This window comes from Thiorhodovibrio frisius, from assembly GCF_033954835.1.
GTDB lineage: Bacteria > Pseudomonadota > Gammaproteobacteria > Chromatiales > Chromatiaceae > Thiorhodovibrio > Thiorhodovibrio frisius.
This window is the reverse complement of sequence record NZ_CP121471.1, coordinates 3,261,106-3,376,448: the sequence shown is the minus strand read 5'-3', so window position 1 is coordinate 3,376,448 and position 115,343 is coordinate 3,261,106. Positions and strand designations below refer to the sequence as shown.

Here is a 115,343-nt window from a genome sequence, read left to right as displayed (position 1 = left end):
GGCGACGGGTTCGCACGAGATGACCCGCCAGCGCGTGAGGCGCGAACGACCCGCGAAATCACCAGTCCCGACTGACGAAAGCGACCAGCGGCGATCCGCGCTGCGGGCCGCCTGACCTTGGCGGTTGAGTCCAGAAGGGCAGCGCACGGGTTGCTTGTTGGCATCGTAGGCCCCGGCTGCCGGCGGGCTTCCAAGAAACAAACCGCCGTGACGGCCAAGCGGGAGCTGAGCGGAAGCGGCGGAAGCCGAACGCCCGCTTCAGCGACTCGCATGGGTCTCCAGCCCCTCGACGTCGCGGTTTGGGGCGAGGTGACCAAAACCGCCCCTGTTGTGAGATGACCAGCCGGGCCAGAGAGTGCCCCTAATCCATTGATCGAATTGAAGAACACACAGGTGCCAGGCGTCCCCGACACACGAGATGACCCATCCGACGAAAAAGCCGATTTTTCGCCCCTGGTGGACAGCGGTTCCCAACCACTCAGATGACCCGGTGATGCATCGGACGAGGTGACCCAAACAGACCCGAAACACCCCCGCAACCCAATGAATCAAAGCACGTTTCGACCAGTGACCCAAGACACCGCGAGGACCAGATGACCTTCACCCGACCCGATGCCCAGATGACCAAGGCCGCTGAGAGCCCCAAAAACCGCCCTGAATTCTCAGGTGACCCCGAAACTCGGGGGCACCACGGTAAGGGGTGGGCCAGTTACGCGAATTCGCGCGCTGTCGCGGACCCTGCGTCCGGAGATCATGAGCCGCTCTCACGTCAGGCCATGCGCGTCATGGCCGAATGGTTAGACCAGGAACAAGACGCTCTGCGCATTCATGCCGAGATCGAGGAGGTCAGCACCATGCTGCGCCTGCGCGCCGAGCGCAAACGTCAGGGTGCTCGCGCGGGGTGCTCCCGGCTCGGGGTGCGGATGCGCTCGCCGCGCCGACCGGGCGGCAGCTTCACCTTGGAATGGTTTCTGGTTGACCGTCCCGGTCGCACCCAGTATCTGCCGCGCGGACGAGGGGACCGTTACAACCGCCCGGCCTTCAATCGGGCAGTGCCCTGGGAGCGGCGCATCGCCCTGGAGGCCGAACGCCCGCTCGGCGCGATTCGGGAACGGCTGCGCCTGATCAAAGACCTGGAGCGGCGGCTGCAGGAACTCCAGACCCTGCTCGCCCAACCGCTGCCGAGCGCCGAGACGGATTCAGAGGATGAGACGATCCGGGAGGGCCGCGCATCATGAGTGGCTGGATGTCACGCTGGCTGAACGCGGGTGGCGAGGAGCAGACCGCGACCAGGCCGCCAACAAAAACCGCCATGGCGGCAGCGCCATCACCGTCGTTCAACGACGAGGAGATTCCCCGCTATCCGCCCTTCGTCAAGGGACTGCCGCTGCCAACCCTGCCGCAGCTCATGGCCACCCAGTCCGAGCTGATCGCGCGCTTGCGCAAGGAGCTGATGCTCGGCGATGACGATGACGGCACCAACCGCTGGGAGTCCTATATCCTGCCCGTCATCGAACGCTACGCAGCCTTCGTGCATTTGATCCCGGCCAGCGAGGCGCATCATCACCGAGGCGCTGGCGGACTCTACCGCCATGGGCTCGAAGCGGCGTTCCATGCTACTCGCTCCAGCAAGGGGGTGATGATTGGCCTGGATCGCCCGCGCGTCGAACGCCGCCAGCTCGAACCCAGGCTGCGGGTCGCCGCGGCCCTGGGCGGGTTGTTCCATGATGCCGGTAAGGTGATTCACGATGTCACCGCCACCGACCGCGACGGTCGTTCCTCCTGGTCGCCGATTGACCAAGACCTGGACGACTGGGCCAACCAACGGGGCCTGGATCGCTACTTCCTGCATTGGCGCGAGCAACGCGCCCAAGGCGGGCATGAGGCGTTCAACCTGATCGCGCTCAAACGCATTCTGCCAGCACGGGTTGAACGCTGGCTGTCGCATCCGGACCCAAATCTCTACAGCGGCTTTCTGGCCGCCATCACCGGCGTTCCGCACAGTAGCCCGTTGGTTGAACTGGTCCGCAAGGCCGACCGGGTCAGCGTCGAACAGGATCTGCGCGAGCATCGTATCGAATCCATCGACACCGCCGTTGGTGTGCCCGTGGATCGCTACCTGATCGATGCCATGCGCCGGCTGCTGCATGACGGGCGCTGGACGGTCAATTTCCCCGGTGCGCGGGTGTGGCTGTTTGCTGATCTCGGGCTCCATCTGGTCTGGCCGGCGGCGGCCAAGGACATGAGCGAACTGCTGGCCAAGGACCGGGTGCCGGGTATTCCGCGTGATCCTGATACCATCGCTGAAGTGCTCCTGGAACGCGGTTTGGCGATTCCAAGGCTCGATGCGCTCGGCCAGCATCCGACCTGGCGGATGGCGCCGGCGCTGTTGTCCGGTGAGAATGGCAAGCCGGTTGAGCTGGCGATGCTGCGACTGAAAGACACAGGGGTGCTGTTTCCCTTTGGCGCGCCGGGCACCGTGGAGCTTTGGTCGGCGCCGGAGGAGTCACAGCCAGCGCGATCCGAGCCCCAGCGCCCATCTGAGCCGGTGGTAGCCTCCCAGGACGCGCCTTCAGGCCAGCCGGAGTCCACGCCGGCGTCTGTCGGGACAACAGTGCCGCTGGCATCGGAGCCATCGGTGGTATCGGCTGCGGGAAAACCGTCCGAGCCGAGCCCCGCTTTATCGTCAAACCCCTCCACGGCCGCCATCGAACAAGCCCGCCGCTGGCTCACCAAATCCTCCACCAGCACTGCGCGCCTCGCCAAGACCATCGATTCCCTGGACAGGGATCTTCACACCCACGCCCTCTGGCGCGATGGGCTCCTGTGGCTGCGCTATCCTGATTGGTTCGAGACGACCGGCTGGCCCGCCCCCGAGGCCGCGCAGGCTCTGAGCGAGGACGGTTGGCTGGAGCCTGATCCGCAAACGCCCATGCGCCGGGTGCGAGATCATGCGGGCCAGCGCTGGTTGGCGCTGAACGCGCAACTCTCCGAGCAGCTCGGCACCGTGCTGGGTGAGCCGAGGGACCGTCAGCCAGCGCCGGAGGACCCCGAGGCGACGATTCGCCAACCGGATCAAAGCGTCCTTGTCGGCCCACCATCCGCGAGGACCGATCCCGACGACCCGCGTCTGATCGAGATCATTCTGCGCGAGCTGGCCATTCAGCACGGCGGTGGTGATGGTTCCCACGCCTGCGTCCTTGAGCAACGCCAGCTCAAAGCACTGGCCCGAAAGCATCACCTCGGGGTGTTTCGCCTGCGTACCCGGTTGCTGAACGACCCGCGCGTGCGCGAGGACAATCAGCGCCGCCTGGTTGTGACGATCTGATGAGCATGGATCGCTACACCAACCCCTGGCGGCCGAACTACGAGGCCATCGCCGTCGCCGTCTGGCTGCTGCTGGCGGCCTTTTCCTTTGCCAGCGCGCCCCATTGGCGGTTGCATACCCCAGCCTTTCATGCCTTCTCGCTCGGTGCGCTCGTCATGGCGCTGACCTGGCTGCCGGGGGCGCTCAGAATGCGCACGGCTCGCCGGGCGCTCAACGGTCGACCCTTGGCCTTTGTCACCGCCGAGGAACTGGCCAAGACCATGTACCGCGTCAAAGGCCAGCTTTGGCTTGGCAAAGGCTTCGAGTGGGAGCGCGACCAGGCCCAGCTCGCGCATGATCTGCTGCGGGTTGGTCCCTCGCGCCTGGCCGAGGTGTCCCTCACCGCCATCGGCGCCCATTGGCTGCATGGCCTGGCCCCTCGCGAGAAAGACCTGGCGGTTCCCCTGTCCACCATGGAAGGGCATCTTCTGGTCGTTGGCACCACCGGTGCTGGCAAGACCCGGCTGTTCGATCTATTGGTCACCCAAGCGGTCCTGCGCGGGGAAGCCGTGCTGATCATCGATCCCAAGGGCGACCGGGAATTGCGCGACAATGCGCGCCGGGCATGTGCCCTGGCAGGACGCCCGGAGTCCTTCTCCGCCTTTCATCCCGCCTATCCGGAGCACTCCTGCCGCATTGATCCGATGGCGACCTTCGGGCGCCATACCGAACTGGCCAGCCGCATCGCCGCGCTGGTGCCGTCAGAGACCGGCGCCGATCCCTTCAAAGCCTTCGGGCAGATGGCCATGAGCCATATCATCGCCGGGTTGCTGTTGGTCGCCGAGCGGCCGAATCTGCTTAAGCTGCGGCACTATCTGGAAGGCGGGATCGATGCGCTGGTCGAACGGGCGCTTGTGACCTACTGCAACCAAGTGGACCGGCGCTTCGATGCCGATGCCATTCTCAGTAAAGCCAGAGACGGGCAGGGCAGGGTGATGGCCCTGATCCGCCACTACCGCCAGCGCGTCGCCCCCCAGCAGCCATCCTCGGTCATCGACGGCCTGGTCAATATGCACGAGCATGAGCGGGTGCATTTCTCCAAGATGGTCGCGAGCCTCATGCCCGTGCTGGTCATGCTGACCTCGGGCGAACTGGGGCCGCTGTTGTCGCCTAACCCTGACATCGACAACGACGCCCGCAGTCTGATGCGCATGACGGACCTGATCAATGATCGCTCGGTCGCCTACATTGGCTTGGATTCTTTGTCCGACGGCATGGTCGGTAGCGCTATCGGTTCGCTCCTGATCGCTGAGCTGACCTCCATCGCCGGAGATCGTTACAACTACGGAGTCAAAAACCACTCGGTCAGCGTCTTCATCGACGAGGCCGCCGAGGTGATGAACGACCCTTTCGTGCAACTGCTGAACAAAGGCCGTGGTGCCGGTCTGCGCGTGACGGTCGCGACCCAGAGCTTCGCCGACTTTGCCGCGCGCACCGGCAGCCGTGACAAGGCCACCCAGGTGCTGGCGAATCTGAACAACCTCATCGCGCTCAGAGTCCTCGATGCCGAGACCCAGACCTACATCACCGACAGCCTGCCGAAGATCCGGCTCAAGACCATCATGCGCACCCAGGCGAGCAGCACCCAGTCGGATAACCCGCTGCTGTTCAGCGGCAATGCCGGGGAGCGTTTGATCGAGGAGGAGGGCGACCTGCTGCCGCCGGCCTTGCTGGGGCACTTGCCGAATTTGGAATACATCGGAAGGCTCGCGGGCGGGCGCACGATCAAGGGGCGGTTGCCGATTTTGGTTGCGGACAAGGGGGACGGTGCTGGCGTGCCCCTTGGTGCCAAGCCTGCTGGGGACGATCAATTCAATGTCCGCTGACCGACAATCACAGTCCGGCTGGCTGTGGGGCCTGACGGTTGCAATCGTCCTGTTCGTGATGGAATTTATCCTGCTCTCGGCGCTGGTGCCAACGGAGTGGTCCAACCGGGTTCAGGAACAGGAAGCCGAGTGGATGCGGCAGACCCTGGGTGCCAAGACGGCCCAGGCGATCTTCGAGCGCTCCGAGTCCTGGTCAGAGCAATTGTTTGTCCGCTCCGGACTGATGGCCGGAAGCTATGATTTGCTATTGCCTGATGAGGTGCGCATCAAGAAGGCACCGGAACTGGGCAAGCTGGCGGAAAGCCCCATCTGGCCATTGATCAAAGACCGCCTCGATGTGATCTGGCAGTCGCTGGACATGGCGGTTCAGCGGGTGGTTCATCTGCTCGCCTGGTGGCCCTTTCTCGCCTTTGCCCTGGTCGGGGGAATCCTCGACGGGCTGTTGCGCCGGCGCATTCGCCAATCGGGGTTTGATTATCCCAGCCCGCTCGCGCACCGACTGGCGGTGGGGTCATTGCTGTGGATCGGAGTGGGCGTGTCGCTGAGCTTGTTGCTTCCTGTGCCGATACCGGCACTGGTCGCGCCAATGCTTGCCACCCTAATCGCCCTGACTGTTGGGGCGATGGTCACGCAGACGCAGAAACGTCTTTGAATGTCTTCATGCCAAAGAGCGTTGATCACCTTGAGCATCACCGACAGGTCAAACGAGCGGCATTTTTTTGGAAACCGGTAAGGTACGCCCTCGCGGACATGGGCGGCTCTAACGTGACCAAGCAACCCGAGGAAGGGGATGCGTGTGCCGGCAGCCGCCGGCCTTGATCCGGGAAACGGCCGGACTGTCGCGCTAGCCGAGAGACCCAAGAGACGGCATCCGGCACAAATGCTGAGTGCTCTCCGTTCAAGCGACCGCGCAGCGATCATCCTGGCAACGCTTTTGCCAACGGCGACGGGCAAACCAGACATAGCCACGTTCCATCAGGGGGATCAATCGCAGCTTGCGGACCAAGGTCGCCAGAAGATGCCAGCCGGGGAGGGCAGACCAGAGCGCGAGAAAGGCCTCAGCGCCGGTGTGAATGTGCGATCCCTCGAGCACATGAAACCGCGCCATGGCGGATTCGCGGGTGATGCCGAGCGCTGCGCACGCGCTTGGGTCGGCATGAATGTCGATCCAGTGCACCGGCTGACGGGGAGTCAATTTTTGGTAGTGAGCGATCTCGCGCCGGCAGAGCGGACAGCCGCCATCGAAGAGCACGCGTAATGGCTGGCTGGAAGCGTGAAAGGCGGAGTCCTGGTTGGGCATCGTTGAAAATTCGCGTATGGCTTGAGGTTCTCGTGAGTTTGGGCCAGAGGGGCTGCCGTCCAAGGGTGCTCGGTGCCGGCGCACATCCAAATCAACCGGGCCGGGTGAGGCGATGAGCGGTTGCTTAGCCTGCTTTACGCTGGAACCGGGGCAGCGACTGGTCGGCGTGCGACCAGGTCGATCACGGCAGCCCGGCCGACATGGCCGGTGCCCTCCTGCAGTTCGCACTCGTACTCCTCAAGCCGCAGAATCTCAAGCCCGGCGAAGACTTCGCGCAGGAGTTCTGGCGTGTAGAGCAGCTCGGCACAGGGCGGGCCGCCACTTTGAAAGGCCAGCTGCGCCGGAGTGAAGCCATGCAGCAGGAGCAGGCCACCCGGCGCCAGGGTGCGCTGCATTCCAGCGAAGATCGCGGCTCTGAGCGCGGGCTCGGCGAATTGAATGAAAACTGCCACCACAACATCATAGCGCGCGGGCGCCCATGGCCAGTCGCGCAGGTCGGCCTGATGGAAATCCACCGCGACCCCGCGGGCCGCCGCCAGCTTGCGCGCCTTGGTCAAGGCAACCCCAGAGCTGTCCATCGCGCTGACCTCGAGCCCAAGTTCAGCGATATAAACAGCATGGCGCCCTTCGCCATCAGCGACGACCAGCGCGCGCTGGCCGGGTCGAAGCCGATCAGTCTGCGCCGCCAGAAACTGACTCGGCTGAGTGCCGTAGAGATAGTCTTCTTGATCGAAGCGTTGGTCCCACATAGGTGATCTCCGCCAGAGAATTCTGGATGCGACTTTTTTAGATTCTTTACCGTCAATCCCACGGATTCATCATCCGGGGTGGCCGGGACCATGAGCGTTAGGAACACAATGGCATGAGCACTCAGCAACTTGCAGGCACAAGCCGTCCGGAGCGGGACGAGCAACCCGACCCACACTGGGGCGAACCCCATCCGCTGCATGACCCTTGGATACTCGCCAATTTCCAAGCACGCCCGACAGATGTGCTGATCACCACGGCGCCTAAGGCCGGCACTACCTGGATGCAACAGATTCTGCATCAACTGTGCACCGGTGGCGATGAGGCGTTCGAAGACATTGATGATGTGGTTCCCTGGCTGGAACGCCAGCGCCCGCCGCAGACATGGCGGCAGGTGCTGGAGGCGTTTGAAGCGCTTGCTACCCCGCGCTTGTTCAAGACCCATTGCACCTGGGAGCAGACCCCGGGTCGGGACATCGCACGTCTGATTCTGACAGTGCGCGATCCGCGCGACTGCTGCATCAGCTTTTACCACCATTTGATGGACATGACCGACAGCGCGCTCGCCTGTCACGGACTGGAAAGACCAGCGAGCCTGGATGCCCACGTCGATGCCTGGCTGGGGTTCGGCGCCTGGTTTCGCAACCTGGCAAGCTGGTGGCCGCAGCGCGAGCGCGACAACCTGCTGATGCTGCGCTACAGCGACCTCAAGGCCGACTTGCCCGCAGCGATCACCCGCATCGCCGACTTTCTTGGCTGGCCATTAACGCCGCAGACGTGCGAGCGGGCCGCGCATCTGTCCTCCTTCGCCTGGATGAAGGCGAACAGCCAGCGCTTCGCCGGGCGTAACGCCGACGGCAGCCCGATGTTTCGCCCTGGCGGCTTTATCCGCAAAGGCGAGACCGGCGATCACAAAACCCAACTGACACCCGATCAGGAGGCGCGCATTCTGCGCCGTTGCCGGCAGGAACTGCCCGCCGAGTGTCTGGCCTATTTGGGCCTTGGTTGATCTTTCGAAGCCGTCATCGCGGATCAGTGACCTCGGAATCGATCATCACCCCGAACATCTCGGCAAAGTCCTCGAGTACAGCGACGCGATTGATCACGATGAACATGAGCGGATCTCCTGTTGGCCTTCTTGCCGATGTGTCCGTGTCTTTGGCGAGTATGGACAGGGGGACTGGCCGCAATTCAGCCCAACCGGAAGGGAGCATAAGGCCATCAGGAAACGGCATCCCTCAGCGCGGCGCTTGCCTGAATGATAACGCTGCCAGCCGGAACCCCGATATCCTCGGCAATCACCGAGCACTTGGCCTGCAGCAGAAAGCAAATGGGCGCATGGACGCCGCTCAGCGTCTCGTAATTGGCTTGGCCCTTAGCGATGATCAGCCGAGCGCGGTTGAAGCGATCGCGGAAGTCTGGCGAGCACAGCCCCAGCGGCGCGCCCATGGCGTCGCAACCGGTGTCAATGATCTCCGCGACCTGGTCCAGGCCGGCGGCGACGGCTTCCTCGCGGGTGGCATCGTTTAGCACCGGGCCAGCCTTGACCGCATAGCGCACGGGCAGAGGCATGGTCTCGATCAGCACGCGATCGAAGACAGTCTCACCGGCGTTGTCGGCTAGATACAGCACTTCATCCACCCGTTCCAGCGCCTCGCGCAGCACGGGCAGGTCATCGATCAGGGGGTTGGCCTGAAGCACTCGCTCCAGTGTCGCTTCCAGGTCGAAGGTCTCGGCGACACCATGGTCGATGATATTGCCAGCAATGGCGATGCGCACCGCTGTCCGGAGAGTATCCTCAGCTGTCGCCACATGCGCCCGCAGCGCTGGGAGCAATGCCAGGGCCTGCGCGGTCGCCTCGCGTTTTACCTCCAGATAGGGGTCGGCAACGCGGGCGCGCTCGCGTACCAGCCGATGAATTCGCTCGCCCATCTCCGGCGGCGTCGCATCGCTGGCCAATTCGCGCAGGGCGGTCAGGGTATCTTCCAGGATCGCCCGCTGTAGTTCGGGCGAGGCGCCGGCGCGGCGGGAGGCGCTCAGGGCTTGGCGGAGAAAGCAGGGCCAGCAGTCGAGGTAGACGCGCATCTGAGCAGCCCCTAATGTTGGCGTTTCTGTTGCAGCAGTTGGTCGTGGTAGGAACCCTCGCGCAGCAACTTGGCGCCGCAATTGGGGCAATGATCGTCCTGGCAGGGGACACCGTTGCGATGCGCGCCGTGATAGTCACACTTCGGGCAGATGCAGGTGCCGCCGGCACCCATGTTGTGTGGCCGTTGCTGTGGCATGTTGGAACCTCCGTTCTGCTGTTATCCGATCAATCCAGTCGGGATTATCCGGGGTGTTGGGACTGGAGGCATTGATAAGTCGCGTTTCAGGGGTTTGTTCGCGCACGGGTATTGCGATATGGAGGAAAGTGCCGATCCTGGAGCAGGCCGGTGGTTCTTGGTCGTTCAGCACGACCTGAGACGCAAGCGGAGAATCATCAGCCGGCCGAGCACGAACCCACTAAGGTCAATCAGTTTGACGGCGCGATGGGCCAGTGCTATCTGCGGGGCCTTATGGGTGGAACCTCAGGCGCGTGGACTTCGGCGTAAAGGCAAGAGGCATCCTGCAATTAATCAATGCAAGCGGCTAGCAGCAAAGTGCTCCCTGAAGCTGTCTCTGGCCTCTGCGATCAACGGCTGCAGCAGATCCTCGGTCATTTCCATGACCTCAATGCCCAACTTGCGGCTCTCCACCATGAGCGCGACGACATTGAAGTCGCCGTCACGTTCGGTCTGAATCGGCGCTTCATTTAAATTGAAAGCCACCCAGGCTTCCATGACGCGGAACTGATTGGGATGGAGCATCGCTAACACCTCTCAATGATCAAGATTGCGCTGAGGCGCTCCGGCTTGGCATCAGGGTTTCGATCAAGTGAAACCCAGCGCTCGCCATGCCTTCACGCGCGGAGAATCGATGGACCTCCCGCCGCTGCATCCCTGAGTCGAGGTTGCGTTGGTCGCAGCCCTCGGCCAGTGCCAATGTGCGCTGCCATGATAGCAAGGCAGGTGATCGATCCGCACGGATAGCACCCAGGTTAAACGGCCGCCGCCCACCGCGACTGGGTTTTCGAGATCATACAAAATGGGATAAGCATCCAGTGCCACTGTGACTGATGCTTTATCAGGAGTCCCCAAACCGATGAACACCTGGGACGACGCCGATGCCTGCCCCAGGCCATCAAGGACATCTTGTTCCGCTCCGCCGAGCGCTGCCAGATTCCAGTCATCTGACCATAGGCATGGTGAACAAGCGTCCCTAGGCTGGAGAACAAGAATCTCTAGGGTGGAGAACCAGATTCCCCGGACTGGAGAACCAGGGTTCCTAGGCTGGTGAACAAGAAACCCTGGCCTGGTAGGGTAAAGACCCATGGTGCCCCAGTGTCGTTCCCTACAAAGCTGAGTTCGAATTGTGCGATACGCGTACGCTCTCGGGTAGGGTAAACAGCCAGAAGCAGAAAACAGAGTAAAGCAAAATCAGCGGGTAAGCCTCCGAATCTCTCGTTCGGCTTCCTGCACTCTATGTGAAAACCGGTGCGGCTTAGCTAGGGCACTCTGCCACATGTGAACCTTGTGCACCCCCCCCGTCCCCTCGCGCGCGCGTCTGCTAGCAAGCAAGCAATAAAAATACTCACAGAGAATTTTGAATGCTGCTTGCTGATCGCTGACGCGCGCGAGAGCGTTTGCCGCATCCGGGCTGATGCGACCCGGACAGCCTGGACGACCAACCAGCCCCGGTTCCCCGTGCAGATCTTCCCTGGACAGGGTAAGCACGAATGCTCGGGTTTTTCCCGAGCTATCGGTGTCGCCGATCGGCGCCCAATCACGCAGGCTATCCGGCATTCAACCCACTCGCCGGAGACCCGTCCGTATGCAACCCCTTTCGCTCCCCCATGGCGTCGACGACCCGCCCTCGCTGCTGCTGTGGCGGCTCGATGAACTCATCCCGCTGGTGCTCATGCTGGTCGTCGGCATGCTCAGCGACCGGCTGGTGATCTTCCTCGCCCTGGGACTGGGTCTGTCGCGGCTCTACGGGCGCTTTCGCGACAGCCGCCCGGATGGCTTCGCGCTGCACTGGGGCTACTGGCACGGGCTGGTCCCGCTTAAGTCCCGACGCTGTCCGAATCCCTTCGCCCGCTGCTTTCAGCCTTGAGGTCGCCCATGGATTTTCACACCCTGACACGCACCTGGCGCGGTCTCAATGCCGAGAACCGCTTCCACCGCCTGGTCGTCGCGGTGTTGTTGCTCACCAACCTGCTGACCCTGCTCGCCCTGGTCCGCGCCGATCACACCGTGGTGCTGGTGCCGCCGATTCTGGAAGGCGAGGTCAATATCGCCCGCGACAGCGCTAGTCGCTCGGTCAAGGAAGCCTGGGCGGTGCATGTCGCCGGCCTGCTCGGCAATGTCAGTGCCGGTTCGGCGGACTTCATTCGCGAGGCGCTCGAACCCCTGCTGGCGCCTCCGCTGCGCCGGGAGATTCTCGCCGTCATTGGCGACCAGGTCGAAGCCATCAAGCGCGAGCGCGTGGCGATGTACTTCTCGCCCAATGCCCTGCGTTACGACCAGGCCAGCGACACCTTCTTCGTCACCGGCCGCCAAGTGAGCGCCGGTCCCGGCGCCGAGCCAGTGCGGCATCAGCGCACCTACGAAGTCCGCGTCGGCTTTCAGCACTACCGCCCGGTGATCCGCCATCTGGATGTCTACCCCGGCGGTCCGCGCACGACCGAGCAACCTTGAGGAATCCTGAATGCATGTTCAACCCCGCCGTCTTGCTGTTTCCATCCATGCTGTCCTGCTCGGATCGGGGCTTACCCTGATGAGCCTCGGCTGCCAGGCCAACGGTCCTTTCCTGCGCACCACTGCGGATGCAAATGCCGAGACAGCGTCCGCCAAGGACGCCCTACTGGCAATCGGCCCCCGCACCGTCACTGTCGCACCGGGCAACAATGTCATCCTGGAACTGGCCATTGATCATCTCAACCGCATTGTCACACCCTTCCGCCAGCCCTCGGTGAGAACCGTCTCGAGCGTCTCGACCGAAATCGATGGCAGTGTTCTCTATGTCGCTACGGCTGAGGAAACCCCAGCGACCCTGTACATCACCGATGCCGATGATGCTCAGACCACGGTTGCGCTGACGCTCGCGCCCCGTCGCGTGCCACCACGGGAGATTCGCCTGCTGGTGCCGGGATTGGAAAGCCGTCGCCAGGCAGCCAGTCCCTCGTCTGTCGTGGCTCAGTCGGAATCGACCCTGCCAGATATCCCGCTAATCGCCACCTGGCGCCAGCCGCAGCATTACACCAATGAGCTGACCCAGGGCTTTCGCACCCTGGCCTTGGGCGAGGTGCCGAGTGGCTACCGCAAAAGGGGAGGACGGTCCGGCGAAGCCATTCACTGCGGGACGGATGTCCGGGTAACCCGAGTGACCGCCTACGACGGCCAACCGCTGCGCTTTCTCACCGCCAAGGTGGGGGCGAAAGGCGATACGCCTGTGGTGTTGGATGAACGCCAGTGCCGGTTGCACAAGCAGGACGCCCTGGCCGCCGTCGCGCTTTGGCCAAGCGCGCCATTAAATCCCGGGGCCGAGGCGACGCTGATCATCGCGATCGATGACAGCAGGGAAGGGCCGCCAGCCACCCCGAAGCCGAAGCGCGCGGGAGGTTTTCGCTGATGGCCGAATGGACAGACAACTGGGAGCGGCTCTCCCCGCGCCTGCGCCAATGGATCACCCTAGGGGCCGGCAGCGTGATTGTCGGGTCGCTGGCGCTGCTGATCGCCACCGCCCCGCAAGACGACCGCAGCAGCGAGGCGCAGCGTCGGCGCCTGGTCGACAATCTTCTCACCGATGTCGATCCCAGAGACCTCGGTATCGATGGCTTGGGCCGACGCTTGCAGACCCTGGAAGGGGAGGTGCGCAAGATTGCCTACAACCTCGAACAGCTCGGTCTGGATGCCGCCGATAGCGAAGGCACCCGGGCAACCCTGATGCAGACGCTGCGCCGCGAACGCCAGGCGGAGTTGCAGGGACTGGAGCGACAGCTCACGCAGTTGCGCGAGGAGGTCAAAACCCGGCCAGCGGTTATTCCTGGACAGGGAACAAGCACCTGGACGCCACCCTTGCCGGAATCTGAATCCGCAGACGCGAGCGTTAAACCAACGCCCGAACCCCAGCGTCCTGGACCGCCGCCGCTGGAACAACTCTTCGACACGCCAGCGGGATCGGGAACAGAAACCGCCACCAGCCCTAAAGCCACCGGCCCGGCTCTCAGTATTCGTCACGTCGAAGACGATGCGGCCAAAGCCGCTGCCGGCAAGGCCAACACCCCCGAGGACGCAATCCCCGAGGTGCGCATCCCCGCCGGCAGCATTCTGCAAGGCGTCTTGCTCTCCGGCATGGATGCCCCTACCGGCCGCACGGCGCGTCAGGATCCCTATCCAGCGTTATTGCGCCTGAAAGACAACGCCATCCTGCCCAACCGTTTCCGTGCCGACATCCGCGAGTGCTTTCTCTTGGTTGGCGGCTACGGCGATCTGGGCTCCGAGCGCGTCTATCTGCGCGCGGAGTCCATCAACTGCGTGCGTCGCGATGGGCGGACCATCGAAGTCGCCATTGATGGCTATGCCGTGGGCGAGGACGGCAAGGTCGGCGTGCGCGGGAGATTGGTGAACAAACAAGGCCAGGTCATCGGCCGTGCCATGCAGGTGAGTTTCCTCCAGGGCTTCAGCCAACTGTTTGGCACCGTGCCTATCGCCTCGGTCGCCACCGGCGGGACCACCATGCCGTATCAGCAAGTTTTCTCCGGCGAGGCGCTGCAAGGTGCGGCCGTCGCCGGGACCGGCAAGGCGCTAGATCGTCTGGCTGAGTATTACCTGGATCTGGCCGAGACCATCTTCCCGGTGCTTGAGGTCGATGCCGGGCGTGGGGTGGAGGTCGTCCTCAATCGGGGTGTCGGGCTGAAATTGCAGTAAGCGCATGGATCTGCGTTGGATCTGTTCAACGTAGCGCACCCTTGCTGGAAACGAAACATCCTTGGCCAATAGCCGACGATTGAGAATTTAACGAGCGACCATCATGCATCAGTTAGTTCCGATTTTGTCTGTCCAGGGTCCATCGATGAGTAGCCGCGATATCGCGGCACTCGTCGAAGTCCGCCACGATAAGGTCATGGAGCGGATCGAGCGCATTGCCAAGAAAGGCGTGATCGTACTTCCCCAAATTTGGGAGGTACCTTTTGTGGATGCGTCTGGACGTCGTCGAAAAGCCCGTGCATACATTTTTACGGCGGAGTCCAAGCGCGATACATTCGTGGTCGTGGCCCAACTCTCACCTGAGGTCACCGGGCGTCTGGTGGATCGCTGGCAGGAACTTGAGCAGCAGCAGGCCCGACCGCGCTCGCCCGCCGAAATCCTCATTGCTCAAGGCGAGGCCATGCTGGCAGTTGAGCGCGAGCAAACCGATCAAGCCGAACGGATCGCGCGCCTCGAACAGCGGGTCGATTGGATGGGCAGCGATACCGGTTACCGGACCATCACCGCTTACATGAAGCAGAACGGTATTCGGCTACCGATCTCCGAATCGCGCCAGAGAGGGATTGCCGCCGCCAAACTCGCGCGGGAGCGCGGTGAGCGCATCGGCAACATTCCAGACGAGCGCTTCGGTTCGGTCAACAGTTACCCCATCGACGTGCTGGATGAGGTGTTCTCTCTTGCGGGCTAACGCCTGCCTGTCAGAATTGTGACAGCGCCGCGCGCAAGCGGCGAGGAAATCGCTCAATCATGAGGTCGCCCCAGCCGCCAGACGGACCACCAACTCCGCTGGGTTGCGAATCGACAGTGCCGGAATCATGGCACTCTTTGGCTCCCAGCCGTGCGCCGCGCCGCTTCATCAAAACGTCACTTAGGTTTGGTTACTTGGAATGATCGCCAAGGACACCCGGGTCGATTGGTCACTCACGCCGACCCCGCATGCGGGGGCGCTTGCGAGCTGATCTGTCGTCGGGCGCGCTTTGATCGAGAGGCCCGAACGCTGTGCGCCAATTCGCGGCCAAGAAGGCTGTTCTTGCATGGATCTTGCAGCATCAAGACCATGGCACGTCCACTCTGGCATTACATGGTCTGGTATCGCTCGGCCGCCACGGTGCGGCCGGACAATCATTTCTTGCCGCTGCCGGTGACCTTCTACGCAGCGGCGCATTCCGCGCCTTTGCCATCTTGCCGGGAACAAGGGGCTTCGCTGGCAACGGCTCACGGGGTTGACCAAGAAAAACAGAGCCCAGTGCGTTAAGTCTCGAGTGACGCCTGCCTTAGGTTCTTCGCGGACTTAGAGATGATCCAAAAATGAATCATCTTTAAGTTCAATCCTTTATCGAGAGCCGCAACGATAGGGGCTCTGCGCCCGACCTGATGTTTCAAACGTGCGTCACGCTTGTCGAGAGCGCCTTGTTAGAAGAATGGCGCTTCGTCCATCCCTTGGCGATGACCACAGCGAAACCGTGGCCATCCCTGAGTGCCTTCGTTGCTGACGACAGCTTTGTCCTTTCTCCGAACGGCGGGCTTCCCGACTCCTTCGCCGGCCTGATCGAACCATGGCCAAGGAATTGGGTCGCCATCGACGACCCAATCACCGCCAGCCTGCAACTGACATCGGATGAGCCGTGCCCAGGATTGAGACGCCGAGCTGAAGGGGAACGGCGAAACCGTACCCCTTGGATTCCCTGCCCACGTCAGAGCATCTTTGAGCCGTCCAGTCGGCCTGTTGCAGCCCCGGTATCCACTCGCCAAATGGATGCAGACAGAGCGTACATCCCCCAATGGGGGATGTACGAAAAGTTTTCTCCTAGCAATCCTGAACCAGAAAAGAACGCCCAGGTGTGAGATCATCGGTCACGATCAAGGCGATACGGTTCGCTTTGGACCGTCAGGAGCCAGCGTCCGGCAGTTTTACCGCGCCATCGTTGCCTGCCAGGCACTGCGAATCGGTCAGCCCCGCAAGCCTAACCGCCGCGCATCCTCGATATCCTGCATCTGCCGGCGCGTCCAGGGAACGGCAGCGAAGAGCACCAGGGCGATGCCAAGGGTCAGCACCGCATTGATCCGATACGACTCCGCTGGCGACTGGCCATGGGTGAACTGGATAATCTGCCCGGCCAGACCCTGCCCAACTGCCGAGGTCAAAAACCACAGACTCATCACCTGGCTGGCGAAATGCGCTGGCGCCAAGGTGGTGGTGGCTGAAAGCCCCACTGGCGAGAGCATCAATTCCGCCACCGTTTGCAGCACGAAGACCCCGGCCAGCATCCAGAAGGCCGCCTTCACCGGCCCATCGGCCGGGTAAGTCGCAAACAGCCAGGACATGATGGCCGCCGAAAGCCCAATCAGCAGCACCGCGCTGGCAAACTTAAATGGCGTCGAAGGAAACCGCCCGGCGCGGCGGGTGAAAATCCAGCCAAACAGCGGTGACAGAATGACGATACTGATCGGATTGACCGACTGATACCACTCCGGGTCGATGCGGAAAGCACCCACCGACAGTTCAGTGTTGGCCTCGGCAAAGAGCGCCATGTAACCGGCCGCTTGCTCGAACACCATCCAGAACAGACAGGCGCCAATGAACAGTGGCAGATAGGCGCGCACATGGCGCCGGTCGCTGGCGCTGGTGCGCGGATGCCGCAGCATGGCGCGGAAATAGACCACTGAGGCCAACAGCGCCAGCGCAAAGACCACATCATTGACCCGCGCCGGCTGGGCGCTCGCCGCCCAACCGCGCAGCACTCCAGTCAGCAGATAGAGCAACCCAATGCCGCCGAGCAGTCCCACCACCTGCCAGGGTAGCCGCCGGCGCGCGTCCGGGCTGAGCGGATTGGGAACCGCATCGCCCGCGCCATGCAGGGTGCGGGTAAAACCGATATAGACCGACAATGCCACCGCCATCCCAGCCGCCGCGGCGGCAAAGCCGGCATGGAAGCCCCAGCGCTGCTTGAGAAAGGCCACTACGAAAGGCGCCAGTAAAGCCCCAAGGTTGATCGCCAAATAAAACAGCTGAAAGCCGCCATCACGGCGGGGATCGGACGGCGCATACAGGGCGCCGACCATGGTCGAAATATTCGGCTTCAATAGTCCGCTGCCGAGCGCGATCAAGGCGAGTCCCGACCAGGAGAACGCCGGAATGCCCGGCACCGCCATGCACAGATGTCCGGCCATGATGACCATGCCGCCATAGAGCGTCGTGCTACGCGCGCCGAGCAAGCGATCTGCCAGAAAGCCGCCCACCACCGAAAGCAGATAGACCGACGCGCCATAGGTCGCGACCACCACGGCAGCCGTCGCCTCATGCAATCCCAGCCCGCCCTCGGCGACGGTGGCATAGAGGTAATAGGCCAGGATAGCCCGCATGCCGTAGTAGGAGAAGCGCTCCCACAACTCGACATTGAACAGCATCGCCAGTCCGCTCGGATGGCCGAGAAAGCGGCGGTTGTCGCCGGCGGCGAGGGAGCGTTCGGCGGGGGTGGGGGAGGGCGGTTGCAGGTCGGTCATGGATTCGGCCGTGCTCGGGTCAAGAGGGCGCCATCCGCCAATCGCATGCTGAGGGATCCATCCAGCGTGCCACGCGGGTGCTAGACTGGCGTGTCTGATCCGCGACCAGAATGCGCAATCATGCTGCTGTCACTGCCAACAGCCATCATTCATCTGCTAACGGTCAGCGAATGGCTGGCGGCCATTTTGCTCCTGCGTCGGTATGCCGTCGTGGCGGGTTTTCCGCGGCTGCGGATCTTTGCCCATGCCATGCTGCCGCACCTGGTGGCGGGCCTGTTGGTGCTGAGTTTCCATGCCAGCGGTGACCGCGTCCAGTGGCTGTTGGAAGGATCGCGACTCATGACCTTCCTCGGCAGCCTCGCGCTCCTTTGCGCGACCCTGCTGATGCTGCGCACCCGGCGCATCCCGTCCGCTTGGTTCGCACTCGCGCTATTGGTCTTGGGACTGACCTGGGGCTTGAGCCGGCTGTGGGTCGCGGATGGCCTCTCCGCCTTGCTCCCCGGTGCGAATCTGGCGTATCTCGGCTTTCTGGTGTTGCTCTTGGTGGTGCATCGCCAAAGCCCCAGTCTGTTCTCGCCATGGAGCATCGCGGGATTCTGGTTTCTGCTGGTTTTCGTCGCCGGGGCGATTGTCGCCACCCGGGTGGCGACGCTTCAACTTGGCCTGCCGAGCCTCGCTCATGCCGATGCGCTCCATGGCGCGAGCGAAAGCCTGCTGTCCGTCAGCAATTTTCTCATCGCGTTGGGCGCTTATCGGCGTTTGCGGTTGGCAAAACCTCAGTCCGCGATCAAGGCTGGACCGTCCGCGCTTGACGCATCAGCTCCGGTAATTGACCTGCCATCGAATCAGTCCACAATCCCATGACGCGCCCGTTTATTATTGTCCTGGCGGTTGCCATGCTGCTCGCGCCGACACTCGCCCTAGCCGGCGAGGCGCTGCCGCTGACTCTGCTGCACTTCAACGACTTTCACGGCCAGCTCGATCCGGTGGAAGCCCCGGTGGAAGATCAGGGGGGCACGCCGACCAAGGGTCAGCACCTGGGCGGCATCGCCCGACTCGCCGGGCTGGTGGACTCCATCCGCAAAGAAGATCCAACCCGGCCGGTGGTGCTGCTCTTCGGTGGTGATCTCCTTCAGGGCACCGTCACCTCGACGGTTTTTCTTGGCCTCCCGGATATCCAGATTCTGACCGAGATCGGCGTGGATGCCGCCGTGATGGGCAATCATGAGCTGGATTACGGCCAAGCCGTCTTCCGCCAGATTCTCGCCACCGCCGGCTTTCCCATCCTGGCCGCCAACCTTGAGGTCACGCCGATTCCCTTTCCAACGCCGGCGACCCTGATCCTGCATCCGCCGAATGGCCCGCGTATCGGCATCCTCGGCCTGGTCACCGAGGAACTGACCACCACCACCCATCCACGCAACACCAGCGGAATTGCCATGCGATCCGCCGAAGAGATCGCCGCCGGCTGGGTCCCGTGGCTGCGCGCGCGCTCGGATCTCGTCGTGGTCCTGTCGCACCTAGGGCTTGCCGCCGACCACCAACTTGCCCGAACCGTTCCGGGAATCGATCTGATCGTTGGCGGGCATAATCATCGGCTGCTCAAACAGCCGGAGATCGAACACGGCGTCGCGATCCTCCAAGCCGGCGCGCGCGGACAATATCTGGGGCGTCTCGACCTGGTGGTTCAAGACGGACAGATGGACATCCAAGGCTACCAAGCCATCCCGGTCGACGACAGCGCCCCCGAGGACGCGTCCATCGCCGCGCGGGTTGCTGAGCTGAACGCGCGTCTCGCCGAAGAGATCGAGATGGTCGTTGGCCACAACGCGCGACAGCTCGACGCCAGCCGCGCGGTCATCCGCCGCGGCGAAAGCAACTTCGGCGACTGGGTGGGCGACCTGGCCCGCGCCCAGACCGGGGCCGATGTGGCCTTGTTCAACGCCGGCACCTTCCGCGCCAGCTTGCCAGCCGGCGCGGTGCGCCTGCGCGATCTCCACCAGGCCTTTCCATTCGGGAACGAACTGGTCACCGCCACCATCAGCGGTGCCAGACTTCAGCAGGTGCTGAACCGTTCCGCCGCCCTCGACCCGCGGGATGACCCCGGCGGCTTTCTCCAGGTCTCCGGCGTGCGCCTGGTGATCGCGGACGGCATTGCCCAAGACATCCAGATCGGCGGCAAGCCGCTGGACAGGGACGCCGACTATCGGCTGGTGATGCCGGATTTCCTCGCCGCTGGTGGCGACGGCTATGCCGAGCTCAAGGACTTACCGGATGCGACGGAGACCGGGCTTCTCATTTTGGATCTGGTGACCGATGCCTTTCGCCAGCAAGGTCAGGTGGATGTTGGGATCGACGGGCGATTAGTGCGCCGCTGAAGCGCCCCTGTAATGCCTGAGTTCCGTCAAATGTTCCCGGTGCTTCGCCGGTTGCGAGGCGAAGGCATCGGGTCTAGACTTCCACGTTCGCGGATGTCTCCAGGCAACCGTTTCCATCATGCTCCGCTGTCAGGATAACGCCTTGCGTCCCACCATACTCACCGTCGCGATCACATCCACCGCCGCCGATTCCCAATCAGGCGGCCCGGTGGTTCTGGGCGCGCGTGATTGTGCAGGCGCATTCCCGACGCATCAACGCCACACATCACCGCGCCGCTGTCACCTCAACCGCCGACCCTGCGGCAAAACACCAGCGCGCACGTGCTGATCGCCTGACCGGTGACCCCCGTCAGTCGATCTGGCGGGGTTGAGCAACACCGGAGTGTCCAGGCTTCCCTTCCGAAACCTCCTGTTCGCAACGCCATCCCCGCCGTGGTTTGGCCGCCTTGGCCCATTCATGGTCAATGGCGGTTCGATCATCTCGGCGTCCATCTTGTTCCAAGATGCGCCGGATCAACCAGGCCGCTCACGGGCGGCGAGGAGGACAACATGCCCATTCAGAAGGTATTCACTGAAGGCTCCAAGCCCGTCAAGGTCTGGGCCGACGATATCGATGCGCGCTCGCAAGCGCAGCTCGTCAATCTCTCGACCTTGCCATTCATCCACAAGCATGTCGCCGCCATGCCCGACGTGCATTTAGGGATAGGCGCCACCATCGGCAGCGTGATCGCCACGGACAAGGCCATTATCCCGGCCGCCGTGGGTGTCGACATCGGCTGCGGCATGGCCGCCGCGCGCACCTCGCTGACGGCGGATCAACTCGATGAGAAGGGCCTGAAGAAGCTCTTCGACCAGATCAGTCGCGATGTCCCGGTCGGGCGCGCGCAGCACAAGGATGACCGCGCGCTGACCGATGCGGCTGAGCCATTCGCCGCGCAGCTCCAAGTCATGACCGACAAGCACCCGCAACTGCTCAAGGCCTTCGGGCGCTTCTCCAACTGGGTCAACCAGATCGGCACCCTGGGCGGGGGCAATCACTTCATCGAGGTCTGTCTGGATGAGTCCAACCGCGTCTGGGTGATGCTGCATTCTGGTAGTCGGGGGATTGGCAACGCCATCGGCCACTACTTCATCGAGCTGGCCCGGCGCGACATGGAGCGCTGGATGATTCAGCTGCCGGATCGGGACCTGGCCTATCTGCCCGAGGGCACCGAGCATTTCGATGACTATGTCGCGGCGGTCTCCTGGGCGCAGGCTTATGCGCGCGAGAACCGCGACCAGATGATGCGCCTGGTGCTGGCCGCGCTGGCGCGGCATCTGCCCGAATTCACCGTGACCGAGGAAGTGGTTAACTGTCACCACAACTACGTGGATCGGGAAAACCAGTTCGGCGCCAATGTCTGGGTCACCCGCAAGGGGGCCATCCGTGCGCGCGAGGGCGATCTTGGCATCATCCCCGGCAGCATGGGCGCGAAGAGCTACATCGTGCGCGGCAAGGGCAACCCGGAAAGCTTCTGCTCCTGCGCCCATGGCGCGGGGCGGCGCATGAGCCGGACCGCCGCCGAGAAGCAGTTCAAGCCAGCCGACCTGGAAGCCCAGACCCAGGGCGTGGTCTGCCGCAAGGACAAAGGGGTGCTCGATGAAATCCCTGGCGCCTACAAGGACATCGACCAGGTGATGGCCAACCAGAGCGACCTGGTCGAGGTGGTGCATACCCTCAAGCAGGTGGTGTGCGTGAAGGGATGAGTCGAGCAAGGCGGCTTGGTGGATGTTAGTTGCCGCCAAGATCGTTCGTTGGGATAAAGACTTCGCGGCCTATGCGTTGGACAAGATCGTAGATGGATTTGCAGTGTTCCATTGAAGGGTTATGGGTTTAATAAATCACGTAATTTACAAGGCGGCTTAGGCATAAGGGTCTACTGCTCCGCCCCCTTTCCCGATGCTTTTCAACCGACACTCGGTCACCAACCGCCTGAGGTAAGTCTCCGGTTCAAGCCTTTCGCCAAGCAGCTTTCTTTGACGTGCCACGTTGGCGAAGTCCCCCGCGGTCAGGTGATCCAGTCCTTCCAGATATCGCTCCACGTTTTCCGGTACTGGTGCCTCGGTATCACCAAGCGCTTCGCGGGCAAATAGACTCAGGCGCTGCTCGGGCTTGAGCGCTCGGAACTCCAGCTTGAAATCAAACCGCCGCAGCGCGGCCCCATCCAATCCGCTCATCAAATTCGTCGCCGCGATCAGAATGCCGGGATAGCGCTCCATCTGTTGCAGCAACTCATTGACCTGGGTGCGCTCCCACTGCCGCTGCGCCTGGCGCCGATCAGCCAAGAAGCTGTCCACCTCGTCAATCAGCAGCACCGAGCGCTTGGGGTCGACGCTGGCGAACAGCCGCGCCAGGTTCTGCTCGGTCTCGCCCACATAGGGGGAAATCAAATCGGAGGCTTGGCGTGCAACCAGTTCCCGATCCAACGCATCGGCGAGCACCTCGGCAAAGGCCGTCTTGCCCGTTCCGGGGGGGCCATAGAAGCACAGCCGACCGCTACCCTCGCGTTCCAGCGCGCGAAACAACGCATTGGGCGCGATGCCGCCGGCCAGGTTCAGGTAGGCAACATCAAAGGCGGTGGCATTCTCGCGTCGGCGGGGCGCTGGGGTGCCATGCAGCAGCTTGCGCAGCGAGGCGACCCCCGCGCGCACCGTGATCTCCACCGGAGCATCCGGCTGCAGATCGACCAAACGCCGTGCCGCGCCAAGCCCCGCCGGGGTTAGGGCTTCATCGGCGGCCAGCTCATCAAGCAGCGCCGGGCTTAGGGCCAGGTCGCCCAGATGTCGCTCGGCCATCTGGCGGCGGACCGAGCGCGGCGGCGTGATAAAGCACACCGGCAGCAGAAATCGGCGCTGAAACGCCGGGTCGAGTCCGCGCACCTCGTTGCTGATCCAGATCGTCGGGACCGGGTTTTCCTCCAGCATGCGGTTCATCCAGCCCTTCTGCTCCCCGGCCGGCGAGCGACCACTGAGCAGCGCGAAGAGATCATGCTGCTGCTCGAAGACATCCTCGACCTCATCGAAAATGATCACCGCGTCGCGCCGTCTTGCCAGCAGCCGCTGCGCCAACAGGTAAGCCGACAGCCGCCCCTCGCGGTCCAGTCCGTCATCATCCTCGTCGCTAGTGCGTACCTGAAACGCCTTCAGATCGCAGGAAGCGGCGATGGCGCGCGCCAGTTCCGTCTTGCCCGTGCCCGGCGGGCCGTAAAACAGCGCATTCACCCCGGCAACACCATCGCGCGCCGCGCGATTGAGCGCGCCTTGCGCCCGCAATGCCTCCTCATGCAAATGCGGGAACGCATCGAGCGACCAGTCAGCTGCCGGGGCTGGCTCGATCAGCAGCGCCAACAGCGCCTGCTCATCCTCTGGCTCCGCATCGATCAGCTCACGCAATAAGTCAGTCGCATCCAGGTAGTCTTCCAGATCCAAATGGCGACCGAAATGCATATCCATCAGACCCAGCTTGCGCAGCGGACCGCTCTTGGCCATCAGCCGACGCAGTACCGGCGGGGCGATGCCGAGCAGGATGGTCATGGCGACGTGCAGATCGTGTCGCGCATGCAAATGTCCACGGCGCGACTCCTTCAACAAAATACGCAGTTCATTGTGTTGCTCGCGCAGCACCAGGTACTCGAGCAGTCGCGCGGCTGCCGGTTCTAGTTCCAGCGCCCGGCCGAGCATTTCGGCAAGCGGCACGACACAGGTCTCCCCGTCGGCTTCCACCAAGGGTTCAAGCACCGCGGGGGACAAGCCAGTGAAAAACAATCGCAGCTTGCGGTGCTTAGACGGAGGTGGAGGAAGCTCAATGCGCCGGCCTTGTTGGTGACTGAGTCGGCTGTGCTTCAACCGCATCTCCTCTTCGACCACGTCCTGATCCGGCTCCGCGTCAGCCTTGCGCAGTTCCGCCGTTAAAGCGCGCAGGCCATCGCGCACCTTCGTGCTCACTTCAGGCAGCCGTTCCGGCGCCAGGGCTGGGTCGAAGAAGGCTCGCGCAGCGGGCTCAAGCAGGCACTGGCTCAGTTGCCAGAGGGTGCTGAGAAAGTCCCAGTCATTGAGGCGTTTCACCAAAGAGGTGTCATTTAGAAAGAATTGCAGACTCAAACGGGCCAGCCGACGCGAAATGGCTGGAATCTGGTCAAGATCGGTTCGGATTAGGGCATCACTTGGGTTCATGGTTTTTTCATCCTTGCAGCAAATGTGGGAAAGGGGAGGGACTTATAAACGCACTCTCAAACTTGGTATGTCTTATTTCTCAATGTCTAACTTCTTAAGGGTTCACTTCGCTGGCCAGGGCTGAAACCGCCGACTGTCAAAATGCCAGTTGAGAAAGTCGCCCCGGTGGGGACCGTCCTCCACAAACAGCCCAAGCACCAAGTCGAGCGGCTCGCGGAAGTAAGGACTGCCCGAGTTCTTCTCGCTGTCGAACGCCGGCTCACTCAGGACTTCAAGCACCACGGCAGGCTGACTGCTGCGCGGCACACGGCGGTTCTTTAGGCCAGGTTTCCAGGTCACCAGATCGCCGGGCGCGAAGCGATGGGCATGGGCGAAAAGGCGCGCGCGTTCTTTCAAGGCCGCGCCAGGGTTACCGGTCAGGTCCGGCAGGAGCTCGTCATCCAGCAGGTCATTGCTACCAAGCTCCTGGTCCAACCCGATACGGGCAAGCAGTTCGCGAGAACTGAGGGAATCGCGTTTTGATGGCATGGATTTCTCCAGTGGTTATGTCAACAAGCAAAGAAGAAGGAGCGGACGGGTAAACAAAATGCACAGTGGGCACATCAAGACAGTTTGATGGATGTGCGCGACAAAACCTGTCGTATCGGCTGATGGCATCTAGCTCCAGCGCGGGTCGGATGCAAATACCCTCTGGATTAGCCCGCTGCTAGCGCAGCGGGCTCGCCGTCCAGGTCATAGATTCGCCATGAATCCAACCGCCCGCGCTGGTGTGTCGGTCTTCAGCGCCATCTCCGCGGCCAAGTGGTGAAGCAACCGCACGGGCGTCATCGGCTCAGCGGTCAATCGGTTGCGGCGCAGTTGAACGGCGAAATCTCCAGGGGTGAGCCGATCCATAGCCGCAAGACGTGTCCGCCATGGCTCAGGCTTGCTCAACTGGCCTCCTGCCTGGCGAAGGGTCTCGCGAAACAGGCGCCAACTTTGCTCGGGACGGAGGTAGTCAAAACGAATCTTCAGATCGAACCGGCGCAAGGCGGCACCGTCGAGCGCATCAAACAGGTTGGTTGAAGCGACAAAGAGTCCATCAAAGGCTTCGAGTTGGGTGAGAAATTCATTGGTTTGCGTCAGCTCCCAACTGGCCCTTGCCTCGCGCCGATCGCGCAGAAAACTGTCCGCTTCATCGAGAACAAGAACCGCACGCGCGGTTTCAGCCTCGCGAAACATCGTGGCCAGTTGCTGCTCAGTTCCGCCGACATAAGGGTTGAGCAGGTCCGATGCCCGACGGACAAGAAGCGGGCGGCGAAGATGATGCGCCAAATGCGCGCCAAAGGCGGACTTGCCAGTTCCCGGCGGGCCATAAAGGCAAAGCCGGGCGCGCGGATCACACTTGACTCCCTGCACCAGGGTTTTCAGATCATGATCCGCGTTTAGGTAGGCCAAGTGAAAGCGCAGCTGATCCGCGCTCCCGGGTTTGGGTAAAATCTCCTCACCCATGGCACCCAGGGAGGCATTCAAGAGCGTCTCCAGGGTTGACTCGACGCGTCCCCCCTGGCGATAGCCAGCTCTTGACAGGGTATCGACCGCTTGTCGCAAGAGCGCCGGCGAAAGATGAGGGTGACGCGAAGCACGTTGGCACCAAGCCCTCGATACCGGCAAACTCCGCGTATGTGCCCGAATCATCCGCTCACGAACCGGCTGCGGCGGCAGACCCACCTCAACCACCTGGCTGAAACGTCGCAGATAAGCCTCATCGAATCCGGAAAGACCATTGCATACCCAGATGGTCGGAACAGGATTCGACTCCAGGGTATCGTTCATCCAGCCCTTGGTAAGCTCGCTGTTACCAAGTGAAACGCCGAGCCGATCAGGAAACACGTCTTCAACTTCATCGAACAAAATCAGCGCCCGAGGTTGCCGGGCCAGTACATTCTGCGCGAGCCGAAAGGAACGCAAGCGATTGCTACCCGTAACTGGGCCGTCGTCATCGTCCTCGTTGGGAACCTGATACAAGGGTCGCTCCAGCACATCCGCCAATGCACGCGCCAACTGTGTCTTGCCCGTCCCTGGCGGCCCATGGAACAGCAGGTTGGTTCCCGGGTGTCTGGTAGCCGCCAGCAGACGACGCGCCAGACTGACTTCCGCGCGCAAGTGCGGATAATCGGCGAGCGTCAATCCCGCGGCCGGCGCCTTTGGCGTACTTCGATCGAGGAGCGCGTCGATCTCCTCGGCACCGGCCATCAATGCCCCGGCCAGGCTGGGCATGAGACTAAACATCGTATGCAGCCGGCTGCTTTGCTTGCGTTCAACACACAGTAGTCCAGATCGGCAGAGGATGCCTCTGGTGGAGAGCGCGGCTTGCACCGCGCTGGGTTCCATTCCCAGTGTCGAAGCTGTCACCTTCGCCACCCAGAGGGCATCGAGTTCACCGAAAGCAAGAGAGGACAACTTCGCGAGACACCGATGCAGCTCAAGAAGCGCGGCGAAACCCAATATCTGGCAGTCAATCTCAGAGAGGCCGATCCGATCCGCCAGATGGGAGATACCGGTATTGATTTGGCGACCAAAGTCGCCATCAAAACGCCCGACCTCAGCACGGCGCGCCATGAGCTGTCGCTCCAATGCATTCTCATATTCGTTCTCGGGAGGACGCTCAACACCAAGCGCGTGAAAAAGGCGATTCTCCGGGAAGTTATGCTGCATCGACTGGAGAAATGCAGAAAGACCCTTTGCCTCGAACAGCATGCTTAGACAAAGCCGAATCACGACTTCGCTCTCGATGCCAAGTGGGGGCAGAAAGGGCTCCTCAGGAGCCTGGTAAAGGTCGCCAGACTCCGAAAGATAATGGATAGGCATGTGTGCACTCCTGGAAGGGGCGGGCGGCCCACATCCATAGGAGCGAGCCAGCTAGTTTTTGTAAGTCATTGCACAATATGTCAATTTGATAGAGTTTGATTTATCGCCGTTTGCACTGGCGTGAGTTTGTTTTCGATAAAGACGTGAGGCTCGGGCACGGTAACGAGCCTCACGCCTGTTATGTGTGGCTAATCAGGCTCGCAACTGCAATTGTCCGGGTAATCCGAATCGCACTCCTGATGCCATCCGTCGGGACAGTTGGTACCATCGATCATGTCGTTGATCTCATCATCAAGATCCCTCTCACCCGTGCTGTAGTCGTGGGTCCACTCAGACAAATCACTCATGCCAGTTATCTCCTGTACGGTTAGTTCGGGATTCCACCTGTCGCGTCTTATGCTTCAGGCTTATAGGGTAAGACTCCAGGTAATCAATTTTTTCGACTGGCTGACGTTAAATCGAGTTGCTTCATGCAAACAGACGGGAGGCGACTGCAGGAACGCTTTTTATAAAGAGGTCATCTCAGTCACATCATTTCGAACTGCTGAATTGGGAGAAAATAACGTAGTGTAGCTAAACTGCTGGGCAAATACTTAAAAAACTGGCAAAAAAAAGCCGAACCCTTTTTCTAGGGTTCGGCTTTTTGCGGTCTGCGTATATTAATAGATAACATCAACGAGAGCAGACAGATGGTTGATCGAATAATTATCTTAAATATGCAATTTAATAATTTTTAATGGAAGTTTTTACTGAATTTTTTACTGAATTTTTTACTTAATTACGATTTAATTTTTTTATCTCAGCTTTCAGAAGCTTGCGTATCTCGGTTAGCGCGTCCGAAACAGCCTTTATGTCGCGGTTTAGTTCTACCGCGATATCCTTTCTTTGGCTGCTACCTTCACCCATCAGTCCGCTTAGGAACAAACGGCGAACATCCTTTCGAAATCCTGCCCGCATCGTGTTGGAATTACGCTGCAATTGAGATAGGAGATGGTCAGCATGGCTTTCTTCAAGAACATCGTGCTGGCTTCTTAGGAATTCCATGTTGCCATCGAGTACATGTTCGCTCACCAAAGATCCTTCGTATCGATGATCTGCTAAGTAGAAATCAGGAAAGGTCTTTTCAGGAGCAACACATTTCTGCTGCTGGGTTCCCGAGGACCGCTTAGATGCTGCGCGATCGGTGTACTCGCGAGCTTTTCCGTAATCCGTGTTTTTGATGTAGCTTTCTTTGTGCTCCGCTATTACAGATCCGATACAAGCTTTCAAGTATCCGTAGTGAGCCTTGCCCTTGTTGATCACCGCATTTCGGTGCTGCCAAACCTTGAGCATGACATCTTGGACAAGATCTTCATGTTCTGACATGGGAAAGCTGTTTTTGCGAGCGATGGCCTTGGTGAGACCCTCAACCTTTGACCAAATTGGATGGCCTGAATATTGCATAGCAGTCTCCTTGACTGGAAACTGCCTGCTCTCGCCGATTTGTTAAAGATCCCTAACGCAGTCTTCCGCACAGGTGCGGAAGATGTCTAAAATTATCGTAAATCCGTCTAAATATGTCAACTGGGTACAGCACGGTTATGGATGATCTGAGATCTTCGTCACACCTAAGCTTGGCCTGAGTGTCGGGGCTTTCGGAGATGTGGTAGGTGGTGAAGCTAAGGCACCACAGATTTCGCAATCGTGACCAACCTGAACGCGGTCTTGCACAAGCATCCGGCTCGACTGAAGGTCCATTTGCACTAGATCACGCACGCCCAGTCCGGATGCTCTGCGCTGAATCTCCATCACCAGCATCCCTGCGGCGACGGAATTGAGGCTCATCACCGCCGGTGCCGCCACATCAGGCAGATAGCCCTCGCTGCGCGCGTGAGCCACCACCTCACCGCTAGCATAAGCACGAGCTTCAATCGAGGCTTGCCCCGGCGACAACCGTCCGCTGCAGATTGGGCAGTAGCGACCGGTCTCGGCACCGGTTACCTCCGCCCGCAACCCGATGATCGAACCGTCCTCTCCCAACGTGATATCGCTGCCTGCTTGCAGGTATTCGCGACCGCTGTCTAACGCGAGACTCAGTGCCATAGTCCGGCTGAGCTCATTGTCGGTCACCGCCAGGATCAAATCGCAACTCCCGAGCGCTCGTTGTGCCGCACGGGAACGGTAGATATCCTGTTTCCAGGCAGATACCTCAGCTTCATCGTCTAAACTGCGCGCGATCTGCTGAACCAAGCGCTTTCCGACCTGAACTTTGAAGCGGCCAATATCACGCGCGGTTACGCTCGGCAATCGATTGAGATTGCTGACCTCGATCGTATCCGGATCCACCAGGACAAAACGACGAAACCCGGCTCGCGCTAGCTGTTCCAACGCTAGCATTCCGAGTCCGCCAACACCAACCAGACCGACACGGATCTGTTTGGCGGCTTGACGCAGGCCCGGTCCGAAAGCGCGCTGGCGATCAAGGGCGGGGGATGCCGTGCTGGTTGTCGTATCCATGGGTGCCAACCCGAGATACAACTGACCATCGAATGGCTTGCCACACATCCAAAGACGTGCTCGCGGTATCCCCCGAGACGGCCAAACTAGGCTCCAGTAGTGCGCAACCCCTTGGCTGTCTAGCCACTGAGAGAGGGCCGACTCCGCTGCATCGTCAGTCGCACTGAAGTGGTCTATACCAGATGGATGACTGTGGAGATGCACGGCCAACCAGCCCTTGTCACCCAGTTGGACTGCCCATCGATTGAGCCGAGAAGACGCCTTGTCAGTCAAAACCAGGCTAGCATCAGATGCTCGCTCATAATCCTCTGTATCGAGAAGAATCAATTGCTCCAGCAAGGCGCTCGGCGCATCTGAGTCTTTCTGCAACGGTCGAGCGACGGCAAAGGCAAAACGCTCTTGGAATGGTTGGGGATGCAGTAGGGCCTGGATCCGCTCGGCCAGGCCCCACGGAACCCGGAGAACGGGTTCCGCGCTCATCAGTTGACCGCCTTGTCGGCGAAGAAGGCCAAGGTCACCGTCAGATAGGCGACCAACGTATGATGGCCAGGCCGCCAGTTGTCGGCGACCCCGCAGTACCACTGCCAGCCTTGTCCTGTCAGGTCAGGTGCATCATAGTAAGAGCGATCAAACAGATGGCTAAGATCCAACTGTGCGGTCTGCTCGCCCTTTGCCAAGTAAAAACCGATCGGTGCGGCCAAGGGGTAGGTCTTGGGCAACAGAATCAAGGCATCGGTACGGCTTCCTCCAGGAAGGGTCAGCCCCCGCAGCCGCAGCCGCCAGCCTTCCTCTGCTGGTTCAGGCATGCCGACACCACCGAATCCAGCGTGGCTCAGGGCGTCGACTTCTCGCTTCAGCGCCTCCGGCAACGGAGCCAAAGTCGCACCTTTCACCACCCGAGGACCGGCAGAAAAGGTGTCGCCTGGCTTGATCATAACTTCTTGGTCGGTGACGACTTGCCCGGTACGTACGCCATGGTCGATCCCGGAGCGGTAGACCGAATCTCGAGGGCCAACACGGAGCAGTTGCTCCAGTTCATCGCGCCGAATGCGTCCGTAACCGCTCGAGCGAACGAATCCCAACTCATCGCGTTTCAATCCCATTAGCGTGCTCCTCCAACGCGGTTTAGTGCCTCATCGAGATCGATGACCGAGTACGCGGCACGGCGCAAATCGCTCGCCAGCATCTGCGGACGGGCCATTACCTCGGTCCGGATACCCACGTCACGCAACTCCCAAACCATTGGAGCGAAGTCCCCATCGGCGGCGGCGAGCACCAAGAAGTCTGGACGCAGTCGCAAAGCCAACGACAGGGTGGCGATCATTAGACGCTGATCGTCCGACTGCTTGAAACCGCCGTCGGGCAAGCGCTTCGCCGGAGCGCGGATCACGCGTGCGCCGGCATCTTCGAGCGCGTGCTGCTTCCGGGTGAAATTCACCCGGTTGGATGCGATCGATTCGGCGTTATCGTCAGCCACACGCTCGACCAGCGTCACGACGGTTTCGATCAGGTCGACATCATCACCAGCGATGAGCGTGCGCATCGCCTCGAGGGGAAAGTACTGATGCCCCTGGTCGCGAGCGACGATCTCGCAGGGTGTTAGGTCAATGGCAAAGATCTTCTTGATCATGGATAGCCTCGCAGGTGAATGCATGCTGGGAAAACTAAGAACGATTGGATGCTATATTTTTCGACTGGAGCCACCCGATTTGGGCGACCCCAGCCATTAATAGATTTTGTAACAATATGATATATAATGTATTTGTAGGAAATTATCTTCTTACGATTCTGTCTTTATTAGTGGTGCTTGCCGTTGATAAACCCGCGACCGTACTCGGCTAAGCGTCGGATCTGTGCTTGGAGGTGCTTGACTACACGGCGATCAGATGGCGAGAACGGGATCAAGACAAAGTCTTGCGACCGCTGTGACCGTAAACGCCAATGGCGACGACCCTTCTCAGGGCTTAGCCATGGATACTGAGTCACTGCCTGCGACACGAGCGTGCGGATGTTGGGGTTAGTAGAAACCATCATTTCATTCCTCTTAAGATGCGCTGCGGAACGACTGCCGTCGCTAGATGCCTAGTAAAGCAACGGTCAGCGAGACGGGTGCAGCGGCCCGCCTCATGATGAAGAAGACGTCGAGGCGGCGAAGTTTTCGACTGACTCATCAGTCAATGATGCCTCTCGGTTTTCGTCGGTTTCGACTCCCGCCAAAGCGGCTGACATATTTAAAGACGCTCCGACGCCTCATTTTTCGACTGGAGTCGCAAAGTTTTCGAGATCTCAGCCAGCTGGCGACGCAAGGTCGCGGGAGATGGGTCTTGCGGCCATTCACATAAGAAGAAGACGTGGATGCGGCGAGATTTTCGACTAACTGTCCCGTCCCGGCAGGTTTTTTTCGTGGGCGCTTTCGATCACGGATTCCGCCGGCAGCCCTAGCTTGACCTTGGCGGTGCCGATCTAGACGCGCAAGGCGCACAGACACAGTCAGATGAGCCAAAGCGCCGTTTTTGCGAATTTTTTGACGCGGCCAAAAATCCATTCGAGAGAAATTGCCGCGATTGATGGGGTCTCCTTGAAGTGAGCTAGCGCGACATCGGGGATCAGTGCCGAGGATGCCTCCCCGCGACAGCGTTCTCAGGCGCGCTAAGGGCCTCATTTTTGCGCGTTGCTTTTTTTGAGACCAATGGTCAAGAAGGCGGTAAGTGCTTGGGGGCCAGATAATTTCGGGAATCTTCATTTAAGCAAGCGGGAATCAACGCTGATATCCCTAGCTTTCACTGTCGCTTCAGAACCCTGCATCCGGGCAAGCTGTGTCGCCACAGCAACCCGACTGATGCAGGTTTCCCATGCGCCTTTTGAGGTGGACCCCATGTCAAGGACAGTTTTTCCCCGAATTTAAGTTAGCGCACCCACCTCGGTCGCAGCGGTAAGGCGCTGCCCCAGGTCTTCGCCAGCGGACTCGTCGGCGGAGCGTAGCGGAGCCGACGAGTCCGCTGGCGGGCGGTCGCCAAAGTGATCGGCGACCACGACACCACCGCCTTCGCCGCTCACATGGACATGGTCCGGCGTTCGGTAGCCAAGCCCCTGGTGGGGGCGTTCGCCGTTGTAGAAGGGGAAATACTCCGAGAGGCCCATGAACAGCTCTGAGAGCGTCTCATAGCCCTTGGGGTAGATGTCCTCCCATTTGACGCTGCGCCACAGACGCTCGACGAAGACGTTGTCCAAAGCCCTTCCGCGCCCATCCATGCTGATGGCCACCTCGGCGTCATGTAACACCTTGGTGAAGGCGAGGCTGGTGAACTGCGCGCCCTGATCGGTGTTGAAGATCTCCGGCCGGCCATGGTGGCGCAGCGCATCCTCCAGGCAGTCGATGCAAAAACCGGTTTCCATTGTGTTCGATAGGCGCCAGGCAAGCACCCGTCGAGAGTACCAGTCGATAATGGCCACCAGGTAGGCGAATCCGTGCGCGAGTCGCACATAGGTGATGTCACTGCTCCAGACTTGGTTGGGACGCACAATGGCCAGCCCACGCAACAAGTAGGGATAGATCTTGTGCTCGGGATGCGGCTTGCTGGTATGAGGCCCAGGCAACATGCCGGCTAATCCCAGAACGCCCATGAGACGCTGAACGCGCTTGCGACTGACCACATGGCCTTGTGCGCGCAGCATCACAACCATGCGTCGACTCCCATAAAATGGTCTTTTGGTGTATTCCGCATCAATCAGGCGCAAGAGCTTTTGATCCAGTTCGCTGGGCTCAGCCCGGCGATCAGGCTTGTGCGCATACACTCCAGAGCGGTGAACGCCGAGAAGCGCGCATTGGCGGCTGACCGCTAACCCAACCGCGTCAAGGCCGCCCATGTCGATCCACCCGCGACGCACGCTCACAGGCTCACACCGGACTTTTTTTTCAACCAGTCCAGCTCCATTTTCAGCCGCCCAATCTCGCTGTAGAGACGCTCTTCGTCGCCATGACCGCCCGCTTTCTTGCGACCACGCCGACCTTCGAATAGCCTGCTGGCATCCTCGATAATGGCTTTCTTCCACTGGCCCACTTGGACCGGATGAACCCCGTGGTCCTGCGCAATCTCGTTAGTCGTCTTCATTCCGCGTACGGCTTCTAAGCCAACCTTGGCTTTGAAGGCAGCACTGAAGGTCTTGCGTTGCCTCTCACTCATCTGCTCTCTCCAGGTCTGTTCAAGTCTCTCCAGATGAGGCAGGACTAACTTAAATGACTGTCCTAAAATCGGGGTCCACTATATTTCACTTCGTTCCAGTCTTCCCTTTCTCTTGGCCCTGACCGGGCCGGCGGCACTTGCCGCGCCTCCACTTCCGCCTGATCTCGCCGATCTCTCAGCCCCGCTGGATGCGTCGATCCAGTTACCCGGCAGCGGTGTGCAGATGCTGCAACTACAAGACCGGGTCGCCTTTCTCAGCGGCAACGGCCGCTATGCCTTTACCGGCGATGCCTGGGATCTGTGGCATGGCGAACAGCTGACATCCGTCCGCCAGGCGCAGGTACTGGCCAGCCGAGTCGACTTGGATCGACTCGGGCTTGATCCAGCGGACCTGGGCGCTATCAGCCTCGGTGACCAGGAGTCCAACACCAAGCCCGTCTGGGTCTTCATCGATCCACTGTGCGCGGCCTGCCAGGAACTGCTTGAACGTCTCGCGCAGACCGAGACGCCCGCCCATGTCATCCCGCTGCCACTCGGCGGTGCGGACTCGGCCCAGGCCGCGCGGCGTTTGCTCTGCGCTCCATCTCCGCAAGCCGCCCAATCCGCGCTGCTGGATCAAACCTGGTCCGAGCTTCCCCGACCCACGTCCGACTGCGACACCCAACCCCTGGTCCGGGCGCTGATCACCGCGCGGCTGTTAGGAATCGATTCGGTCCCGACGCTGATCGCGCCAGACGGGCGCATCCAGCGCGGACTCCCGGAGAGCCTGACCACATGGCTGGCAGGAGAGCAGCCATGAGCATCCGCGCCTTAGTTCTGGCCCTCTTGCTTGTCCCGACCCTCGCACTGACCGGCTGCGCCGGCGGCCTCGGCGCCAAGCGCTACGCCTGCGAGGGACTGCCGAGCCGACCCTTGTGTCTGTCCACCGCCGAAATCTATGCCCTGACCGACGGTGATGGCCCACCACCGGCCGAGCGCCGCTTGCAACAGGAGAACGCCCGATGATCCGCGTCCGTCAATCTCGTCACCTTGCTCTGGCCTTAGTGTCCGCTGCCGCGCTGTCCGGCTGCATGACCCCGTCGCCACGTCCTTCCGAGGTATCTGCGCCGATCATCGTTGCGGGGCAAGGCGTGGTGCTCGAAACCCGCTCAAACCCCACCGGTTCGCAACGCGCGCACGGGTTCGACGCGAAGCATCAGCAATCCAACGAACCGGCAGCGGCAAACGCAGACCAGGCAGCGGCCAGCAACACAGCCACTGAATCCACCCCAACCCCCAGCCGCGCCCCGGCGCAAGTCCTGCGCATCTGGATCGCCCCCTGGGAGGACAGCGCCGGTAACCTCCATGGCGCCAGCCACGTCTTCACCGAAGTGGTGCCACGCCGCTGGCAGTTGGCCTCGGCCACCGAGACAGCGACCGGCGCCGTCCTGACACCCCTGCAGCTTGAACCGCGCCGGGTCTCGAGTTCCGAAGCCTCGCGCAAACCCTGAGCCAACCCCCAACCCAACCGAAGAAGGAGTCATTCATGACCAAGGTAGCAAACCAAAACCAAACCCAAACCGCCACCCCATCCCTGTCTTCGCGCCCACTGCTGCACGCCGCCCTGCTCGGCGCGCCGCTGCTGGTGCTCTTGTTACCAGACACCGCGCTGGCCGGCGCCGGCGGCACCGAGTTCCAGGCCACCTACGACATGCTGATCGGCTGGATGACCGGTCTGCTCGGCCGGATCATCGCGGTGGCCTTCATCATCGTCGGGCTGATCGCCGGTGTCGCACGCCAGTCGATCATGTCCTTTGCCATCGGCATCGCCGCCGGGCTGGGGCTGTTCATGGCCCCCGACATCGTCGATGCGGTGGTCTCCGCCACCCTGCCCATCGTCTGAGCATCGCGTGCTGACTGACCGGCCCTTGTCAGGACCAAGGCGTGCCGAGCCTGGGCGGGAAACCGCCTCCCATGAATTCACCGCCCGTTTCAATCCCCGAATTCAGCGAGGCCATTCCCACCATGCGACACCAACGAGGACCCAGACGCCGGCCATCGGCCGTGGCGGTGCTGGATGACCAAGGCCGCTTTCTCGCCCCCTGCAAACCCGCCCGCGCTCGTCAGCTGATCACCTGCGGCCGCGCCTGGCTGCTGAGCGCGGAGCCGCCGCGGATTCAATTGACCTATAAGCCCCAGCAAGAGGCCCCCGACCAGCCATGACCCATCCCGCCCGTCAGTTTCAGGGCGAGCGCGCGGCGAACTTGTTCAGCCCGCTCGCCTTCGCCCCCGATTGCAATCTGTTCCAACACGACGACCAGACCCTGGGGTATGGCTTTCTCTGTACCCCCCTGGCCGGTGCTGATTCATCCTATGCCGAGCGTCTCTCGGTCCTGCTGAACCAGGACTGGCCCGCCGGCACCCAGATGCAGGTCGCCCTCTGGTCCACCCCGGATATCGACCAAGCCCTGGCCGTCATGCTCGGACTGCGCCTGGATCTGGACCCTGGCGTCCTGCGCGAAGCCACCCAGGAGCGCGCCCAGTTCCTGCGCACCGGGGTGAGCGACCCCATCATCCCCGGCACCGAGGTGCGGGTGCGCGATCTGCGGGTCTTCGTCGGGGTGAAAGTGCCCATCGCCGCCATGCTGCCCAACGCGGCCGAGATCGCCCATACCAATGAGCATCGCGCCGAGACCGAGCAGATGCTCAGCACCGCCGGGCTGCGTCCGCAGCCGCTGACCGCCGAGGACTATGTCAGGTTGCTCGGCACACTGCTCAACTGGGGCGAGGACGCCTCCTGGCGCCATCGCATCGCCCCGGAGTGCGACCCGACGCGGATTCTGCGCGAACAGTTGCTGGATTACGACCATGGCCTAGAGGTCGACGCTGATGGCCTAACCCTCGGGGAGACTCGCGTGCAGGTGCTCTCCTGCAAACGCTACCCGGACCAGGTCCACTTCGGCCTGGCGGCGCGCTATCTGGGTGATCCCCTGTCCGGCACCCGGGGTATTCGCCACAACGCCCTGGTCACCCTGAATCTGTATTTCCCTGACCAGGAACGCCTGCGCAGCCGCATGAAAGGGCAGCGCCAGTGGGCGACCAATACCGCCTATGGGCCATTGGCCAAGTTCATGCCGGAACTGGTCTCGCGCAAGCAGGGGTTCGATGCGCTCTTTGCCGCCCTGGACCAGGGTGACCGGCCCGTGCAGTGCTATCTGAGCCTGGTGCTGTTTTCCAGTCCCGCCGAGGCGGCAGCGGTCGCTTCCAATGCGATTACCTACTGGCGCGAGCTTGGCTTTCAGTTGATGCGCGATCGGTTCTTCGTGCTGCCCTTGTTTCTGCAAGCCTTGCCCTTCGGCATGGACCGTCGGGCCATCCGCGACATGATGCGCTATCGCACCCTGGCCGCACGGCATGCGGTGACATTGTTGCCGGTCTTCGGTGACTGGAAAGGCACGCCAACCCCGGTAGTCAATCTGCTCTCGCGCAGCGGGCAGCTGATGAATCTGTCGCTGTTTGACTCCACCAGCAACTACAACGCCGTGGTCGCGGCCAGCTCAGGGGCGGGCAAGAGCTTCTTCACCAATGAGCTGATTGCCTCTTCCCTCAGCGCCGGGGCGCGCTGCTGGATTGTCGATGTCGGGCGCAGTTATCAAAAACTCTGTGAAGCCCTGGGCGGGCAGTTCATCGCCTTCCAGGCGGATTCGGATCTCTGCATCAATCCCTTCGAGCTAGTGCAGCGCTGGGAGGAGGAAGCCGACGTGGTGCTGGCGATCATCACCGCCATGGCCGCACCGACCGAGCCGCTGGGGGACTATCGCACCGCCGGGCTCAAGCGGGTGCTCAAGCAGGTCTGGGATGCGCTGGGTCCGAAGATGACGGTGGATGCCATCGCCGATGCCTTGCTCCGGGAAGACGATCCCCGGGTGCAGGATATTGGCCGCCAGCTCTTTGCCTTTACCAGTCAGGGCGAGTATGGGCGCTTCTTCAATGGCACGAACAGCATCCGCTTCACCGCGCCGCTGGTGGTGCTGGAACTGGAGGAGCTGAAAAGCCGGAGACATCTGCAACAGGTGGTCCTGCTCCAGCTGATCTACCAGATCCAGCAGGCCATGTACCTCGGCGAGCGCGGCCAGCAGAAGTTGGTGGTGATCGACGAGGCCTGGGACTTGCTCACCCAGGGCGATGTCGGGCGCTTTATCGAATCGGGCTACCGGCGCTTCCGCAAATACGGCGGCGCGGCGGTGACGGTCACCCAGTCACTGGCGGACCTCTATGCCAACCCGGTCGGACGGGCGATTGCCGAGAACAGTGCCAATACCTTTCTGCTCGCCCAGCCTTCGCAGAACATCGACCAGTTGGCGCAAGAGAAACGGCTGCCGATTCCGGTCGAGGCAGCTGAACTGCTCAAGACGGTCCATACAGTCCCGGGGGCTTACTCGGAAATCTTCTGCCTGACCACCATGGGCGGCGGCATCGGCCGGCTGGTGGTCGATCCGTTCCGGCGGCTGCTTTACAGCACGGCGCCGCAGGATGTGGCGGCCTTGGAGAGCTTGAGACAGCAAGGGCTGGATGTGGTCGGCGCCATCCGCCGGCTGCTGTGGGAGCGTGGGCATGGGTGAGGGCAAGCAAGATCGCTCGGAGTGGATCAATCCCCGGCTGGCGATTCCCGTTTTGACAGCTGTTCTTGGCGGGCTGATTGGGAGCTTGGTTGCAGACCGCATGGCGGTGAATCAAGACCATCAGGCAAACCCGATTCTGGTGCTGTCCGTCGCCGACTGGCTGCGCGGCGGACAGGATGGGTCGGAAATTCGGACGCTGGCCGAAAGCCTGGCGGAGCATGGCTTTCTGGTTCTGGACGATCAGGCGGTTCTGGCCGCGCCAGAAGGGCTTTACCTCCAGCCGACGGAGGGTCAGCCATGATTGGGTCGGCGCTCGAAGCCAAGTCCCATCCCAAGCTCAAGCCCAGCCGGGAACCCTGGGACCGCTTTGCCATGAAAGCCCTGCTGGTGCTGACCGCCATGTTGATTCTCATTGGCTATGGCTGCGCGCGCTATCGCATCGGCATCGACGATCAGGTCAGCCAATGTCTGCCACCGTATCGTTGGTATTTGATCGATACCTTTGACCGGCAGTCCATCAAGCGCGATCAGCTCCGTGCCTTCGCGGCGACCGAGGTGATGGCGCCGTATTTCCGTCGCGAGCAGACGATCATCAAGCGGGTTGCCGGGATTCCGGGTGACCAGGTGTCGGTCACGGCAGAGGGAACGTCCATCAACGGCGTCATGCAGCCGGAGAGCGATCCGGCTTTGGCCAAGGCGCTGGGATTGTCCGTTGCGGATTTTCTGGTTGGGTCGCTCACCATTCCCGAGGGTTTTCTCTGGGTCATGGGCGCCACGCGCGACAGCTTCGACTCACGCTACTGGCGCTTGCTGCCGCAGAACCAGGTCATCGGGAGGGCGTATGCGCTGTTCTGAGTGGAGACCTCTGCGCATGGCCAGACGGGTTGGAAGACTCGGGCTGCTGACCGGCGGATTGACCGTGGTCAGCCAGGTGTGGGCGACGAATCAGGAACCGTCCTCGCCTATGGACATCGACGCTAAACTCCAGGCGATTCAGGCCGGAGCCAACGCGATTTTGTCGCACATCGACGGCCAGCCGCTGCCGGCTTGGCTCCAACAGGCCAATGAGCGGTCCAGCGTCTTTGCCACGGACGCTGAAACCATCGCCAAGCGCGCCAGGACGATCATTGAGGAGGAAACCGGCTTTTGCGCCAGCGGCTCAGAGTCCGCCGAGAACCCTCCCGCAACCATCACCTTCACCCTGTTCGCCTCGCGTTCTCTCGGCGATGCCCAGCTGCGGGACATCTTCCTGTTCGCCTCCGGCCAGCCCGAGACGCGCATTCTGTTTCGCGGAATCGGCGAGGACGAGTCGCTGCTGGACTTCATGGCGACGCTGAAGCCCTTGCTTCAGGACATCGACCCGCCGCCAACAGTCCTGCTCGATCCGACGCCCTTTCGGGAGTACGACATCGAATCTGTCCCGACCCTGGTCGCGACCGGACCCGATGGCCAGGAACTAGCGCGCGTGTCTGGCCTGGCCAGCACGACCTGGCTGCGGGCTGCCTTGGACGAGGACAAGACCGGCGATCTGGGCGTGCGCGGCCCCATTCGGGAAATCGCCGAGCGGGATATTCTGGAATTGATCCACCAGCGCCTGGCGCGCCTGGACTTCAAAGCCTTGGGCGAACGGGCGGTTGCTAGGGCCTTCGACCGGCTGCCGTTCGAGCCCCTGCCCACGGCAGGCGAAGATCGCGAGCGCTGGATCGATCCGACCGTCACGGCGGGGGCGGATGTGCATCTACCCGATGGCACGCTGCTGGTCCGAGCGGGGGATTCGGTCAATCCGCTGGACAAGGTTCCCTTCACCCAGCGTCTGGTCATCTTCGATGCGTCGGACAGCCGTCAACTCGCCTTCGCACAATCGCTCGCTAGCGATCCCTCCGACAAGCCCACCACCTTCTTGCTGACCGGCGCTCATCGCAAAGGCGGCTGGAACGCGCTGACCCGGGTGATGGAACAGCTCGAGCGCCGGGTTTATCTGCTGACCCCGGAGATGCGCGAACGCTTCTCCCTGGACAGGGTTCCCGCCATCGTCGAGGCAGTGGGACTGCAGTTCAGGGTGCAGGAAGTGGCGATGGTTGGGCAGGTCGAACCGGATATCGCCAGGAGCGAGATGGAATGAATCGCTCCTCCCTGTATCTTCTCGCTGGCCTTGCGCTGCTGATCAGCGTCACCGCTCCAACCCAAGCCGAGGACGCCACCTGCCCGGATGCCGAGCTGCTGAGCGAAAAGCTCATCACCGATGTCTGCTGGTCCTGTCTGTTTCCCGTGCGCATCGCCGGGGTGCCCATTGGCGGGGGCCACATTCCCGCTGGCGCGACCGATCAAGTGGTCTGCGTCTGTCCCGATCCGCTCGGCATCCCCAAGCCCGGTTTCACCATCGGGATGTGGGAACCTGCGCGCATCATCGAGATGGTGCGCAATCCCACCTGTGCCCCATCCCTGGGCGGCATCCGGCTGCCATTTGGTGATGTGCGCCTGCTCGGCAGCGGCGGAAACAGCGAGGAGGACAGCAGCGACACGGCCTTCTACAACGTCCATGTCTATGCTTTCCCGTTGCTGGTGATGCTCGACCTGCTCTATGACGACCGCTGCAACCCGGACGGCTTTAGCGAGCTGGATATCCTGCACTTCTCCGAACTGGACCCTACCTGGAACAACTCCGAACTGGCGTTCTTCACCCATCCCGAAGCGGCCTGGCTGACCTCGCCGCCGGCGCTGGCTGCCTGCCTGGCCGATGGCGTCTCCGCCACTGCCGGCACCCCGCTCGATGAGCTGTTCTGGTGCGCCGGCACCTGGGGCTTGTTGTATCCCTTCGCTGGAGCACAGCCGACGCTGGGCTCACGTCCGCGCGCCACCTCGCTGTCGGCCACCCGCACCATGGCGGCGCTGCATCGCCGGGGATTTGCCCGGCGCACCATGGGCGATGACGCCCTGTGCAAGGCCCCCATCGCGCCCTTTCTGCCCAAGAGCCAATACAAGTTTTCCATGTTCTACCCGCTGCCGGAAGCCAACAGCAGTCATGTGATTGGCGAGAGCCCGTTCCGCTGGGGTATCCATCGCACCTATCCGGGACCAGGAGAGGACCATCTTTACATTCTCTGGCGTTGGCAGGACTGCTGTGCGACCTTCTGAGTCTGATCGATTGGAATCCCGTTCATCGCAACAAGCCCGTCCGCGCTCGCCAGCCTATCGCCTGCTGGCGACCGTTGTCAGTCTGGCCGTGGCCTGGACGCCCTGGGCTTTGGTCTGGGGTGATGAACTGGCTGATCTGGGGCGCGAGGGACAGGCGTTTGGGTCCGCACAAAGCGCTGGCTTCGTGGTGCCCGAACTCCATGGGGGCGCGCTGGCTTTGCCAGGTCATGATGCGCTCGCCATCGAAGGCCTGTTCCCCGGCGCCTCCGCCGGATCAGCGGCCGATTTCAGCGCCTTCTATGGCAACGCGGCGGGGCTCGGCGCCCAAGGGCAAGCGGTCCAGGCCGATCTGCTGCAGACCGATTCCGCCCATGGATCGGCCTTTGATAGCCTGCATGGAAGTTTCGGCGTCTCGGACATCGACCTGCGTCAGGATGCACTCTGGTCGCAAAGCGACACATTGCTCTCCGACATGGCCGGCATGACCGAGACCTTCACCGACTGCGCCGTTGAATCGCAGTTTGCCACCGGCACGCGCACGGTCCATCTCCCCGAGATCGAGACCTGTCAGGTGGTTGAGCAAGGGGGCTCTTGCCTAATCCGGCATGCCTATACATTACCGCCGGCGGAAACAAGCGTGTCCGTCTCCGGGGAGGCCGCGCTGAATTCCTGCGGCAATGGCTGTCTGGAGGTCGTTTTCGATGTCGCGGGCACCGATCCGGAACCCTCCTGTCCCACCTGCGGTTTTCCATCGCCACGGACCTTTGATTTCGCGATCACGGACCCCGGGCGCGTCGAGCGCATTGGCGTGTCGCTCACCGCCGGGGACGCGGATTTTGGCGCCATCTGCGGCGCGGATTGCACCCTCACCGCTAGGGAGCAGTCCTGGGAAGTGACCTTCCCCGGCTATCATGATGCCGACAGCAGCCAGATGCTCGGCGACACCATCACCCGACAAGCCCTGTCGGATCGAAACCTGACCACCGCCCTGCGCACCGGCGGCCAATTCCATGTCACTAACGCCGCGCGCGTCCAGACCGACGCCGGTCAGTGGTCCGTCGCTGAAGGCTCGGTCCAGATCCGCGTGCGGATCAATCTGACACCCCTGCCGCTGACCGACCAGGGCTGGGATGCCGCTCCCGCCTGCATCCACCTCGCCGAGACCATGAAACCGGGGGGATTCTGCACCGGCACGGCCACCTGCTCGGGCGCGCCGCCGCTGGATGCCGCCGGCTGCTACAGCGCGCTCGGCGTGCGCATTTGCCCCTCGGACTTCGCCGCCAATCCCGTCCCCTGGCTCAATCCGTTCTGCCGCGAACTGGCCATCGAATCGGAATGCTCGGGCTTCAATAGCGGCCCGATGTCCTGCTGGACCGATCCCCAGGGCGAGACGCACTGTCCCTATAACCCCGGCGACATCGCTGATGACTGCGCCACGCTGGCCGGTGATCCCCGTTGTCAGTTCCAGGAATCCGTCTGCGTCGAAGGCGCCCGCGATTCGCATGGCCTGTGCTATGTCACCGAGTCGCGCTACGACTGCGGTACCGACACCGATATTCCGGCCATCGCCCGCCAGACCGAGATGGCCTGCGCCGGCCCGGTGCGCTGTCTGGGGGATGATTGTCTGGACCTGACCTATGAGCAATCCGACGACTTCGCCGAAGCCGCCGCCGCGCTGCAAGCCGCGGAGTTTGTGCTGCTCGATTCCAACTGCACCGCGCCGGGTCAGTGCGAGGTGTTCGCGGGCGAGGCAGCCGAATGCAAGCAGGCCGTCGGCGGGGTGGTGGATTGCTGCGAGACGCCGCAGGGCATTTCCCAGGTCGACTATATTCAGCTGATGTTCATGGTGACCAAGGTCGATGCCGCCATCATGGCCTCGGAATCCGGCTCGACGCTGCGTGGCAGTTGGGAGGTACTGCGCGATCCGTTGGTGGATAGCTGGGATGCGGTGACCGATGCCTTCACCACGGCGGCCAACAATCTGATGGGCAAAACGGCGGCTTCAGCTAGCGAAGGGGCTGCCAGGCTGTCACTGGATGCCGCCAAACAGGCCATCATGCGCCAGACCGTGCAGTGGGTGGCGAACGTCTTCGGCGATGCTGCAGCCAATGCGCTCTTCGTCACCAGTGGTGGCGGCCCGGCGGTCGTCGGCGGCAGCGTGCAGGCCGGGCAGTTGCAGCTCGGCGGGCTCTTGGGCACCACCCTCAGCTGGATCATGACTGCCTATATGATCTACAGCGTCCTGATGATCCTGATCCGGATCATCTGGAAATGCGAGCAGGACGAGTTCGAGTTGGGCGCCAAGCGCGAACTGCGTTCCTGTCATTATGTCGGCAGTTACTGCAAAACGGATTTTCTGGGCCTGTGCATCGAGAAGCGCAAAAGCTACTGCTGCTTCAACAGCCCGCTGGCGCGCATCATCAACCAACAAGCACGGGCGCAGACCGGGCATGGCTGGGGTAGTGCGAAAAGCCCGGATTGCTCGGGGCTCAGCCTGCAAGAGCTGGAAAGCCTCGACTGGGAGCGGATCGATCTGTCCGAGTGGCTGGCGATCCTCGCCGAGTCCGGGCAGTATCCAACGGCGGCAAATCTAGATATCGAGACCCTGACCGGCACCGGCTCGGAGCTAAGCACCGGCACCCGTGCGGATGCGGCCGAGCGCAGTGTGCTGCGCGCCGATGGGCTCGATGGCGGCGACATCGTCCATGATGCTGCCAGTACCCTGCGCGAGCAGATCAACGCGGATCTGCCCTAAGTGCTGTGGGAAAGCTTCGGAGGTCAGTCGTCGCTGGTGATGTGCGTAGCATCGTCGCTGGCGTACGCTGACGTATCGTCAGCACTGGTGCTGTCGGCATCGCCGTCACTGTCCCTGGCAGCCGCCTCCTTGGCGTCATCATCGACGTCCACCAAGGACCCGGAGACCAAATTCGCCCCGTTCGCGTCGCCATCGGCTTCTTCAAGCGCGTCCGCCTGTCCGCGCCGCACCGCCGAGTCACGCGCTCGCCGCTCTAGATCAATCAGTTCCCGCCCCAGCCCATAGACCAGCCTGCGCAAGTCATGGGTCAAATCCTTGCGCTGCTTGTTGGAGATCAGCCCCGCGAACCATAGCCCATCGAGCAGCATGAGCGTCTGATCCAGACGCACAATCAACCGCAGATATTGCGCCAGCGCCGGGGAGGACAGCTGCAGGGTCACTTCGCGCGGGTTGGTGTAGCGGGGGACGGGCACGCCGCCCTCGCCATCGGCGAGCTGCTTCAGCCGCGCCTGCTCGTCGGTCAGTCGCTGCGCGACCGCCCCGATGCGCTCGGAGACCAGGGCCTCAATCTGGTCCATGTCGTCATCGTCGCCTATGATGCGCAGTACCACCGAGATGGCATAGAGCGCGCGCACCACCAGAACAAAGGAGCGTCCGCGCTGCAAAACATACTGCGCGTTCTGGCTGTGAATGGTGACGGTTTGATCGAGAACCGGTTTGGAGAAGGAGTGCTTGTTCGTCTGTGAGACCTGGGCCATCGGATAACCTCCGGGGTGGATGCCAAAAGCCCAGAGTAGGAGGATCAAGCGGGGCTCGCAGCCAGGAAAGAGACAGAATCCGTGCCTCTTTCGCGCCACTGTCGGGCGGAGACACCCCAATCATGCGCAAAAGTTCCCCGGAGGAGATGACAAAAACATGACCAAACTGTCACGGTCGATCCCTCTATTTCCCACTATATTACTTGGGTTTTATAACCTGATATGGAGGGAACGCTCGTGAACGGCATGATCTTGCCAATGACCGGAAAGGCCCGGTCGGAACTGATCCGGCGCGCCCGGCGGGCCAAGGGGCTGACGCAGCGCGAACTCGGCGAACAGGTGGGGTTGCCACAGTCGACGATCTCGCAGATCGAGACCGGAGACATTTTGGTGGATTTGACTTTGTTGCCACGGATCGCGGCTGTCTTGGACATTGGCGGCCAGGCATTGCATCGCCTGCTCGAGGCGAGCGATGGCCGACGCTGGCGCGCGTGGGTGTGGGCGTCAAACCGGCCGCCGAATCAGAAACTGGTCTTGCTGGCACTGACCGATGGGGCCGACGGGCAGGCCGACTTAGCTCAGTTGGAGGCGTTGACCGGCCTGAACACCGGCACCCTGCGCGCGGCGGTCGAGGAGCTGGCGCGCGTCGGTTTGTTGCATGAGGCCCGGGATCGGTTGAAGCAAGGCGAGCCGATCATCATCGCTGGCCCGTCGCCGGGTAGGTGCACCCCATGAGCCAGGCGACGGTGACACGGTTGCAGCCGCGGCCCGCGCGTCTCACGGCGGTGCAGCGGCGCTTGGAAGCCTATGGCGAGGTGGTCGAGCTGATCGCCGGGAAACGTTGGACCCAACGATCGTCCATTTCTGCGTCGGCTTCATTCTGACCGGACGGCTTGAGCTGAGCTGGCGCGATGGCAACAACGAGAAAGCCTTCTATCCAATCGAGACGGGCGACTGGTTCAGCGTGAACAACCTGTCCCTGCCGCAGCCGCCAAGGTTGGTGTGGTTCCGGGCGACCTGTTTCACTCGGGTGCTGGCGATCGAGGTCGAACGGCTGAATGCCTTGCTGCTGGGTGAGCTGGCCGATCTGGATGGCCCCCTGCACCGAGAGGTGATGCGGTTCTATGCCGAGCGCTGGTCGGAGCTTGCGGCACGCTATCACCGCTCGCTGTTCAATCCGACCGACACCCTGGTGCTGGATGCACTCGACGAAGCCGATTCGTGGTCGTCGGCCATGTCCCATCCGGAGGGAACCCTCGTCAAGGTGGGTCGGGATGACTTGGCCAAGCGCATCGGCTGCACGCGCGTGACGGTCAGCCGGGCGTTGTCGCGGTTAGTTGCCGATGGTCGAGTGCGTCTCGAAGGCCGCAGAATCCTGCTACTCGGGCATCAAGGACGCGGGGAGGCGGCTTGACGCATCGGCTGGCTGCGCTGCCGGTCTGGTTCAATGAGAACCGGGTCGGCGGCCGGCCAACTTGTCTCGGCATCCATGGGCCGGATGTCCGGTTGGTCGCTGAGCGGCGTGTCCATCAGTTCTGCTCGGTCATCGACGCACCTTACCCGTCGGGAAAGATGCTCAAAATGCGCGTCATTGCCGGCTGCTTGCTTGGCAAGGCCCTGGTAGGGTCGGGGCCTTGTCAAAACTGCGAGCAGACATCAGCCGTGAACCCAGTATTTGAGCCGCAATCCCAACCGGAGAACTGGCGAATACCAGCGCCATTGTCCGGGAGTAGGGCACCTCTCGGTCGCCAAGCCATGGCGGCTGTTTCCCTGGCCGTGTTGTTGATCAGTCCCGTTTCCGGGATGGAACACCCGCTGCAAGAGCTGGGATTCGAGCGCTCGCTCAACCAATGGGAGCTGCGTCGGACCTGGCAGCAACAAACCAAGGTGGCCAAGCCTTCACCGGGCAATCCGCAAGAAACCGCCAAACGTCCAGTTCCGCAGATTCGTCGGATCAGCGCCGTCGCTTTGCTGAAACCGATCTCAGGGTCGATTAAGATCCGCCGGGATCGCTATGTCGCGATCATTCTCTCCGAGGCCAAACGGCACAGGGTCGACCCCAACCTGGTCCATGCTGTCATCCAAGCCGAGTCCGCCTATCGGCCAAACGCCAAGTCTCCGGCCGGTGCCTGCGGCTTAATGCAGCTGATGCCAGCCACGGCCCGGCGCTTCGGTGTGCGGGACATCTGGGATCCGGAGCAGAACATCGGCGGTGGCGTGGCGTATCTGCGGTTCCTGCTTGACCGCTTTGCGGGAGACATCCCGCTGGTGCTGGCCGCCTACAACGCCGGAGAGGGCGCGGTGGCGAAGTATGGCAACAAGATTCCGCCGTATCGGGAGACGCGGGAGTATGTCAGAAAGGTGATGGGGTATTTCGGTTGAGAGGTGACGAAGCAGAATCGGCATTGCCACCGGATCATTCGCTCCATCATCCACCAAGCTGGTGCCGTCCTCAGACCAAAGCACCGGCTGGATGTTGTCGATGCACGGTCAAGCCAGCGGCAGAATCCGCTCCCGCACCACCGGATTGCTCTCCGCGCAGACCACATCCAGATGCACGGTCGCGCGGGTGAGCCCGCAGAACAGCACCTGTAGCTCGCGCTGAAGATCGCTATCGCGCGGATCGACATCGACCAGAATTACCGCCGCCGCCTGCTGGCCTTTGAACCGCCGCACGGTGTCGAACAAAATCTGCCCGTCAGAGTAGATCTGATTGCCGAGTAGATCGTAGGTATTGGTAAAGCGCCTGACAGTATGATTCCCGACCCGCGCAGAGTCCTTCAGCGCCGTGCTGCCGACACCCCGGCAGGAGAGAATCGCAATATCCTGCGGCTGAAAACGCTGCTTTAGCCGTTGTCCGACCAGGCGGCCGACCAGCTTCGGCTGCTCACTTGACTCCTGATAGGGCGTCACCTGCACCTCCAGCCCCGGCAGATCGTTCGCGCCGGTGAATGCAAACTCCGGCAACGCCTGGCGGATAAAGCGCGCGATGCTCTCTGGCGAACGGTAATTCAGCAGCGACTGGTAACCGACAAAGTCCTGCTCCTGCAACGCCATGGGCGTGGTCGAGCGGACATTCTGATTCGGGTCCTCCAGCCACAGCATGGCCGCCTCCTCGCGCAGAAACAGCCGCACCGCCTCGAACCAGTCGCCCTCGAAATCCTGCGCCTCATCGACAATCAGCGTATCGAAGCGCCAGTCATCTGCCGGCTCCTGCGTCAGCGCCTGTTCCTCCACTTGCTTGGCCGCTGCTGTCCAGAAGGCCGGATCAGTGCGCATGTCATCGAAATTGAGCGGCGCACCACGCGCGCGCAGAAACTGATCGCAGAAGCCATACCAGGTCTCCACCATCCCGCCGCGCCCGACCAGATGCTTCAGCCGCTCCGCCAGCGGGCGGTTGAAGCACAGCAAAAGCGGCCGCTGCCCGCGTTCCAGACAGTCATCGAAGAAATGCCGCGCCACCAACGTCTTGCCATTGCCAGCGGTGGCCAGCACATGCAATCGCAGCTGGCGCATGCGGATATTGGCCAGCACATCGAGCAGCCCGTGGGACAAGCGGGTATAGCGCCGCTCCTGCGCACCGATATAGGCATGCACATCCGGCACCACCTCGAAGGTCTGGCGGAAGAAGCCCGCCACCTGCTGCGCGCGCGCATCCTGGCTCGCCGGTCCCGGCGGCAGAATGGCCTGAATGCGCTCGGCCAGGCGCTCGCGCTGCGGGGCATCGACAATGCGCTCGGCATCCAGGCCCGGCGCCGTCAGCTGGCGAACAGCATGGTCCGGGCAGTAGATCAGATACTCGAGCTCCAGGCGCTGCTGCTTGCCGAGCTGATAGGTGAACTTGTCGCGGATACTGTCGAGCGAGCGCTGAATCTGCTCGCCGACATTCTTGCGGCTGTCGCCACAGTGCTTGATCAGCTGCCCATCGGCTTCTTCCAGCGGGCCGTTTTTCTGCTCGATGCACAGCACCTGCCCGGCGCGGTTCAGCACCACAAAGTCGATCTCGCCATAGAGGGTGCGACCCTTGTACTGGCGTGTCCAATGCACCCCATGGAAGACGGTGTAGGCTGCGGGTAGGCGATTTTGCAGGACGGCGAGGGTGGTGATCTCCGGCTCATGGGCGCCGCTCAGGGCGAGGCGTGTCAGGTCGGAGGGGATGATGGTGGCCATTGTGCTTTGCCGCTTGTTTGATACTCAGGGCTTGGACCGCATGCACTCAGGGCATCTACCGCCAATGAGGGCGCGTGGCTTTTGCACTAAACGTGCATTCTCGGAATATTCGGTTTAGAGTTCGCGGCCATCTTGGGCGTTGGCTGTCATAAAGCAACGTCCATTTGGGAATGTTCAGCGGCAGCCTCGTCGCGAGAAGTGAAAAAATGAAGCGCATCATCCTGGTTTTCGGACCAACATCTGATCATCCAAAGCGCCGTGGACGACATCCAGTCGGGCGCGGGACTCGGAGAGCAGCCCTCCCGAGAGAAGGGGGAGTTTGAAGGCAAAAAATGCCGGCTCATTCGCCAGTCGGGCCAATGAGGCTTTCCCCTCCGGACTCGCTAGCAGCGCGGACTCATACAGCAAGAGTGCGAGTCCCCGATCATCAAAGGCGATGGGGCTCGATTGTTCGTAGCAACCCTTGACTGGGGCATCCTGGAGCACGCCCCAGTCAACGAAGGAGCGAATGACAAAACGCGCGTAACGGCTCACGGTTTGCCGGTCGCCATAATTTTCCTTCAGCCGCGCGACGATCTGCGCCTGGGTGACCTGATCCTGCAGCGCTAGCAAACGTCCGGTCTGGCGGGCGATATTGAACCAGAAGGGGTAAGCAGCTGAGATCATGGCCCAATGCAGTGCCAGGCCACTCTTGGGATCTTGGCGCAGTATCTCCAGCACGGCTGCGCGAAAAGGACCAAGCTCGGCATCGGCGGAGCACCAGATGGTCATGAGGTTATTGACGGCAAAAGCCCGAGTCTGGGCGCTGCGTTGGCCATCGGCTTCCCGATTGAGTGCCTCGTGCAATTCCATGCGAATCGACTTGGCATCCACGCCAGCCAACAGCAGGTTGGCCGTGCGCTGCATCCAGTCTAGGCGAATGACCTGTTTGATGCCGATGGCCTGGTGACGTCCGTTCATGCGCGCGCCGCTCCCTTTACCCTGCCATCCGCCGCTCGAAGCGAATCAGCGGGACGATGACCTCCTCAATCGCCGCGCCGCCATGCCCAACGATGGTTTCCCCTTGAGTAACGAAGGCATGCCGATCACCGGCCAGCAACGGGTAATAGTGCTCTGGTAGACCAATCGGCGGCCATTCGCGCGCAAAGGAATAGGCTTGCGTGACCGGGGAACGCAGTACAGGTGATGGATACACCCGCACCCGTTCGCCGCGCGTTTCCGCCACCACCCCCTCGTTGGGCCGCCCCTGACCCTGACATTCCAGGTTGCCATGATCGGCGGTCAGCCAAACGGCAAAACCCCAGTCGAGCAATTGATCGATTAGCCCAGCGAGAAAGCCGGTTTGGCACCACTGCTGGATTTGCTGATGCATGCCGGCCGCGCCAAGCTGCATCCCATGCATGATCTTATCGACTTTATCGACAACCAGACCGACCGCGCGCGTCTTGCGCGGATGGATCAAATCGCCCAAGACGGAGCGCGCATCGCCGTCGCCCAGACCCCGCTGAAACGCCAGGTCCAGCCGCGAAAGCCCCTGGCTTTCCCAGAACTGCGTCCATAGCTTCTCCTCACGATGGGTGCTGTGGATGGAATCCGGAAAGGCGCGCGGCGGTTTGCCGGCGAAGATGGCTTGCCGGGACACCGACGTCAGGGTCGGAATCCAGGCGAAGGTCGCCGACTCGCGCATGACGAGCGCCGGGATTTGCTGGTGCAGCAGCGGACGCAGGCCGACCCATTGATCCAGCGCCAGTCCATCGACCACGATCAGCGCCACCCGCTGGCCGCCCGGAGTCTGCGGAGCTTGCTCCATCTCCCTTGCCAGCCGGCGCGGCATTTGATGCAGCATGGCCGGTTCGGTTGGCGGCAGGTTGATGAGACTGGCATAGTGGTCGGCAAGCCAGTCGACAAAACGGCTGTTGATGGTCGTGGCTATTGTCTGCCATTGCCGGCGCGGCTCGGTTTGGGTGCTGGCGTGAACCTTGGCGCTCAACTCAGCCCACAACAAGGCGAAGCTGATCCAGTCGCTATGCCGGGCATCCGCGGGCGGACATTCCTGCGCGACGCGGTCAAACAGTCGCGCCATGCGTATCGCCTCGTCATCGACCGCAGCGCGAACAAGACCGCTGCGCACCCAGGAGTCAGACGGCAGCTCGATGTTGTTGGTCAGGATGGGCGTGAGCCGACCTTCAAGAAAGAGATTGTCGATATAGACGCGGATATCGTGATGATCGAAAGGCAGATGGTCAGGGCCGGGGTATTGGAATCCGCCTTGACTGGCGACGGGCACCAACCTCGGCTCGGCGACCTCATCACCCTGCGCCAAACCAGCGACAAAGACCGGCCAGCGTTCCTGCATGAAAGCAAAAAAGGCCTCCGCGTCGGGCAACAGGTGCTCCAACGGCCAGTCGCTGAATCTGGCCTGGGCTTTAAAGACCGCGATCAAGCGTTCAGCCAGCGCGGATGGCAGGCGCGGGGATGCCGAAGATGACAGGTTGGAATAATGCAAGCGCAGTAATGCGCGCAACAAATCCGCGTCGGTGGTCACCAGCTCCGCAGCGACGCCAAAGACGTGTCGGAGGATAAAATCCCGCGTTGCATTGTCACCCAGGCGATCTGAAGGTCCCTGCTGTTGGGCAGCAAACAGAGCATCGAGCAGCCCCCGATCCAGCGTCTCGATGACCGGATAGCTCAGCTGCGGGAAAATGGATCCTAAGTCGAATGCCAGCGTTCGCCCGGCCTGAAGAAGATCGAACGGCAGCGACTCCAGATTATCGTCAGCCGCGCGCAGGATCACCACCAAGTCTGTTTGCTCGCCACGATCCCAGACCGACCGATAACCCGACTCATAGACATAGCGAAACTCAACCGGATCGGTGAACTCGATCAGCTCGAATCCGCGTTGGCGCAACGCCACCGCGAGTCGCTCTTCCGTCAGCAGCGCATCCGGATCGGCGACCAGCGTCAGCTTGCTCAGGTTCGGCACGAACTCCTTGAGGATCTGGTCGCGCCAGCTAGGCATTCTTGTATTCACTAGGCGCGAGCGGTTTGACCGCAGCCTGTCCCTTTCCAACAATCAGGGGCGCTGTCAGTAGCAGTCATCTTTCCTCCGGAGTAATGCGCAACGCCAGCAAAGGGCGAATGTCGGGCATCAATGCGCGCGCGGTTTCAAGCGCCTGACGCCATTCGGATTCTTCGGCATCGCAGCGCGTGCGGCGGTAGTGCCGCACCTCCGGCAGGCCAAGCCGTTCAATCGCACGGCGCCGCGCACTGAAGGCGGTTTGGCCGCGTTCTTCCTCGCGGCCTAAGGCGTCGTGGTGCGTCTGGCGCAAGGTGTCGAAAATGGTCTGCCCAGCTTCTTCGGCGGCAGTGAGCAAAGATGCGAAGGCGATTCGGGAGGCGTCTTGGTCGAGCGATGAACGCACCTCGGGGTCGGTGCTGACCAGCGTGTCCCAGATGTGGCGGGCAGTCGGCAGGAAAACCTGTCCTTCCTGATTCAGGAACAGGCTGAACCAGTCGCGGCGCATCGGCGGAATGCGCAGGGATTGGTGATATGGCTGGTCGGTTGGTTGGACGCCGGCGTGAAGGCGGATCTCAAACAGCCCCCAAAGCCCGGAGATGCTGGCTGGCAGGCCGCTCACGGCGACGCAAGGCAATGGCTGACCTGGCGCGACCTGCGGCAGGTTCATGGCCAGCCCACGAACGCGGCTGTTTTCAGGATTGAGCAGGGTTGCGTCGGTGAGACGATCCGCCTCTCGGGCGCTGAACACGGCTTTGCGATGCTCCTCGCCGTCCGGCCAGTTCAGATCCCACCAGGAGCGCTTGCGGGTGGCCGCACCTCCATGGGAGTTGATGTAGGCTACCGTCATCCGCTCCACCCAGTGGGGCAACGGATGCGAGCGCAGCCTCTCAGCCGCCTGCACATCCGGTTCTTCGGAGAGGCCATAGATGGCGGAGGACTCGCGCACCTGCTGAATCTCATCGCGAATCCTGGCCACCGTGTGATCGACCGAGGTTTCGATGCCGTCAGGATTCACCAAGGCCTGCGCGAACACATCCTCGAACAACTCACCGGCCTGGGCGGAGTCGAGCACGTCGCCGGTCTTGTCGATGCCGAATTCTTTCAAGATCACTGAGAGCTTTTGCTCCAGCACTTCGCGAACACGAAACTCGACCGAATCTTCAAATACGAAATTGATTGCCCTTACCGCTTTTGGCTGGCCGATACGGTCCACGCGACCGATTCGCTGTTCCAGCCGCATCGGGTTCCAGGGGATGTCGTAGTTGATGATAATGTGGGCGAACTGCAAGTTCAGACCCTCACCGCCTGCATCGGTGGAGACCAATACGCGGCGCGATTTGCGGAAGGCATCCTGGGCTGCCCCACGTTCCTCCATGCCCATGGAGCCGTTCAGGGTGACCACCGAGATTCCCCGGGCTTCCAGAAACTCTTTTAACATCTGCTGGGTCGGCACGAACTCGGTGAAGATCAGCACCTTCAGGTCCGGTTCGTTTTCCTCGGCTTGCAGCGTGTAGATCCTCTCGATCAGGGCCTCGGCCTTGGCATCGGGGCCAGCCTGTTCACAGCGAACCGCTGCATCCAGCAGGGTTTCCACATGGCTGCGTTCGCTCTGCAGAGCCGATACATGGGATTTCAGCAGCGCATCGAGCAGCTCCTGGCCGTCCATGTCGTACAGCTCGGCGATGTCATCGTCTGGGCTTTCCGATCCCTCCGCGCCATTTTCAAGCTCACTCTTTTCCAATTCTAGGAGGCGCAGGCTGGCTTGTTGCTCGCCATCCTTGAGCGCCCCGAGTCGCCGTTCCAAGGTGGTGCGAATCGCCCGGGTGCTGGAGACCACCAGGCGCTGCATCAGAATCATCAGAAAGCCGATGTGGCGCTTCTTCTCGCGCAGAGCCTGGTTGTAGCCCTCGCGCACATAGTCAGTCACCGCCTCGTAGAGAAGCTGCTGCAGTTGGTGACGGCTCTCCCAGGCCACCGGGGCCATCTGCGTCCGCCGGGGTTTGAAGAGCGGCTTGCCGTCGGCATCGATGGCCTTGCGCTTCTCGGTACGGATGACATACGGAGCCACCCGGTCGCGGGAGACGCTGTCCGTATCCGGAAAGGCGTCGTCATCCAGCAGGTTCATCAGGCGATGGAAGGCATCGGTCTTCCCCTGGTGGGGGGTCGCCGAAAGGAGCAGCACATAGGGCGCGGCCTCGGCCAATCCCCGGCCGAGTTTGTAGCGTGCGACCTGATCGGTGCTGCCACCCAAGCGGTGCGCTTCGTCCACGATCACCAGATCCCAACCGGCGGTCACCAGATCCTCGAACCGGCTGCGGTTGTATTCGGCAACGCGCTCGGCGTTCCAACCGCGCCGCTTGTCCATGGGCTTGACCGAATCCAGAGAAACAATGACCTGATCGAACATCGACCAGGCTGATTTCCGGTGGTCCGGGCTCTTTCCAAATTGGGGGGCCAGGCGTTGCAAGGTGCCGATGTCGTCGCCCAGCACGAGCTGGAACGGCTCGTTGAAGTGGGTCTGCATTTCCGCCACCCACTGGGTAGCGATGCCTTTGGGCGAGACGACCAGAATTCGCCGAACCAGCCCGCGCAGCTTAAGCTCGCGCATGACCAGCCCGGCCTCGATGGTCTTGCCGAGGCCCACCTCGTCGGCCAGCAGATAGCGCACGCGGTCGCCGGAGATGGCCTGGGACAAGGCGTGGATCTGGTGCGGCAGCGGGATGACATTGGATTCCATGGGGGCCAGCAATACATGGCCGTCGGTGGCGCTGCCGCTAGAGAACAAGCTGCCTTCGAGCACCTCGGCAACCTTGGCTGCTGCGGCCACATAGGCAATCCGCCCGGCCTCGATCTCCGGCTGCAGATCGGAACTCAGCGACCGCAAGGCGGAGCGGGGCACGCGCACCACCGCGTCCTGGTTCGGCAACCAGACACGGCACACCGTCTGCCCCCACAAGGTCTGTTCTTCGAGACACAAGCAGGCGCTGTTATGAACGGTGCTGTATCGCCACTCCTGACCAACGCTGGAAGATTTCATCCTTGAACCTCCAGTCTCAACCGATTCGGCCTGATGGCGGAACGCGACCAGTGCTGCTCGACCGACTGAATAAATGCGGAACGAACAATCTTGGCCCGCTGTTCAAGCCAGTCACCGTGATCAATCCGCAGATAAATCCCTTCAGCAGGCTGATTGGTCAGCTTTGATTGCGATAAGAGTTTTTGAATTTCAGAATAGGTGAACCGCCCGCGTGCAATGTCTGGAACCTTGGAGATATGCATCTCACCTAATAGCCGATCTCGGAGTGCCGTGGCCAGAAAGTGACCTGTCTCTCGGTCATAAATATCGAAGGCCAGAAACCAGTCGGGCAAGCGATCATAGAAAATCGAATGCTGGGCATAACACCACTCGCCAAACAGGAGATACCGGTCAGAGAGGTGCTCGAAAAGCGTATCCGTGTGGAGCGCCAGCCATTCGCCGAGTTTTTTCCACTGTCCCGAGCCGGGCAGAAGCAAATAACCCCCCCTGTTCTGGGCGCGGATATTCCCATTCGTATCGAACGAGAGACCCAGGTTCGCGCCGTCTACTTTTTCTTCTACAGTCACCTCATGCGTCAGGAATTCATCGCGTTCTGATTCTGTTAGAACCTTATCACCCCTGATGTCAACCCATGGCATGGTCGCCAGATGAGGCGTTGAAGGAAATTTGAAAAAATCCTCTTTCACGACCCCATCTTCTCGGCATATTTCGCTTCGACGTATTCCGGGCAAAGGAACTGGACGGTGATCCCAACCTCAGCTAGGGCATCCTTCCATCCCCACCACTTGCTATCTGTGGCCTGCAATATCGGCGGCTTCTCCACGTGGGCGTTAGCTACGGCAACAAACTTTCGGTCCGATCTGTCGAAATTGTTCAAATCGTCATGCGCGGGAAACTCGTCGTATGAGTCGCCATTTCTGGTGATGGTCACTCGTTGGGCTTCAGGCAGGCTCCAGCGATTATCGTGAACCCATTTCATGAAGCGGTCCCCGACGCCAGGCTGTCCCTTCATGGAGAGGTGCTTGCGGTATTCATCAAAAATTTCGTCTCCCGTATCGATAATCAGGCCGCGCTTTTTAATGGCATGCTCAATCGCCTCGACACAGGCCAGCACACAGGCATCGGATACATCAGATTCCGGGTTTGCCTGGGTGGCGAGATTGGCCATTTTGGGCACATTGGTATCCACCAGGCATTGTTTCGGCAGACTCATTCGCAGGCCTCCGATTTTTTGGTCTTCTGCATCCTTTTTTTCATGGCGGCCTTGGCTTGCTCAGTAATGTCACCCATTTCGTCGCCGAAGAAGTTCTCCGGCCAGTTCTGGATGTTGCCAAAGAGATCGATTTGCAACGGCTCAAGGGTCGCGGGCGTCCTGGCGATATTGGCGAAATAGGCCGATACCTTTTCCTGCGGGACGGCATCTTCAGCGATACGGCGCTGTAGACGGCGAAGGAAATGCTCCGAGTGGGTTTCGATAACCAGCTGAATATCCCTGTCTGCTCCGTTTTCCCTGGAGTTGATGACATCGATCATCACATCGGCCAGCGCCGATTGCGCATTCGGATGCAGGTGAATTTCCGGCTGTTCCATGAGGATGATCGACCCAGGCGTGGCATAAAAACACTGCACCAGAACCGGAAGCACCTGGGAAATGCCAAAACCAACGTCCGGGAGATCGACCCAGTCCCTTGATCCCTTGGTGCGAACCTTGACCTCGTACTCCTGCCGCTGTTCCGATATCGGGTTGACCTTGAATTCCTCGATCAGTCCCATTTCCTTGAGCTTGAGAGCAATGATCTCCTCAAAAGGTTTGGCTGGCCGTTTGTAACCCAGACTGATTTTCCGGTTTCGCGCCGCCAGAATCGCCGCAACGGTATTTTCCCCCGCATAGCCGACACTTTCAGGCTCCATGCCAGTCCACGAATACAGGCGTTCCGCCTTGGTGCGCAAAGGGCCAAGATAACAGATAGATTGGTATAGCTTTTCATGGCGCAGGTTCAATGCTTGAACGAAATCCGCGTTCTGGTGATAAGCAACCACCTCATCCGGAAAACCGTAAAACCGAACCGGTGCGCCGGGATACCAGACTCGCCCCTGCTTGCGTTTCAGCGTGTAATTGGTTGCATCGACTCTGTACTCAGCTTTGGTGTCCGATTTTCGCTCCATGCCGATGGACAGCCTGGATTCCTCCTCTGCAAGGAGCTCGTATTTCAGTTGATCAAGCGCAAGGGTATACTGGTCCTTATCACCTAAACCAACTTCGGCATGAAAAGAGAGGTTGTCACCAGAAAAGGACTGACCGGTCACTGGATCTTTGAATTTTAGTAATTCCGGCAATGACCACCGATAGTCGAAGGTGATCTTGTTTTCCGGATCGCGGTGAAAGACCATCTCCTGATAGGAGCCGAGCTGAACCGCCGAATTCTTTCCGCCCGGATAGAAAACCGCCTTTCTATCCGGCGACTCCGCAGTTTGCTTCAGCATCATCAGAAACTGACCGATGCTCGATTTCCCCGAGCTATTGGCACCGAAGAACAAGGAAATGGGAGCCAGGAGGATGGTGCCGGTATCCTTCCAGCCCTTAAAGTTTTGTATTCGTAATTGTTTGAGCATAATTATTCCCCTCCCATACGTGTGACTGCCTGGTCGTACCACATGAGCAGCTTCGGATCTTCTTCCAGGACGTTGTGGGGGATCTTGTCGGCGATCTGGATGATGGTTGCGTAATCGCGATTTTGCCATGCGACTTTGAAGCCGACTCTGAGCGCCTCGTTTCTGAAACGGTCTTTGCTCGTAAATCGCTTGCTGCGTTGCTTGATTTCCTCAAATTCCTTCAACAAGGCTTTTTCCCGAAGCAGATCTAAATCACCCTGCTTCTTCGGGTCGGGCACATACCAGCGGTCGCGGGCCTTGGCGATCAGGGTTGGGTCGTCCTTGGGGAGGTTGCGCAGTTCTTTCCAGTTGGTGGACAGGTAGGCGTGGATTTGCTCGGGCACGGGGCCTTTGCCGTCGTAGCAGAGGAAGTTCTGGTTTAGCAGTTCGCGCAGGTCGAGTTGGGCCTCGTTCTTGCTCCAGCCACCGAGCTGCTGCATGAACTGCGGATTGATGTCGGAGAAGGTCTGCGGTTTTTCCTTGATGAGTTGGCGGAGCCACTGGATGGCGGATGCTTCGTCGGAGACGAACATCGAAAGCTGCTGTGGGGCACCGGGGGTCATCTTCTTGCGGTCGTATTCGGCCACCTGGTCCGGCAGGAAATACATGCCGTCACGCTCGATAAAGCGCTGTGCCAGACCTATCTGAAATTCCAGGCTGGAGATCGGCACCGGGAATCCCTTACGGACATATAATGCGATCATCTGGTCGAACAGAATGCGTGGATCGCGCTCGGGCACCATTAAAAGCAAAACGCCCTGTCGTTTAGTGACAGGTAGATACTTCAAGTGCGTGCGGACAAAATCCCACACGCCTTCTTCGGTTTGCGCCTCCTTTTTGAAGCGCTCCTCAAAACCACCATTTGGCTTGTATGCCGAGATGACGAGGTCTTGTTTGACAGCGGTTGGGGTGGTAACGGCCTTGAAGCTTCCCTGTTTCTTGTCCAGAGCCGATACGTTGGCCACGATGAAACCGGCCTCAGTGAGTGCAGTTTGGATACTGTTCCAGACAGAAGCCTTAGTATTTGAGAACTCGACTGTCATCCATCTTCCTGGCTTGAGCACACGATAGGCTTCCTTGAAACAGGCCATCATCAGTTGACGATATTCATTTGCCCCTTTGTTTTGGACGCTATTCTCTATTGCTTCAGGTTTGTTATCTGTCGCAACTTTTATCCAGGATTCCCATAAAAAGTTGAGTTCAGAATAATTGAGATTTGAACCAAAAGGTGGGTCAAGAAAGATATAATCTACAGAGTCTCGCTCTATTGTTGTGTCAGAAGAGTCAGTGCACATGCATATATTAGGACTCTCGTATTTTCCGGCAAATCGCAGCCAGTCCTTATAGATCGCCAACCGTCTCTCAATAGCGCCAAAGATAGGGTATTCGTGTGTTATTGACGGAACATAAAGAGTTCCCGAGGTACCTGCCGTATGTTTCCCTCTTGGAGCCCAGCGGAACATTTTAGTCAATGTTCTGATTATCGCGGTAACGACGAACAAGGTCCGATCAAAATGTGTTTTGTCTATTGTTGATGCCAACGCATACAAATTGCGTTTCGTATAGAAATGGTGAGCATGGGTGATGCCAATAGGGTCGTTTCGGCGAGTTTCCTTTCCCTCCATCATCCTGACAGCGGGATGCCAATACGGGATATTTAACCCGTTTATTCTGTCAATTAGATTTAGATCATCTCCATCTGGTGCTTTTTCAAAGCGCTTACCGTTTACAGAATAGTTGATGTGAACAGGAACCTGCTTCGCTTGCTGGACTGTTTCTCCGATTGAACTATCATATGAGGACTGCCATGCGCGCTCCATCCCGCGCTTTGTTAACTCTGCTGAGCAGTGTGGGCATGACATATTCTCGCGTACACAATCGTTTTCTTTATCGACAGCAATATCCCAGAATACAATTTCTTTTGAACAATCAGGACAAATAAACACATCGGACCAAATTGTGAAATTGATCTTTCCGGTTCGACCATCCGAATGCTTGGTCTCATACATCCATCCGCATTCCTTCTCCACCTCTTTGAGAATGCGCTTTGCCTCTTTCTCAAATGCTGTTACATCGACTGGCGTATTGTAGTTGTAAGCAATAAATGTGGCCGCTGGCGAAAGGTCGTTCAGCACAGCCCTACGAGAGCCCAGTTTTGAAAACGGTCGCCAAACTTTTTTGCCATCTTCATCCGCCTCTTCCTGCAAAATGGTGCCGTCAGGCTTCACCTGGTAGCCGAGAGACATGACCACTTCACGGTCGCTGCACATCTGCGCCGCTACCCCTGTCATGCCGGTTCCACAGAAGCCGTCGAACACGATATCCCCCGGCTGCGTATAGTGGAGGATGTAACGCATGATGGCCTTGTGCGGCACCTTGGTGTGATAAGAGTGCGCGTTGTAGATGGGGTCGTTTTTACCCTCGCTTACATCGGCCGCAAAGGGTTCCCGGTGATAGTGATAGCCCTCGGGCTGTTCCGGCTTTTGCGCCTCCCACTCGGCGATGAAGTCGGCGATCCACGGATTCGGGCAGGCGGTGTAGTACGGCGGATCGCTTAAGGCAAGGATGTCCTCGTCGCTGCCGATGGGAAAGCCTTCGATCTTGCGGAACTCCGGGTCCTGCAGCTTCTTGCGCAGCTCCTCGGTAAAGTGGGCGCGGCGGCCTTCGTCATTCTCGAACGTCATGCCCAGACAAGTCACCGGGCCGGAGGGTTTCTGCTCTGCGGTATCGTTCAGCTCCAGCGTGTTTTGCTTACTCATGGTCGATCCTTTGCATTTGCTGTTCGATGAAGCGTTCCATCTCAGCCTTTTCTGGAAGTTCCAACTGGTATTTGGAGACAAAGAGGTGACTGTCCATGCCTGCCAGCGCGTATTCCACCAGGGCGTGGTTTTTGTCGGTGCAGAGCAGTATGCCGATGTGCGGGTTATCGCCTTCGCTCATCATGTGCTGGCGGTACCAGCTCACGTAGGTATTGAGCTGACCGATGTTTTCATGGGTGAAGTGCTCTAGCTTCAATTCGACCAGGACATGGCATTTGAGGATACGGTGGTAGAAGACCAGGTCGATAAAGAAATGGTCATCGCCGATCAGGATGCGCTTCTGCCTGGCTTCGAAACAAAAGCCATGACCCAGTTCCAGCAGGAAGGCTTCGAGTTTGTCGATGAGTTGGTCTTCGAGGTGAGATTCGCTCATCACCTCTCTGGATTTGAGGCCGAGAAACTCAAAGACGTAGGGATCGCGAATGACCAGTTTCGGCCTATTCGCTTCGGCGTCCTGATTGGCCAGTTCGGCAAGTTTTTGTTTGTCATGCGACAGGCCGGAACGTTCGTAGTAGAGGCTGGCGATCTGGCGTTTCAACTCACGCACCGACCAGTTTCCTCGGATGCATTCCGCCTGGTAGAAGGTCCGCTTGGTTTCGTCATCCAATTCAACCAGGAGCTTGAACATGCTGTAGGAAATTCTGGAAACCAAATTTTCAGGCGGGATGCCGGATTGTGCCGACGGCGTCGGCACTTTCTCGGTCGATGCAAGGGACTGGGGTAGAAGCGGTCGCAATTGTGCCGACAGTGTGCCCACAATTTGGGGATAGGTGCGATAAAAACGCAAGTAGTCGTAAAGCTGCCGTCGATTGCAGTTGCTGATATCGCTCAGTTGAGCGGCCAGCTCCGACAATACCTTTTCGCCATAAGCCGCACGGTCAGCGCCATTGAGTTCGTATTCAGCGATGTAGCAGCCGATCAGCCAATTGCGCAGCGTCAGTCTGACGTTCACCGCTCGGCTGGCTTGCGCCGCCAGATCTTCATGAGCCTGCCGGATGGCGGCTACCAGCCGCTTGAAATCCATCCTGTCCATATCCGGGGACACAGTCATTCGCTGCTCCATTATTCCAGCACCATCCTAACCTTGGCCGGGTCCTTGCCCTTGGTGAGCTGATCGATGTACTCCTCAAAGCGTTTCTTCATCTCCATCGGGGTGGCCGGGCCGTCGGTCACTTGCAGAGCCTGTTGCAGCGCTTGCGCCTTGACGGTGACCTTGACCAGACCGGAGAGCACTTCCTTCAGGGCATGGACAAAGTTGCTGTCCAGCGGCACCGGCAGTTCCTTTGAGTTGATGAAGGCTTCCAGCGGTTCGCGGTCGTCGATTTTCAACAAGTTCATGTTGGCCTGGGTGATCGGATCGTCCAGATTGCTGATGATGGTGGAGGTCCAGGCCGCTACCATGGCGTCGAGTTGGGTGTCCATCTGGTCGATCATCTGCGCGCCTGCCGAAGCAAAGGTTTCCACTGAGGGCCGGAACCCACAGTGCGGACAGATGGGCGAGGCGTCGAGGTTTTGTTCGGTCAGGGCGAAGCAGCTCTTCAGTCCGGCCAGGCGGTTTTGGTAATCGGTGAGCTGCTGCCGGGGCATCAAGTCGATGCCGGCCAACTTGAGCAGGGTTTGCTGGCGCTGGTCATTGAGCAGTCCGGCCTTGCGCTTGTCGTCGTTCACGCCCAGCCGGGCCTTGGTGTGCAGGCCGATATAGGCGACGCTGTAGTCCTTTTTCAGGGTCGAGAGCTTGGCGCCAATGGACTGGGACTGGCTGGCCAGTTCGGTCAGGTCGGCTTGCTTGAGGGCATCCAGCACGGCCTGCCGGGTGGTCTTCATGCGATTCACCCAATCATGCTCGGCGGGCAGCACCGCCTCGGCGGTGGAGAGCCAGGACGCCGTCGGGCTGTGATCCATGATGAACTCGCGCAGAGCATCCAGTTCATCCAGGGCCTTCACGGCCTTTTCATGGGCCAGCACTTCGGGTGCGCTGTAGCGGAAGTTTTTCAGCTTGCCCGGCGAGGAGTAAGCCTGGAGCGATTCAAAAAAGCCCTTGGCCTCGTCCAGTCCGCTGGCCTGGCTGGCCAGGTCGGTGCCCGCGAGCAGGTCCAGCCCCCAGAAAGAAAGCCCCTCGCGTAGGGTTTGCTGGGTCATGACGAGGCGCTTGACGACCTTGCCCACCGCCTGCTGCAAGTTTTGCACCGGCTCGTCCTTGCCCTGGGTGACAAGCTGGGCCATGCCCGGTGTTGTTCCGTAGGGGCCGAGCAGCTCGAATAGGGCCTTGAGCGCCGGCAGATTCCATTCCTTGGGCTGCTCCAGGTGCTTGAAGCGTATCAGCTCGTCAATGCTGGTCGCGGCCAGCGGTTGGAGTCCGGTGGCGTCAAACTTTTTGCCTGGGATGGCGAGCACGATGTCGCCGGAATAGACCAGCGATGCCAGGATGACCACCACCCATTCCGGCTCAAGCCGACCGCCACCGGGGTTCATGTATTCGAGCCCGTGGTCGTCCTGGATGATCTCGCTGCGGTTGACCACCTGGCCGTGGCCCTTGGCCTTGACGGCATCAAGGATGAATTTGCTGTACTTCGACTTGTAGGGGTCGATCTTATCACCATCGAGCAGTTCCAGGGCGTCTAGTACAGACGCGGCTTGCTTGGTGGGCTGCTGTTTTCCAGCGGGGCCGGCGATGGCGCGCAGGGCGTCTTGCGCGGCCTGGGCGCGGTTGTTGCCGGTGATCAGCACTGAGAAGAACGGGTAGTCCGGAGCCTGATTCTCGAAGCTCGGGGCCAGGCAGACACCGGCGACGGTGTTGACCAGATCGCGGAAGTTGATGGTCTCGTCGGGCGACAGACCGGACAGGTCGCGGATGGACTTGCCCTTGGCCCACTCGGTCATGGACTTGGCGCGGCCCTGATAGGTGACCTCAAAGGCCTCGGCCATGTGTTTTTGCAGCCACTGGACCAGTTGTTTCAGGGAGCCATTGGCTTTCGCTTCATAGGTGGCCTTGGCGTGGCCGGAGGAGGTGGCGGCAAGGTCTAAAGCGGCTGCGTAGCTTTTCAGCGCGGTTTGGAAGTCTTCGTCGGTGCCTTTCAGGCGGAAAAAGACCTCGTCACAGATTTTGTCGTCCTTGAAGCGCGGCGGATCGAAGGGCTGGATGAAATAGAGGTAAAAGTCCCGTTGCGGCACGGCGGTGGAGCGTTCATTGGGCGCGCCGAAAAAGAGGTAGCCGGCACGGGTGGCCATGCGCTCTTGCCAGGTCAGCTCGTGCTGCCAGATTTTATAGCCGGTCACGTAGGTGGCGTCCTGGCACTCCATGACCCGCTTGAGGGCCTCGTAATAGAAGCGATCGAGCTGCCCCTGACCGAGGCTTTCGGCGCGTTTGTCGATCAGGGCGTCGAAGTCGTCGGTCTTTTTGAGGTCCAGATAGTACTGGTGGTTGTCGGCATTGTAGGAGATGAACTGGCCGCTGACGGTCTTGTGGATTTCGCGCAGCACGGTCTCGACCTGGGTTTTCAGATCCTCATCCGGCTCATCGCTGCCGAGCTCTTCCACCATGGGGTCGAACAGGCACAGGCGGTCACGCAGTTCGGTCGCGGAGGCGCCCATGGGGGCATAGATGTCGCCGTGGGTGAGTCGATGAACGGATAGCGCATGGATCAACCGCAGCGCCATGGGTTTGTAGTGCTTGCGCGCGATGGCGTTCTCGATGCGCGATTCGAGAACCTCGCTGCAATCCATGACGGCGCGAATGTCGGGAATGGAGCGGTAGGCGCGGTTATGGGTCAGCGTTTTCCAGTAGCGATCGAAGGCGATCAGGCCAGGTTGGTCCGCTGGCACATCGCGCGTGAGAATGTCTTTCATGCCGGCGGACAGGGTGTTAAGCGCTTGGCGTTTTTCCACCACCGTGACCCGCTCGAAGGTGTCGATGTAATCGGGGTGCACCGGGAAAAGTCGCACGAACTCGTCCATTTGCTCGTTCATGCCACCGTAGAACTTGGCGAAGGGCGATAGATACTCGCGGATTCTGGCCTGTTGTTCAGTGGTTTTTCTCAGCAGCCGCTCGGCGACGACGAATTTCACGTCATTGCGGGCAATCGGAATCTGTTCGAAGCGGTCCTTGACTCTGCGGATGCTGTCGGCGACGAAGGCGAAGCGGGGGCTGTCGAAAATGGCTTCCTGCACGCCAGCGATGAAACGAAAGCGCAGGTTGCGGCAGACCTCGCCGACCTCGCGCAGGAAGTTGAGGTCAAGAATGAGCTCCTGATCCTTGCGGGTGCGCAGATAATCCAGCAGCTCGTCGACCACCAGCAGCAGGCCTTGATCAGGGAAGACCTCGGCGAACCGAGCCATCATGTCCTCGAAGGCGCCCTTGTGGCTGACGATGGTGCTGGCGTCGGGAAAGACGTAATCGACGCCGAGTTTATCGAGATGCTCTTCCAGCTCGGCGACTAGGATGTCGCGCAATGACATGGTGGTGGCGCCAATCTCGGTGCGGATGACCTGGAAACGTCCGGCGATTTGCGCGGCGGCCTCGCGTACGCTTGCGTTTTTCAGGCCGTCGAGCAGGGAATCATCGGCGGCCACGCTTGAGATAACGGACATCAGGTGGGATTTGCCCGTGCCGTAGTTGCCGATCACCATCAAGCCTTTATTGTCGAGCGGCTGGTCGAATTGCAATTGTGGAATGGCCAGCGAGGTGAGCCGCTCGGCCATTTCATCGGAAATGACGTAGGTGCTGACCAGTTGCTGCGCCGTGCTTGACTGGTCGGCGTCACGCAGTTGGATGACGGACTCAATCGGATCGAATTGGATCAGCTCGGCGTACTTCATGCGGATAGGCTCCGGGGCAAATTCTTAGGGTGATCAGGCAGACAGGACCACAGCGTTTGGCTTATTCCAGGCTGACGATCAGCGTATCGACCGCGTCATAGCTGCGATACTCTGGGTGGCCAGGTTGGGCGTAGATGAGCTGACCGCTCGTGTATTGACCATTCCAGGTCGCCAGGAGGCTGCGATTGCGCGCCATGTGCTGAAGCACGCGCAATGGGTCCTGTGCCAGGCTTGGATCAAACAGCAATTCGGTGTTGTCGAGCAGCACCGGCGAGGTCTGTTCGGCGGCGATGGTATTGAGTGTCGCCAATAGCCGCAGCGACCGCTGCTTGGGTGTCAGCTCCAAGAGCGTTCGGGACAGTGTCAGGTTGAGGTTGATAACCGGCCGGTCGAGCTGTTGTGCAACCTGTCTGAGCACGCCTGACTTGCCCGCTCCGAGCGAACCGACCAGCAATACCAGTCGATAGTAGAGGCTTTCGGCTGTGGCGAGTGCCTCCAGGATCTGGGCAGCGGTGGCTTCAGTTGTCGGCATGTGGTTCATCCTTGGGATGCCGTTTGGTTGGTTGCGGATCAGCGGCGGAAGAGGACGGCTGCTGTTTAGCTATCCCTCTGGAGTTGCTACCGTTGCGATGCTCGCGCAAACATCGAGGTTGTGCAAGATTCTTTTGTTTGTAGGGAAATTCCCTACAAATCGCCACGGGATGAAGGTATAGACGCTTTTGGTGGTCGCCGCCTAGCGGCCAAGGAGCACATGCCATCGTTCATCTGGTTGAATATAGCGTGTTGAAACCTTCCCGTGCCGAGCGGCCATTGCTTGGCAGCACCACCATCCATTGGATGTCGCCCGGCCAAGCCGCTCGGAAGGTGACGGCTCCAGCCGACCACACCCGGCTTTATCCCGGGGTGGGTATTGGGGCGGGCGGCAACATGATCGATGCGACGCTCGGGAGGACGCGCAATAAGGCATTGAGTTTATGATGCGGGCCAAAGCAATCCCAGGGGCTGATGCTCCGGATGCTTGAAAGGAAGGCCGAGAGTCGTCAACGACAGACGCAATCGCTCAACACCGAGGTTGTAGGTCTGCTCAAGGATGCTCTTGTCGATCGCAACTGGAGAGGCAAGAGTCTTCTCCCGAAACCTGGTCTGATTGAGAATCCGTAGCAGATCATCATCTGTCACGACCTCAGGAGAAGCGTCTTCGAGAGGCACGACGACACCGAAAATGCGACTGCGCAAGGTGCCAGATGAGAGCGTGACCCGGTCGATTACCTTGGCAATGACTAATGGATGCTCCAGTCCATCAATCTTGGCCAGAACGGCTTCCTGCTCCAACGCCTGTGCAATGGCATTGTTGAATGCGGCATGGCCAACTCCGATGACCTGAGCATCCGCTTCACCGACAGACCGTTCACGGCTGAAGACGACGTTCTTGTAGTGCCGATTGACGGCCGGGCTGGTGAGCCAAACGTCGGGCGTTTTGAACGAGAGACGATCCTCACTCCAACTCAGCCGGCGCTGATTCTTGACCAGCATTGCCTCGAAGAATGCACGCAGATCCGGCAAGTCCAATGTCGGAATTTCCTTGAGCCCCTGGCAATCGAATTTGGCTACGTTTCCAACAAGGGCCTTGACGGTATCGAGGGCGGCAGAGCCCCCAAAGGTCTTTGTCTTCTCATCGAACCAATCGGCTAATCGCTCTCGCGGAACACTGTTGGCCTGAGAGAACAGTTCGGTGAAGAGGCTCTTATCGGTCATGCCAAGGACGAGCTGAAGCAGGTCCTCGGGCTCATCCATGGCCGACCCGAGGGCCTGCATGATGTGGCCGAGTTTGGCGTTGAGCTTGTCCCAAATCAGCGCTTCGACGGTTTCTTCATTGCGGACTGAAACCACGTCGACGGGGTACTTCTGGCCATAACGATGCAAACGGCCAACGCGTTGGTGCAGACGCATGGGATTCCATGGCAGATCGACATGGATCAGGGTGTGGCAACGATGCTGAAGATCGATTCCCTCGCCACCGGCTTCGGTGGAGACGAGAAAGCGGATCTGGCCGGCATTGAACTGCTCCGCCGCCGTTTCGCGTGGCACTGACATGCTCTGCGGCCGGCCGCTGGTATCGATCACCCCTTCAATATGCTCGTCGCCATTGATGAACGTGACGCAGCCCTCGCCGTACTGGCGGATCAAAGCGCTCATCAATAAGGATTGAGTGGCCTTGTATTCGGTAAAGAAGAGAACCTGCCGATCCGCAAAATCCGACTGCATGACTTCCATAATGCGCTCGACCTTGGTCTCGTCTGCGACGGCATCAGCTGCATCGACAAGTGTGCGTAGGTGCGGAATCTCGTTGGCAAGCAATTGGATCGAGGCGGCAGTGTCCTCGACCGACAGTTCATCAAGCGCTTGCTGGAGGTCGAGCAGGTCAGCGTCGTCCTCAGCAGAAACAAGTTTTGAACTCTGGGCTAGACGTGCTTGCTCTTCAGCCAGCAGCGTCTGGAGTCGCTCCTTCTCTCGTGTCAATCGTGCGAGGCGTCCCTTTAGGGCCTTACGGATTGCCGCAACCGAGCTGGAAGCCAATTTCTGCATGGCGATCAGCACGAGCATCACCTGCTTGCCTTCGTTCTTCGAGAGCGTTGAGGCATAGGCACGGCCGCTGGCGATGAAGCTCGTCAGATTGCTATAGAAGTCCCGCTCGGCATCGTTATAGCGATAGGTGGTGGGGTATTGATGGATTGGCTTGAACAGCTTGCGACCCTGCATGTCGACCACAGACTGCTTGTTGTTGCGAATCAGAATATCCCGCAGATGCGGGATCTGTTCCGCATCGGGGCGATCCGGGTCGAACAGATCGGGGCGCAGCAGATGAAGCAAGGCCCAGAAGTTGTAGGGCTTTCCCCGGTGCGGCGTGCCCGTGAAGAAAAGCGCAGATTGGATCTTGCCATGCTCCATCAACTTTCTGATCAGCGCATAGCCCAAGGTGGCGCCCTGATGCTCGTCGGCGTTCAGATGATGAGCCTCGTCGACGATCAACAGATCCCAAGGCTCGGCGGACAGAAGCCGATCATGACGGCCATTGTTATTCTGGCGCAGTGTCGGGAGGGATGCGACAACCTGGTTGTTGCCGTTCCAGTAGTCCGCCTTGGGCGTGTCCGCAGCGCTCATATAGGGTGTCAAACGGATGTCGAACATGGTGCGCAGACGGAACTGCCATTGGTCCACCAAGCCGGCCGGACAAAGAATGAGTATGCGCTGGGTCAGTTTCTTGCTGATCAGTGGCCAAAGGATGAGTCCCGCTTCGATGGTTTTGCCCAGTCCGACGTCATCGGCGATGAGTTGGCGCGCCGGCCACTGCCTCAGTACCTGATGACAGACCCAAAGCTGATGGGGGAGCAGGGCGATCTGAGACCGGGAAAAGACTCCCCATTGGTCGTTGACTGACAAGATGGCTGCCGCTTGGAAGTAGGTGATCGCATCGATTGCCGGTGACCAATGACCTTGGCGGATGTCCTTGTCGATCTGAGGTCCAGGTCGGAGCGAGGATTTCTCGCATTCCTCCAGTCTTTCGTCGAAGCGCACGACGGCCGTGGCGCCTCGGTCGACGATGACCGTACCTCGGCCCAAGTCCTCATGGACAACGACATCATCAGTGTTGAGTGCAACAGCGGCATCCATGGTCAAGCTCCTATCTGGATCAACTTCGATATCAGGGAATCACGAGGCATAAACTGTGCAACTGCTTTTCACTTGCGGGTCGTAAGCCATCAACTGGAGCGGAATGTCATAGGCGCCGTCGAAGCGGGCATCCTCCGAACCCAAATGCTCGACCAGGATTGCGTGGATCTCCTTGGAAAGGCCGATCTCAGCCCCGGTGCCTTCGAACTGTCCGTATCCCCACTGCACGAGAAGATCGCGCACGCCTTTGGTTGGTACATAGGCGCAGGCGTGAGGAGCCTTCGCGCCATCGACCACCTTGAGTCGAAGCAATTCTCGGACGACGAAACAAGCACCGATGCCTAGTGTTTTGTGCAGTGGCGGCGTCGAAATGCCTCCACCGCCAAGTTTTGAGGCGGCTCGAGGCTTCAAGACATTGTCCTGTGCGAGCCGACAATCACCATCCTTCCATCCCCAAGTTGGAAGGCCCAACATGAGTTCGCGGTATTCATCGAGGTAGCAGGCAAGGCGATAGATGGCAGGGAAACGTTGCATCCAGTGCTCGTAGGTCTGGGCATCGGTCTGAGCGTCGATATAAGCATCCAGAACGCTCATCCATGCTTCGGGGTTGTTTCTTGGATCAGCTTTCGCGAAGACATCGTCCCACCAGCGCTTTGTGTGGCACATTTCGATGAACGCGCGGTTTTGATGACGCCGACCTTGGATAAAACCGAGCGTGTGGAAATGACCCAGTAGAAACAGGGTCAGCCAAGCGGAACGGTCTCCTTTGCAGTCATCATCATCGAGATGCAGGGCCTCCACTGGCGCGGACCCCCCTGGATAGATGTCTTGTTCATAATCCTTAAGGTAGACAGCTCCATGTTCTTGCCAAACATCTCTCAACTTCAGGAGAGTTCGCTCAACATCCACGAGGCGATGCGGCTCTTGCGGGTTGCTGTCGTGCTCTGGCTCCGAAACAAACCGATCTTGACTTTCAGTGCTCCTGAACTGAATCAGGACTTGCAGTACTTGCTCGAACGACCAGCCTTGGAAATAGGGCGAATCTTTCGACAGTTCCGCGAGCCAAGTGCCGTTAAGTCCGATTGAGCGGAGTTCAGCGATCACCTGTCCACCGCGTTCTCCGTCACGCAAGTACACCAGAGCGGCGCTTCTCCGGTCATTGTCCTCTTTCAGTTCTCGTATCCAGCGCGCCAACTGCTGTGTGTCAGCCCTGAACCCGCTTGGCCCCCGACAGAGTCGCAGCAGAGTTCGGCCCGCCTCGTCATAGTCTGTGCTGAGTCTATTTCGGTCAGGCGCGAAGGCCCACCGCAGCCGTTCTTCTGGATCGCGCTTGGACGGATCGGACATCAACAATTCAGTTGCCGGTGCGAAACGGCCAGTCACGTCTCGGAACAAAGCGCCGTTGAACAACTTCTCCGTGTCTGTAAGATCCTTTTGCTGGTTTTTGCTCAGGTCATCCAGTTGTTGCGAATCCAATATGGCGCCCCAGATCCGAGCGGGCTCCGGGTCAAGGCGCACCTGTTGGCTGTCAACCATGAGCCGGGAGACCCAATCGGCGAGCCGACTTGATTTCCACTGTGCTCGGGCCGTCGCGTACGATGGGTGGGCGAGACTAACCCACTCATGGATTTCGGCAGACACCGTTCTCTGTGGAGTAATTTCGTCGACGAAGTGGCTCCAGTCGAAGAGTTGCTCCAACACGTTCGGAATGGACAAGGCGTCGCGCAACACTAGCCGAATATCGCTGATCCTGACCATGGCACGATGCGCGCTGGGTAAGCCATTCGGAAGCAGTGGGTGTCTCCATGCGAGTTCTCCGAGCCCAACCTGAGCAGTGCATTGCACAAGTGATCGCACCTTGCTTGGCTCACGCTTATGGAGTCCGCCGACTAGGGTTCGCCACAAGCTGTACCACAGATCGTATGGAGTCATTCCCTCGTTCAAGCCGACGCCGTGGCAAACTCCGTCCCAGTCTTGGTCGACGGCGAGCCTCAAGTCTTCGATGGCGTCGTTCAAGACGCACCCGAGTGCTTCAGCGATGACGTGATTATGCTCCTCGCGATCGGCTAGGCTGGTTCGTGCCGCGTTGACATCGAAGCGACCGTTAAGTGCGACGCCCAGTGCTGCGTCCTCCGAGGTCGGAGTCAACACCCAGAGTGACGGAATGCTCTCCAGCAGCGGTTTCAAACCTGATCCATCCAGCCCAAAGAGGAGCGCGCCGTCGCCCAGTTCGATACGCATGACCTTGGTTCTCATCATGACGTCTTGATCGTTTGGATCTGGGATCAGTAGACTTCCAATGCTGAAAGCTGGGGCTTGCTCCAAACTGCTTGGGGACCAGGTGTAGGTGGTGCTGCCAACATCAATTTGTTGGATCGACTTGGCGAAGCAGCACAAGACACCAGCCATCTTTTGGAATCGGTCGAGCAAGGGAGGGATCGAGTCAGGATCCAAACGTAGCCGAATGCCTGTGCCGGCTCCACCGCCCGCAGGTGCATGCTCTCGGACCAAATGTCTAAGGTCTCGATCGTCGTCATGCTGCATCGGTAACATGCCGCCGAGAATTCGCATACTCAGTCGACCGCTGACAATCTCAGGCTCCGGACAGGCGAGAAATACGCTCTTGAAACCCAGGCCGAACTTCCCGGTTGCTGGAGGTTCCTTGTTGGACGCGTTGACAATGAGCATTTTTTCGAGATCGCGATGATAGTCGCGGTCACGACCGGGAAAGGGATCGCCTGTGGCGTTCAGAGGACGGCCCCAGTGCATGAATGTAAGTGCGTCGTTCTCGATCACGACGACGAAGCGAGAGGGGGTCGGCTGAGTATCGGAGAATCTGCTATCAACTTGATGCGTATAGCGTAGGATCTCCAACTGTTGACACACCGCGTCGTCTGCGTTCTGAAACAGTTCGAATGGGATGCTCTCGCGCTTGTACTGGAATTCCTCGATCTTCCCGCGTACGCCTTCCAGCAAGGCGTTACGCGCGGCCTCGTCACGCTCGATCAACTGTTGGATGTGTCGTAGCGCGTCCTGTTTTTCCTGCTCGAACTGCGCGGCACGATCATGGCCGCGATACTCGACGACCTTGGCTCGGGCTTGGTCGAAAGTCTTGAGCGCGCTCATCATGCCTGGGTGACGGCCAGGCTTCAGTTGTGTCGCAAGTATCGGAAGGCTTTCCAGAATCAAGCTGCGTGCAACATCAATTGCGATTTGGTCCGAACTTTCTAGCTCTGGCCACAAGGATGAAAGATCGCCAAGCCATTGATCCGACCATTGTTGCGCAACCAACCGAATCGATTGTCGCAGCATAGCCGCGAGTGCTTCTGTGGGATGTTGGCTAGCTTCCACCGGTGCAAGCTGGACCAGTACGCGATAGTTTTCGTTATCCCCGCGAACCGTGACGAACCCCTTCGCCCCAGAACCACGCTTGACCCGCAAAGGTTTACCAACGATGGAGGATACCACCACTTCGTTACTGCTCACCCTAACGCCGGAGAAGCTGTAACGCTCCATCGCATCATCTGGATTTCTCCAGTTCAGATAAGCCCAAGTCTTTTTCGGTCCGGTATCATCCGGCTGTGGTTTCCACGGCAGCTTGTCTAGGAACCATTCCCGCAAGTTGGTTCGATTGCCGCGATAGACTTCCACCAGCCGCTTTACCTCTGGCGTTGCACCACAGACGGCGACGAAAGCACCGATCAGGGCATCTGGCACTTTGTCACGCCAAGCGCTGAAATAGTCTTCAAGCAGTTTGGCGAGTGTCGCGCCTTCGGCAGGTGATGAGGCGGAATGTGTCGGCTCGGATTTACTTGACAGTGCATTGGCCGGCACAACCAGTTCTTGCAGGATGCGATAGTGGTCCTCATTAAGTACGAAACGTCGCTCAATGTCTTCTGCGTTGGCGCATAGTTGGTTGGCTGGTCGCCAGTCACCGCCGCTATCCATGAGTTCCAGCGCGGCGAGCTTCTCCTCCGCGCTAGGCAACCCAACAAACCGCTGTAGATACAGCTTAAACGCGGCGCGCCGAGCTGGATTCGGTTTTCCTTGTCGTCGAAGCCAGCTCAGCACCTGCAAGACGATTTCCAATTCGTCGTCTAGTTCACGTGCCATCTCCGGATAGACGTAGCGCGCTACGTCGTCCGGGGCGTGCGCTTGGGTCAGGCTGTCCAACAAGGCCCAACCCTTTGCAGGTGCCAGATTAGGAGGCATCGCAGCTAGCACGGGTAATGCCTCCAGCAAATCTGTTGGTGCTTCCTCCAGCTCGCAAAGGTGATATTGAGGCATTTCGCTGATCAATAATCCAAGCGTCTTGAGGGCGTCATCACCTTGGGCTAAATAACCCAGATCACGGATCAGGCAAAATCCAGGGTGATCCAGAATACTCGGTGGTAAGAGACCGACAAAGCTATAGGCACCATCTTGCTGTTGAGTTGCCAGATCGCGGATCAGACCGGTTGGATCCTCGCAGTCGATGATGTCGGATGGTTTGAACGTTGCCCCTTCCTGATCAGGAATCCAGTCTTTTTCTTTCAGCTGCGGCTTGAGTTGGGGATCGAATGATGTTCCTAGAGTTTGGATATCTTCGAGAATCCGGTCGATCAACTGCGCAGATTGGTGTGCTGACAGCATCAGCTTGAGTCGCTCGCGCGCATCGAACGGTGACGCGATCAGGCGTTGCTGATGCCGGCGCAACTCATCATCGTGACTGCGGCGAATGATCCGCAAAGGATCGGTAAGGCCAGCCGGGACTGTAAGGCCCGTCTCCAGATACACCCCCTCCCCAATCAGGTCACAGCGCTGCCCGTCAGTACATTCGTGCAACGGCAGCATGCGCCAAACGATCTCGTCGGTGGCCGCCTGAGTCAGGATCTCGATGCACTCATGTGGCTCGAAGGCCTTGGCATCGATCCGAGCAAGACAATCCTGTTTGAGCGTCTTGATGTCATCGAGTAGGTCTTTGGCTCGAATACGCCTGACTCCGAAAGCTTGGCGGACGGGATCCGGGACATACTGAGCCAGATCAGAATCGATCAGATTCCATCCGTCATTCAGTTGGCTCCAAATGCGCTCCCAGGCTGTGCTTTCTTCTGTGTCCCGAAACCAGAGCGTCGTCTGTAAATCACTCCAGTGACCGTCTTTTCCATGTAGGAGAAACCGAAACCCGCGTTTGCTCCGTTCGTCACTACCTGGGGCGGACAACTGACGTATCAGAGATTTTCTCGTACTCGGCTCGCGCAATGTATGAGCGTGGGAGCTCAGCGCATGCAGTACACCCCTTGCATCACAACTCATGATCTCCTTGTTGTCGATACCCAGGAGTGCCAAGCTTCTCTGCTCAAGAACCAGAACTCGACCATTTGCCAGCACTTTTTGTAGCGGCTTGGCCAATGCGCGTCCTTGATCGTCGCTGACTTGTCCACGCCGGAACAAGAGAGACACCTGCTGCGCCTTCTCGATTTCTGAAAGTGTACATGCCCTAATCTTGTCCCCATCGCTGTTGCCGTCGTAGAAAACAGCGATGAGTCGCCGATTCCTCATTGTGCGCATCAGCGAGGCTGGTGCGCTAGAGTCACCGTCGATTCGGTTGGCCAGCTCGTAGATCAGGTTAAGTACAGCAGCGTTTTCTTCGTGCGTCGATGCTTCTTCAATCCAGTCTCCGATCAGTAGCAGCAGTTTCCCGGCATCTTGATACGAAAGCTTTGCCTCTTCCCCCAGGTTGTCCGGACAGAGTTCGGAGGGCAGAACTAATGGTTCCACAGGGCATGTCAGTAACCGTTCCCGCAGTGTTTCCGGAAGGCTCTCGGGCAGTCGGAGCTGAATGGAGTGCGGCAAGTACCCGTTCAGGCGTTTGAGTTGCCGCTTGTTTGATCGGATACGGTCAAGACCGATCTGCGAGAATCCATCTCGAATGAGTGCCACAACCTGCTGCTGAAGCGATCTCTCGCGCAACAGACCATCCGGTGACCGCAACAATGCTAAGGTATCGACGAGGTAGCCAAGCTCATCGGGGCTCTTCAGAATCCCTGCCGCCGAGACATTGCCGAACAATCGAAGCGCCTGTTCTAGATCTGGTGCGCTAAGAGTGCGCCGCGATAGATGTTGAGTATCGGCTGCTACGAAAGAGTGGGTTCCTTCCAGCTCTGACAGTTCAGGAAAGACACGCCAGGGAAGCGTCGGATCACCTTTAGAGGATGTCGAGGGCGGCAACGGCAGCAAGGGCCGTTCGCTGCTCACGAGCGTCCAAGCCGGTCCGTTCTGCTTCAGTTCGAGCACCCATTGCGCTGATTGAGTGATGACGCCGTTGAACTTGGTCCAGAGCTGGCTCCGCGTGATGGTCTTGGCCAAGAGGCGCCCCGTTTCGACGTGTCGCTCCGGGACAAGCGTTGAGACGTAGTCATGCAGGACCGGTAATAGTAGTGGCAGCGTGCCCTTGGCTGCCAAACACTGATTCCAGGCAATCCGAACCGCATCGACGGAGTCCGTAGGTCTTTCGGACTCGCCTTTGCCAAGGACATGGAATCCATGAATGCCACGACGTCCAGGGTCGACGAAGAAATAGCCATGCAGCGTTAAGCTGAAATCCTGATCGCCTCCGCAGAAGAGCTTCTCGGAGACGAGATCGTCCTCAAGTGGCAGGAAGACTGCCCAGCGGATCGTCAGATGACCTGTTGATGCAACTGGGGCCGCGGACGCGGTCAGGACGATCGATGCATGAGGTTCGGCCTTCTCGCGCTCGACCTTTGGGTTGGCAAGATCATCGATATCATCGATCTCCGGCCACTGGTGCCCGTGGCGTAAGTCTTTCAGCGCATCAAGCCAGTGATGGGTCTCGCGGCCATTGAAATGAGATTGAGCCTTTGTCTCCCCCTTGGCTTGGATATCGATGAGGCCCTTTAGGTGGTGCTCTCCCGAAGCTGTCGGACCGCGCAACCGTTGAGCTGGATCCCTGATCTCGATATGGAAAGGTTTATAGCGATTCATTGTGCTCGATTGGAAGCTGACCTGCTCCACATGGCGCAACAACGGAAGCAAGTCGGCAACTTGAATCGGCAGATGAGAGTCCTGGAAGAAAGACAGGGAGTCGTCTCCGTCACCTGGGAACTCTTGAGCGATAACCCCGGTGACTTTGTCGCTTTCTCGCCGATGCACTTCTCGCCGCAAAGGTAGCCATAGCACAAAGGGTTGCTCTGAATGGAGGGTGGGAAGCGCCTTAGTGATCGTCGCGACCGCATCACCCATTGCGGCTGCGTCTTCGGTAGTAAATTGCTCCCAGCTGGGATGGATGGCCGCAAATTCTTCGCGCAAGCTCTCAGGAACGCTCCAGGGATTAACGATGCGTGCAATCCGTCCTCGTTCGGCGATATGGCCGAGGAAGAAGAATGCTTCACAGAAATGGAAGACGCTCTTCATCCCCAAGCCAAACTTGCCAATCGCGGCTCGATCCGCAACTTTGTTGCTCAGACCGTAATTGCGAATGCCCCAGTCGTGCTTTGCCTCAAAACGACCATTGTTGATGACGCAAAGGGCGTCACCTTGGAGAAGAGGGTGTTTGGATTTACTGAGCCCTGGAATTAGCGCAAAAACCACATGAGTGGCCTCCGCATCATCGGCGTTTTGGATCAGCTCCTTGAGAACCGGAAACCCACGTTTGTATCGATCTCCAAGATCGTTCCGTAACCGCTGGATATCTCCGAGCGGATTTTGAATAAAGCCAGAATATCCTCCCATCCCATTCTCCTTGAATTGTCCTGTTCACACTCCGAACGATGACTGCCAGATCCGCTGTAGAATCGATCATCGATTGTTACAGGACTACCGCTGCATGTCAGCTACGGCCCCGAGCACAGCAGGCAAATCGTGCTGATGCGCCCCGGGCCAAGCGGGCGGTTGGTGCTGCCCAAGGTGGTCAGTGCTGAGGCCCTGGCTAAAGCCGCCAATGCAGAAGACTCCTTTCTCTGAAACAGTCTGGCCGTCCAGGCTTAGGTGCGTTAGACCTTCTCTCTGTCACGCCGGCGCCGTTCTCCAGTTGCGGCCCTGCCTTTCATCTGGCTGGCCGAGGAGAAATAGCGCGCCTTCGCATCGCGCGAGCTGAAGCGGTGGTGGTATTCCTCGGCTTCGCGGTCCAGTGTCGCAGCGAGTTCCTGTAATTCAACATCCTCCCCAGCATAGCTGGTGATGCGTCGGGCAACGGCACGGACCCGGTGGCGTGCCTGATCAACCTCGCCGCGGCGATTCTCGACCGCTGCTTCGCGTCGCGCTAGGTTGGCGTAGTAGGCGGCCACCAACCGATCAACCGACCGCTCACGACGCTGGCGGTCATTGTCTTGATGGTTGGCCCAGGTCCAGGTCTGTTGCCCGGTGGCCAGCGTTTGTCCGTCAACCTCCAGTGCGACCTCCACTTGGCACTCCGTCTGCTCCGTTCCATCCGGAAAGGTCACAGCCAAAAGGACATCTTGCACCTGTTCACTGACCAGGTCGCCCAGGCGCACCCGAAAGCCATCATTGGTGGCTTGTCCGCGGAAAACGCCCAGCGGCTCAATCCGCACCCCGCCGTTGGCCTTGATGGTCAGCCAGGCATCGCGCCAGACCACATCCAGCGCATCGCCGAGTTCGCGTGCCAGCACGACCTCAATCTGCTCAGCGCGCTCGATGTCATAGAGATGTCCTCCGCCAGCATCGGCTAGAGTGCCGAGCAGCGCCTCGTCATAGTCATCGCCGACGCCGAAGGTGCTGGTGATAACCCCGCGTGCATAGAGCGCTGCGGCATGCTCAGCCAGTTCAGCGGGGTTGGTCAGGCCCTCATTGGCCAGCCCGTCGGTCAGCAGAAAACAGCGACGCAGGCGTTGGTCACCCGTTGTCTCGCCGACCAAACCACAACCGGTCAGCCAGCCGCCAGAAAGATTGGTGGTCCCGCGTGGACCGACACGCGATAACCCCTGCTCGACCTGGGTGGCCAGTCCACCGCCCGCCGGTGTTAGATCAAGCAGCGTGTCGATGCGGTCATCGTAGACCACCAGCGCAAGGCGATCCTCACCGGACAGTCGTCGTGCTGCCTGCACCGCCGCATCGCAGGCGCGCGGCCATTTGTGTCCGCCCATCGACCCCGAGCGGTCGAGCACCAGGGCCAGATCCAGCGGTGGACGATCCTGAGCGCCATCCGCGCGCGGTGCTTCCAGAGAGACATGCAGGAACCGGCGGCTATGTCCGCTGGCGCGGATCAAAGAGCGATCAGTGGCAAGATGAAACATCAGGGCGTCCTCCGTGAGATTAGGGATCAAGATCGAACAGGCGCTTGGCCTGAGTGATCAGTTCTTCGAGTCGGCGTTGCTGGGCGCGCGCCAATGGGCGGCGCACATGCAACTCGATATCCGGATGCAGGGTGATGCGCTCCCAGTGACTGCGGGGGAGGGACTTGTCGTCCTTGCGACCGAGATCTTGGGCTTTGGTATCGGGCTTGGCCGGTAACGAACCGCTCGCCATTCCCGACAGTACCTGCGCGACATAATCCCGCGCCGAGCCTGCAGATGGAGTAGGGGGCGTGGCCGGTTCTTTCTGCAGCGCGGCACGAACCTCGGCATCATCCAGCCCCTCAAGCTGGGCGCGGATGGTCGCCAGCGGCTGATGCGCATCCTGCAGGCGACGGATCAGTTGCAGACGCTCAAGGTGACGGGGCTCATAGGTCGCCCCGCCGCCGCGGCCAAGTGGTGGTGGCACCAAGCCTTGAGCAATGTAGTAGCGGATGGTGCGCACATTGAGCCCGCTGCGCGCGCTGAGATCCTTGATGGTGAATGATTTGGACATGGTCAAAGTATACATGCGACAGTGGCACTGTCAATATACTCCAACACAGAGATGCGGCCACCAGTTGCGGCGGTTGCGGAGGGTTTGGTCGTTCGGCCGGAATAAAGAGAAGGGGATTGCGTCAGTGGAAAGCGCCGTGCGCCTGCGATCAGTGACTGTTCAGTCAATATTCCTCGGGCAGCATGACCGTCGTCTGACAGCGGTCTGCTTCGGTGATGATCCAAAGCCTCAGCCCCGAGTCGACCTTGTAAACGCTCACCAACCGTTCATTGTCTTGCAGGGCTTGCTCATTGGCTCGCCAGTCGTCTTCATCGACATCACCCCAGTCACCATAACAGTGCCGATGCAGGACGGACTGCAGCAGGTCTTGCTGACCCCGCTCTTCCAACACGGCCATCACGCCTGCCGTGGCCAGGGTGCGGCCCATCTCGAAAAGTGGTTTTCTCATGGTTCATGCTGCTCCAAAGAACATCGAAGCCCAGCAGGCGGGGTTAAATATTCACTCTTGGAGACGCCAAGCGCAACGCACTCGGGTCCGTTTCATCACCTCTGTCGCTCGCGTCACGTTGTTTTCAGTCCGGCCGAGGCGGCTTCAACGCGAGCGCAGGCAATAATTTCCGCTGGTGTACCAACCGGCCGGGCAGCTCGAACCTACCTTCTCAATGGCCGACTTGGCATTCTTGCCGGCCACGCAATACTCGCCGCTGGTTTAATACCCGGCAGGACAGCTGCCAGATTTTGGCATCGCACCGCGCGCAGCAGAGCCCGGCACACAATAGTCACCTTGGGTGCGATAGCCGCTTGGGCAGGCGCCTTGTTTGGCCAGCGGCTCCATTGCATGGCTCAGGCTGGTTGCGATTGTCAGAAAGATTCCCAGCGTGGCTGCGAATATCTTGGCGGGGAAGGCTTGTGCTGATTTCGGCATGGCGAAGATTCAGAGATGTTCGTGAGATCACCCATCCTGCCACATGGCGGTATGGAAGCTCACCTCATCGACTCCCATCGGCTCAATCGCCGCATTGATGGCCGCACGAAACGTCGTAAATGCCCGTGGGTTCTTTCCAGCAGACGACCAATCTCCCCAGGGCGGGCGATACGTCGGATCAGCCACTACGGCGAGTCGCCGGCGTTTGCGCCCGTAAAAGCCACGCGGTTTGCATCGGCGAGCAAGGTCTTCGCCGACAATGCGGGGCCAATGCGTTGCGAGCCTTTCCAGCGTCCGGCAAACCTCATCGCGGGAGGGCTTTCTGGCGGGTGGGTGATCCTGTTCACCCTGCTCTTGCCACCAGATGCTGCCGTCCGCGCCGATTCCTGAAATCCGCTCTGCCACATCGCAATCGGGAGGAGGCGGCAAGCGATCAGCAAGGGTTTGGCCGAACCCATGGGTGTTCGCCCACTCAACCAAGGAGGTCCAACTAAGACGTACCTGCCATGCGCTGGAAAATGCTGCGCCCGCAAGAATCAGCGGTTTCGGCGGAACTGGCGGCTTGGGATCGTCCATCAGCCGCCAGCGTTCTAGCAATGCGCCATGAATGCGTGCCCAGTCCGCAGGCCGGGGGACGGGTGTTGAGGTTGGAATGTGCATGGGGTTTTTCAGGCCTTTTGTGTTAGTGGTGGAAGGATGTTGCAGGCTAATCACACGTGCGGTCGGCCAACCAAGCCAGCCCTGCCGCCAGCGCGCAAGGATGCTGGTGCCGGTTGACCGTTTCGCGCGCCTCGGAACCATGGGGCTCCAATAACCGCTCAGGCCTTCCTTCGGCAAACGCGCGGACAACCCGGTTATCCGCAAACTGCCGAACGATGGTCTCGAGCGACTCGTGCTGCAGCGATCCGAGCCAGCCTGCGCCCGGCGCATAGAGGCAGGAGCGCACCTGGCCATTGGGAGCCACATGCAGCAGGCTCGGTCGGTAGAAACCGCGCCCGGCGCAGGGCGTTTGCGCGAGCCGTTCAGCGATTGGCATGTCCTGGGCCTGACCGTCAGCGCAGCGCGCCGCCCCGATATCGATCAGATCCATCACGACGGGCTCGGCGAGGTGCAGAGGTTTCAGGGTTTGCTCAAGCAGATCCCGCTCCAGCGCCGCCTGCTCCTCGGGCGTTTCGCCAGTGATGATGACCTGGTAGGGCTGATGGCGCTGCTCGCACAGGCCGATGATGTGCAGCAGGCTGCGTTTGAGCTCAGGGTATTGGTCAAAACGCCGATCCCAACTGAAGGCAAGCAGGCTCACGCCGGAGTCGGCCAACCAGTCCAGCACGGCGGTTGCATCGCGGAACCGGTGCTCGCCGATCTCGAGATGACGGGCGAGTCCCCACCAGCCGTTGGTATTGACCCGCACCGGCACGCCCAATGATTGAGTCGCTTCCAGCAAAGGCGGCAACGGACTCCCGGGGCGCAGGATTTCCCCGCCGGTAAAGTTTACGCCGGTCTTGATCAGCCCCAAGGCGACAGCATCCTGGATGGCTGCAATGATCGGCGCCGGCTTCGCCCAGCCGGTATGGCCTGCGCGGCGCAGATCGGCCTGCAGGCAATGGCGACAAGCCAGCGGGCAGTCGTAGGTCAGCTCGAAATTAATCGCCTCGACAAAGCGCAGACTGGGCCGGCGGAGCCGTGGTTTGGCCCGAGATGTCGATCGGCGATTGACCTGCAGGCCGGACCGTTCAGTCGGTGCCGTCATGGCCCAGCCCCTCCACCACTGCGCTCAACTGCGTAATTAGCCCCCGCACCTGCTCGGCATCCAGTCCCAGCCGGCCGGGCTCGATGTGCAGCTCCAGCCCCGGGCGCAGGGTGACCCGGCTCCAGACCTCCACGGTGCCCGGCGCGGGCTGAAAGGGCAGGGGCTCGGCATCCCCGCGCAGCAGTCGCCCGATACGCTCCAGCGACACCCCGGCATCAGCCCACTTGCGGATCAGCAGCAACTGCTCCAGATGCCGGCGGGTGTAGTAGGACCCGCGCTTGGCGCCCTCGGGCGGTTCCAGCAGCCCTTTCTGGGTATAAAAGCGCACGGTGCGGCGTGCCACGCCGCTGAGGCTACAAAACTCATCAATGCCGAAGGTGGGCGTCTCCAGGTCGGGATGGTCGTCAGACGGGTCGCGGGCATCGTCCTGAGGGTGATCTGCACGCATGCTCATGCGACCTCCTGAGCACACCAGGCCGCGACCCACTCATCGATGCGCGCGCGCAGTGCGTCGGGTAACTCGCGTTGGCAGATGAAACGCAGGCGTCGCTGCGCCTCCCGGCTCAGGCCAAGACCGGATTGCCGGTTCAGGAACAGGTGCAGCAGGGTCGCGACCAGAGCCTCCTCGGAGGCGCCGGCGCGCTGCAGTTGGCGCAGATCCGCAATCAGGTGCTCTGGCACACCCGCATCGGATAGCTCCGTCAGCGAGGGCAGGGGCTGGCTGTCATCAGCCAGCCGCGCGGCCTGTGCCAGCAGCCAGTCATGCACAGCGGCGATGTCCGCCAGCGGCAGGGTGCTGCCTGAGTACTCAGTGTCGGGGAACAGATCGGCCGTATCAGGATCGCTAGCAGGCGGTGGCGAAGTGTCCCTTGAGCGCGCCCGGGCCTGGTTTGCCAGCGCACGCGTGCGCGTCTTTTTACGCTGCTCGCGCGGTTGTTGGTCGCCGTCCATGCTTGACCGCCGTCCGAGGTTGAAGCGGACGTTCGACAGATGCTCGGCCTCCGCAAGGCTCGGTGGAAGCGGTTCACGGGCAGAAAGCATCTCTTGCCGGCATTCCATGATGGGTGCTGCGGCTTGGCAGACATCGCCCAGTCCACCCCAGCCTGCTGCCAGCATCTGCGGCACCTGGCGCAGTTCAGGTAACCCAGAGGCTTTTTCACTCGCGACATCGCGCAGTACGAAATGGGTGTAGGCACTGACCAGTTGATGTTTGAGCGCCAGCGCTTTGGCCTCGGCCTCTGGCAAGCTGTCCAGTCGTCGCGCTGCCGCCAGCCGGGGCAGCACATCGGCCGGCAGAAAATCGGGCGCGGCCTCCAGGCGCAAGCACTGGGTCTGTTGGCGGTCGTCCTCGCCGGTGGTGGTCAGCGTCAGTTCACCCTCGGGCAGGGCGGCAAACCCCGCCAGCCGATGCAGGGTATCGCCGGCAAAGAGCCCTGCGGCACGATCCGGCCAGCTCCAATGGGGGGCTTGCGGCCACTCCAGTGTCAGGCTGGCGCGCGGAGCGCGCAGGCGCTCGAAATGGCGCAGAATCTGGTCCGACATCCTCTCGTTGGGATGCACCAAAAGACACGCGCCCTCGGTGGCTTCAGCGAGTCCGCGCACCAGATCCTCGGCCACCGAGGCGCCCACGCCGACAGTGAACAGCCGATGCCCAGACTGGCGGGCCGAGGCAATCAGTTGCTCGGCACCCCAGACATCGCCGTCGGTGATCAACAAGATATCAAGCGGCCGGCTTTCGACAGTGACCCCGCCTGCGGCCTGACTGAAGGCTACCTGTAGCGCAGCGCCTAGTTCGGTGCCGCCAAGATCGGCATCGAGCCGCATCAGGCGCTCCTTCAGTGCCTGAAAGGTGACTTGATTGGCCGGCTGCAAGGTCGGGAACAGGGCATCCGGACTTGAGCCGAAGGCAATCAGGTTGACCCTGTCGCTCGGCAGCAACCGCTCGACAATGGTCTGCAACGCCTGGCGCGTCTGCTCCATACTGACACCAGCCATGGACCCGGAGCAGTCGATGACCAGCACCAGATCGCGCGCTGCCGGTTCGGCGTGCTCCTTAAGATCAGGCTGCAAGCTGAGCCAGGCCAGGGCGCCTTCGCCATCCGGTGCGACCACTGCCGCTGGCCCCCGCGCTGCGGCCTCGGCATGAATCAAGAGCACCAGATCCCGATCCATCGGCGCGGTCCCCTCACAGTGATCAGCGGCTAAGGTCACCCGCTGTCGTTCGCCTTCTCGTTGCGTTTGGATCGCATGCGAGGGCGATTCCACCCGCGCCGAGGCCAGCGCCCCGCCCAGATCCAGTGCCAGGCTGAAACGGTGCTCTGCCGCCAGCGAAACACCCGGGATCTGATGCGGCGCCAGACCGGCACGCTGCGGATCGCCATAACGCGGTGCCAGAGTGGTGGGCAGCAGCAGGCGCAGAGAGTCCTGGTTCCAGACCCCGAGCAGGGCATAGCGATACTCCAACTCCGCGCGTTCGCCAGGGAGCAGATGCCCGACATTCACCGTATAGCGACCAGGGCCGGCGCTTTGCAGCAGAATCGCCTTGTCACCGCTGGCGATGGCGTCTTCGTATTCCTCCTCGGCCTCCTGGCTGGCGAGAATCTGTCCTTCAAGCTCACGGCCATTGATGCGCACGCTCACGCCGAGTAGGACCGCTTCGAGCGGGACGGGGAAGGTGAACACCGCCTCGATATCGACCGACTCTTGATTGACGAAGGTCTGGGCGATGCGCAACTCGCCAAGCAGACCAAGGAACTGACCGCGAATGGCGGTGGCAGTCAAAACCGGCGTTTGGGGTGCAACAGTCTGATCCATGCTGAGTCTCCGCAGCTGTCCCGCCCCGCGCGCGGCGCGAATCGTCGCGCATCAGGGGCGGCTGACTGAAGTATAAGACATCATAAACAAACAGCACGACTGTTTTATACAACCGTGATCGAGATCAACCCGGAAATTGCACAGAACCGCTGCACTGGCCAGATGAACTGGCCAGATGAACTGGCCAGATGAAATGGCCAGATGAAATGGCCAGTTGGGCTCGCGTGGGAAGGGAAGATGCAGCAATCTGGCTTCCTGTCAGCCTGCTGTCCGCTCCGGTGGACTACGCCCCGCGCTTTTGCTGAGGTGGTTTCGCCATCACCGACTGGTCTGGTCCCCGAAGCGGACCACGCTTGGCCCATTCCGCGAAGGCTTCAGCCAGTCGGCTTGAGGGAAAAGGGGAGCGACCTGGCTGAGACGAGTGGCTCATCGACCTGCTGGCTTCATTTGGGCGTGGAGACTCAGGTTTTCTCGAACAAGGATGGGTAAACTCCCGAGGGCACATTGAAAAACCCCCTTATCCACCGATCCTGTGGATAACCTTGTGGGCAACCTTGTCAGATGACGACTAAGCCCTTGTCCTTGCGCGCCTCGTTTTCGATTGGTCAAATTCTTTTCGGTCTGTAAGTGACTGTTTTTAATTTTTTTTTCAGCCTGTTCCATCATCTTGTAAGTGGTTGAAACAACCATTTTCGCGCAGAGCGTGTGTCCCTGCGGGGGCTGTTTATAAACTCCGGGCCGGTTGTCAAGTCCCGATGTCCGACGGGTCGGCAGACAGGTGATCCAAGACCGGGCATCTTGGTGCGGCGTTGCTTGGCGAAAGCGCCGGCGAGGGCCGTTAGCTGCGCATCAACTGGCCGACGCGGCGGGTTGGGTTCTCTCGCCGAGACGCGGATCTTTCGGCATCAGGCAATCCGGCCGATCGAAACGCGGATTGCCCACAGCGCGATCCACCGGGTAGCCAAGGAGCAAGTCCTCTGGACAGGGCTGGAGCAAGGCCGTCAGCCCCGCTTTATCCTGATTGCCAGGATCGAGCCATGGTGCCCAGTGCTCGGAATCGAGAATCACCGGCATGCGATCATGTACCGCCTCGATCAGCGCATTGGCTTGGGTGACGATGATGCTCGCGCTCTCGATCGTCTCGCCAGAGGCAGGATCGATCCAATGCTCCCATAAGCCGGCGAAGCTCATCACCTGTTCGTCCCGGCGGTGAAAGGCGATCGGCTGCTTGCCGCCGGGTGATGTCTTCCACTCATAGAAGGCATCGACCGGAATCAAACAGCGTCGCTGCCTGAAGGCCGCGCGGAAGGATGGCTTTTCTGCCACCGTCTCGGCGCGGGCGTTGAAGTTCTTGAAGCCGAGTTTGCGGTCCTTGGCCCAAGACGGCAGCAGGCCCCAGTGAAAGGCTGCCAATTCCCGTTGACCATCGGCCCCAAGCCGGCAAGCGAGAATCGGACTGCCGGGCGCGATGTTGTAACGCGCCGATGGCACCTCAGCCGGCGGCTCCGCCTCCAACCAATCCGCCGTCGCCTGCACATCGAAGCATTGCGCGAAACGTCCGCACATCGGCCTGTCCTCAACGCGCCTCGCTCGCTGCAACCAACCGCTGCCGCAACCGCGTCAGCCGCTGCCCGCCGGTCTGTCTGACCGCCATGCCCAACGCCTTCGGCTGCGCAATCAGCACCACCAGCCGCTTGCCACGCGTTACTCCGGTATAGAGCAGATTGCGCTGCAACAGCATGTAATGCTGGGTCGCCAGGGGAATGACCACCGCCGGATACTCCGAGCCCTGCGCCTTATGCACACTGGTGGCATAGGCCAGCGCCAGCTCATCGAGCTCCCCGAACTCGTAAATCACCTGGCGCTCATCGAAGGCGATGCGCACCTCGCTTTCCTCGGTGTCGATGGCCAGAATTCGGCCGATGTCCCCGTTGAAGACCTCCTTGTCATAGTTATTGACGTTCTGGATCACCTTATCGCCTGGGGCGAAGATCCAGCCGAAGCGCTCGATGCGCGGCTGGCTGCCGGGGTTGAGGCGCTGCTGCAGCAGCACGTTCAGCGCCCGCGCACCCAGTCCGCCACGGTTCATGGGGGTGAGTACCTGGACATCGCGAATCGGGTCCAGCCCGAAGCGCGCGGGAATGCGCTCGCAGAGGGTTTTCACCAGCCGCTCCTGGATCTGCTCAGGGGTTTCGCTGCGAATCACATACCAGTCGCTGTCGCTCGGCGGTGGGTTGGGGACCTGGGGAACCAGCCCCGCATTGATGCGGTGGGCATTGACGATAATCCGCGAGGTCTGCGCCTGGCGGAAGATCTCTGTCAAGCGCACCGTCGGCAAAACCCCGGAGCCAATGGCATCGGCCAGGACCGCGCCTGGCCCGACCGAGGGCAACTGGTCAACATCTCCGACCAAGAGTACTGCGGCCGAGGAGGGTACGGCGCTGAGCAGCTTGTGCATTAGACTGACATCGACCATGGAGGTCTCATCGCAGACCAGCAGATCGGTGTCCAGCGGATTGTCCGCATTGTGCTTGAAGTCCAGCGTCTTGGGATCGAACTCCAGCACGCGGTGAATCGTTTTGGCCTCCTGGCCGGTGGATTCCGACAGCCGTTTGGCCGCGCGTCCGGTCGGCGCGCACAGGGTGGCCTTCACGCCTTTGGCGCGCAGAATTCGCAAGATCGAATTGACCACTGTGGTTTTGCCGACCCCGGGACCACCGGTCAGCAGGGCGCATTTTCCGGTAACCGCCTGGCTGACGGCCTGTTTCTGCGAGTCGGCCAAGCGCAGTCCGGTCTGGGCTTCGACCCAGGGCAAGGCGCGGGCGATATCGATCATCCCCCAGGGTGGCGAGCCCGCGCGCAGGCGGATCAAGGACTCGGCCACCCCGGCTTCGGCGCGGTGCAGCGCGGGCAGAAAGAGGAGCGCTCGCTCCTCGACGGTTTCCGCGACCAACTGCCCGGCGGACAGTTCCAAGTCGATGGCCTCTTCGATACCGGCGGCCTCGATCTCCAGCAGCTTGACCGAGCGTTCCGCCAGCGCTTCGCGCCAGGCGGCACAATGGCCATCGCCGGCGATTTCCTGCAGGACATGGCGCACGCCGGCTCTGGCGCGCAGGGGTGAGTCGCGGGGTATCCCCAAGCGCTCAGCCAGCTGATCGGCGGTCTTAAAGCCAATGCCGCGGATATCCAGCGCCAGCCGGTAGGGATTGCCGCGCACCCGCTCGATGGCGGCTTCGCCGTAGGTCTTGAAGATGCGCACCGCCCGCGCGGTGCCGACGCCATGGGATTGGAGGAAGACCATGATCTCCCGGATGACCTTCTGCTCACTCCAGGCGCGGGTGACCCGTTCTTGGCGTTTCTTGCCGATGCCGGGCAGTTCGCGCAGGCGATCAGGGGATTGTTCGATGATGTCGAAGACACTTTCGCCGAACGCGTCGACCAGGCGCTTGGCGAAATGCGGGCCGATGCCCTTGACCAGCCCGGAACCAAGATAGCGCTCGATGCCTTCGCGGGTGCCGGGGGGAACCACGCGCAACTCATTGGCCTTGAACTGGCGCCCATGGCGCGCATCAATCGTCCATTGCCCACGGGCGTCGATGTGTTCACCCGGCGCGACCTGGGCGGCGTTGCCGATGACGGTGACCAACTCGCGCTCGCCTCGGACCTTGACCCGCAGGACGCAAAAGCCGCTCTCGGGGCTGTGGAAGGTGACGCGCTCGACCGGGCCGGCGAGGGTCTCGAGTGGCGAGTTGGTGTGGTACGAGGCTGCGGGCGCGTCGGTCATCGGCGCATAGTAGCAAGGGTGACCCGGTGATCGGATGCCCAGCGCTCTATGAAACCGACTCCAGGCGATTAAAGGTCACCGGTCCAGCGAATCAGGCGGCCAGTCGCATCACCCCGGTAACAATGCCAATAATCTCGATCTCTTCATGACGGATGTAGATCGGGGCCATGTCCGGATGCGCTGGCTGCAGCCGAATACCATCGGCTTCGATGTAGAAGCGCTTCAAGGTCACCTGATCGCCGTTGATCTTGGCAACCACGGTTTCACCGTTCTCCGCGCTCTGGCGTTGCTCGACGATGATGATGTCGCCATCTTGGATGTGATCATCGGTCATTGAATGCCCACGCACCCGCAGGGCATAGCTGGCCTTGCGCGCCATGTGCGAGGGGACCCTGACGGTCTCGGGATCCTCGATGGCTTCAATGGGCAAGCCGGCGGCGATGGTGCCGAGCAGGGGCAGAGCGACGCCAGCCTCTAGCTCAAGATCAACAGGCTCGAGATCAGCGCTCCAAGCTGGCGCGGTGCGGCGGTGGGGGATCAGATAGGCAAGTTGGCTCATACGCGGGTTTTCTCCTGACGGGCGAACAGGGCGAGTTTGGAGGAAATGGCCTCGCTTGCTAACCACTCTAGCAAGCCCTCAGAATAGGCTTCCTGATGGTTGAGAACAATTCTTGCCGCCAGCGGCGGCTTCATTGGCCGTGGTGGGGTTTCGGTCAAAACAAAGAGATTGGCTTCCAATGACCATGCATTGTCTGCAAATTCCCGAGGAGGCTTTTGCCGCTCTGAAGTTTCCTCCTGATCGTGCCGAAGAACAATTGCGCCAAGAATTTGCTGTATTTCTGGTTCGGGAAGGTCTGCTCGGAGTCGCGCAAGCCAAGCGCATCGCGCAAATGGATCGCGTTTCATTTCAGACGTTGTTGGCTCAGCGCCGGGTAGAGTTAATTGGTTCGGTCGAAGATGCATTGCACGACGCTCAATCCGCTCGGGCGGCTTCGCAATTTGGTCAACAATGATTGTATCCAATACGACACCGCTGTCGTGCTTGCTAAAGATCGGTCAAGCCGAATTGCTACGGCGTCTTTATGACCGTCTGGTGATACCCGAAGAAGTCGCGGCCGAATTGGATCAGGCTGGCCCCGTTCATCAGGACTGGCGCGAACAGCTGCATTTTGTTCAGATCATCCCAACGGACGTCCGTGATCCTGTCTTGACATTGCTCACGGCGGAAATCGACCCCGGCGAAGCTGCGGCAATTGCCTTGGCGCGGAGGATCGGCAGTGAACTGTTGATCATGGATGATCAGGCCGGACGACGTTTTGCTCAACGGGTTGGTCTTACGGTGACAGGTACCGTTGGTGTGGTCATGGCAGCAACTGAATCTGGGCTCATCAACGACCCCTTCTCATTGCTCGAAGACTTGCGCTCGCGCGGCGGCCTCTGGCTTTCGGATGGCTTTTTACAGAAGATGCACGCTTCCTGGTCTGGCAGTTAGCCAAGCCACTTTGGTTTGACGGAATCGGGTCGCGACTTGAGTTCTTGGAACAGAAAAGCACCGTGACTAAAACGTGACGAGCCCGCGTCACGGTAGGTCGTCCAGGGGCATCCTATGCCGTTTTTTGCGCAGGGCGGGGGTGCTAAGCAATTGAAAGATAAAGGGTCTGTGATCGGGTGACATGACTCGAAATCAAGTGACTCCTTACGGGGTCCGTGGGTTCGAATCCCACCCTCTCCGCCATTCAATGAAGAATAATACTTATTTGTCAATGGCATGGATTGAGTGTCCCGCATGGCGCTTCATTCAGTCCCCCGACAAACCGTCTCTACTTCCGTTCATCTCGGGTCCTACCTGCCTCCGCGTATTGCTGCCGCATCCGTGCTTGCCTGCTTGCGGAGCAATCTACCAGAGCTGCTCAGCTCGGTAGAGTTTGAACTCAAAAAGGTCCCAAAAGAAATTGGCGCAGGTCAGTTGGAGTCGGGTTGTGACAGGGCTGGGCTTCGCGCGGTCATCGCGTCGCATCAAGTTCTAACACGCGGCCAATGATGCACCGATGACGTGCAGTGCCGGCAGCGGGTAGGATGGAGTTTTTCGGCGACGAGGGCGGGTTTGGAGATGTCAGACGTTTCAGGGCTGGATGGCAAGGGATTGGAGCTCAGTGGGGTCATGCTGGATGTGGCCACCATCGATCAGGGCGACCTCGACTTGTCGGCGTTGGATCGGGTGTGCAGCCATTGGCGGCACCATCCTCATACAAAGCCGACAGAGGTGCTGGAGCGGATTGGGAAGGCCCAGATCGCGGTGACCAACAAGGTGGTGCTGGACCGCGCGGTGCTGGAGCGCGCTAGCGACCTGCGGCTGATCTGCATCGCCGCCACCGGCACCAATAATGTCGATCTGGTCGCTGCCGGGGAGCAGAACATCGCGGTGGCCAATGTGGTGCGCTATGCCACCCCGTCGGTGGTGCAGCATGTGTTCGCGCTCATTCTCGCCCTGACCACGCGCCTGCCGGGCTATCAGCGCGCGGTTGCGGACGGTGGCTGGCAGCAGCATGACCGCTTTTGCCTGATGGACTATCCGATTCGGGAGCTGGCCGGTCGCACCTTCGGCATTGTCGGCTACGGCGAACTCGGTCAGGCGGTGGCGCGGGTGGCGGAGGCCTTTGGCATGCAGGTGTTGATCGCTCAGCGCCCGGGTGGGCCATTTGCCGAGGGCCGCTTGCCACTCGACCAGCTCCTACCCCAAGTTGATGTGCTGAGCCTGCATTGTCCGCTCACGGAGGCGACGCGCGGTTTGATCGGTGCGCGTGAGCTTGGGCTGATGCGCCCGGATGCCCTTCTGATCAATACCGCGCGCGGCGGCATTGTCGATGAACAAGCCCTGGCCGACGCCCTGCGCGCCGGGACCATCGGCGGTGCCGGTGTGGATGTTCTGAGTGCCGAGCCACCGCGTCAGGGCAATCCGCTGTTGGCGCCGGACATCCCCAATCTGATCGTCACCCCGCATATCGCCTGGGCCAGTCGCGAGGCCCGTCAGCGGGTGGTGGAGGGAATCGCTGCCAATATTGCGGCCTTTCGCGCCGGGACACTGACATCATGCGCATAATCTCGGAGGTGATCTGGTGATTCTCGGCCATGGCGGCAATGATTTTCTGCGCCAAGGCGATGCGCACGGAGAGCTAGTTGAGTTGTCCGCAGCCCACCAACAACCAGGAATCCATGCACATGAAAATTTGGGTCGACGCCGATGCCTGCCCTCAGGTCATCAAGGAGATCTTGTTCCGAGCCGCCGAGCGCTGTCAGATTCCACTCACCCTGGTGGCGAATCAGCCGCTGGCAACGCCACCGTCGCGCATCATCAAGAGCCTGCAAGTCCGATCAGGTTTCGATGTCGCCGATCAGGCGATCCTAGAGAAGGTCGAAACGGGCGATCTTGTCATCACCAGCGATATCCCGCTGGCCGCCGCCGTCATCGACCGGGGCGGCCAGGCGCTCAGTCATCGTGGCGAGTTGTTCACCACCGAAAACATCCGCGCGCGCCTCAATGTTCGAGACTTTCTGGATACCCTGCGAGCCAGTGGAGTCAACACCGGCGGACCACCTGCCTTAAGCCAAAGCGACCGCAAAGCGTTCGCCGGTCACCTCGACAAGCTGCTTGCCAGCGGCAGTCGCGCGGGTGGAGAACCGAGCCAATAGTCTCGGGTCGCCGGCTGCGGGCCGCGAGGATGACGGCTCCCGGGCAATCTGGCAGAGTAAGGTCATCAGAAATCGGCTCGCCGTTTGCCCGCCGCACTGGCATTTGCACCTGGCCACGACTGCGCGACGCCGTGCCGTCTGCCATCCGATCAAGCCTAGTTGTAAAAGAGGTTCGACCATGAGCTGGAAAACCGCACACCGCTCCTTCTATTACCAGAACGCACCCGAACCCGAGGACATGACGCTGCCCCGGCGCGAGACCGCGTTGCTGTGCATCGACGTGCAGAACTACGGCATGGCCGAGCACCAGGACCCGGCCGAGCGTGCGCGCTGGGAGCCGTTTCATCAGCGCATGCGCGGGACCGTGATCCCGCGCTTGCAGTCCGTGCAACGGTCGTTTCGCGAGCACGGTATCGATGTGATTCACGCGCGTATCGCCTGCCTGCTAAACGACGGGCGTGATCGCTCGCTCAGCCAGAAGATGCCGGGCTGGAACAATCTGCTCATGCCAAAGAGCAGTCCGGAGTCGCAGATCATTCCCGAACTGGCGCCAATCGAGGATGAAATCGTTATCACCAAAACCGGCGATAGCGCGATGACGGGCACCAACCTGCGCCTGGTGCTGGCCAACATGGGAATTCGCCACCTGGTGGTGGGAGGGATCTACACCGACCAATGCGTTTCCTCGACCGTGCGCAGCCTGGCCGATGAAAGCTTCAATGTCATCGTGCTCGATGACTGCTGCGCCGCCGGTACCGATGAGCTGCACCGCGCCGAGCTTACGATCATCAACCGCATTTACTGCCATGTCATGCAAAGTGACGAGCTGCTGGGGATGATGGGACTTGGGTAAGTCCAACCAGCCAGAGGAGGTTTTCGGTTCTAACCTTCAGGCGTTATGTGTAAGCGGGCAAGATTCGGCCCTCTCAGACCAAACAGACTCGCCAAGACCTCGTTGCGCGGCACCGAGAGCTGCGTCATGGACTCCAGCGACATGGTGTTGGGTAGTGTGCCTGTTACGTGTATATCTAGCCGGTCACTGTACATGAACAGTCGAATGCGCTGGTTGTGCAGCGAATAGTCCCGGTGCGCGACTGCGTTGACGATGGCCTCGAATACGGCGATCAGTGCGTACTGAGGATAGTCGATGCGTCCCAGTGGTTTGCGTGCGCCCGTCGTCATGTTGCGCTCGACAAAATGGAAGGCATCCAGCACCTGGCGATCCAGCGGACCGCCGATCTCGCGCGCATCGACCTGCTCATCCGGGTCGTTCCTGGTTCCCAGATGGGCCACGGCGATGATCTCGGCATTGTGCAGCCAGCGCGTCGGCTCCAGGGTGCAGAGCAAGACTCCGACCATAGTCGGCACCATTGCGCCATCGAGTTCGCGCAGCAAATGCAGTCGGCGCAACTGCGTGGCGGTGTCTCCCTGGTCGGGCTTCAGGAAACGCCGCAATAGCAGCGAGTCGTAATCCTCGAAGCCGCAGCCGGGTACCTCCTGTTCCTCAAAACGAATAATGCGCGCCTGACTGCGCTGTTGAAACAAGATGCTAACGCCATGAGTTATAAAAAAAGGCGGCTGTCTCGAAAGGTTTCGGTGTTACAAAAAAGCTAATATCTTATTTCCCTTCATCTCGCAAAGTAAGCCGTGATAGCGTTTTCAGCCACACCCCGCAATCGATCCAGCTCCTGCCCATCCAACTGCTTCCACAGTGCCGGCATAATCCGCACCTGCGACAAGTCCCGCGCGTAGTCCAGAAACCCGCGCTGCGCGTACTTCTTAAACGGCATTCCCAGTATCACCTGCTGAATCTCGCTTTCGCTCAGCTCCTTGACCCGCGCCATGCGCAGCTTGCCTTTCTCTGCCGGTAGCCCGCAATTTAGCCGGTCAAGATAGAAGTCCCGAAATGCCAGCGTTAGCAGACTGAGCGAGACCTTGCCGTCTTCATCCACGGTGTCGAGCAGCGCCCGCAGCAGCACGGGCTTGTAGCTAGCGCTCATGTCCATGTCTTCGCAGAACTCGAAGAACCGCTCGCGAATGTTGGCGGCGGTGACGGGCTTTAGGCCGAATTGGTCGGCGATGGCTTGTTTGCGTGCTTTGGCGAAGTAGAAGTAACGCCGGCGCCCGAGACTGAGGTCGTGATCGGGCGTCAGTTCGCCCTGGAGGACTTTGTTGCGCAGATAGCCTTCGGAGGCGGTCAGTTGGCGTTCCAACTCGGCGACTGGGAGCATGTCTTTGACGGTGCTTTGCCAGTCGAACACGTCGATCTCCTCGAAATACTCAGTCCAAAGGCCGAGGTTGAGGATGATGGCGTCTTGCGGGCCGTTGCGTTCTTCGTCTTCGATGCGATGCTTGGGCGCGGCGGCATAGCCTCCGGGGCGGTATTGTCGGTTGCCGGTGGCGCGGTGGACGTTCCAGCTCTGGTTGTAGCGCCCGGCATTATCGACGAAGTCGAACACCAGCAGGCAGTCCTTGCCGGGTGCTTTGCGGGTGCCGCGCCCGAGTTGCTGCATGTAGATGATCTTCGACAGGGTCGGGCGGGCCATCAGCAGGACTTCGATGTCGGGGCAGTCCCAGCCTTCGTTGAGCAGGTCGCAGGCGCAGAGCATGTGTAAGTCGCCGCAGGCGAAGGCGTCGAGCACGGCATCGCGCTCTTTGTTGGGCATCTGCCCGGAGACGGCGCGGGCGGGGATGCCTTGGGATCGATAACGCTCAGCCAAGGCTTCGCCGTGGCGGATGTTGACGGCGAAGGTGACGGCTTTGCGCCCGCGCACATGATCAAGATAAGTCTGGGCGATCAGTTCGTCGCGCGCGGGGATGGTGATGGCTTGTTCGAGATCCTGGCGGTGGTATTGCACCTCGTTGAAGCGCACGCGGGTGAGATCGACATTGGTTTTGACGCGCACGCAGCGGATGGGCGCCAGTTCGTCGCGTTCGATGGCTTCCTTGAGGCTCAGGCGGTGGGCGGTGTCGCGGAAGATGTCGAGAATCGGCTTGCCGTCGGGGCGCTCGGGGGTCGCGGTCAGGCCGAGGGTGAAGTCCGGGCGGAAGTAGGCCAGCACTTGCTGGTAGCTGTCGGCGGCGGCGTGGTGGGCTTCGTCGATGATCAGGTAGCGAAAGTGGCCGGGGTCGATTTCGCTCAGACGGTTGTTGAGCGATTGCACTGTGGCGAGGACGAATTGAGCGTTTGGCTCGCAGCGACCGCCCTGAATGAGGCCGGTGGTGGCCTCGGGCCATTGTGCGGAGACGGCGCGCTCGGTCTGGCGGATCAGGTTTTTGGTGTGGGCGACGTAGAGCACCGGCGCGCCGATGCGCCGGGCGTCTTCGATGGCGGTGAAGGTTTTGCCGGCACCGGTGGCATGGCCAAGGAGCGCGATGGTGGTGCCTTCGGCGCGGATGCGCTCCAGCCAGTCGAGCGCATCCTGCTGGTGGGTGCGCAGGTTGAAGTCGGCCTTGCTGGCGCGCTGTTTGGGCAGGAAGTCGTCCATGTCGAGCAGGCCGGGGACGCGCTCCAGAAAGAGCGCGAGCTGTTCCTTTACTCGCTCGCGGCGCTGATCCAGTTCGTGATCGGTCCAGCGGTAGACCTGCCAGCCCTGATGCATCAGGCTGTTTTGGCGCAGTAGGTCGTCTTCGTACTTGTGGCGGTCGAAGGCCGGGGGCTGGTAGTGGGTCGGGCCATCGACCTCGAAGGCGATCTTTTTGCTGCCAGCACGCAGGGCGAAGTCGATGTAGCGTGCGCCGCCTTCGATGTCGAGAACCGGGAACTCGGGAACCAGCAGCTGGGTCTTTTCCAGCCCGAACAGCTCGGCAAAGAGGCTGATGAAATCATCCTCGGGCTGGGTGGACTGATGCTGGGACGGGGGCGAGGACGTATCCTTTGTCATCGGCTTTGCCAATTTGGCTTAATCCTGCGCGGGATTGTCGACCTTGCGCAGCAGCGCATTCAGCCAGCGCTCGTCGTCACGACCGGGCCGCTGATCAGCGGTGATCCAGATATCGAGCGGGGCGAAAACAGCGACCTCATCCAGCAAGGCTGCCAGTGTGGATTCGTCCATATCGGTGAAGAATCGTCCATCCTTCTCGCGCTCCGTCGTTCCGTATTTGAAGGAGGCGTAGAGGATACCACTGGATATAAGGGCCTTGGCAAGCCGTTTTAGAATGTACGCCAAGTCGCTGCGAGGGATGTGAAGTAGGCTGGCGCAAGCCCAGATACCGTGAAACTCGTCGTGCCAAGGGATGTCGCGAAAGTTCAGGCAGTGAACGGGCTCGCCCAGATGCTCGCTTGCCAAGGCGACCAGAGACGACGACGCATCGAATCCTGTTGTCTGGAAACCCAGCTCTCGAAAAGCCCGCAGATCGCGACCAGAGCCGCAGCCGGCATCGAGAATCCGTCCGCCTGCTGGCAGCAGCGGCAGAAAGGGCTGATACAGCGGGCGCATGTCGACACTGATGGTTTCCTGAAAGAAGCGCTCGGCATGGCGTTGGTAATAGTCGATGTTTGCCGCCGCTTCAGATTTTTCGATGCGGCCGACAAGAATGTCTTCAGGGATGACTTCGGTGCGGTTAGACATTTGGGTCTTCTCCATTGCACCGGCCAGCTAACGCGAGCGTAGGCAGTAATCGCCCTGGGTGTAGTAACCACTCGGGCAGGTGCCTTGTTTGACCAGTGGCTCCAGTGCATGGCTCAGGCTGGTGGTGATTGTCAGGACGCCGGCGAGGGCGGTTGCAGACAAGATGGCGGGCAAGGGCTGTGGTGATCTTGGCATGGTCAATCGCTTGAGATGTTCGTGAGGGTGCGGTGGACGCTAGAATTTCGGCGCTGAGCCAGTTGCTGCGATTTCTTGGCGGTTGCAGTGTTTTGATGAGCTGGTCTTTGTCATCACCGACTGGTCCTTGGAACGCCGGATGCTGGGGCATTGCGCCAGGTCTTTAGCCAGGCTGTTTTGAGGAAAAAGGCCCCAGCTTGGTTCAGCCGACTGAGGAATCGCGAGATTTGCATCATCTCGGTGCGCATGCTGAGGCATTCCTGAGCAAAGGTGGGTAAAACCCCGATGGGACACTGAAAATTATCCTTATCCACCGAGCCTGTGGATAACCTTGTGGGTAATGCTGTCACATGGCGCCTAAGCTTCTGTCCTGGCGCCCTTCGTTTTCGATTGGTCAGTTTTTTTACTGTCTGTAAGTGGCTGTTTTGACGTTTTCGTGCCTGTTCCACTCTGGTGCATCTGGTTGAAGCGAGGGCTTTGCGCAGAGGTTCACGGCATTATGCTGAGTGTGATGATTGCTGCCATGAAGTGTGTTGGCTGGCTGCAAGAAAATGGTCTTGAAAAAGGGGTAGCATGACGCGAACTCAAGAGGCTTATTTTGTGACCTCCGGGTTTGCATTTCACTTTCTCCGTCAAACATTTTCTCCGCCAAACATTTGTTGCCAGCATGAAACACAATTTTTCTCGATTGCTCAGACACTCTTTGCTCGTGGCTGCTCTCACTGCTGTGCTTGCCGGCTGCGGTAAGCAAGCGGCCGATTCGGGAGCGGAACTGCTGCAGCACGCCGAAAGCGGAAATACCCAGGCGCTCAATGCGTTGCTCGGTCGTCGGGCCGAGCCGAATTTCCGCGATTCCTGTCAGTGGACGCCGCTGATGAAGGCGGCGGTGAATGGGCATGTCGATGCGGTGCGCTCGCTGCTGGATGCCGGGGCGGATGTCGACGCCGCTGACAAGGGTGACTATACGGCTCTGCTACTGGCGGCTTCCAACAACCATGCCCAGGTTGTGACGACCTTGCTGGAACACGGCGCCATGATTGACCACCAGGAAAACACCCAGGGCTTTACCGCCCTGATCTGGGCCGCCAAGCGCGGTCATGCCGAGGCTGTGGATGTCCTGCTGCGCGCCGGCGCGGATAAAACCTTGCCTGATCATCAGGGACGGACTGCTGCCGACTGGGCCAGCGCCGAGGGGCATCAGCAGGTGCTGGCGCTGCTGCATTAGTATGCAAGGGTCTTGGCGAGGCGGTTGCAGCCCCGAGGGGCAAAGACAACCAATGCGACAATCGGCGCCCGACAATCAGCGCCGGGATGCGCTGGATGGATGAAGCAGCAGGGGTAATTCGCGCGCCAGTCGGTCGGCTGCCTGTGAGAGGGGGATCATCCGCAGTCCGGGTGGCGGTTGTTGACTGAGGCGCTCGGCTAGGGGGCCGGTTTCGGTCAGCATCAGGGTCGCGCGGGCGCTGGCCAGGCTGGCGGTGAGATCGCGCTCGGTGATAGCGCCGCCGCCAATGGCCAGAGTCGCCGAGCCGGCGTCGCCAGCGATGGTGGTGGCCAGTGCGCTCATCCAGGGCACCTCGTCGCCCCACTGGCTGCCCGGTACCAGCAGATGGCCGCTATGGTCCGGGTTGAGACGCGCGCCCTTGACGGCGTCTCCGGCAGGAGGTGCCAGGGTGCCGGTTGCCGCTACGCCCAGCAGTGGAAAAGCTGCGCCAGTGCTGCGTCTGGCGCGCCCGAGCAGCGCCATGACACCATAATCCGTGCCGCCGTCGATGGCGACCGCATCGCATTGGACGATGATGGGCGCGAGTATATTTGTGAGCAGTGGCAGCACGCGCTTGGCCAGCGCGGGTTCAAGGCTTGCCGCCGCGCCGACCAGCACCAAGACCGGACGTGGTGGCTGAATGTCAAGCGCGGCGCTGGCCACAGCCAGTTGGGATTGCTCTGTGACCCGGATGCTAGGGATATTCAAGGTGCGATGTCCTTCGCTTGGAGCATGTCCATGCATCCCGAGGATGACCCTGAATCACATAGGGTCAATGTTCGGGGTGGTCGGGACCATAAGACTTAGGGATTGCCCTTAGCGCCGCATGCCTTTACGCAAGCCGCCATTGACTCGAAGGGGCGCGCCCCGTCGCAGCCGCCATAGGTAAAGCGCTGACAGCGATCGGCGTCGTAGTCGTAATAAAATCCGGGGATGGCGCCCTTGCAGGGACCGGGGTCGGGCGGGATCATGCAGTCCACATGCATCAGATCCTCCTCTTGCACGCCGTTTAGGCAGCCGCTGAGGAGGATCGCGACGGTCGTGATCAGACAGGTTGTACGAAAAGCGCGCAAGATTGGCACCGGATTGTTCTCCTGAAAGCCTTTAGGTTACCGTGAAACGGCCATTTTATCCGCCGGGGTGCTCGTCGCAACGACCAACACTTTAGCGGCGGTTGGATGAAGCGATGGAGCGCGCAGGCTTGCATTGGCAGGCGGCTCGGCGCTAGTGTGTGCAAGGCTACCACCGGCTTTGACTTGACGGAAGCTTTTACCATTGGCAGCAAAGACCAAACCTTCCCCACCCCTGACCGCTGAGATGCCCGTGGCCGCAGCCATCCGGGCCATTTTGCGGCACAATCTGGAGGCGATGCTCGCGCATCAGGAGCTTGCCCGCGACGGGGCGGACATTGAGGGCGTGCATCAGATGCGCGTGGCGTTGCGGCGCATGCGCTCGGCGCTGTCGTTGTTTCGCGCGGTCCTGGATCGCGCGCAGGCGCTTGCCTGGCGTGAGCAGATGCGTGAGCTGGCCGGGCAACTCGGACGGGCGCGCGATCTGGATGTCTTTATCGACGAGGGGCTGGCCGATACAGCTGGCAAATTGCCATTGTCGGGAGAGGCTGCGCTGCGCGAGCTGGCCTTGGCGCGACGTGCCCAGGTCTATGCCAGCGAGGTCCGGCCGATGCTTGAGAGCGACAGTTATCGGCATTTTTGTGCCGAGTTCCCGCGCTGGATAGAGCAGGGGATCGAGGTGACCGAGCCCAAGCCCAATCCCGAGATTGGTTCTGAGACTGGTTCCCAAACCGGCTTTGGGACCGGTGTTGAGACCGGCCCCCATCGGGCGCGTGGTAAAGGTGCCCGCAAGCTTGCGCGGCCAATACTTGCAAGCGCGCGCAAGCTGCTGGATAAACAGGAACGCCGTGTGCTGGATGCGGGCACTGCGGTTAATCGCCATGATGCGCCGGCAATGCATCAGTTGCGCATCGAATGCAAAAAACTACGCTATGCGGCTGAGTTCTTTCGGCCATTGTTCACTGACATGGGGGAATTCATTCGCTGCATGAAAGGCATTCAGGACTTGCTGGGTGTGATGAACGACCTAGCGCTGACTCAAGGCCTGCTCGATGATTTACTCAGCAACACACCAGAGGATCGCGATTTGCAGCGCTTTGCCGGCGCGCTGATTGGTTGGCGCAGCTATCATTTTCACCGCTTGCTGGAGGACTTCGACAACCGTTGGGAGGCGTTGGTCGCCGCCCGTCGTCCCTGGTGGGATTGAGCTAGGCTTGGCTGCGTGGCAGCTTTGTTCTCGTGCCAGGGTGCGCGCTGGCCTGCGCGCTCCGGCCTATGCGCTCGGCCTGCCTGACTCCTGTTGCAAGTTTCGGATGCGCTCAATCAGCGCGCGCAGCGCGGAGTCTTCCGGCTCAGTGTGGCCGATCAGCCAGTCGTGTAGACGTTGATCCTGACATTGAAGCAGTCGCACGAAATCCGCCTGCTCGGCGCTTGAGAGCTGCGCGTAACACTGATCGACAAAGCCGCTGAGCAGCAGATCGAGCTCCAGCATACCGCGCCGACACTGCCAGCGCAGGCGGCGCAGGTCGGCATCGGCTGAGAGAGGCTCGGTAACGTCCATGAGTCGGGTTAGGGAGCCGGTTGGGTCACAGCGGCAGCTGCAAGTGGCCGGTTTGCATCCTCTGCACCACCTGAATCAAGGGCGCTCAAACCGCCTTCTCAAGCATCAGCTCTTTGATTTTGCCGATGGCTTTGGTGGGGTTCAATCCCTTGGGGCAGACCTCGACGCAGTTCATGATGCTGTGGCAGCGAAACAGCTTGTACGGCCCTTCGAGTGCGTCTAGGCGTTCATCCGTGGCCTGATCGCGGCTGTCGGCGAGAAAACGCCAGGCTTGTAGAAGTGCGGCTGGGCCGTGAAATTTGCTCGGGTTCCACCAGAAAGACGGGCAGGCGGTTGAGCAGCAGCCACAGAGAATGCACTCGTAGAGACCATCGAGGCGGTCGCGCTCGGCCGGTGGTTGTGGGATTTCCTGCTCCGGCAGCGGTTCGGTGCGAATCAAATAAGGCTTGACCGCGCGGTACTGCTCGTAGAACTGGCTCATGTCGACGATCAGATCGCGAATAACCGGACGGCCGGGCAGGGGGCGGACCTCGACGGGTTCTTTGAGGTCGGCCAAGGCGGTCACGCAGGCCAAGCAGTTGACACCATTGACGTTCATGCCGTCGGAGCCACAGACGCCCTCGCCACAAGAGTGCCGAAAGCCGAAGCTCTCGTCGAGCGCGTGAATCTCAAGCAGCGCCTCGCGCAGCATCATGCCCGGACGTGCCGCCACCTCAAAGCTCTGCATGCGCGGCTTGGTATCGCGCTCTGGGTTGAATCGATAGACCCGAATTTTCATCCCGCCTGATCTCCGCTCGGCCACTTCCAACAACTAACTGTGCGATAGCTGTAACAAATTTCTAATACACCCGGGGCTTGGGCGGAAAGCTCTCCACCGTCAGCGGTTTGGTGCGCACCGGCTTGGCCTCGACCCGATCACCCTCGCGCCAGAAGAGGCTGTGCTTCATCCAGTTGACATCGTCGCGCTCGGGGAAGTCGACGCGCGAGTGCGCGCCACGGCTTTCTTCGCGCGCCAGCGCCGTGGCAAGGGTGGCCATGCCGACATCGACCAGGTTGTCGAGTTCCAGTGCTTCGATGCGGGCGGTATTGAAGGTGCGACTGTGATCTTGTAGACGTGCGCTTTCGACTCGCCCGCGCAGGGCGAGTAGCTTCTCGACGCCCTGGGCCATGGTGGCATGATCGCGAAAGACGCCGCAATGGTCTTCCATCAGCTTGCGCAAATCGGCCTTGACCACATGCACAGGCTCGCCGTCGCCCTGGCGTTCCCAGCGTGCGAGTCGGGCCAGGGCCGGTTCGAGATGGCTGGCGCTCAGGGGGCGATGATTGGGGTTTTCGCTCAAATAGCGCTCGATGTCCTGCCCGGCGGCGCGGCCAAATACTAAAATATCCAGCAGCGAGTTGCCGCCCAAGCGATTGGCGCCATGCACCGAGACACAGGCGCATTCGCCGGCGGCATACAGCCCGGGGACGTATTCTTCCGGGCCATGACGGGCGGGCGCCACCACGCGCGCGGCGCGATCAGTCGGGATACCGCCCATGGCATAGTGCGCGGTCGGGAACACCGGAATGGGCCGCTCGGCAGGGTCCAGACCCAGAAACACCCGGCAGATGTCGACAATGCCAGGCAGGCGCTGATGCACCACCTCGGCGCCGAGATGATCGAGCTTGAGTAGCACATGATCCTGATGCGGGCCGCAGCCGCGCCCTTCGCGGATCTCGGTCACGATGGATCTGGCCACCACATCGCGGCTCGCCAGATCGCGCGCCTTGGGGGCATAGCGCTCCATGAAACGCTCACCTGAGGCATTGATCAGATAGCCGCCTTCGCCGCGTGCGCCTTCTGTAATGAGCATGCCCTTGCCGGCTACGCCGGTGGGGTGGAACTGGTAAAACTCCATGTCTTGCAGCGGCACCCCGGCGCGTAGCGCCATGGCCATGCCGTCGCCAGTGTTGATGAAGGCGTTGGTGCAGGTGCGAAAGACTTGCCCGTAGCCGCCGGTTGCGATCAGGGTGGTTTTTGCTTCAATCACCAAGGGCTCGCCGGTGGCAATGTCGAGCACCAGGGCGCCGAGCGCCACGCCCTCGTCATCGCGCAGCAGATCGACGGCGAAGACTTCATCAAAAAAATGGGTGCGTGCGCGGATATTTTGCTGATAAAGCGTGTGCAAAATGGCATGCCCGGTGCGATCCGCCGCCGCGCAGGTGCGCGCAGCCTGGTCGCCGCCAAAGTTCTGGGTCATCCCGCCAAAGGCACGCTGGTAGATTTTGCCGTTGTCCAGCCGCGAGAAGGGCACGCCGGCGTGCTCCAGCTCATAGACGGTTGGGATGGCCTCGCGGCACATGGTCTCGATGGCGTCCTGATCGCCTAAGTAGTCCGAGCCTTTCACGGTGTCGAACATGTGCCAGTGCCAGTTGTCTGGCAGCACATTGGCCAGGGCTGCGTTTACGCCACCCTGGGCAGCCACAGTGTGGGATCGGGTCGGGAAGACCTTGGAGACCACGGCGACGCGATAGTCGGCGCTGGCTAGACGCAGTGCTGCGTTGAGTCCGGCGCCGCCAGCGCCGATGATCAGGGCATCGAAATGTCGGTGCTGTAAATTCATGCTTTATCCCATGCTTCCCGCGTCAATCGCCAGGGCTCGCGCCATCACCACCGCTTGCGCCGCCCATAGACCCGATGCGAGCAGCATCAGTGCAAACAGGCTGAGCAAGCCCATGCGCAGCCCGGATGGCTTGATGTAATCGATCAGTACATCGCGCACCCCTACCCAGGCATGCAGTAACAGCAGTGGGATATAGAGAAGTACACCAAGCGCCACCCAGGGAACGGCCATCCAGGCAAGAAATGCCTGATGATCGACGGGTGGTGCAGCAATGAGGCGAATGACCAAATAGCTGCCGAATAGAGCAACATAGACTGCGCTCAGGCGCTGTATAACCCAGGCTTTGAGCCCCGATGCCTGACGACTCATAGCAATACCCCGCCGAGAATGAGCGTGATCACTAACCCGGCGCCCAGCGCGATGGCCGCTGTGAGCCGGGCCGGCTTGAGGTCAACGGCCAGGCCGAGGTCCATGACGAGGTAGCGCAGACCTGCGAACAGGTGATGCAGAAAAGACCATAAAAGCACCAGCAGCGCGATCTTGACCAGCGGAGCGCTCAGCAGTCCAGTGATGCGCTCATAGCCCGATGCCGAGGCTACGGCCGATCCCAGCGCCCAAGCGCCAATGGGGATCGCTAGCACCATGAATACGCCGCTGAGGCGATGCAGTATGGAAACCATCCCGGGCAACGGCAAGCGAATACGCCAAAGCTCGAGAAAGACCGGACGCGGCTGGGCCGCAGGCTGGGACTGATGGGGGCTCATGTGGATTGATGGGGTCAGAATCAGCAGTGGGTCGTTGCGATAAGGGGATACAGTATAAGCGGGTGAAGGGCATTCGCACAGAAAGATTGATCGGTTGCCTTGCCCTGAGTCGGCAAATCTGGCATATCTGTGCAGCATGACATTGCCACCAAATATTTTTTTAGTCGGCCCGATGGGCGCTGGCAAAAGCACTATTGGGCGCCAGTTGGCCGAGACGCTGGGTTATAGCTTCCTCGATAGCGATCAGGAAATTCAACAGCGCACTGGTGTTGATATTCCCACCGTGTTTGAATTTGAGGGTGAGGCGGGCTTTCGTGCTCGCGAGCGCCAAGTCATTGAGGACTTGACCGAACAGGACGGCGTCGTGCTCGCGACCGGCGGTGGTGCCGTGATGGTGGCTGAGAACCGCCAGCGCCTTGCCGCGCGCGGGTTCGTGATCTACCTGCATTGCAGTGCCGAGCAACAGCATGCGCGCACGGCGCGGGATCGCAACCGGCCTTTGCTCAAGACCGAGGACCCGCTGACCACACTCAAAGACCTGATGGCTGTGCGCGAGCCGGTGTATCGTCAGGTCGCCGACATGGTGGTCTCGACCGAGCGACGGGGAACCGCGTCCGTGGTCAAAGAAATCGCCCGACGGCTGGAAGATGAAGCTCCCTAACGCTCATGGTCACGGCCACCCCGGCGGATGAAGCCCGTTGTTTCACGGTAAGGCATATGGTCCTGACCACCCCGGATAAGAAAGCGGCTGTTTTACGGCATGGCTGCTTGTGCATGCTCATCACTTCAAGACCCGCCTCATGAACAAACGGCTCGATATCAACCTCGGCGCGCGCTCCTATCCTATTTTTATCGGCCCAGGTTTGCTGCGCGAGCCGGATCTGCTACGGCCTTATGTCCGCGGCAAGCAGGTGATGGTGGTCAGTAACACCACGGTTGCGCCGCTGTACCTGGAACCTCTGCGCGCTGGCCTGGTTGGCTTGCAGGTTGCCGAGCGCATTCTGCCCGATGGCGAGATCTACAAAGAACGCAACACCTGGCATGGCATTTTCGACGCCTTGCTTGCCGAGCGTTACGCGCGCGACTGCACTCTCATCGCGCTTGGCGGCGGGGTTGTGGGCGACATCACCGGTTTTGCCGCTGCTTGCTATCAGCGCGGCGTCGCGTTCATTCAGGTGCCGACCACCCTGCTTGCGCAAGTCGATTCCTCAGTCGGCGGCAAGACGGGCATTAATCATCCCGCCGGCAAGAACATGATCGGCGCCTTTCACCAGCCGGTGGCGGTGATCGCCGACACCGACACCCTGAGCACTTTGCCTGAGCGGGAACTCGCAGCCGGGCTGGCCGAGGTGGTGAAATACGGTCTGATTCGCGATCCGGCATTTTTCAACTGGCTCGAAGCGCATGCTGATGCCCTGCAAAACCGCGACGCCGCTGCGCTCATTGAGGCCATCGAGCGCTCCTGTCAAAACAAGGCCGATGTGGTCGAGGCCGATGAGCGCGAACTCGGCCAGCGTGCGCTGCTGAACCTGGGGCATACCTTCGGTCATGCCATCGAAGCCGGTCTCGGCTATGGCGACTGGCTCCACGGCGAGGCCGTCGCAGCAGGCATGGTGATGGCGGCGGAATTATCGCGGCAGTTGGGCTGGCTAGATGCCGCTGCCGTGCCGCGCATTCGCAGCCTGCTTGAGCGGTTCGGGCTGCCGGTCGCGCCGCCGCCGGGGCTTGGCAGCGAGCGCATGCTGGAACTCATGGCGGTGGATAAAAAGGTGCAAGCCGGCGCCCTGCGGCTGGTCTTGCTCAAAGGTATCGGCAGCGCGCTGGTGACCGGGGATGTCTCTGCTGAGCAGATCATTGCCAGTATCGACGCCAGCCGCAAGACGTTCTGATCAATCCGCGCGCTGCAATGCCTCATAGCGGCTGGTGAAGACCTGCTCACGCAGCCGGTCGGCTTCTTCCTGGGTTTTCAGCAGGGGGCCGTCCTGCCAGCTTTGAGCACTGTGATCGAATACCGAGAAACGGTACCCCTTGCCAACCTTGAACACCTTGGTCACATCCTGACCGGCTTGTGCCATGGCGTTGAGTTTGCTGAGTCCGCGCGGGGCGCTGCTGCAATCTTGCGCAGTGGCCTTTAACTGTTCGGCGGCCTGGCCGTTGGGGCTCTGGGGGTCTTCGCCAGTATCTTGCATCGGCGGTGTCTGGGAGCTGGCGCTCTGGGGCGGGGTGGTGGCGGTGTTGCTGTCTGCCGCCGGATGAAAAGAGAACTGGTTGTTTTGAATCTCGCCCTGGATGTCGAGTTCTACCGATTTTAACCCCGGTAGGCGGGCGAGTAGATACCCGGCCGTCAGCATGCCAAGCTTTTCGTTTTCGTTCTCAAGCGCGGTGAGAAGTTTGTCCGCGACAATCTGCCCGCGCTGCACTTGGTCAGGCGCGGCTACCCAGTCGCGGCTCATCTGCCAGCCCTGGTCCATATCGCGGTCGAGTTGGTCAAAAAATTCGCTGGCCTGGCTGAGCAGGCTCTCGGGGACGTTCAGGCTGAAGACCTGATCGTCAACAATGGCTTCTAGGATCATGAATGCTTCTCCGGGCGGCCCTGTTTTTTAGCTTTACAGTCGATAATAAGGACCGGCAAGCGCTTTGACCACCGCAGCAGCGCGAAGAACCACCCGAGGTGACCCTCTATGTTGCTGACCATCCCTGAACTTCTTAACCAGGTACAACTCGATAAGCTGCATCAGGTGCTCGAGGGCGCTGACTTTGTTGATGGCAAGCTCAGTGCCGGCTTTGCCGCCGCGCGGGTCAAGCATAATCAGGAGTTGGCAGGCGAGCGCCAGCGCATGGAGCGGCTGGCGCGCATCCTGATGCCGAGCCTCGGGCATCACCCGGCCTTTCGTTTTGGCGCGCTGCCGCATCGGGTGGCGGACTTCATCGTCGCCCGTTATGAGCCCGGCATGACCTATGGCGCGCACATCGATGATCCCATCATGGGAGCGAGCGGGCCGCGCTTTCGCACCGATGTGTCGCTGACGGTATTCTTGAACGCACCAGAGGACTACGACGGCGGCGAGCTGACTATCCGCACCAGCTTTGGCGAGCGAGCGGTCAAGCTGCCCGCCGGCCATGCGGTGCTCTATCCGTCAGCCAGCCTGCATTGGGTCGCGCCCGTCACGCGCGGCCAGCGTCTGGTCGCGCTGACCTGGATTCAAAGCTACGTGCGCGACCCGGCCCAACGCGAGCTGCTCTACGAACTCAACCAGGCACGCGAACACTTGCTCAAAGAGGCACCCGAGGCCGAGCATACCGCCTATGTGGATCGCTCCTACAACAACCTGCTGCGCATGTGGGCGGAGTTGTAGACCCGTTTCAAATAAGCGTTGGATGTTGGGGCGGGCGATGGTCGCGCGGGCTCTGGCTCAGTCATCGCCGGCTGGCGGGTTTTTGAGCAGGCCGGCCAAGGCGTCGAAGGGGCGATGGGTGCTGGGCGGTTTGGTTGCGCTCTGGCCGCTGCTCGGAATGGGGGAGCGTCCGGCGGCGAGTGCGGCCAGATGCTCCTCGAACTTCTGGTGCTCGTTGTCGTGACAGTAGAGGCACAGCAGTTCCCAGTTGCTGCCATCGGGCGGGTTGTTGTCGTGGTCCATGTCCTTGTGATGGACGGTCAGCTCACGCAGGTTTTGCTGATTGAATTCCCGACTACAGCGCCCGCACACCCAGGGGTATAGTTTGAGCGCCTGGGCGCGATAGCCGGCGGCGCGCTCGTCGCTGGCACGCCGCGCGCTGGCGACGATTTGGTCGAGCTTGGCGGTGTCGACGGGTTTGCCGGTCTTGGGGTGGCGGACTTGGCTCATTGCGGGCGCTCCGGAACGCGATCAGGCGGCTGGACTGCCGGTTGGTGGCTGATTGGCTGGTGGCTGCCGTTTGGTGCCTAGGGGCGAAGCTTGCCGGGGGGCAAATATGGCTGTCAAGCCGGTTGCAGAAACCAAGCCTGTGGGTGCCTTTGTTGATGATTGATCAAGCGCATCGGCCGAAAAGCATTGTCCGAAAGCGTCGATTCGGTTAAAGTTCTTGGCCGCATTGAAACCGATTCCCCGTCGGCTGCTGACATCAGCAATCATCTATCGATCACATCAGGAGAATCGATTTTCGTTTAAGTCAGCAGCCGGCTATCCTTATTCCGATTCGATATCTCGGATTTGAGGCGTCGGCAAGCCGAAAGCAGACGCAAACAGACCACAGGAGCTGAGCATGAGCGTAAAAACTTACGACGCCGGTGTAAAAGAATACCGGGACATGTACTGGACGCCCGATTACGTCCCTCTCGACACCGATCTTCTCGCCTGCTTTAAGTGCACCGGCCAGCCCGGAGTGCCACGCGAGGAAGTCGCCGCCGCCGTCGCTGCCGAATCGTCCACCGGCACCTGGAGCACCGTCTGGTCGGAACTGCTGACCGATATGGAGTATTACAAGGGCCGCGCCTACCGCATCGAAGATGTGCCCGGCGACAGCGAGTCCTTCTACGCTTTTATCGCCTACCCGATCGACCTGTTCGAGGAAGGCTCCATCGTCAACGTGCTCACCTCTCTGGTCGGCAACGTTTTCGGCTTCAAAGCGCTGCGTCACCTGCGTCTGGAAGACATCCGCTTCCCGATCGCTTACGTGAAGACCTGCATGGGACCGCCCAACGGCATCCAGGTCGAGCGCGACAAGATGAACAAATACGGCCGCCCGCTGCTCGGCGCGACCATCAAGCCCAAGCTCGGTCTGTCAGCCAAGAACTACGGCCGTGCTGTCTATGAGTGCCTGCGTGGCGGTCTGGACTTCACCAAGGACGACGAGAACGTCAATTCCCAGCCCTTCATGCGCTGGCAGAATCGCTTTGAATTCGTCGGCGAGGCCATCCAGTCCGCTCAGCAGGAAACCGGCGAGCGCAAAGGGCATTACCTGAATGTCACCGCCGCCACGCCTGAGGATATGTACGAGCGTGCCGAGTTCGCCAAAGAATGCGGCGTGCCCATCATCATGCACGACTTCCTGACCGGTGGTTTTACAGCGAATACGGGTCTGGCCAAGTGGTGCCGCAAGAATGGCGTCCTGTTGCACATCCATCGCGCCATGCATGCGGTCATCGACCGTCATCCCAAGCACGGTATCCACTTCCGCGTGCTGGCCAAGTGCCTGCGCCTCTCGGGTGGCGACCATCTGCACACCGGCACCGTGGTCGGTAAGCTCGAAGGCGACCGCGCCTCCACTCTGGGCTATGTCGATCAGTTGCGTGAATCTTTCGTGCCCGAGGATCGCTCGCGCGGTATTTTCTTCGATCAGGACTGGGGTTCCATGCCTGGCGTCTTTGCCGTCGCGTCCGGTGGTATCCACGTTTGGCACATGCCGGCGCTGGTCACCATCTTCGGCGACGACTCGGTGTTGCAGTTCGGTGGCGGTACTCAGGGTCACCCCTGGGGCAACGCGGCCGGTGCCGCAGCCAACCGTGTCGCGCTTGAGGCCTGTGTGAAGGCGCGCAACGAGGGCCGCGAGCTGGAGAAAGAAGCCCGCGAGATCATGACCGATGCCGCGCGTCATAGCCCAGAGCTGGCGATCGCGATGGAGACTTGGAAGGAAATTAAGTTCGAGTTCGACACCGTCGACAAGCTCGACATAAGCTAATTTTCTGCCGGTTCCGTCCATGTTCAGCGCGGGTCACCCAGGTGGCCGCGCGCTGGTCGCGAAACCTTAGCCGCTGACCCCAATTTTCAGAGGATGCAAGCCATGCCTTTCCATAGCGTTCAAGGCGACTACCAGACCAAACAAACCCTCGAGACCTTCGGCTTCCTGCCGCCCCTGACCCAGGACGAGATCTACGACCAGATCGCCTATATCATCGCTCAGGGCTGGACCCCGGCCATTGAGCACGTTCACCCCAGCAACTCCATGAAAGACTACTGGACCATGTGGAAGCTGCCGTTCTTCGGTGAGACCGAGCTGGCCAATGTCGTCAATGAGCTTGAGGGCTGCCACCGCACCTATCCCGACCACCATGTGCGCCTGACCGGGTACGACAGCTACACCCAGAGTCAGGGTTCCTGTTTCGTGGTGTTCCAGGGTCGCGGCTGATCTGTCACGGAGCGGATTGTTTCGGCCTGTCCGGTAGCGCGCGGTGCTGACCGCCTGCTGCCGCCAGCCTGTGCATGCCGCCGATGCCGATCACCGCGTTCCCGATGTTCGAGCACCTCGCCGGAGGGAGCCTTGGCATACCGGATGATCGCCCGTCCGAGCGCTACCTGAGCCTGAATCTTGGCTCTGAGACCGGCTCGGAATTGCAGACACAGAAAACGGATACCACGATGGCAAGCAAAGCGAACCTGAAAACCAGCGGTCGCGAGGCCGCTCTCGCCCGACGCCGTGCGTTGTCTACCGGCGGCAAGCCACAGGCAAGCTCGGCAAGCGCCGAGCGCCGTCGCAGCGGCCCGGTGCGAGAGCCTGCGAATTCTGGGGCCGGCGCATCGCCGCGTCCGGCTTCCAGTTCCGGGCTTGGCGCTGCGCCCCTGTCTCAATCAGGTCCCAAATCAGGTCCCGAATCAGGGCCATGGTCGAGCCAAGCACAAGGGCAGCCGCGGACAGCGTCAAGTGGAGCGCGTGGCCGGCCGCCGTCGGGTCGCCCTTCAGCGGCGCGCGCCCGTCGTGAAGCTTTGTCCCGCCAGGGCCGTCGGGCAGTCCGGGCAAAGGATCGGGTTCGCTCAGAAGAAATCGCACGGATGTCGTCCTCGGCAACATCTGCTGCGGTGCCAGCGTCTTCCGGATCTGCCGCGCCAGCAGCCAAAACTCAGCCGGCCAGCAGCAAGATTCCGGCTCAAGATGCGTCCAAGGAAAGCGCGTCTCGAACCAGCGAAGGGCGCATCGGGTTTGGTGCCAGGCTGGGAAATGGATCGCGCGTCAACCGCCGTGACACTGGCCTGGGTGTTAAGCCAACTGGGCGCATGCTGTCACTCGCCCGTCGCGCGGCTCAGTCCGGACGCGGCAAGGCGGCCACAAACGCGCCCACGTCCGCAGCGAGTCTGGCGCGCCAGGCAAACCCCAAACTGTCTGGTCGGGAGCTGTCCCAGCGGGTGCGCGCGCAGCGCAGCCACAATGGTGGCGCGGGTGAGCGCAAATCAGCGCCTACCGGGCGTATGCGCCAGAACCCTGCGGCGCGCGGTGCCGAGGACCAGCATTGGAAGGTCGGCGCCAGCGAGACCGCAGCCGGGCAGACTGTGACCGGCACACGGGTTGGGCGCAGCGTCAAGACCACTGGTGATGAACCTAGTACCTGTCGCGCCGTCACTGGCACTGAGTACATGGGCGCGGATATCTTTCGCGAATTTTGCCACAGCGAACCGCAGCGGAATGTCCCCAAGGTCGGTGTCAGTCCCTCGGGTCTCGGTAATCGAATCACCGGCAATGAGGTGGGCCGCTCCAGCCGTGTTACCGGCGATGAGCCCGGCAGTTGCGAGCGCGTGACCGGAACCGAATATCTCTCTCCAGCGCATTTTGAGGCGTTCTGCGACCTCCGCCCAGGGTCCGATGCGACCCAAGGCAGTGGCCGTCGCACCGGTTTGGCCGCGACACGGGGTGGGCAGTCAGTCTCTGGCACAATGGTCGGCCGTTCTGGTGGTGACCGAGCTGGCGCTGATCGCGCAGCAAAGGTGACCGGTGATGAGCAAGGCGCCAGCGTCAAGACGACCGGCACCCAATACACCAATGTGCAGAGCATTGCCGAAGGGATTCCATCGCATCAAGGCGGCGGTCGTTCGGCGGTGGCAGGGCAATCCAAACACAAGGTTCCAGAAAGGGCGGCTCCGGCAAAGGTGGCTGTGTCTTCCACGCTAACGGGAGGCCGTGTGACCGGCACCCTGGTTGGCCGTTCGGCACAGGTCACCGGTGACGAGCCTGGCAGTTGTCGCGCAGTAACAGGCGATCAGTACCTCTCAGGTGAGCAGTTCGAGAGCTTTTGTGACGCGCGTCCCGAGCCGGAAGCGGCCAAGGTTGGTGAGTCTCTCACAGCGCTGGGACAGCGAGTTTCAGGCACTCAGACCGGGCGTTCCGGGCGGGTGACTGGCGATGAGCCCGGTACTTGCAAGGCAGTGACTGGCACACCCTATGCCGGCATGGAGCAGGCAGAAGAGTATTGTGCGCCTGCAGCGGCGCAGGCAGCGCGCGAGCGCATGCTGCCCATGGCGCGACGTGGCGCCGGAATGACAGGGCAGGGGCCTGGCGTCGGCGGCAGAATGACGGGCGATAGCCGCGGTGCTTGCGAACCCCTAACCGGCACGCCCTATCTGGGCGCTGATCAGCAGGCTGCGGCTTGCGAGGATGGCGGAGATTCCCAACTGAAGCGCGGCGCAATGGCGGCCACGCCCGACGAGCCCGACTTTCCGCAGGCGCTTACCGGTGCACCCTGGCAACAGTTCAGCGTGAACTCGCCAGCGCGTGTGGCCGATCATCAGCGTGCGGCTCGCACCGGCGCGGTGACAGGCACCAACAGCGAGGGCGGCGGGCGGATCACCGGACCCTTCGGCATGGCAACTGGCAAGATCACGGGTACTGAGGAATTTCGCTTTGGCGCTGCCAAGCATGGTCCGCGCGCGAATGCCGGGCCGGTTGCTCCCGAGGGCAAGCCGGCGGTATCAAGCGCGAGCCGGGTGACCGGCGAGGGCCAGTCCGCGGGGCTGAAAATTACCGGCGACGATTGGGACAGGGGCGAGCATGTCACAGGAACAGAAGGCGCCTGGGCAAAAGGCCGCAACCCGACCCGACCCGGTCCGATGACGGCCATGCAGCGGCCTGAGCGCAAGCGCAACGAGGAGACACCTGTCCCTGTCAGTCGCGTGACTGGTAGCAGCGGCAGTACCGACCGTGGCTCGCTGATCACCTATTCTGGCGGGGCTCGCGGCTGAGCCCGGTACCGGGCCAGGCTAACGGATTGATGCCAAGATGCTAGGTCGTCACCGACAATCGCCGCGTTCGCTCGGGCTTGCTGTTGCTCCGGCAGCCGGCCTTGCTGGCAGAGGTGCGCTCGCGCGCACGGGCCAGGGCGCCGGCGCGCGCGAAAGGTTGTCGGCGGCTGTTGATGAGTCCGGGTCTGACGCAGGGCTTAAGCAATCAGCGAGTGCGGCGCCGCGCGGGCGCGAAGCGCAGGAGGCCGCCCGACGCGCGGCAGCGGGGCGTGAGCGCTCGTCAGCGGCGGTGAGGCGCACGTCCAAGGCACCGTCGCACAGCTTGCGCTCGGTGCGAAAAATTAAGGCCAAACAGCGCACAGGGGCTCCCGATGGCTTGACCTCAGATGGCTTAATGTCGGGGGGCCGCCCTGGCACCCAAAAGGCGCGTTTGGGCGGGGATCTGAGCAGCCGGCAGCCTGCGTTTAACCAGCGCCTGCATCCGCTCACGGATGTGAACGCCAATGCGCGCCTGTTCGACTATGAAGCACGGGTCAAGGAGTCCTTTGATCGCATCGTACCTGTGCTCAAACAGGTCGCAGCCATGCAGTGCGAGCCGCGCTTTGAAGAACGGGCGCTTGAGCTGATCCACTCGGAACTCGGCTATGAACTGCCGCACGAGGAAATCAATCACGCCTGGGTGAGCGGGCTGGATATGCGGCGGCTGTTTGCGATGTCGGTGTTCAAGACCTATCGCCGCATCAGCGATGAGTTCTATACCCATGATCCGCTTGGCGGGCGCGATCAGCAGGCCTTTGACAGTTTTTTGCAGGACTGCGGTTTTCACCTGCTCGATGTCACGCCCTGCGCGGACGGACGCCTGGCCCATGCCATCAGCTATGTGCTGCGTTTGCCCTATGCAGCCGTTCGACGCAAGTCCTATGCGGGTTCGCTGTTCGATGTCGAGAACACCGTGCAGAAATGGGCCGAGACTGAAATGCTACGCTTCCGGGAGGGACGCCCAAACACGGCCGATGCGCCAACCCGGTACCTGAAAACGGTCATGTACCACTTCAGCTCGGTCGATCCGGCGCACCAAGGCTGCGCGGCGCATGGCTCCGATGACGAACTGGCCGCACGCGCTGGGCTGGAACGCCTCCAGGCCTTCCAGCAGGCGATTGAGAATACCTATTGCTGTGGCGCCTCGGTCGATCTGCTGTTGATCGGGCTGGATACAGACACGGACGCCATTCGCGTGCATGTGCCTGACCGCGACAGTCGCATTGATCTGACCCGCTGGGTCGACGGCCACAAGCTTTACGAAATTACGCGCGGCATGGCGCCGGAGCAGGCGCGAGCGCATATTCTCGAGCTGGTTCGCGCACATGCAGCCGAGCAGTCGCGCAGTACCGGTGGCGATGCACCGGCAGAGGGGATGCTCAGGCTGATCGCGCAACTGATCGAAAACAACATCTCGCAGATTGATTATGTACGCGCCTACCATCAGGGCGGCTATGCGGATATTGGCCATGCCGAGCGCTTTATTGGCGCGGGCATTGGTTTTGAGGAAATTCAACTGCGCAATCTGACCTATTTCGCCTATCTGGCGACGGTCGAGGAAGGCGCGGCGGATATGGATGTGGGTATCAAGATTTTCTCCGGGCTCAATGTGAGTCGCGGGCTGCCGGTTCCGGTGATTGTGCGTTACGACTACCACGGTGGCGTGCCTGGCGCGCGTGAGCGGGCTGTTGCGCACTGCGAGCGTATCGCCGCTGCGCTGAAAGCGCGGTACCCCAAGCTGTGCGCCGATGGCCTGCTGCACTGTCTGCGCGCTGTGCGCGACTGCGATGCCGGTGCGCCAATCGAGGTTGTCGGCTGTTCGCTCCAGACCCAGGCCGCAGCGGCGCACTGAGCGGGGCGAACAGACATGAAAATTTGTCAGGTGCTCAAGCCATTGGTATCGACCAATCGCATTTCCGGATTTGAGCACAAGCATTTGCAGGTGGTACTCGACGGCAGCAGCAAGATGGTCGCAGTCGATGCCGTCGGCGCGGTGCCGGGTGACTGGGTCATTTGCGTTGGCAGTTCGGCGGCGCGCGAGGCCGCAGGTAGCAAGGAATATCCGAGCGACCTGACCATCGTTGGCATCATCGATGACTGGCAACCGGAGACCTGACCCGGCGGTGCGGGTGTGGTAACTGGTTCATGGATATTTTTCAGGTGGTCGACACTCTGGTCTGTACGCTGAGAGTGTCCGGTTTGGATCATTGCAGCCTGCGGGTGC

At 60.6% G+C, this 115,343-nt stretch carries 97 protein-coding genes and 1 pseudogene (1 of these 98 running past the window's edge); 44 read left to right on the top strand and 54 right to left on the bottom strand.

Features of this window, described 5'->3' with window-relative positions; all coding sequences use genetic code 11:
- Positions 1 to 785 precede the first annotated feature (785 nt).
- From mobI to Thiofri_RS15395, 4 genes are read left to right on the top strand one after another with little or no spacing between them, the layout of a single operon-like run.
- Positions 786 to 1,238, top strand: coding sequence for a conjugative transfer protein MobI(A/C) (gene mobI, locus Thiofri_RS15410; protein WP_143741722.1), 453 nt, complete (start codon positions 786 to 788; stop codon positions 1,236 to 1,238).
- A gap of 8 nt (positions 1,239 to 1,246) precedes the next feature.
- Entirely contained in the window at positions 1,247 to 3,328 is a 2,082-nt protein-coding gene (gene mobH / locus Thiofri_RS15405) for a MobH family relaxase (protein WP_223296646.1), read from the top strand.
- A 5-nt stretch (positions 3,329 to 3,333) separates the two neighbouring features.
- On the top strand, positions 3,334 to 5,193 hold the full coding sequence (gene traD, locus Thiofri_RS15400) for a conjugative transfer system coupling protein TraD (RefSeq protein ID WP_453888752.1): 1,860 nt from the start codon (positions 3,334 to 3,336) through the stop codon (positions 5,191 to 5,193).
- Positions 5,183 to 5,845: a DUF4400 domain-containing protein gene (locus Thiofri_RS15395; protein ID WP_040854300.1), complete on the top strand. Its 663-nt coding sequence runs from the start codon at positions 5,183 to 5,185 to the stop codon at positions 5,843 to 5,845. Before traD ends, Thiofri_RS15395 begins: the two co-directional genes overlap by 11 nt.
- 246 nt (positions 5,846 to 6,091) lie before the next feature.
- On the opposite strand, the gene Thiofri_RS15390 is transcribed toward Thiofri_RS15395, so the two are convergent.
- Both Thiofri_RS15390 and Thiofri_RS15385 read right to left on the bottom strand, forming a co-directional pair.
- The gene (locus Thiofri_RS15390) at positions 6,092 to 6,493 is read right to left on the bottom strand and encodes a thiol-disulfide oxidoreductase DCC family protein (protein WP_009146814.1); all 402 of its coding nucleotides are present in this window, start codon (positions 6,491 to 6,493) and stop codon (positions 6,092 to 6,094) included.
- Positions 6,494 to 6,627: 134 nt separating this feature from the next.
- Entirely contained in the window at positions 6,628 to 7,242 is a 615-nt protein-coding gene (locus Thiofri_RS15385) for an SAM-dependent methyltransferase (protein ID WP_323705383.1), read from the bottom strand.
- A gap of 113 nt (positions 7,243 to 7,355) precedes the next feature.
- Between Thiofri_RS15385 and Thiofri_RS15380 the strand changes: the two genes are divergently transcribed.
- Positions 7,356 to 8,249: a sulfotransferase domain-containing protein gene (locus tag Thiofri_RS15380; protein WP_009146816.1), complete on the top strand. Its 894-nt coding sequence runs from the start codon at positions 7,356 to 7,358 to the stop codon at positions 8,247 to 8,249.
- A 212-nt stretch (positions 8,250 to 8,461) separates the two neighbouring features.
- Here Thiofri_RS15380 and Thiofri_RS15375 read toward each other — a convergent pair whose 3' ends face one another.
- The 3 genes from Thiofri_RS15375 to Thiofri_RS15365 form a co-directional block, all read right to left on the bottom strand.
- Positions 8,462 to 9,325, bottom strand: a complete 864-nt coding sequence (locus Thiofri_RS15375) for a damage-control phosphatase ARMT1 family protein (RefSeq protein ID WP_009146818.1) — start codon at positions 9,323 to 9,325, stop codon at positions 8,462 to 8,464.
- 11 nt (positions 9,326 to 9,336) lie between these two features.
- Entirely contained in the window at positions 9,337 to 9,522 is a 186-nt protein-coding gene (locus Thiofri_RS15370) for a hypothetical protein (RefSeq protein WP_040854306.1), read from the bottom strand.
- A gap of 333 nt (positions 9,523 to 9,855) precedes the next feature.
- On the bottom strand, positions 9,856 to 10,059 hold the full coding sequence (locus Thiofri_RS15365; protein ID WP_143741723.1) for a hypothetical protein: 204 nt from the start codon (positions 10,057 to 10,059) through the stop codon (positions 9,856 to 9,858).
- A 1,090-nt stretch (positions 10,060 to 11,149) separates the two neighbouring features.
- Here Thiofri_RS15365 and traL point away from each other — a divergent pair.
- The 6 genes from traL (at position 11,150) to Thiofri_RS15335 (ending at position 15,562) form a co-directional block, all read left to right on the top strand.
- Positions 11,150 to 11,431: a type IV conjugative transfer system protein TraL gene (gene traL, locus Thiofri_RS15360; RefSeq protein ID WP_323705380.1), complete on the top strand. Its 282-nt coding sequence runs from the start codon at positions 11,150 to 11,152 to the stop codon at positions 11,429 to 11,431.
- An 8-nt stretch (positions 11,432 to 11,439) separates the two neighbouring features.
- Positions 11,440 to 12,015, top strand: coding sequence for a TraE/TraK family type IV conjugative transfer system protein (locus Thiofri_RS15355; protein WP_009146822.1), 576 nt, complete (start codon positions 11,440 to 11,442; stop codon positions 12,013 to 12,015).
- A 10-nt stretch (positions 12,016 to 12,025) separates the two neighbouring features.
- A complete protein-coding gene (locus Thiofri_RS15350; RefSeq protein WP_323705377.1) occupies positions 12,026 to 12,949 on the top strand; it encodes a TraK domain-containing protein in 924 nt (307 codons plus the stop codon).
- Positions 12,949 to 14,247: a TrbI/VirB10 family protein gene (locus Thiofri_RS15345; protein WP_009146825.1), complete on the top strand. Its 1,299-nt coding sequence runs from the start codon at positions 12,949 to 12,951 to the stop codon at positions 14,245 to 14,247. Before Thiofri_RS15350 ends, Thiofri_RS15345 begins: the two co-directional genes overlap by 1 nt.
- A 145-nt stretch (positions 14,248 to 14,392) precedes the next feature.
- Positions 14,393 to 14,995 (top strand): Rha family transcriptional regulator, encoded by a 603-nt coding sequence (locus Thiofri_RS15340; protein ID WP_051023728.1) that lies wholly within the window; start codon positions 14,393 to 14,395, stop codon positions 14,993 to 14,995.
- 369 nt (positions 14,996 to 15,364) lie between these two features.
- On the top strand, positions 15,365 to 15,562 hold the full coding sequence (locus tag Thiofri_RS15335) for a hypothetical protein (protein ID WP_143741725.1): 198 nt from the start codon (positions 15,365 to 15,367) through the stop codon (positions 15,560 to 15,562).
- Between the two features lie 695 nt (positions 15,563 to 16,257).
- On the opposite strand, the gene Thiofri_RS15330 is transcribed toward Thiofri_RS15335, so the two are convergent.
- Positions 16,258 to 17,811, bottom strand: coding sequence for a peptide MFS transporter (locus tag Thiofri_RS15330; RefSeq protein WP_009146827.1), 1,554 nt, complete (start codon positions 17,809 to 17,811; stop codon positions 16,258 to 16,260).
- Positions 17,812 to 17,931: 120 nt separating this feature from the next.
- On the opposite strand from Thiofri_RS15330, the gene Thiofri_RS15325 reads away from it, so the two are divergent.
- From Thiofri_RS15325 to Thiofri_RS15315, 3 genes are all read left to right on the top strand, one after another.
- A complete protein-coding gene (locus Thiofri_RS15325; protein ID WP_323705370.1) occupies positions 17,932 to 18,675 on the top strand; it encodes a DUF3593 domain-containing protein in 744 nt (247 codons plus the stop codon).
- Positions 18,672 to 20,189, top strand: coding sequence for a bifunctional metallophosphatase/5'-nucleotidase (locus Thiofri_RS15320; protein WP_009146865.1), 1,518 nt, complete (start codon positions 18,672 to 18,674; stop codon positions 20,187 to 20,189). Before Thiofri_RS15325 ends, Thiofri_RS15320 begins: the two co-directional genes overlap by 4 nt.
- Before the next feature lie 549 nt (positions 20,190 to 20,738).
- Complete coding sequence (locus Thiofri_RS15315; protein ID WP_009146866.1) at positions 20,739 to 21,935, top strand: RtcB family protein; 1,197 nt, start codon at positions 20,739 to 20,741, stop codon at positions 21,933 to 21,935.
- A gap of 156 nt (positions 21,936 to 22,091) precedes the next feature.
- Here the strand turns inward: Thiofri_RS15315 and Thiofri_RS15310 are convergent, their stop codons facing one another.
- The 9 genes and pseudogenes from Thiofri_RS15310 to Thiofri_RS15270 all read right to left on the bottom strand — a co-directional run.
- Positions 22,092 to 24,401: an AAA family ATPase gene (locus Thiofri_RS15310; RefSeq protein ID WP_323705367.1), complete on the bottom strand. Its 2,310-nt coding sequence runs from the start codon at positions 24,399 to 24,401 to the stop codon at positions 22,092 to 22,094.
- A 102-nt stretch (positions 24,402 to 24,503) separates the two neighbouring features.
- A complete protein-coding gene (locus tag Thiofri_RS15305; RefSeq protein WP_009146871.1) occupies positions 24,504 to 24,929 on the bottom strand; it encodes a hypothetical protein in 426 nt (141 codons plus the stop codon).
- 204 nt (positions 24,930 to 25,133) lie between these two features.
- Positions 25,134 to 27,251 carry an AAA family ATPase gene (locus tag Thiofri_RS15300; RefSeq protein ID WP_323705364.1) on the bottom strand — a complete coding sequence of 706 codons (2,118 nt, stop codon included), beginning with the start codon at positions 27,249 to 27,251 and terminating at the stop codon, positions 25,134 to 25,136.
- Between the two features lie 188 nt (positions 27,252 to 27,439).
- On the bottom strand, positions 27,440 to 27,598 hold the full coding sequence (locus Thiofri_RS15295) for a hypothetical protein (protein WP_009146873.1): 159 nt from the start codon (positions 27,596 to 27,598) through the stop codon (positions 27,440 to 27,442).
- A 427-nt stretch (positions 27,599 to 28,025) separates the two neighbouring features.
- Entirely contained in the window at positions 28,026 to 28,694 is a 669-nt protein-coding gene (locus tag Thiofri_RS15290) for a hypothetical protein (protein ID WP_009146874.1), read from the bottom strand.
- Between the two features lie 135 nt (positions 28,695 to 28,829).
- Complete coding sequence (locus Thiofri_RS15285) at positions 28,830 to 30,086, bottom strand: ThiF family adenylyltransferase (RefSeq protein ID WP_190275758.1); 1,257 nt, start codon at positions 30,084 to 30,086, stop codon at positions 28,830 to 28,832.
- A gap of 140 nt (positions 30,087 to 30,226) precedes the next feature.
- Positions 30,227 to 30,850 (bottom strand): hypothetical protein, encoded by a 624-nt coding sequence (locus tag Thiofri_RS15280; protein WP_009146876.1) that lies wholly within the window; start codon positions 30,848 to 30,850, stop codon positions 30,227 to 30,229.
- Positions 30,850 to 31,377 carry an NYN domain-containing protein gene (locus tag Thiofri_RS15275; RefSeq protein ID WP_009146877.1) on the bottom strand — a complete coding sequence of 176 codons (528 nt, stop codon included), beginning with the start codon at positions 31,375 to 31,377 and terminating at the stop codon, positions 30,850 to 30,852. The genes Thiofri_RS15280 and Thiofri_RS15275 overlap by 1 nt, the downstream gene beginning before the upstream one ends.
- A 1,385-nt stretch (positions 31,378 to 32,762) precedes the next feature.
- Positions 32,763 to 33,931, bottom strand: a pseudogene (locus tag Thiofri_RS15270) (IS3 family transposase); the annotation flags it as partial.
- A 112-nt stretch (positions 33,932 to 34,043) separates the two neighbouring features.
- Between Thiofri_RS15270 and Thiofri_RS15265 the strand changes: the two are divergent.
- From Thiofri_RS15265 to traN, 11 genes are all read left to right on the top strand, one after another.
- Positions 34,044 to 34,730, top strand: coding sequence for a thioredoxin domain-containing protein (locus Thiofri_RS15265; RefSeq protein ID WP_323705361.1), 687 nt, complete (start codon positions 34,044 to 34,046; stop codon positions 34,728 to 34,730).
- Entirely contained in the window at positions 34,727 to 34,936 is a 210-nt protein-coding gene (locus Thiofri_RS15260) for a conjugal transfer protein TraV (RefSeq protein WP_323705359.1), read from the top strand. Before Thiofri_RS15265 ends, Thiofri_RS15260 begins: the two co-directional genes overlap by 4 nt.
- On the top strand, positions 34,933 to 35,421 hold the full coding sequence (locus Thiofri_RS15255; protein WP_323705355.1) for a TraV family lipoprotein: 489 nt from the start codon (positions 34,933 to 34,935) through the stop codon (positions 35,419 to 35,421). The genes Thiofri_RS15260 and Thiofri_RS15255 overlap by 4 nt, the downstream gene beginning before the upstream one ends.
- Positions 35,422 to 35,456: 35 nt before the next feature.
- Positions 35,457 to 35,813 (top strand): TraA family conjugative transfer protein, encoded by a 357-nt coding sequence (traA, locus tag Thiofri_RS15250; RefSeq protein ID WP_009146637.1) that lies wholly within the window; start codon positions 35,457 to 35,459, stop codon positions 35,811 to 35,813.
- A 71-nt stretch (positions 35,814 to 35,884) separates the two neighbouring features.
- A complete protein-coding gene (locus Thiofri_RS15245) occupies positions 35,885 to 36,133 on the top strand; it encodes an RRXRR domain-containing protein (protein ID WP_009146636.1) in 249 nt (82 codons plus the stop codon).
- Positions 36,130 to 38,532 carry a type IV secretion system protein TraC gene (traC, locus tag Thiofri_RS15240; RefSeq protein WP_323705351.1) on the top strand — a complete coding sequence of 801 codons (2,403 nt, stop codon included), beginning with the start codon at positions 36,130 to 36,132 and terminating at the stop codon, positions 38,530 to 38,532. The genes Thiofri_RS15245 and traC overlap by 4 nt, the downstream gene beginning before the upstream one ends.
- Positions 38,525 to 38,833: a hypothetical protein gene (locus Thiofri_RS15235; RefSeq protein ID WP_323705349.1), complete on the top strand. Its 309-nt coding sequence runs from the start codon at positions 38,525 to 38,527 to the stop codon at positions 38,831 to 38,833. The genes traC and Thiofri_RS15235 overlap by 8 nt, the downstream gene beginning before the upstream one ends.
- Positions 38,830 to 39,387, top strand: coding sequence for a signal peptidase I (gene lepB, locus Thiofri_RS15230; RefSeq protein ID WP_009146884.1), 558 nt, complete (start codon positions 38,830 to 38,832; stop codon positions 39,385 to 39,387). Before Thiofri_RS15235 ends, lepB begins: the two co-directional genes overlap by 4 nt.
- A 16-nt stretch (positions 39,388 to 39,403) precedes the next feature.
- The gene (locus Thiofri_RS15225; RefSeq protein ID WP_223296654.1) at positions 39,404 to 40,654 is read left to right on the top strand and encodes a TrbC family F-type conjugative pilus assembly protein; all 1,251 of its coding nucleotides are present in this window, start codon (positions 39,404 to 39,406) and stop codon (positions 40,652 to 40,654) included.
- Entirely contained in the window at positions 40,651 to 41,667 is a 1,017-nt protein-coding gene (locus Thiofri_RS15220) for a TraU family protein (RefSeq protein ID WP_009146886.1), read from the top strand. Before Thiofri_RS15225 ends, Thiofri_RS15220 begins: the two co-directional genes overlap by 4 nt.
- Before the next feature lie 10 nt (positions 41,668 to 41,677).
- Entirely contained in the window at positions 41,678 to 44,422 is a 2,745-nt protein-coding gene (gene traN / locus Thiofri_RS15215) for a conjugal transfer mating pair stabilization protein TraN (protein ID WP_323705345.1), read from the top strand.
- A 23-nt stretch (positions 44,423 to 44,445) separates the two neighbouring features.
- On the opposite strand, the gene Thiofri_RS15210 is transcribed toward traN, so the two are convergent.
- A complete protein-coding gene (locus Thiofri_RS15210) occupies positions 44,446 to 45,180 on the bottom strand; it encodes a DUF1845 domain-containing protein (protein ID WP_009146890.1) in 735 nt (244 codons plus the stop codon).
- Positions 45,181 to 45,426: 246 nt separating this feature from the next.
- Between Thiofri_RS15210 and Thiofri_RS15205 the strand changes: the two genes are divergently transcribed.
- The 3 genes from Thiofri_RS15205 to Thiofri_RS15195 all read left to right on the top strand — a co-directional run bounded on the left by Thiofri_RS15205 (position 45,427) and on the right by Thiofri_RS15195 (position 47,562).
- Positions 45,427 to 45,915, top strand: coding sequence for a helix-turn-helix domain-containing protein (locus tag Thiofri_RS15205; RefSeq protein WP_143741818.1), 489 nt, complete (start codon positions 45,427 to 45,429; stop codon positions 45,913 to 45,915).
- A 106-nt stretch (positions 45,916 to 46,021) separates the two neighbouring features.
- Entirely contained in the window at positions 46,022 to 46,594 is a 573-nt protein-coding gene (locus Thiofri_RS15200; protein ID WP_009146893.1) for a Crp/Fnr family transcriptional regulator, read from the top strand.
- Between the two features lie 341 nt (positions 46,595 to 46,935).
- The gene (locus Thiofri_RS15195; RefSeq protein ID WP_083848391.1) at positions 46,936 to 47,562 is read left to right on the top strand and encodes a lytic transglycosylase domain-containing protein; all 627 of its coding nucleotides are present in this window, start codon (positions 46,936 to 46,938) and stop codon (positions 47,560 to 47,562) included.
- Between the two features lie 108 nt (positions 47,563 to 47,670).
- On the opposite strand, the gene Thiofri_RS15190 is transcribed toward Thiofri_RS15195, so the two are convergent.
- The 24 genes from Thiofri_RS15190 to Thiofri_RS15075 form a co-directional block, all read right to left on the bottom strand.
- Positions 47,671 to 49,350: an ATP-binding domain-containing protein gene (locus Thiofri_RS15190; protein ID WP_009146895.1), complete on the bottom strand. Its 1,680-nt coding sequence runs from the start codon at positions 49,348 to 49,350 to the stop codon at positions 47,671 to 47,673.
- 216 nt (positions 49,351 to 49,566) lie between these two features.
- The gene (locus tag Thiofri_RS15185; RefSeq protein WP_009146896.1) at positions 49,567 to 50,310 is read right to left on the bottom strand and encodes a hypothetical protein; all 744 of its coding nucleotides are present in this window, start codon (positions 50,308 to 50,310) and stop codon (positions 49,567 to 49,569) included.
- A gap of 16 nt (positions 50,311 to 50,326) precedes the next feature.
- Positions 50,327 to 52,369, bottom strand: a complete 2,043-nt coding sequence (pglZ, locus tag Thiofri_RS15180) for a BREX-3 system phosphatase PglZ (protein WP_009146897.1) — start codon at positions 52,367 to 52,369, stop codon at positions 50,327 to 50,329.
- A 76-nt stretch (positions 52,370 to 52,445) separates the two neighbouring features.
- Positions 52,446 to 55,406: a DEAD/DEAH box helicase gene (locus tag Thiofri_RS15175; protein ID WP_009146898.1), complete on the bottom strand. Its 2,961-nt coding sequence runs from the start codon at positions 55,404 to 55,406 to the stop codon at positions 52,446 to 52,448.
- On the bottom strand, positions 55,403 to 56,092 hold the full coding sequence (locus tag Thiofri_RS15170) for an RNA ligase family protein (protein WP_040854499.1): 690 nt from the start codon (positions 56,090 to 56,092) through the stop codon (positions 55,403 to 55,405). The genes Thiofri_RS15175 and Thiofri_RS15170 overlap by 4 nt, the downstream gene beginning before the upstream one ends.
- On the bottom strand, positions 56,089 to 56,619 hold the full coding sequence (locus Thiofri_RS15165) for a hypothetical protein (protein WP_009146900.1): 531 nt from the start codon (positions 56,617 to 56,619) through the stop codon (positions 56,089 to 56,091). Before Thiofri_RS15165 ends, Thiofri_RS15170 begins: the two co-directional genes overlap by 4 nt.
- Complete coding sequence (locus tag Thiofri_RS15160) at positions 56,616 to 58,019, bottom strand: AAA family ATPase (RefSeq protein WP_009146901.1); 1,404 nt, start codon at positions 58,017 to 58,019, stop codon at positions 56,616 to 56,618. The genes Thiofri_RS15165 and Thiofri_RS15160 overlap by 4 nt, the downstream gene beginning before the upstream one ends.
- 2 nt (positions 58,020 to 58,021) lie before the next feature.
- Positions 58,022 to 60,817: a DNA methyltransferase gene (locus Thiofri_RS15155; RefSeq protein WP_009146902.1), complete on the bottom strand. Its 2,796-nt coding sequence runs from the start codon at positions 60,815 to 60,817 to the stop codon at positions 58,022 to 58,024.
- A complete protein-coding gene (locus Thiofri_RS15150; protein ID WP_223296655.1) occupies positions 60,810 to 61,901 on the bottom strand; it encodes a PDDEXK nuclease domain-containing protein in 1,092 nt (363 codons plus the stop codon). The genes Thiofri_RS15155 and Thiofri_RS15150 overlap by 8 nt, the downstream gene beginning before the upstream one ends.
- A gap of 38 nt (positions 61,902 to 61,939) precedes the next feature.
- On the bottom strand, positions 61,940 to 65,692 hold the full coding sequence (locus Thiofri_RS15145) for a DUF6079 family protein (protein ID WP_009146904.1): 3,753 nt from the start codon (positions 65,690 to 65,692) through the stop codon (positions 61,940 to 61,942).
- Between the two features lie 61 nt (positions 65,693 to 65,753).
- Positions 65,754 to 66,224 (bottom strand): BREX-3 system P-loop-containing protein BrxF, encoded by a 471-nt coding sequence (gene brxF, locus Thiofri_RS15140; RefSeq protein ID WP_009146905.1) that lies wholly within the window; start codon positions 66,222 to 66,224, stop codon positions 65,754 to 65,756.
- 440 nt (positions 66,225 to 66,664) lie between these two features.
- Positions 66,665 to 69,364, bottom strand: coding sequence for a DEAD/DEAH box helicase (locus tag Thiofri_RS15135; protein ID WP_009146906.1), 2,700 nt, complete (start codon positions 69,362 to 69,364; stop codon positions 66,665 to 66,667).
- A 39-nt stretch (positions 69,365 to 69,403) separates the two neighbouring features.
- On the bottom strand, positions 69,404 to 77,095 hold the full coding sequence (locus Thiofri_RS15130; protein WP_009146907.1) for a sacsin N-terminal ATP-binding-like domain-containing protein: 7,692 nt from the start codon (positions 77,093 to 77,095) through the stop codon (positions 69,404 to 69,406).
- A 260-nt stretch (positions 77,096 to 77,355) separates the two neighbouring features.
- Entirely contained in the window at positions 77,356 to 78,615 is a 1,260-nt protein-coding gene (locus Thiofri_RS15125; RefSeq protein ID WP_009146909.1) for a vWA domain-containing protein, read from the bottom strand.
- Between the two features lie 19 nt (positions 78,616 to 78,634).
- Positions 78,635 to 79,168: a MerR family transcriptional regulator gene (locus Thiofri_RS15120; protein ID WP_040854858.1), complete on the bottom strand. Its 534-nt coding sequence runs from the start codon at positions 79,166 to 79,168 to the stop codon at positions 78,635 to 78,637.
- A 163-nt stretch (positions 79,169 to 79,331) separates the two neighbouring features.
- Positions 79,332 to 79,616 carry a hypothetical protein gene (locus Thiofri_RS15115; RefSeq protein WP_009146911.1) on the bottom strand — a complete coding sequence of 95 codons (285 nt, stop codon included), beginning with the start codon at positions 79,614 to 79,616 and terminating at the stop codon, positions 79,332 to 79,334.
- Between the two features lie 504 nt (positions 79,617 to 80,120).
- Positions 80,121 to 80,753, bottom strand: a complete 633-nt coding sequence (locus Thiofri_RS15110; RefSeq protein ID WP_190275759.1) for a DUF721 domain-containing protein — start codon at positions 80,751 to 80,753, stop codon at positions 80,121 to 80,123.
- Between the two features lie 46 nt (positions 80,754 to 80,799).
- Entirely contained in the window at positions 80,800 to 81,840 is a 1,041-nt protein-coding gene (locus tag Thiofri_RS15105; RefSeq protein ID WP_009146912.1) for a radical SAM protein, read from the bottom strand.
- Positions 81,824 to 82,294: a MerR family transcriptional regulator gene (locus Thiofri_RS15100; RefSeq protein ID WP_009146913.1), complete on the bottom strand. Its 471-nt coding sequence runs from the start codon at positions 82,292 to 82,294 to the stop codon at positions 81,824 to 81,826. The genes Thiofri_RS15105 and Thiofri_RS15100 overlap by 17 nt, the downstream gene beginning before the upstream one ends.
- Positions 82,291 to 84,654, bottom strand: coding sequence for a VIT and vWA domain-containing protein (locus Thiofri_RS15095; protein ID WP_009146914.1), 2,364 nt, complete (start codon positions 84,652 to 84,654; stop codon positions 82,291 to 82,293). Before Thiofri_RS15095 ends, Thiofri_RS15100 begins: the two co-directional genes overlap by 4 nt.
- 849 nt (positions 84,655 to 85,503) lie before the next feature.
- Positions 85,504 to 86,220 carry an SOS response-associated peptidase gene (locus Thiofri_RS15090; RefSeq protein ID WP_009146915.1) on the bottom strand — a complete coding sequence of 239 codons (717 nt, stop codon included), beginning with the start codon at positions 86,218 to 86,220 and terminating at the stop codon, positions 85,504 to 85,506.
- A 10-nt stretch (positions 86,221 to 86,230) separates the two neighbouring features.
- Complete coding sequence (gene recD2 / locus Thiofri_RS15085; protein WP_009146916.1) at positions 86,231 to 88,438, bottom strand: SF1B family DNA helicase RecD2; 2,208 nt, start codon at positions 88,436 to 88,438, stop codon at positions 86,231 to 86,233.
- Between the two features lie 91 nt (positions 88,439 to 88,529).
- On the bottom strand, positions 88,530 to 88,997 hold the full coding sequence (lexA, locus tag Thiofri_RS15080; RefSeq protein WP_009146917.1) for a transcriptional repressor LexA: 468 nt from the start codon (positions 88,995 to 88,997) through the stop codon (positions 88,530 to 88,532).
- A complete protein-coding gene (locus Thiofri_RS15075; protein WP_040854505.1) occupies positions 88,994 to 89,176 on the bottom strand; it encodes a hypothetical protein in 183 nt (60 codons plus the stop codon). The genes lexA and Thiofri_RS15075 overlap by 4 nt, the downstream gene beginning before the upstream one ends.
- On the opposite strand from Thiofri_RS15075, the gene Thiofri_RS15070 reads away from it, so the two are divergent.
- From Thiofri_RS15070 to Thiofri_RS15050, 5 genes are all read left to right on the top strand, one after another.
- Positions 89,176 to 89,451, top strand: a complete 276-nt coding sequence (locus Thiofri_RS15070; protein ID WP_009146919.1) for a UPF0175 family protein — start codon at positions 89,176 to 89,178, stop codon at positions 89,449 to 89,451. The genes Thiofri_RS15075 and Thiofri_RS15070 overlap by 1 nt on opposite strands.
- On the top strand, positions 89,448 to 89,930 hold the full coding sequence (locus Thiofri_RS15065) for a putative nucleic acid-binding protein (protein ID WP_009146920.1): 483 nt from the start codon (positions 89,448 to 89,450) through the stop codon (positions 89,928 to 89,930). The genes Thiofri_RS15070 and Thiofri_RS15065 overlap by 4 nt, the downstream gene beginning before the upstream one ends.
- Positions 89,931 to 90,548: 618 nt before the next feature.
- Positions 90,549 to 91,538 (top strand): 2-hydroxyacid dehydrogenase, encoded by a 990-nt coding sequence (locus Thiofri_RS15060; protein ID WP_009146921.1) that lies wholly within the window; start codon positions 90,549 to 90,551, stop codon positions 91,536 to 91,538.
- A gap of 119 nt (positions 91,539 to 91,657) precedes the next feature.
- Positions 91,658 to 92,128 carry a YaiI/YqxD family protein gene (locus Thiofri_RS15055; protein ID WP_009146922.1) on the top strand — a complete coding sequence of 157 codons (471 nt, stop codon included), beginning with the start codon at positions 91,658 to 91,660 and terminating at the stop codon, positions 92,126 to 92,128.
- 178 nt (positions 92,129 to 92,306) lie between these two features.
- The gene (locus tag Thiofri_RS15050; protein ID WP_009146923.1) at positions 92,307 to 92,981 is read left to right on the top strand and encodes a cysteine hydrolase family protein; all 675 of its coding nucleotides are present in this window, start codon (positions 92,307 to 92,309) and stop codon (positions 92,979 to 92,981) included.
- A gap of 29 nt (positions 92,982 to 93,010) precedes the next feature.
- Here Thiofri_RS15050 and Thiofri_RS15045 read toward each other — a convergent pair whose 3' ends face one another.
- The 4 genes from Thiofri_RS15045 to Thiofri_RS15030 all read right to left on the bottom strand — a co-directional run bounded on the left by Thiofri_RS15045 (position 93,011) and on the right by Thiofri_RS15030 (position 96,894).
- Positions 93,011 to 93,673: an ATP-binding protein gene (locus Thiofri_RS15045; RefSeq protein WP_009146924.1), complete on the bottom strand. Its 663-nt coding sequence runs from the start codon at positions 93,671 to 93,673 to the stop codon at positions 93,011 to 93,013.
- 83 nt (positions 93,674 to 93,756) lie between these two features.
- On the bottom strand, positions 93,757 to 96,012 hold the full coding sequence (locus tag Thiofri_RS15040; RefSeq protein WP_009146925.1) for a DEAD/DEAH box helicase family protein: 2,256 nt from the start codon (positions 96,010 to 96,012) through the stop codon (positions 93,757 to 93,759).
- Between the two features lie 18 nt (positions 96,013 to 96,030).
- Positions 96,031 to 96,699, bottom strand: coding sequence for a class I SAM-dependent methyltransferase (locus Thiofri_RS15035; protein WP_009146926.1), 669 nt, complete (start codon positions 96,697 to 96,699; stop codon positions 96,031 to 96,033).
- 27 nt (positions 96,700 to 96,726) lie between these two features.
- Positions 96,727 to 96,894: a hypothetical protein gene (locus tag Thiofri_RS15030; RefSeq protein WP_009146927.1), complete on the bottom strand. Its 168-nt coding sequence runs from the start codon at positions 96,892 to 96,894 to the stop codon at positions 96,727 to 96,729.
- 709 nt (positions 96,895 to 97,603) lie between these two features.
- Here Thiofri_RS15030 and Thiofri_RS15025 point away from each other — a divergent pair.
- The gene (locus tag Thiofri_RS15025; protein ID WP_223296656.1) at positions 97,604 to 98,119 is read left to right on the top strand and encodes an ankyrin repeat domain-containing protein; all 516 of its coding nucleotides are present in this window, start codon (positions 97,604 to 97,606) and stop codon (positions 98,117 to 98,119) included.
- A gap of 75 nt (positions 98,120 to 98,194) precedes the next feature.
- On the opposite strand, the gene Thiofri_RS15020 is transcribed toward Thiofri_RS15025, so the two are convergent.
- Positions 98,195 to 98,866 (bottom strand): hypothetical protein, encoded by a 672-nt coding sequence (locus Thiofri_RS15020; RefSeq protein WP_009146929.1) that lies wholly within the window; start codon positions 98,864 to 98,866, stop codon positions 98,195 to 98,197.
- A 95-nt stretch (positions 98,867 to 98,961) separates the two neighbouring features.
- Positions 98,962 to 99,240, bottom strand: a complete 279-nt coding sequence (locus Thiofri_RS15015; protein ID WP_009146930.1) for a BPTI/Kunitz-type proteinase inhibitor domain-containing protein — start codon at positions 99,238 to 99,240, stop codon at positions 98,962 to 98,964.
- Between the two features lie 241 nt (positions 99,241 to 99,481).
- Here Thiofri_RS15015 and Thiofri_RS15010 point away from each other — a divergent pair, with 241 nt between their 5' ends.
- Positions 99,482 to 100,435 (top strand): CHAD domain-containing protein, encoded by a 954-nt coding sequence (locus Thiofri_RS15010; protein ID WP_190275760.1) that lies wholly within the window; start codon positions 99,482 to 99,484, stop codon positions 100,433 to 100,435.
- 66 nt (positions 100,436 to 100,501) lie between these two features.
- Here Thiofri_RS15010 and Thiofri_RS15005 read toward each other — a convergent pair whose 3' ends face one another.
- The 5 genes from Thiofri_RS15005 to sdhC all read right to left on the bottom strand — a co-directional run bounded on the left by Thiofri_RS15005 (position 100,502) and on the right by sdhC (position 104,156).
- A complete protein-coding gene (locus tag Thiofri_RS15005) occupies positions 100,502 to 100,789 on the bottom strand; it encodes an FAD assembly factor SdhE (RefSeq protein WP_009146932.1) in 288 nt (95 codons plus the stop codon).
- Positions 100,790 to 100,874: 85 nt separating this feature from the next.
- Complete coding sequence (locus Thiofri_RS15000; RefSeq protein ID WP_009146933.1) at positions 100,875 to 101,567, bottom strand: succinate dehydrogenase iron-sulfur subunit; 693 nt, start codon at positions 101,565 to 101,567, stop codon at positions 100,875 to 100,877.
- A 61-nt stretch (positions 101,568 to 101,628) separates the two neighbouring features.
- On the bottom strand, positions 101,629 to 103,392 hold the full coding sequence (sdhA, locus tag Thiofri_RS14995; RefSeq protein ID WP_009146934.1) for a succinate dehydrogenase flavoprotein subunit: 1,764 nt from the start codon (positions 103,390 to 103,392) through the stop codon (positions 101,629 to 101,631).
- A 3-nt stretch (positions 103,393 to 103,395) separates the two neighbouring features.
- Positions 103,396 to 103,761, bottom strand: a complete 366-nt coding sequence (sdhD, locus tag Thiofri_RS14990) for a succinate dehydrogenase, hydrophobic membrane anchor protein (RefSeq protein WP_009146935.1) — start codon at positions 103,759 to 103,761, stop codon at positions 103,396 to 103,398.
- Entirely contained in the window at positions 103,758 to 104,156 is a 399-nt protein-coding gene (gene sdhC, locus Thiofri_RS14985; protein ID WP_040854517.1) for a succinate dehydrogenase, cytochrome b556 subunit, read from the bottom strand. The genes sdhD and sdhC overlap by 4 nt, the downstream gene beginning before the upstream one ends.
- Positions 104,157 to 104,292: 136 nt before the next feature.
- On the opposite strand from sdhC, the gene aroK reads away from it, so the two are divergent.
- On the top strand, positions 104,293 to 104,817 hold the full coding sequence (aroK, locus tag Thiofri_RS14980) for a shikimate kinase AroK (RefSeq protein ID WP_040854520.1): 525 nt from the start codon (positions 104,293 to 104,295) through the stop codon (positions 104,815 to 104,817).
- Between the two features lie 139 nt (positions 104,818 to 104,956).
- Complete coding sequence (gene aroB, locus Thiofri_RS14975) at positions 104,957 to 106,045, top strand: 3-dehydroquinate synthase (protein ID WP_009146938.1); 1,089 nt, start codon at positions 104,957 to 104,959, stop codon at positions 106,043 to 106,045.
- Here aroB and Thiofri_RS14970 read toward each other — a convergent pair whose 3' ends face one another.
- Complete coding sequence (locus Thiofri_RS14970) at positions 106,046 to 106,729, bottom strand: hypothetical protein (RefSeq protein WP_009146939.1); 684 nt, start codon at positions 106,727 to 106,729, stop codon at positions 106,046 to 106,048.
- A 108-nt stretch (positions 106,730 to 106,837) separates the two neighbouring features.
- Between Thiofri_RS14970 and Thiofri_RS14965 the strand changes: the two genes are divergently transcribed.
- Positions 106,838 to 107,512 carry a Fe2+-dependent dioxygenase gene (locus Thiofri_RS14965; RefSeq protein WP_009146940.1) on the top strand — a complete coding sequence of 225 codons (675 nt, stop codon included), beginning with the start codon at positions 106,838 to 106,840 and terminating at the stop codon, positions 107,510 to 107,512.
- A gap of 57 nt (positions 107,513 to 107,569) precedes the next feature.
- On the opposite strand, the gene Thiofri_RS14960 is transcribed toward Thiofri_RS14965, so the two are convergent.
- Positions 107,570 to 108,001: a YajD family HNH nuclease gene (locus Thiofri_RS14960; protein ID WP_009146941.1), complete on the bottom strand. Its 432-nt coding sequence runs from the start codon at positions 107,999 to 108,001 to the stop codon at positions 107,570 to 107,572.
- A 397-nt stretch (positions 108,002 to 108,398) separates the two neighbouring features.
- Between Thiofri_RS14960 and Thiofri_RS14955 the strand changes: the two genes are divergently transcribed.
- Together Thiofri_RS14955 and Thiofri_RS14950 are read left to right on the top strand one after the other, a co-directional pair.
- Positions 108,399 to 109,814, top strand: coding sequence for a form I ribulose bisphosphate carboxylase large subunit (locus Thiofri_RS14955; RefSeq protein WP_009146942.1), 1,416 nt, complete (start codon positions 108,399 to 108,401; stop codon positions 109,812 to 109,814).
- 102 nt (positions 109,815 to 109,916) lie between these two features.
- The gene (locus tag Thiofri_RS14950) at positions 109,917 to 110,261 is read left to right on the top strand and encodes a ribulose bisphosphate carboxylase small subunit (protein ID WP_009146943.1); all 345 of its coding nucleotides are present in this window, start codon (positions 109,917 to 109,919) and stop codon (positions 110,259 to 110,261) included.
- A gap of 297 nt (positions 110,262 to 110,558) precedes the next feature.
- Here the strand turns inward: Thiofri_RS14950 and Thiofri_RS14945 are convergent, their stop codons facing one another.
- Positions 110,559 to 110,900: a hypothetical protein gene (locus tag Thiofri_RS14945; protein WP_323705325.1), complete on the bottom strand. Its 342-nt coding sequence runs from the start codon at positions 110,898 to 110,900 to the stop codon at positions 110,559 to 110,561.
- A gap of 224 nt (positions 110,901 to 111,124) precedes the next feature.
- On the opposite strand from Thiofri_RS14945, the gene Thiofri_RS14940 reads away from it, so the two are divergent.
- The 4 genes from Thiofri_RS14940 to Thiofri_RS14925 all read left to right on the top strand — a co-directional run.
- On the top strand, positions 111,125 to 113,080 hold the full coding sequence (locus tag Thiofri_RS14940; protein ID WP_223296657.1) for a CsoS2 family carboxysome shell protein: 1,956 nt from the start codon (positions 111,125 to 111,127) through the stop codon (positions 113,078 to 113,080).
- 394 nt (positions 113,081 to 113,474) lie between these two features.
- Positions 113,475 to 114,971 (top strand): carboxysome shell carbonic anhydrase, encoded by a 1,497-nt coding sequence (locus Thiofri_RS14935; protein ID WP_009146945.1) that lies wholly within the window; start codon positions 113,475 to 113,477, stop codon positions 114,969 to 114,971.
- A gap of 15 nt (positions 114,972 to 114,986) precedes the next feature.
- Positions 114,987 to 115,235: a carboxysome peptide A gene (locus tag Thiofri_RS14930; RefSeq protein ID WP_009146946.1), complete on the top strand. Its 249-nt coding sequence runs from the start codon at positions 114,987 to 114,989 to the stop codon at positions 115,233 to 115,235.
- Between the two features lie 29 nt (positions 115,236 to 115,264).
- Positions 115,265 to 115,343, top strand: the 5' end (the start) of a protein-coding gene (locus Thiofri_RS14925; protein WP_009146947.1) for a carboxysome peptide B. It continues 182 nt past the right edge of the window; the window shows 79 of its 261 coding nt (coding positions 1-79); the start codon lies at positions 115,265 to 115,267; its stop codon lies off the right edge, out of view.

What these genes read in the sequence shown, in the direction of transcription:
- mobI (WP_143741722.1), top strand. Translation starts at nt 786, where the DNA reads ATGGCCGAATGGTTAGACCAGGAACAAGACGCTCTGCGCATTCATGCC.
- mobH (WP_223296646.1), top strand. Translation starts at nt 1,247, where the DNA reads ATGTCACGCTGGCTGAACGCGGGTGGCGAGGAGCAGACCGCGACCAGG.
- traD (WP_453888752.1), top strand. Translation starts at nt 3,334, where the DNA reads ATGGATCGCTACACCAACCCCTGGCGGCCGAACTACGAGGCCATCGCC.
- Thiofri_RS15395 (WP_040854300.1), top strand. Translation starts at nt 5,183, where the DNA reads ATGTCCGCTGACCGACAATCACAGTCCGGCTGGCTGTGGGGCCTGACG.
- Thiofri_RS15390 (WP_009146814.1), bottom strand. Translation starts at nt 6,493, where the DNA reads ATGCCCAACCAGGACTCCGCCTTTCACGCTTCCAGCCAGCCATTACGC.
- Thiofri_RS15385 (WP_323705383.1), bottom strand. Translation starts at nt 7,242, where the DNA reads ATGTGGGACCAACGCTTCGATCAAGAAGACTATCTCTACGGCACTCAG.
- Thiofri_RS15380 (WP_009146816.1), top strand. Translation starts at nt 7,356, where the DNA reads ATGAGCACTCAGCAACTTGCAGGCACAAGCCGTCCGGAGCGGGACGAG.
- Thiofri_RS15375 (WP_009146818.1), bottom strand. Translation starts at nt 9,325, where the DNA reads ATGCGCGTCTACCTCGACTGCTGGCCCTGCTTTCTCCGCCAAGCCCTG.
- Thiofri_RS15370 (WP_040854306.1), bottom strand. Translation starts at nt 9,522, where the DNA reads ATGCCACAGCAACGGCCACACAACATGGGTGCCGGCGGCACCTGCATC.
- Thiofri_RS15365 (WP_143741723.1), bottom strand. Translation starts at nt 10,059, where the DNA reads ATGGAAGCCTGGGTGGCTTTCAATTTAAATGAAGCGCCGATTCAGACC.
- traL (WP_323705380.1), top strand. Translation starts at nt 11,150, where the DNA reads ATGCAACCCCTTTCGCTCCCCCATGGCGTCGACGACCCGCCCTCGCTG.
- Thiofri_RS15355 (WP_009146822.1), top strand. Translation starts at nt 11,440, where the DNA reads ATGGATTTTCACACCCTGACACGCACCTGGCGCGGTCTCAATGCCGAG.
- Thiofri_RS15350 (WP_323705377.1), top strand. Translation starts at nt 12,026, where the DNA reads ATGCATGTTCAACCCCGCCGTCTTGCTGTTTCCATCCATGCTGTCCTG.
- Thiofri_RS15345 (WP_009146825.1), top strand. Translation starts at nt 12,949, where the DNA reads ATGGCCGAATGGACAGACAACTGGGAGCGGCTCTCCCCGCGCCTGCGC.
- Thiofri_RS15340 (WP_051023728.1), top strand. Translation starts at nt 14,393, where the DNA reads ATGAGTAGCCGCGATATCGCGGCACTCGTCGAAGTCCGCCACGATAAG.
- Thiofri_RS15335 (WP_143741725.1), top strand. Translation starts at nt 15,365, where the DNA reads ATGGCACGTCCACTCTGGCATTACATGGTCTGGTATCGCTCGGCCGCC.
- Thiofri_RS15330 (WP_009146827.1), bottom strand. Translation starts at nt 17,811, where the DNA reads ATGACCGACCTGCAACCGCCCTCCCCCACCCCCGCCGAACGCTCCCTC.
- Thiofri_RS15325 (WP_323705370.1), top strand. Translation starts at nt 17,932, where the DNA reads ATGCTGCTGTCACTGCCAACAGCCATCATTCATCTGCTAACGGTCAGC.
- Thiofri_RS15320 (WP_009146865.1), top strand. Translation starts at nt 18,672, where the DNA reads ATGACGCGCCCGTTTATTATTGTCCTGGCGGTTGCCATGCTGCTCGCG.
- Thiofri_RS15315 (WP_009146866.1), top strand. Translation starts at nt 20,739, where the DNA reads ATGCCCATTCAGAAGGTATTCACTGAAGGCTCCAAGCCCGTCAAGGTC.
- Thiofri_RS15310 (WP_323705367.1), bottom strand. Translation starts at nt 24,401, where the DNA reads ATGAACCCAAGTGATGCCCTAATCCGAACCGATCTTGACCAGATTCCA.
- Thiofri_RS15305 (WP_009146871.1), bottom strand. Translation starts at nt 24,929, where the DNA reads ATGCCATCAAAACGCGATTCCCTCAGTTCTCGCGAACTGCTTGCCCGT.
- Thiofri_RS15300 (WP_323705364.1), bottom strand. Translation starts at nt 27,251, where the DNA reads ATGCCTATCCATTATCTTTCGGAGTCTGGCGACCTTTACCAGGCTCCT.
- Thiofri_RS15295 (WP_009146873.1), bottom strand. Translation starts at nt 27,598, where the DNA reads ATGAGTGATTTGTCTGAGTGGACCCACGACTACAGCACGGGTGAGAGG.
- Thiofri_RS15290 (WP_009146874.1), bottom strand. Translation starts at nt 28,694, where the DNA reads ATGCAATATTCAGGCCATCCAATTTGGTCAAAGGTTGAGGGTCTCACC.
- Thiofri_RS15280 (WP_009146876.1), bottom strand. Translation starts at nt 30,850, where the DNA reads ATGGGATTGAAACGCGATGAGTTGGGATTCGTTCGCTCGAGCGGTTAC.
- Thiofri_RS15275 (WP_009146877.1), bottom strand. Translation starts at nt 31,377, where the DNA reads ATGATCAAGAAGATCTTTGCCATTGACCTAACACCCTGCGAGATCGTC.
- Thiofri_RS15260 (WP_323705359.1), top strand. Translation starts at nt 34,727, where the DNA reads ATGAGCATCCGCGCCTTAGTTCTGGCCCTCTTGCTTGTCCCGACCCTC.
- Thiofri_RS15255 (WP_323705355.1), top strand. Translation starts at nt 34,933, where the DNA reads ATGATCCGCGTCCGTCAATCTCGTCACCTTGCTCTGGCCTTAGTGTCC.
- traA (WP_009146637.1), top strand. Translation starts at nt 35,457, where the DNA reads ATGACCAAGGTAGCAAACCAAAACCAAACCCAAACCGCCACCCCATCC.
- Thiofri_RS15245 (WP_009146636.1), top strand. Translation starts at nt 35,885, where the DNA reads ATGAATTCACCGCCCGTTTCAATCCCCGAATTCAGCGAGGCCATTCCC.
- traC (WP_323705351.1), top strand. Translation starts at nt 36,130, where the DNA reads ATGACCCATCCCGCCCGTCAGTTTCAGGGCGAGCGCGCGGCGAACTTG.
- Thiofri_RS15235 (WP_323705349.1), top strand. Translation starts at nt 38,525, where the DNA reads ATGGGTGAGGGCAAGCAAGATCGCTCGGAGTGGATCAATCCCCGGCTG.
- lepB (WP_009146884.1), top strand. Translation starts at nt 38,830, where the DNA reads ATGATTGGGTCGGCGCTCGAAGCCAAGTCCCATCCCAAGCTCAAGCCC.
- Thiofri_RS15225 (WP_223296654.1), top strand. Translation starts at nt 39,404, where the DNA reads ATGGCCAGACGGGTTGGAAGACTCGGGCTGCTGACCGGCGGATTGACC.
- Thiofri_RS15220 (WP_009146886.1), top strand. Translation starts at nt 40,651, where the DNA reads ATGAATCGCTCCTCCCTGTATCTTCTCGCTGGCCTTGCGCTGCTGATC.
- Thiofri_RS15210 (WP_009146890.1), bottom strand. Translation starts at nt 45,180, where the DNA reads ATGGCCCAGGTCTCACAGACGAACAAGCACTCCTTCTCCAAACCGGTT.
- Thiofri_RS15205 (WP_143741818.1), top strand. Translation starts at nt 45,427, where the DNA reads ATGATCTTGCCAATGACCGGAAAGGCCCGGTCGGAACTGATCCGGCGC.
- Thiofri_RS15195 (WP_083848391.1), top strand. Translation starts at nt 46,936, where the DNA reads ATGGCGGCTGTTTCCCTGGCCGTGTTGTTGATCAGTCCCGTTTCCGGG.
- Thiofri_RS15190 (WP_009146895.1), bottom strand. Translation starts at nt 49,350, where the DNA reads ATGGCCACCATCATCCCCTCCGACCTGACACGCCTCGCCCTGAGCGGC.
- Thiofri_RS15185 (WP_009146896.1), bottom strand. Translation starts at nt 50,310, where the DNA reads ATGAACGGACGTCACCAGGCCATCGGCATCAAACAGGTCATTCGCCTA.
- pglZ (WP_009146897.1), bottom strand. Translation starts at nt 52,369, where the DNA reads ATGCCTAGCTGGCGCGACCAGATCCTCAAGGAGTTCGTGCCGAACCTG.
- Thiofri_RS15175 (WP_009146898.1), bottom strand. Translation starts at nt 55,406, where the DNA reads ATGAAATCTTCCAGCGTTGGTCAGGAGTGGCGATACAGCACCGTTCAT.
- Thiofri_RS15165 (WP_009146900.1), bottom strand. Translation starts at nt 56,619, where the DNA reads ATGAGTCTGCCGAAACAATGCCTGGTGGATACCAATGTGCCCAAAATG.
- Thiofri_RS15160 (WP_009146901.1), bottom strand. Translation starts at nt 58,019, where the DNA reads ATGCTCAAACAATTACGAATACAAAACTTTAAGGGCTGGAAGGATACC.
- Thiofri_RS15155 (WP_009146902.1), bottom strand. Translation starts at nt 60,817, where the DNA reads ATGAGTAAGCAAAACACGCTGGAGCTGAACGATACCGCAGAGCAGAAA.
- Thiofri_RS15150 (WP_223296655.1), bottom strand. Translation starts at nt 61,901, where the DNA reads ATGGATTTCAAGCGGCTGGTAGCCGCCATCCGGCAGGCTCATGAAGAT.
- Thiofri_RS15145 (WP_009146904.1), bottom strand. Translation starts at nt 65,692, where the DNA reads ATGAAGTACGCCGAGCTGATCCAATTCGATCCGATTGAGTCCGTCATC.
- brxF (WP_009146905.1), bottom strand. Translation starts at nt 66,224, where the DNA reads ATGCCGACAACTGAAGCCACCGCTGCCCAGATCCTGGAGGCACTCGCC.
- Thiofri_RS15135 (WP_009146906.1), bottom strand. Translation starts at nt 69,364, where the DNA reads ATGGATGCCGCTGTTGCACTCAACACTGATGATGTCGTTGTCCATGAG.
- Thiofri_RS15130 (WP_009146907.1), bottom strand. Translation starts at nt 77,095, where the DNA reads ATGGGAGGATATTCTGGCTTTATTCAAAATCCGCTCGGAGATATCCAG.
- Thiofri_RS15125 (WP_009146909.1), bottom strand. Translation starts at nt 78,615, where the DNA reads ATGTTTCATCTTGCCACTGATCGCTCTTTGATCCGCGCCAGCGGACAT.
- Thiofri_RS15120 (WP_040854858.1), bottom strand. Translation starts at nt 79,168, where the DNA reads ATGTCCAAATCATTCACCATCAAGGATCTCAGCGCGCGCAGCGGGCTC.
- Thiofri_RS15115 (WP_009146911.1), bottom strand. Translation starts at nt 79,616, where the DNA reads ATGAGAAAACCACTTTTCGAGATGGGCCGCACCCTGGCCACGGCAGGC.
- Thiofri_RS15110 (WP_190275759.1), bottom strand. Translation starts at nt 80,753, where the DNA reads ATGCACATTCCAACCTCAACACCCGTCCCCCGGCCTGCGGACTGGGCA.
- Thiofri_RS15105 (WP_009146912.1), bottom strand. Translation starts at nt 81,840, where the DNA reads ATGACGGCACCGACTGAACGGTCCGGCCTGCAGGTCAATCGCCGATCG.
- Thiofri_RS15100 (WP_009146913.1), bottom strand. Translation starts at nt 82,294, where the DNA reads ATGAGCATGCGTGCAGATCACCCTCAGGACGATGCCCGCGACCCGTCT.
- Thiofri_RS15095 (WP_009146914.1), bottom strand. Translation starts at nt 84,654, where the DNA reads ATGGATCAGACTGTTGCACCCCAAACGCCGGTTTTGACTGCCACCGCC.
- Thiofri_RS15090 (WP_009146915.1), bottom strand. Translation starts at nt 86,220, where the DNA reads ATGTGCGGACGTTTCGCGCAATGCTTCGATGTGCAGGCGACGGCGGAT.
- recD2 (WP_009146916.1), bottom strand. Translation starts at nt 88,438, where the DNA reads ATGACCGACGCGCCCGCAGCCTCGTACCACACCAACTCGCCACTCGAG.
- lexA (WP_009146917.1), bottom strand. Translation starts at nt 88,997, where the DNA reads ATGAGCCAACTTGCCTATCTGATCCCCCACCGCCGCACCGCGCCAGCT.
- Thiofri_RS15070 (WP_009146919.1), top strand. Translation starts at nt 89,176, where the DNA reads ATGACCATGCATTGTCTGCAAATTCCCGAGGAGGCTTTTGCCGCTCTG.
- Thiofri_RS15065 (WP_009146920.1), top strand. Translation starts at nt 89,448, where the DNA reads ATGATTGTATCCAATACGACACCGCTGTCGTGCTTGCTAAAGATCGGT.
- Thiofri_RS15060 (WP_009146921.1), top strand. Translation starts at nt 90,549, where the DNA reads ATGTCAGACGTTTCAGGGCTGGATGGCAAGGGATTGGAGCTCAGTGGG.
- Thiofri_RS15055 (WP_009146922.1), top strand. Translation starts at nt 91,658, where the DNA reads ATGAAAATTTGGGTCGACGCCGATGCCTGCCCTCAGGTCATCAAGGAG.
- Thiofri_RS15050 (WP_009146923.1), top strand. Translation starts at nt 92,307, where the DNA reads ATGAGCTGGAAAACCGCACACCGCTCCTTCTATTACCAGAACGCACCC.
- Thiofri_RS15040 (WP_009146925.1), bottom strand. Translation starts at nt 96,012, where the DNA reads ATGACAAAGGATACGTCCTCGCCCCCGTCCCAGCATCAGTCCACCCAG.
- Thiofri_RS15035 (WP_009146926.1), bottom strand. Translation starts at nt 96,699, where the DNA reads ATGTCTAACCGCACCGAAGTCATCCCTGAAGACATTCTTGTCGGCCGC.
- Thiofri_RS15030 (WP_009146927.1), bottom strand. Translation starts at nt 96,894, where the DNA reads ATGCCAAGATCACCACAGCCCTTGCCCGCCATCTTGTCTGCAACCGCC.
- Thiofri_RS15005 (WP_009146932.1), bottom strand. Translation starts at nt 100,789, where the DNA reads ATGGACGTTACCGAGCCTCTCTCAGCCGATGCCGACCTGCGCCGCCTG.
- Thiofri_RS15000 (WP_009146933.1), bottom strand. Translation starts at nt 101,567, where the DNA reads ATGAAAATTCGGGTCTATCGATTCAACCCAGAGCGCGATACCAAGCCG.
- sdhA (WP_009146934.1), bottom strand. Translation starts at nt 103,392, where the DNA reads ATGAATTTACAGCACCGACATTTCGATGCCCTGATCATCGGCGCTGGC.
- sdhD (WP_009146935.1), bottom strand. Translation starts at nt 103,761, where the DNA reads ATGAGTCGTCAGGCATCGGGGCTCAAAGCCTGGGTTATACAGCGCCTG.
- sdhC (WP_040854517.1), bottom strand. Translation starts at nt 104,156, where the DNA reads ATGAGCCCCCATCAGTCCCAGCCTGCGGCCCAGCCGCGTCCGGTCTTT.
- aroK (WP_040854520.1), top strand. Translation starts at nt 104,293, where the DNA reads ATGACATTGCCACCAAATATTTTTTTAGTCGGCCCGATGGGCGCTGGC.
- aroB (WP_009146938.1), top strand. Translation starts at nt 104,957, where the DNA reads ATGAACAAACGGCTCGATATCAACCTCGGCGCGCGCTCCTATCCTATT.
- Thiofri_RS14970 (WP_009146939.1), bottom strand. Translation starts at nt 106,729, where the DNA reads ATGATCCTAGAAGCCATTGTTGACGATCAGGTCTTCAGCCTGAACGTC.
- Thiofri_RS14965 (WP_009146940.1), top strand. Translation starts at nt 106,838, where the DNA reads ATGTTGCTGACCATCCCTGAACTTCTTAACCAGGTACAACTCGATAAG.
- Thiofri_RS14960 (WP_009146941.1), bottom strand. Translation starts at nt 108,001, where the DNA reads ATGAGCCAAGTCCGCCACCCCAAGACCGGCAAACCCGTCGACACCGCC.
- Thiofri_RS14955 (WP_009146942.1), top strand. Translation starts at nt 108,399, where the DNA reads ATGAGCGTAAAAACTTACGACGCCGGTGTAAAAGAATACCGGGACATG.
- Thiofri_RS14950 (WP_009146943.1), top strand. Translation starts at nt 109,917, where the DNA reads ATGCCTTTCCATAGCGTTCAAGGCGACTACCAGACCAAACAAACCCTC.
- Thiofri_RS14940 (WP_223296657.1), top strand. Translation starts at nt 111,125, where the DNA reads ATGCTGTCACTCGCCCGTCGCGCGGCTCAGTCCGGACGCGGCAAGGCG.
- Thiofri_RS14935 (WP_009146945.1), top strand. Translation starts at nt 113,475, where the DNA reads ATGTCGGGGGGCCGCCCTGGCACCCAAAAGGCGCGTTTGGGCGGGGAT.
- Thiofri_RS14930 (WP_009146946.1), top strand. Translation starts at nt 114,987, where the DNA reads ATGAAAATTTGTCAGGTGCTCAAGCCATTGGTATCGACCAATCGCATT.